Origin of the sequence: Roseococcus suduntuyensis (assembly GCF_014196305.1) — a bacterium.
GTDB lineage: Bacteria > Pseudomonadota > Alphaproteobacteria > Acetobacterales > Acetobacteraceae > Roseococcus > Roseococcus suduntuyensis.
Map to the genome: position 1 here is coordinate 1232797 of NZ_JACIDJ010000001.1, position 111850 is coordinate 1344646.

The 111850-nt window shown below is 70.9% G+C and carries 102 protein-coding genes, 1 tRNA gene and 1 pseudogene (2 of these 104 running past the window's edge); 57 read left to right on the forward strand and 47 right to left on the reverse strand.

Features of this window, described 5'->3' with window-relative positions; translation table 11 throughout:
• A protein-coding gene (locus GGQ83_RS05810; RefSeq protein WP_184382748.1) for an Lrp/AsnC family transcriptional regulator crosses the window boundary here: on the forward strand, nucleotides 1–378 show its 3' portion. Its footprint begins 78 nt before the window's first position; only the last 378 of its 456 coding nucleotides appear in the window; the start codon falls outside the window, past its left edge; its stop codon occupies nucleotides 376–378.
• Nucleotides 379–510: 132 nt separating this feature from the next.
• On the opposite strand, the gene GGQ83_RS05815 is transcribed toward GGQ83_RS05810, so the two are convergent.
• The 9 genes from GGQ83_RS05815 to ccoN form a co-directional block, all read right to left on the reverse strand.
• Nucleotides 511–696: a hypothetical protein gene (locus GGQ83_RS05815; protein ID WP_184382750.1), complete on the reverse strand. Its 186-nt coding sequence runs from the start codon at nucleotides 694–696 to the stop codon at nucleotides 511–513.
• Nucleotides 696–857: a cbb3-type cytochrome oxidase assembly protein CcoS gene (ccoS, locus tag GGQ83_RS05820; protein WP_184382752.1), complete on the reverse strand. Its 162-nt coding sequence runs from the start codon at nucleotides 855–857 to the stop codon at nucleotides 696–698. Before ccoS ends, GGQ83_RS05815 begins: the two co-directional genes overlap by 1 nt.
• Complete coding sequence (locus GGQ83_RS05825) at nucleotides 857–3199, reverse strand: heavy metal translocating P-type ATPase (RefSeq protein WP_184382754.1); 2343 nt, start codon at nucleotides 3197–3199, stop codon at nucleotides 857–859. Before GGQ83_RS05825 ends, ccoS begins: the two co-directional genes overlap by 1 nt.
• A 98-nt stretch (nucleotides 3200–3297) precedes the next feature.
• A complete protein-coding gene (locus GGQ83_RS05830) occupies nucleotides 3298–3771 on the reverse strand; it encodes a FixH family protein (RefSeq protein ID WP_184382756.1) in 474 nt (157 codons plus the stop codon).
• Nucleotides 3768–5258 (reverse strand): cytochrome c oxidase accessory protein CcoG, encoded by a 1491-nt coding sequence (ccoG, locus tag GGQ83_RS05835; RefSeq protein ID WP_184382758.1) that lies wholly within the window; start codon nucleotides 5256–5258, stop codon nucleotides 3768–3770. Before ccoG ends, GGQ83_RS05830 begins: the two co-directional genes overlap by 4 nt.
• A gap of 7 nt (nucleotides 5259–5265) precedes the next feature.
• Nucleotides 5266–6135, reverse strand: a complete 870-nt coding sequence (gene ccoP / locus GGQ83_RS05840) for a cytochrome-c oxidase, cbb3-type subunit III (RefSeq protein WP_184382760.1) — start codon at nucleotides 6133–6135, stop codon at nucleotides 5266–5268.
• Nucleotides 6136–6139: 4 nt separating this feature from the next.
• The gene (locus tag GGQ83_RS05845) at nucleotides 6140–6295 is read right to left on the reverse strand and encodes a cbb3-type cytochrome c oxidase subunit 3 (RefSeq protein ID WP_184382762.1); all 156 of its coding nucleotides are present in this window, start codon (nucleotides 6293–6295) and stop codon (nucleotides 6140–6142) included.
• A 13-nt stretch (nucleotides 6296–6308) separates the two neighbouring features.
• Nucleotides 6309–7040: a cytochrome-c oxidase, cbb3-type subunit II gene (ccoO, locus tag GGQ83_RS05850; protein WP_184382763.1), complete on the reverse strand. Its 732-nt coding sequence runs from the start codon at nucleotides 7038–7040 to the stop codon at nucleotides 6309–6311.
• 12 nt (nucleotides 7041–7052) lie between these two features.
• Nucleotides 7053–8489 carry a cytochrome-c oxidase, cbb3-type subunit I gene (gene ccoN / locus GGQ83_RS05855; protein WP_207018071.1) on the reverse strand — a complete coding sequence of 479 codons (1437 nt, stop codon included), beginning with the start codon at nucleotides 8487–8489 and terminating at the stop codon, nucleotides 7053–7055.
• A 251-nt stretch (nucleotides 8490–8740) separates the two neighbouring features.
• On the opposite strand from ccoN, the gene GGQ83_RS05860 reads away from it, so the two are divergent.
• Nucleotides 8741–9526: a DUF2189 domain-containing protein gene (locus GGQ83_RS05860; RefSeq protein ID WP_184382767.1), complete on the forward strand. Its 786-nt coding sequence runs from the start codon at nucleotides 8741–8743 to the stop codon at nucleotides 9524–9526.
• A 65-nt stretch (nucleotides 9527–9591) separates the two neighbouring features.
• Here GGQ83_RS05860 and GGQ83_RS05865 read toward each other — a convergent pair whose 3' ends face one another.
• Both GGQ83_RS05865 and GGQ83_RS05870 read right to left on the reverse strand, forming a co-directional pair.
• On the reverse strand, nucleotides 9592–10764 hold the full coding sequence (locus tag GGQ83_RS05865; protein ID WP_184382769.1) for a sodium/glutamate symporter: 1173 nt from the start codon (nucleotides 10762–10764) through the stop codon (nucleotides 9592–9594).
• Nucleotides 10765–10846: 82 nt separating this feature from the next.
• A complete protein-coding gene (locus GGQ83_RS05870) occupies nucleotides 10847–11662 on the reverse strand; it encodes an N-acetylmuramoyl-L-alanine amidase family protein (protein WP_242534996.1) in 816 nt (271 codons plus the stop codon).
• 653 nt (nucleotides 11663–12315) lie between these two features.
• On the opposite strand from GGQ83_RS05870, the gene GGQ83_RS05875 reads away from it, so the two are divergent.
• The 11 genes from GGQ83_RS05875 to GGQ83_RS05925 all read left to right on the forward strand — a co-directional run bounded on the left by GGQ83_RS05875 (nucleotide 12316) and on the right by GGQ83_RS05925 (nucleotide 23831).
• The gene (locus tag GGQ83_RS05875) at nucleotides 12316–15285 is read left to right on the forward strand and encodes an Rne/Rng family ribonuclease (protein WP_242534995.1); all 2970 of its coding nucleotides are present in this window, start codon (nucleotides 12316–12318) and stop codon (nucleotides 15283–15285) included.
• Complete coding sequence (locus GGQ83_RS05880) at nucleotides 15282–16070, forward strand: enoyl-CoA hydratase/isomerase family protein (RefSeq protein WP_184382772.1); 789 nt, start codon at nucleotides 15282–15284, stop codon at nucleotides 16068–16070. Before GGQ83_RS05875 ends, GGQ83_RS05880 begins: the two co-directional genes overlap by 4 nt.
• A gap of 108 nt (nucleotides 16071–16178) precedes the next feature.
• Complete coding sequence (locus tag GGQ83_RS05885) at nucleotides 16179–16748, forward strand: sigma-70 family RNA polymerase sigma factor (RefSeq protein WP_184382774.1); 570 nt, start codon at nucleotides 16179–16181, stop codon at nucleotides 16746–16748.
• Entirely contained in the window at nucleotides 16745–17389 is a 645-nt protein-coding gene (locus tag GGQ83_RS05890; protein ID WP_184382776.1) for an NrsF family protein, read from the forward strand. Before GGQ83_RS05885 ends, GGQ83_RS05890 begins: the two co-directional genes overlap by 4 nt.
• Before the next feature lie 51 nt (nucleotides 17390–17440).
• Nucleotides 17441–18901, forward strand: a complete 1461-nt coding sequence (locus GGQ83_RS05895; RefSeq protein WP_184382778.1) for a dihydrolipoyl dehydrogenase family protein — start codon at nucleotides 17441–17443, stop codon at nucleotides 18899–18901.
• Nucleotides 18898–19599: a TVP38/TMEM64 family protein gene (locus GGQ83_RS05900; RefSeq protein ID WP_207018069.1), complete on the forward strand. Its 702-nt coding sequence runs from the start codon at nucleotides 18898–18900 to the stop codon at nucleotides 19597–19599. Before GGQ83_RS05895 ends, GGQ83_RS05900 begins: the two co-directional genes overlap by 4 nt.
• A gap of 1 nt (nucleotide 19600) precedes the next feature.
• Complete coding sequence (locus GGQ83_RS05905) at nucleotides 19601–20398, forward strand: DUF547 domain-containing protein (protein WP_184382780.1); 798 nt, start codon at nucleotides 19601–19603, stop codon at nucleotides 20396–20398.
• Nucleotides 20399–20411: 13 nt separating this feature from the next.
• Nucleotides 20412–21368, forward strand: coding sequence for a radical SAM protein (locus GGQ83_RS05910; protein ID WP_184382781.1), 957 nt, complete (start codon nucleotides 20412–20414; stop codon nucleotides 21366–21368).
• Nucleotides 21356–22222: a phosphate/phosphite/phosphonate ABC transporter substrate-binding protein gene (locus tag GGQ83_RS05915; RefSeq protein WP_184382783.1), complete on the forward strand. Its 867-nt coding sequence runs from the start codon at nucleotides 21356–21358 to the stop codon at nucleotides 22220–22222. Before GGQ83_RS05910 ends, GGQ83_RS05915 begins: the two co-directional genes overlap by 13 nt.
• Complete coding sequence (gene phnE / locus GGQ83_RS05920) at nucleotides 22219–22971, forward strand: phosphonate ABC transporter, permease protein PhnE (protein WP_184382785.1); 753 nt, start codon at nucleotides 22219–22221, stop codon at nucleotides 22969–22971. Before GGQ83_RS05915 ends, phnE begins: the two co-directional genes overlap by 4 nt.
• Complete coding sequence (locus GGQ83_RS05925) at nucleotides 22968–23831, forward strand: metallophosphoesterase family protein (RefSeq protein ID WP_184382786.1); 864 nt, start codon at nucleotides 22968–22970, stop codon at nucleotides 23829–23831. The genes phnE and GGQ83_RS05925 overlap by 4 nt, the downstream gene beginning before the upstream one ends.
• Here the strand turns inward: GGQ83_RS05925 and GGQ83_RS05930 are convergent.
• The gene (locus GGQ83_RS05930) at nucleotides 23794–24798 is read right to left on the reverse strand and encodes a sensor histidine kinase (RefSeq protein WP_184382788.1); all 1005 of its coding nucleotides are present in this window, start codon (nucleotides 24796–24798) and stop codon (nucleotides 23794–23796) included. The genes GGQ83_RS05925 and GGQ83_RS05930 overlap by 38 nt on opposite strands.
• 245 nt (nucleotides 24799–25043) lie before the next feature.
• Here GGQ83_RS05930 and tcuA point away from each other — a divergent pair, with 245 nt between their 5' ends.
• Both tcuA and tcuB read left to right on the forward strand, forming a co-directional pair.
• Complete coding sequence (gene tcuA / locus GGQ83_RS05935; RefSeq protein WP_184382789.1) at nucleotides 25044–26438, forward strand: FAD-dependent tricarballylate dehydrogenase TcuA; 1395 nt, start codon at nucleotides 25044–25046, stop codon at nucleotides 26436–26438.
• A complete protein-coding gene (gene tcuB / locus GGQ83_RS05940; RefSeq protein ID WP_184382791.1) occupies nucleotides 26425–27588 on the forward strand; it encodes a tricarballylate utilization 4Fe-4S protein TcuB in 1164 nt (387 codons plus the stop codon). The genes tcuA and tcuB overlap by 14 nt, the downstream gene beginning before the upstream one ends.
• Before the next feature lie 225 nt (nucleotides 27589–27813).
• On the opposite strand, the gene lpdA is transcribed toward tcuB, so the two are convergent.
• Complete coding sequence (gene lpdA, locus GGQ83_RS05945) at nucleotides 27814–29205, reverse strand: dihydrolipoyl dehydrogenase (protein ID WP_184382792.1); 1392 nt, start codon at nucleotides 29203–29205, stop codon at nucleotides 27814–27816.
• A 165-nt stretch (nucleotides 29206–29370) separates the two neighbouring features.
• On the opposite strand from lpdA, the gene GGQ83_RS05950 reads away from it, so the two are divergent.
• From GGQ83_RS05950 to GGQ83_RS05975, 6 genes are all read left to right on the forward strand, one after another.
• A complete protein-coding gene (locus tag GGQ83_RS05950; RefSeq protein ID WP_184382794.1) occupies nucleotides 29371–30360 on the forward strand; it encodes a tripartite tricarboxylate transporter substrate binding protein in 990 nt (329 codons plus the stop codon).
• Between the two features lie 71 nt (nucleotides 30361–30431).
• Nucleotides 30432–31271: an alpha/beta fold hydrolase gene (locus GGQ83_RS05955; RefSeq protein WP_184382796.1), complete on the forward strand. Its 840-nt coding sequence runs from the start codon at nucleotides 30432–30434 to the stop codon at nucleotides 31269–31271.
• A 58-nt stretch (nucleotides 31272–31329) separates the two neighbouring features.
• A complete protein-coding gene (locus GGQ83_RS05960) occupies nucleotides 31330–32493 on the forward strand; it encodes a TAXI family TRAP transporter solute-binding subunit (protein WP_184382797.1) in 1164 nt (387 codons plus the stop codon).
• A 67-nt stretch (nucleotides 32494–32560) separates the two neighbouring features.
• Nucleotides 32561–34495, forward strand: a complete 1935-nt coding sequence (locus GGQ83_RS05965; protein WP_184382799.1) for a TRAP transporter permease — start codon at nucleotides 32561–32563, stop codon at nucleotides 34493–34495.
• Between the two features lie 386 nt (nucleotides 34496–34881).
• Entirely contained in the window at nucleotides 34882–36039 is a 1158-nt protein-coding gene (locus GGQ83_RS05970; protein ID WP_184382800.1) for an efflux RND transporter periplasmic adaptor subunit, read from the forward strand.
• Nucleotides 36036–39161 (forward strand): efflux RND transporter permease subunit, encoded by a 3126-nt coding sequence (locus GGQ83_RS05975; RefSeq protein ID WP_184382802.1) that lies wholly within the window; start codon nucleotides 36036–36038, stop codon nucleotides 39159–39161. The genes GGQ83_RS05970 and GGQ83_RS05975 overlap by 4 nt, the downstream gene beginning before the upstream one ends.
• A gap of 3 nt (nucleotides 39162–39164) precedes the next feature.
• Here the strand turns inward: GGQ83_RS05975 and acs are convergent, their stop codons facing one another.
• The 7 genes from acs to GGQ83_RS06010 form a co-directional block, all read right to left on the reverse strand.
• On the reverse strand, nucleotides 39165–41102 hold the full coding sequence (gene acs / locus GGQ83_RS05980; RefSeq protein WP_184382804.1) for an acetate--CoA ligase: 1938 nt from the start codon (nucleotides 41100–41102) through the stop codon (nucleotides 39165–39167).
• Nucleotides 41103–41178: 76 nt separating this feature from the next.
• Entirely contained in the window at nucleotides 41179–42150 is a 972-nt protein-coding gene (locus tag GGQ83_RS05985) for a Bug family tripartite tricarboxylate transporter substrate binding protein (RefSeq protein WP_184382805.1), read from the reverse strand.
• Between the two features lie 97 nt (nucleotides 42151–42247).
• Entirely contained in the window at nucleotides 42248–42937 is a 690-nt protein-coding gene (locus GGQ83_RS05990) for an alpha/beta fold hydrolase (protein ID WP_184382806.1), read from the reverse strand.
• Between the two features lie 11 nt (nucleotides 42938–42948).
• A complete protein-coding gene (locus GGQ83_RS05995) occupies nucleotides 42949–43476 on the reverse strand; it encodes a CHAP domain-containing protein (RefSeq protein ID WP_184382807.1) in 528 nt (175 codons plus the stop codon).
• Nucleotides 43477–43664: 188 nt separating this feature from the next.
• Nucleotides 43665–44552 (reverse strand): lipid A biosynthesis lauroyl acyltransferase, encoded by an 888-nt coding sequence (locus GGQ83_RS06000; protein ID WP_184382808.1) that lies wholly within the window; start codon nucleotides 44550–44552, stop codon nucleotides 43665–43667.
• Nucleotides 44553–44654: 102 nt separating this feature from the next.
• Nucleotides 44655–45677 carry a zinc-binding dehydrogenase gene (locus GGQ83_RS06005; protein ID WP_184382809.1) on the reverse strand — a complete coding sequence of 341 codons (1023 nt, stop codon included), beginning with the start codon at nucleotides 45675–45677 and terminating at the stop codon, nucleotides 44655–44657.
• Nucleotides 45678–45717: 40 nt separating this feature from the next.
• On the reverse strand, nucleotides 45718–45903 hold the full coding sequence (locus GGQ83_RS06010) for a hypothetical protein (protein ID WP_184382810.1): 186 nt from the start codon (nucleotides 45901–45903) through the stop codon (nucleotides 45718–45720).
• A 146-nt stretch (nucleotides 45904–46049) separates the two neighbouring features.
• Between GGQ83_RS06010 and GGQ83_RS06015 the strand changes: the two genes are divergently transcribed.
• Complete coding sequence (locus GGQ83_RS06015; RefSeq protein WP_207018065.1) at nucleotides 46050–47267, forward strand: sensor domain-containing phosphodiesterase; 1218 nt, start codon at nucleotides 46050–46052, stop codon at nucleotides 47265–47267.
• A 67-nt stretch (nucleotides 47268–47334) separates the two neighbouring features.
• Here the strand turns inward: GGQ83_RS06015 and rdgB are convergent, their stop codons facing one another.
• Both rdgB and rph read right to left on the reverse strand, forming a co-directional pair.
• Nucleotides 47335–47958, reverse strand: a complete 624-nt coding sequence (gene rdgB / locus GGQ83_RS06020; protein ID WP_184382811.1) for an RdgB/HAM1 family non-canonical purine NTP pyrophosphatase — start codon at nucleotides 47956–47958, stop codon at nucleotides 47335–47337.
• Complete coding sequence (gene rph, locus GGQ83_RS06025; RefSeq protein WP_184382812.1) at nucleotides 47955–48671, reverse strand: ribonuclease PH; 717 nt, start codon at nucleotides 48669–48671, stop codon at nucleotides 47955–47957. Before rph ends, rdgB begins: the two co-directional genes overlap by 4 nt.
• Nucleotides 48672–48745: 74 nt before the next feature.
• Between rph and GGQ83_RS06030 the strand changes: the two genes are divergently transcribed.
• From GGQ83_RS06030 to GGQ83_RS06040, 3 genes are read left to right on the forward strand one after another with little or no spacing between them, the layout of a single operon-like run.
• Nucleotides 48746–49204, forward strand: coding sequence for an SRPBCC family protein (locus tag GGQ83_RS06030; protein WP_184382813.1), 459 nt, complete (start codon nucleotides 48746–48748; stop codon nucleotides 49202–49204).
• A gap of 46 nt (nucleotides 49205–49250) precedes the next feature.
• Nucleotides 49251–50321: a heat-inducible transcriptional repressor HrcA gene (gene hrcA / locus GGQ83_RS06035; protein ID WP_184382971.1), complete on the forward strand. Its 1071-nt coding sequence runs from the start codon at nucleotides 49251–49253 to the stop codon at nucleotides 50319–50321.
• 31 nt (nucleotides 50322–50352) lie between these two features.
• A complete protein-coding gene (locus tag GGQ83_RS06040) occupies nucleotides 50353–50937 on the forward strand; it encodes a nucleotide exchange factor GrpE (protein ID WP_184382814.1) in 585 nt (194 codons plus the stop codon).
• A 105-nt stretch (nucleotides 50938–51042) separates the two neighbouring features.
• On the opposite strand, the gene GGQ83_RS06045 is transcribed toward GGQ83_RS06040, so the two are convergent.
• Nucleotides 51043–51960: an SMP-30/gluconolactonase/LRE family protein gene (locus tag GGQ83_RS06045; RefSeq protein ID WP_184382815.1), complete on the reverse strand. Its 918-nt coding sequence runs from the start codon at nucleotides 51958–51960 to the stop codon at nucleotides 51043–51045.
• Between the two features lie 71 nt (nucleotides 51961–52031).
• Between GGQ83_RS06045 and GGQ83_RS06050 the strand changes: the two genes are divergently transcribed.
• Both GGQ83_RS06050 and GGQ83_RS06055 read left to right on the forward strand, forming a co-directional pair.
• Nucleotides 52032–53681 carry a hydantoinase B/oxoprolinase family protein gene (locus tag GGQ83_RS06050; protein WP_184382816.1) on the forward strand — a complete coding sequence of 550 codons (1650 nt, stop codon included), beginning with the start codon at nucleotides 52032–52034 and terminating at the stop codon, nucleotides 53679–53681.
• Nucleotides 53681–55711: a hydantoinase/oxoprolinase family protein gene (locus GGQ83_RS06055; RefSeq protein WP_184382817.1), complete on the forward strand. Its 2031-nt coding sequence runs from the start codon at nucleotides 53681–53683 to the stop codon at nucleotides 55709–55711. The genes GGQ83_RS06050 and GGQ83_RS06055 overlap by 1 nt, the downstream gene beginning before the upstream one ends.
• Here the strand turns inward: GGQ83_RS06055 and mobA are convergent.
• Nucleotides 55698–56270: a molybdenum cofactor guanylyltransferase MobA gene (gene mobA / locus GGQ83_RS06060; RefSeq protein WP_184382818.1), complete on the reverse strand. Its 573-nt coding sequence runs from the start codon at nucleotides 56268–56270 to the stop codon at nucleotides 55698–55700. The genes GGQ83_RS06055 and mobA overlap by 14 nt on opposite strands.
• Before the next feature lie 3 nt (nucleotides 56271–56273).
• Nucleotides 56274–56762, reverse strand: a complete 489-nt coding sequence (locus GGQ83_RS06065; protein ID WP_184382819.1) for a hypothetical protein — start codon at nucleotides 56760–56762, stop codon at nucleotides 56274–56276.
• 116 nt (nucleotides 56763–56878) lie between these two features.
• Here GGQ83_RS06065 and GGQ83_RS06070 point away from each other — a divergent pair, with 116 nt between their 5' ends.
• Together GGQ83_RS06070 and folE are read left to right on the forward strand one after the other, a co-directional pair.
• Nucleotides 56879–58420: an acetolactate synthase large subunit gene (locus GGQ83_RS06070; RefSeq protein WP_184382820.1), complete on the forward strand. Its 1542-nt coding sequence runs from the start codon at nucleotides 56879–56881 to the stop codon at nucleotides 58418–58420.
• Nucleotides 58421–58551: 131 nt separating this feature from the next.
• On the forward strand, nucleotides 58552–59196 hold the full coding sequence (folE, locus tag GGQ83_RS06075) for a GTP cyclohydrolase I FolE (RefSeq protein ID WP_184382821.1): 645 nt from the start codon (nucleotides 58552–58554) through the stop codon (nucleotides 59194–59196).
• Nucleotides 59197–59213: 17 nt separating this feature from the next.
• Here folE and GGQ83_RS06080 read toward each other — a convergent pair whose 3' ends face one another.
• The 6 genes from GGQ83_RS06080 to GGQ83_RS06105 form a co-directional block, all read right to left on the reverse strand.
• Nucleotides 59214–59657, reverse strand: coding sequence for a GNAT family N-acetyltransferase (locus tag GGQ83_RS06080; protein WP_184382822.1), 444 nt, complete (start codon nucleotides 59655–59657; stop codon nucleotides 59214–59216).
• Nucleotides 59657–60388, reverse strand: a complete 732-nt coding sequence (dapB, locus tag GGQ83_RS06085) for a 4-hydroxy-tetrahydrodipicolinate reductase (RefSeq protein ID WP_184382823.1) — start codon at nucleotides 60386–60388, stop codon at nucleotides 59657–59659. The genes GGQ83_RS06080 and dapB overlap by 1 nt, the downstream gene beginning before the upstream one ends.
• Nucleotides 60385–61527, reverse strand: a complete 1143-nt coding sequence (dnaJ, locus tag GGQ83_RS06090) for a molecular chaperone DnaJ (protein ID WP_184382824.1) — start codon at nucleotides 61525–61527, stop codon at nucleotides 60385–60387. The genes dapB and dnaJ overlap by 4 nt, the downstream gene beginning before the upstream one ends.
• Before the next feature lie 100 nt (nucleotides 61528–61627).
• Nucleotides 61628–63544 carry a molecular chaperone DnaK gene (gene dnaK, locus GGQ83_RS06095; protein ID WP_184382825.1) on the reverse strand — a complete coding sequence of 639 codons (1917 nt, stop codon included), beginning with the start codon at nucleotides 63542–63544 and terminating at the stop codon, nucleotides 61628–61630.
• A gap of 141 nt (nucleotides 63545–63685) precedes the next feature.
• Complete coding sequence (locus GGQ83_RS06100) at nucleotides 63686–64369, reverse strand: J domain-containing protein (protein WP_184382826.1); 684 nt, start codon at nucleotides 64367–64369, stop codon at nucleotides 63686–63688.
• A gap of 6 nt (nucleotides 64370–64375) precedes the next feature.
• Nucleotides 64376–65089 (reverse strand): VWA domain-containing protein, encoded by a 714-nt coding sequence (locus GGQ83_RS06105; protein ID WP_184382827.1) that lies wholly within the window; start codon nucleotides 65087–65089, stop codon nucleotides 64376–64378.
• 124 nt (nucleotides 65090–65213) lie between these two features.
• On the opposite strand from GGQ83_RS06105, the gene GGQ83_RS06110 reads away from it, so the two are divergent.
• Nucleotides 65214–67040 (forward strand): hypothetical protein, encoded by a 1827-nt coding sequence (locus tag GGQ83_RS06110; protein ID WP_184382828.1) that lies wholly within the window; start codon nucleotides 65214–65216, stop codon nucleotides 67038–67040.
• A 54-nt stretch (nucleotides 67041–67094) separates the two neighbouring features.
• Here GGQ83_RS06110 and GGQ83_RS06115 read toward each other — a convergent pair whose 3' ends face one another.
• The gene (locus GGQ83_RS06115; protein WP_184382829.1) at nucleotides 67095–69368 is read right to left on the reverse strand and encodes an NADP-dependent malic enzyme; all 2274 of its coding nucleotides are present in this window, start codon (nucleotides 69366–69368) and stop codon (nucleotides 67095–67097) included.
• Nucleotides 69369–69414: 46 nt separating this feature from the next.
• Nucleotides 69415–70149, reverse strand: a complete 735-nt coding sequence (locus GGQ83_RS06120; protein ID WP_184382830.1) for an urease accessory protein UreH domain-containing protein — start codon at nucleotides 70147–70149, stop codon at nucleotides 69415–69417.
• A gap of 243 nt (nucleotides 70150–70392) precedes the next feature.
• Here GGQ83_RS06120 and pstS point away from each other — a divergent pair, with 243 nt between their 5' ends.
• From pstS to GGQ83_RS06205, 17 genes are all read left to right on the forward strand, one after another.
• Entirely contained in the window at nucleotides 70393–71460 is a 1068-nt protein-coding gene (gene pstS, locus GGQ83_RS06125) for a phosphate ABC transporter substrate-binding protein PstS (RefSeq protein ID WP_242534994.1), read from the forward strand.
• A gap of 71 nt (nucleotides 71461–71531) precedes the next feature.
• Nucleotides 71532–72503 (forward strand): phosphate ABC transporter permease subunit PstC, encoded by a 972-nt coding sequence (gene pstC, locus GGQ83_RS06130; RefSeq protein ID WP_311727373.1) that lies wholly within the window; start codon nucleotides 71532–71534, stop codon nucleotides 72501–72503.
• 10 nt (nucleotides 72504–72513) lie between these two features.
• Nucleotides 72514–73416 (forward strand): phosphate ABC transporter permease PstA, encoded by a 903-nt coding sequence (gene pstA / locus GGQ83_RS06135; protein WP_184382832.1) that lies wholly within the window; start codon nucleotides 72514–72516, stop codon nucleotides 73414–73416.
• Between the two features lie 58 nt (nucleotides 73417–73474).
• Complete coding sequence (pstB, locus tag GGQ83_RS06140) at nucleotides 73475–74275, forward strand: phosphate ABC transporter ATP-binding protein PstB (protein ID WP_184382973.1); 801 nt, start codon at nucleotides 73475–73477, stop codon at nucleotides 74273–74275.
• An 11-nt stretch (nucleotides 74276–74286) separates the two neighbouring features.
• On the forward strand, nucleotides 74287–75012 hold the full coding sequence (gene phoU, locus GGQ83_RS06145; RefSeq protein ID WP_184382833.1) for a phosphate signaling complex protein PhoU: 726 nt from the start codon (nucleotides 74287–74289) through the stop codon (nucleotides 75010–75012).
• A 14-nt stretch (nucleotides 75013–75026) separates the two neighbouring features.
• Nucleotides 75027–75743, forward strand: coding sequence for a phosphate regulon transcriptional regulator PhoB (gene phoB / locus GGQ83_RS06150; RefSeq protein WP_184382834.1), 717 nt, complete (start codon nucleotides 75027–75029; stop codon nucleotides 75741–75743).
• Between the two features lie 91 nt (nucleotides 75744–75834).
• Complete coding sequence (locus tag GGQ83_RS06155; protein ID WP_184382835.1) at nucleotides 75835–77919, forward strand: 3-hydroxyacyl-CoA dehydrogenase NAD-binding domain-containing protein; 2085 nt, start codon at nucleotides 75835–75837, stop codon at nucleotides 77917–77919.
• 12 nt (nucleotides 77920–77931) lie between these two features.
• On the forward strand, nucleotides 77932–79134 hold the full coding sequence (locus tag GGQ83_RS06160) for an acyl-CoA dehydrogenase family protein (RefSeq protein WP_184382836.1): 1203 nt from the start codon (nucleotides 77932–77934) through the stop codon (nucleotides 79132–79134).
• A 7-nt stretch (nucleotides 79135–79141) separates the two neighbouring features.
• A complete protein-coding gene (locus GGQ83_RS06165) occupies nucleotides 79142–80287 on the forward strand; it encodes an acyl-CoA dehydrogenase family protein (protein ID WP_184382837.1) in 1146 nt (381 codons plus the stop codon).
• A gap of 82 nt (nucleotides 80288–80369) precedes the next feature.
• Entirely contained in the window at nucleotides 80370–81584 is a 1215-nt protein-coding gene (locus GGQ83_RS06170) for an ABC transporter substrate-binding protein (RefSeq protein ID WP_184382838.1), read from the forward strand.
• A gap of 7 nt (nucleotides 81585–81591) precedes the next feature.
• Entirely contained in the window at nucleotides 81592–83430 is a 1839-nt protein-coding gene (locus tag GGQ83_RS06175) for an ABC transporter permease (RefSeq protein ID WP_242534993.1), read from the forward strand.
• The gene (locus GGQ83_RS06180) at nucleotides 83427–84254 is read left to right on the forward strand and encodes an ABC transporter ATP-binding protein (RefSeq protein ID WP_456315354.1); all 828 of its coding nucleotides are present in this window, start codon (nucleotides 83427–83429) and stop codon (nucleotides 84252–84254) included. Before GGQ83_RS06175 ends, GGQ83_RS06180 begins: the two co-directional genes overlap by 4 nt.
• Nucleotides 84255–84956 carry an ABC transporter ATP-binding protein gene (locus GGQ83_RS06185; protein ID WP_184382840.1) on the forward strand — a complete coding sequence of 234 codons (702 nt, stop codon included), beginning with the start codon at nucleotides 84255–84257 and terminating at the stop codon, nucleotides 84954–84956. It begins immediately after the preceding gene.
• Nucleotides 84957–85076: 120 nt separating this feature from the next.
• Entirely contained in the window at nucleotides 85077–86042 is a 966-nt protein-coding gene (locus GGQ83_RS06190; protein ID WP_184382841.1) for an N-carbamoyl-D-amino-acid hydrolase, read from the forward strand.
• On the forward strand, nucleotides 86042–86833 hold the full coding sequence (locus GGQ83_RS06195) for an alpha/beta fold hydrolase (RefSeq protein WP_184382842.1): 792 nt from the start codon (nucleotides 86042–86044) through the stop codon (nucleotides 86831–86833). Before GGQ83_RS06190 ends, GGQ83_RS06195 begins: the two co-directional genes overlap by 1 nt.
• Nucleotides 86834–86837: 4 nt before the next feature.
• Nucleotides 86838–87815: a Bug family tripartite tricarboxylate transporter substrate binding protein gene (locus GGQ83_RS06200; RefSeq protein ID WP_184382843.1), complete on the forward strand. Its 978-nt coding sequence runs from the start codon at nucleotides 86838–86840 to the stop codon at nucleotides 87813–87815.
• 151 nt (nucleotides 87816–87966) lie between these two features.
• Nucleotides 87967–88962 (forward strand): GGDEF domain-containing protein, encoded by a 996-nt coding sequence (locus GGQ83_RS06205; protein ID WP_184382844.1) that lies wholly within the window; start codon nucleotides 87967–87969, stop codon nucleotides 88960–88962.
• Here the strand turns inward: GGQ83_RS06205 and epmA are convergent.
• Nucleotides 88959–89978, reverse strand: coding sequence for an EF-P lysine aminoacylase EpmA (epmA, locus tag GGQ83_RS06210; RefSeq protein WP_184382845.1), 1020 nt, complete (start codon nucleotides 89976–89978; stop codon nucleotides 88959–88961). The genes GGQ83_RS06205 and epmA overlap by 4 nt on opposite strands.
• A 38-nt stretch (nucleotides 89979–90016) precedes the next feature.
• On the opposite strand from epmA, the gene GGQ83_RS06215 reads away from it, so the two are divergent.
• Together GGQ83_RS06215 and GGQ83_RS06220 are read left to right on the forward strand one after the other, a co-directional pair.
• On the forward strand, nucleotides 90017–91012 hold the full coding sequence (locus tag GGQ83_RS06215) for a lysine-2,3-aminomutase-like protein (protein ID WP_184382846.1): 996 nt from the start codon (nucleotides 90017–90019) through the stop codon (nucleotides 91010–91012).
• Between the two features lie 16 nt (nucleotides 91013–91028).
• Nucleotides 91029–91104 (forward strand) — tRNA-Lys (locus tag GGQ83_RS06220).
• A gap of 55 nt (nucleotides 91105–91159) precedes the next feature.
• On the opposite strand, the gene GGQ83_RS06225 is transcribed toward GGQ83_RS06220, so the two are convergent.
• Nucleotides 91160–91483 carry a hypothetical protein gene (locus tag GGQ83_RS06225; protein ID WP_184382847.1) on the reverse strand — a complete coding sequence of 108 codons (324 nt, stop codon included), beginning with the start codon at nucleotides 91481–91483 and terminating at the stop codon, nucleotides 91160–91162.
• Between the two features lie 198 nt (nucleotides 91484–91681).
• Between GGQ83_RS06225 and GGQ83_RS06230 the strand changes: the two genes are divergently transcribed.
• Together GGQ83_RS06230 and GGQ83_RS06235 are read left to right on the forward strand one after the other, a co-directional pair.
• Nucleotides 91682–92650 (forward strand): aldo/keto reductase, encoded by a 969-nt coding sequence (locus tag GGQ83_RS06230; RefSeq protein WP_184382848.1) that lies wholly within the window; start codon nucleotides 91682–91684, stop codon nucleotides 92648–92650.
• Nucleotides 92650–93708, forward strand: coding sequence for a malate/lactate/ureidoglycolate dehydrogenase (locus tag GGQ83_RS06235; RefSeq protein ID WP_184382849.1), 1059 nt, complete (start codon nucleotides 92650–92652; stop codon nucleotides 93706–93708). The genes GGQ83_RS06230 and GGQ83_RS06235 overlap by 1 nt, the downstream gene beginning before the upstream one ends.
• 218 nt (nucleotides 93709–93926) lie before the next feature.
• Here the strand turns inward: GGQ83_RS06235 and GGQ83_RS06240 are convergent, their stop codons facing one another.
• From GGQ83_RS06240 to GGQ83_RS06255, 4 genes are read right to left on the reverse strand one after another with little or no spacing between them, the layout of a single operon-like run.
• Nucleotides 93927–95513: a dipeptide ABC transporter ATP-binding protein gene (locus GGQ83_RS06240; protein ID WP_184382850.1), complete on the reverse strand. Its 1587-nt coding sequence runs from the start codon at nucleotides 95511–95513 to the stop codon at nucleotides 93927–93929.
• A complete protein-coding gene (locus GGQ83_RS06245) occupies nucleotides 95510–96319 on the reverse strand; it encodes an ABC transporter permease (protein WP_184382851.1) in 810 nt (269 codons plus the stop codon). The genes GGQ83_RS06240 and GGQ83_RS06245 overlap by 4 nt, the downstream gene beginning before the upstream one ends.
• Nucleotide 96320: 1 nt before the next feature.
• Nucleotides 96321–97289: an ABC transporter permease gene (locus GGQ83_RS06250; RefSeq protein WP_311727384.1), complete on the reverse strand. Its 969-nt coding sequence runs from the start codon at nucleotides 97287–97289 to the stop codon at nucleotides 96321–96323.
• Nucleotides 97267–98823: an ABC transporter substrate-binding protein gene (locus GGQ83_RS06255; protein ID WP_184382852.1), complete on the reverse strand. Its 1557-nt coding sequence runs from the start codon at nucleotides 98821–98823 to the stop codon at nucleotides 97267–97269. The genes GGQ83_RS06250 and GGQ83_RS06255 overlap by 23 nt, the downstream gene beginning before the upstream one ends.
• 76 nt (nucleotides 98824–98899) lie before the next feature.
• On the opposite strand from GGQ83_RS06255, the gene GGQ83_RS06260 reads away from it, so the two are divergent.
• From GGQ83_RS06260 to GGQ83_RS06270, 3 genes are read left to right on the forward strand one after another with little or no spacing between them, the layout of a single operon-like run.
• Nucleotides 98900–99751: a GntR family transcriptional regulator gene (locus tag GGQ83_RS06260; RefSeq protein ID WP_184382853.1), complete on the forward strand. Its 852-nt coding sequence runs from the start codon at nucleotides 98900–98902 to the stop codon at nucleotides 99749–99751.
• On the forward strand, nucleotides 99748–101034 hold the full coding sequence (locus tag GGQ83_RS06265) for an NAD(P)/FAD-dependent oxidoreductase (RefSeq protein WP_184382854.1): 1287 nt from the start codon (nucleotides 99748–99750) through the stop codon (nucleotides 101032–101034). The genes GGQ83_RS06260 and GGQ83_RS06265 overlap by 4 nt, the downstream gene beginning before the upstream one ends.
• Nucleotides 101031–102350: an aminotransferase class III-fold pyridoxal phosphate-dependent enzyme gene (locus GGQ83_RS06270; protein ID WP_184382855.1), complete on the forward strand. Its 1320-nt coding sequence runs from the start codon at nucleotides 101031–101033 to the stop codon at nucleotides 102348–102350. Before GGQ83_RS06265 ends, GGQ83_RS06270 begins: the two co-directional genes overlap by 4 nt.
• On the opposite strand, the gene GGQ83_RS06275 is transcribed toward GGQ83_RS06270, so the two are convergent.
• Nucleotides 102351–103484, reverse strand: coding sequence for a C45 family autoproteolytic acyltransferase/hydolase (locus tag GGQ83_RS06275; RefSeq protein WP_207018063.1), 1134 nt, complete (start codon nucleotides 103482–103484; stop codon nucleotides 102351–102353).
• A 132-nt stretch (nucleotides 103485–103616) separates the two neighbouring features.
• Between GGQ83_RS06275 and allE the strand changes: the two genes are divergently transcribed.
• Nucleotides 103617–104390 carry a (S)-ureidoglycine aminohydrolase gene (allE, locus tag GGQ83_RS06280; RefSeq protein WP_184382856.1) on the forward strand — a complete coding sequence of 258 codons (774 nt, stop codon included), beginning with the start codon at nucleotides 103617–103619 and terminating at the stop codon, nucleotides 104388–104390.
• 147 nt (nucleotides 104391–104537) lie between these two features.
• Here allE and GGQ83_RS06285 read toward each other — a convergent pair whose 3' ends face one another.
• The 4 genes from GGQ83_RS06285 to GGQ83_RS06295 all read right to left on the reverse strand — a co-directional run bounded on the left by GGQ83_RS06285 (nucleotide 104538) and on the right by GGQ83_RS06295 (nucleotide 107845).
• Nucleotides 104538–105602 carry a toxic anion resistance protein gene (locus GGQ83_RS06285; protein ID WP_184382857.1) on the reverse strand — a complete coding sequence of 355 codons (1065 nt, stop codon included), beginning with the start codon at nucleotides 105600–105602 and terminating at the stop codon, nucleotides 104538–104540.
• A complete protein-coding gene (locus tag GGQ83_RS06290) occupies nucleotides 105599–106444 on the reverse strand; it encodes a hypothetical protein (RefSeq protein ID WP_184382858.1) in 846 nt (281 codons plus the stop codon). The genes GGQ83_RS06285 and GGQ83_RS06290 overlap by 4 nt, the downstream gene beginning before the upstream one ends.
• A complete protein-coding gene (locus GGQ83_RS20065) occupies nucleotides 106444–106566 on the reverse strand; it encodes a hypothetical protein (protein WP_260170370.1) in 123 nt (40 codons plus the stop codon). The genes GGQ83_RS06290 and GGQ83_RS20065 overlap by 1 nt, the downstream gene beginning before the upstream one ends.
• An 88-nt stretch (nucleotides 106567–106654) precedes the next feature.
• Complete coding sequence (locus GGQ83_RS06295) at nucleotides 106655–107845, reverse strand: FAD-binding domain-containing protein (RefSeq protein WP_184382859.1); 1191 nt, start codon at nucleotides 107843–107845, stop codon at nucleotides 106655–106657.
• 244 nt (nucleotides 107846–108089) lie between these two features.
• Here GGQ83_RS06295 and GGQ83_RS20385 point away from each other — a divergent pair.
• A pseudogene (locus tag GGQ83_RS20385) lies at nucleotides 108090–108536 on the forward strand (metallophosphoesterase); the annotation flags it as partial.
• A 291-nt stretch (nucleotides 108537–108827) separates the two neighbouring features.
• On the opposite strand, the gene GGQ83_RS06305 reads toward GGQ83_RS20385, so the two are convergent.
• From GGQ83_RS06305 to GGQ83_RS06315, 3 genes are read right to left on the reverse strand one after another with little or no spacing between them, the layout of a single operon-like run.
• The gene (locus GGQ83_RS06305; protein WP_184382860.1) at nucleotides 108828–110066 is read right to left on the reverse strand and encodes a CaiB/BaiF CoA transferase family protein; all 1239 of its coding nucleotides are present in this window, start codon (nucleotides 110064–110066) and stop codon (nucleotides 108828–108830) included.
• Nucleotides 110063–110803, reverse strand: coding sequence for a CoA synthetase (locus GGQ83_RS06310; RefSeq protein ID WP_184382861.1), 741 nt, complete (start codon nucleotides 110801–110803; stop codon nucleotides 110063–110065). Before GGQ83_RS06310 ends, GGQ83_RS06305 begins: the two co-directional genes overlap by 4 nt.
• Nucleotides 110800–111627, reverse strand: coding sequence for a CoA transferase subunit A (locus GGQ83_RS06315; protein ID WP_242534991.1), 828 nt, complete (start codon nucleotides 111625–111627; stop codon nucleotides 110800–110802). Before GGQ83_RS06315 ends, GGQ83_RS06310 begins: the two co-directional genes overlap by 4 nt.
• Before the next feature lie 70 nt (nucleotides 111628–111697).
• Here GGQ83_RS06315 and GGQ83_RS06320 point away from each other — a divergent pair, with 70 nt between their 5' ends.
• Nucleotides 111698–111850, forward strand: the 5' portion of a protein-coding gene (locus tag GGQ83_RS06320; protein WP_184382863.1) for a GNAT family N-acetyltransferase. 399 nt of this gene lie beyond the right edge of the window; 153 of the gene's 552 nt are visible here — the first part of the coding sequence; it begins with the start codon at nucleotides 111698–111700; the stop codon falls past the right edge of the window.

A 111850-nucleotide genomic window follows, 5' to 3' on the forward strand; every position in this document is an offset into this window, starting at 1 on the left:
GTAGGGCTCTCGCCCTCGCCCTGCTGGGCCCGGGTGCGCAAGCTGGAGCAGGCGGGGGTGATCCGCGGCTACCGCGCGGAGCTGGACCAGGCCGCACTCGGCCTGCCCGACACGGTCATCATCGAGGTGATGACGGAAAAGCATGACGAGGCGCAGCTGCGCGACTTCGAACAGGCCATCGCCGCCATGCCCGAGGTGATCGAGGCCTGGCTGGTGACGGGCGAATACGACTACATCCTGAAGGCGGCGGTGGGCGGCACGGCGGGCTATGAACGCCTGCTGCGCGAGAAGATCTACCGCCTGCCCGGCGTGCGACACACGCGCACGGCCTTCGGCATCCGGTGTTTGAAGCAGGTGTTCACGCCGGTGCCTGGATGAGGGGAGCGCACCCCATCAGAATCCGGCCGCAAGGCGGCCGGCGCGCCCAGACCTACCGGGCGGCCAGGCACGCCGGCGCGCGGCGCGGAAGCCAAGCGGCCGCAGGCCGCGCCCGGCGTTTGAGGGCGTGGTTTACAACCCCATGCGGTCCTGCGCATCAAAATACCGCTTCACGATGCCGTAGCCGTAGAACAGGCCGAAGGCGATCAGCATCAGGCCCCAGGCGTAGAAGAAGCCCTCGGCCAGGGTTACGACGAACATCCCGGCGAGAACCATCAGCGCGGCCATCACCATGAACACCACAGAGGAAACAGGCATCAGCGTTTGTCCTTCCTGACATCGTCATCGTCGAAGAGGATGCGGGCGGCGGCGCCGTCCAGATCCTCGTATTGCCCCGAGCGCATGGCCCAGAGGAAACCCAGCAGCCCCAGCCCGCCCAGGAACAGCGCCAGCGGGATCAGCCACACCAGGATGTCCATCAGCGCATCTCCCTTTGCAGGCGCAGCGCGTTGGCGATGACGGCCAGCGAGGAGCTCGCCATCACCAGCGCCGCGATCAGCGGCGTGGCGAAGCCCAGGATGGCCACCGGCACCGCCACGATGTTGTAGAGGAAGGCGAAGCCGATGTTCTGCGCGGCCACCCGCTGCGCCAGGCGCGCGCGGCTGATGGCCTCGGCGAGCGGCAGCAGCCCGCCGCCCTGCAGCACGAAGTCGGAGGCGGCCTGGGCCACGTCCATGCCCTCGGCGGGGGCGGCGGAGACATGGGCGGAAGCCAGCGCGGCGGCGTCGTTCACGCCATCGCCCACCATCAGCACGCGCTTGCCCTGCGCGGCCAGTTCGGCGATGCGCGCGGCCTTGGCCTCGGGGCTGGCGCCGCCGCGATGGGTCTCGATGCCGGCCTCGGCGGCCACGCGGGCCACCACCTCGGGCGCATCGCCGGAGAGCAGTTCCACCGAAAGCCCCGCGCGCTGGAAGGCGGCGATGGCGGCGGCGGCGTCCGGGCGCAGCGCATCGGCGAAACGGAAGGCGACGGGCGCGGCGCCGGGGCGGGCGAGGTGCAGCCCCATGCCGGTGCGGTCCTCGCCCAACCCGCAGAAGCGCGCGGAGCCGAGGCGCGTGGCCCCCTGGCGCAGGCCCTGGCCGGGGATTTCCTCCACGCCCTCGGCCACAGGCGCGTCCGGGCAGGCGCGCACCAGCGCCTGTGCCAGCGGGTGGCGGCTGCGGCGGGCGAGGGATGCGGCCTCGCGCAGGTCCGCGTCGGTCCAGGCGCCGGGCAGCAGGCGCGGGCGGCCTTCGGTCAGCGTGCCGGTCTTGTCGAGCACCACATGGTCCGCGCTCGCCAACCGCTCGATGCCGGTGGAGGACGCCACCAGCACCCCGCGCCGGAACAGCGCGCCCGAGGTGACGACCTGCACGGCCGGCACGGCGATGGCGAGCCCGCACGGGCAGGTGATGATCAGCGCCGCCACGGCCGGTACCAGCGCCGCCTGCCAGGGCGCGCCGACCAGCAGCCACCAGCCCAGGAAGGTCAGCACCGCGACCACATGGGCGATGGGGATGTAGATGCGTGCCGCGCGGTCGGCCAGCGCGGGGAAGCGGCCCCGCGCCTGTTCCGCGCGTTCGAGGAAGCGGCCCATGGCGGCGAGCGAGCCATCGGTGGCCGTCGCCGTCACGGTGGCGGTGAAGGGGGCGCCCATGTTCACGCCGCCGGCCGCCAGCGTCTCGCCGCGGGCGAAGCGGCGGGGCAGGCTTTCGCCGGTGGTGCTGGCGGTGTCGAGCAGGGCTTCCGCGTCATCGAGGCGTGCATCGAGGCGCAGGCGTTCGCCGCTGGCGACCAGGATGCGCGCGCCGACCGCCACGCGCTCCACCGGAATGGGCGCTGGCGCGCCCAGCACCTGCACCTGGCCTTCCTGCAAGGCCAGCAGTTCCGCGACCGATTGCCGCGCGCGGCGGCGTGCCGCGCGGTCCAGCAGGCGGCCGGCCAGCATCAGCGCCAGCAGCGCGGTGGCGCCGTCGAACCAGGTGTATTCGCCGTTGCGGAAGGTCTCACTCAGCGACATCAGCGTGGTGGCGATGACGCCGAGCGAGACGGCGCTGTCCATGTTCAGCCGGCCGGCCTGCAACCCGCGCCAGGCGCCGCGATAGAGCGGCATGCCCGCGATCAGCACGGTCGGCATCCCGATCAGCGCGGCCAGCCAATGCATGAGGTGGCGCGACTGCTCGCCCAGCTCCACCCCTACCCAGACGGGCACGGAGACGAGCATGACGTTCATCGCGCCAAAGGCCGCGATGCCGAGTGCGCGCGCGAGTTCCCGGCCCTCGGCGTCCTCTGTGGCGCGCAGGCAGGCGGGCGAGAAGGGCGCCACCCGAAAACCGAGCCGCGCGATGAGTGCGGAAAAATCGTTCGCGCGTTCGGCCGGGCCTTCCCAGCCGATGGTCAGCCGGCGCGTGGAGAGGTTGGCGCGGGCGCGCCGCACATCGGGCTCGGCCGCCAGCGCCTGTTCGACCAGCCAGATGCAGGCGCCGCAGGTCAGGCCCGACACCACCAGTTCTAGCCGGTGCGTGCCGTCCTTCTGCGCCACGGCGTGCGCGGCGAAGTCGAGGCTGGGCGCGTCCACGGGCTTGAGGTTGCCGTCCGCCGTCTCGCGCTTGCGATAGAAGGCGTCGAGGCCCAGGCCCTGCACCAGGTGGTGCGCGCCCTCGCAGCCCGTGCAGCAGAAGCGGGTGGAGCCCATGCTTGCGGAAAGGGGCGCCCCGCAATGCGCGCAGGCGGCTCCGGCGTTTTCGCGCTGACGGCTGTCAGGGCGAAAGCGCCGGAGCATTCGTTGAGAGGGCGATTCACCCCCTGGCTGATTCCAGCCAGGGTGATCGCGCTCCAGCGATTGTAGCGCGGCCTGTGGCGCGGGGCGGCCCAGCACGCTCATGGGAAGATCAGGCGCTGGCGGATGTCGAGGCGCTGGCCATACCCGTCCAGCAGGAACCCGCGGAATTCCCACTGGCCGGAAGCGATGTCGGGGGCGGCGAAGCCCTCGCGCGGGGTGGTGGTGCCGAGTTCGACGCGCGTGCCCTCGATGGGGCGTTGCAGATAGGCCTCCACCACACCCTGCACCGGGCGGCCCTCGCGGTCGGTGACGGCGAGGGTGATGCGCCCGCCCGCCAGCCGAACGCGCGGCGTCCAGCCCAGCGCATCCTGCCGCGCGGCCTCGGCCAGCACGTGGTTGTAGGCGCGGCCGCGGTCATAGGCCTGGCCGGTGGTGAGGCCGGTGAAGCTGCTGATGGCGGTGTAGGCCATGAAGCCGTTCACCACGACCACCACCAGCATGCCCCCCACAAAGACCCAGGGGATCCAGCGGCTTTTGCGTTCCCCCGAGGGGCGTTGGATCGTGCTGCTCATCGGCGTGGTCCCATGAAGGCGCTGCGTTGCGTCACCAGCGTGCGGCCGGAGCCGTCCACCAGGCGGAAGGTGACGGGGGTGTTGTCGCCCAGGCGCAGCCCGGGCGGGGCGGTGACCAGCGCGCGCCATTGCGTGATGCCGTCATCGCGCGTGGTCAGGATGGGGCGGCCGGCCGCGTCCTCGCCCGCGTCCTGCACGGTGAGGAGGAGGCCCTGCGGCCCGTCCAGCACCAGCGCCAGGTGCAGGTCCTCGCCGCGCGTCTTGTTCGCGAGCTTCAGCGTGTAGCCATTGCGGATGCCGCCATCCGAGAGCTGCACGAAGAGCGGCGCGCGGTCGCGCTCCACCGACAGCGTCAGCGTGGCGCGCAGCATCCAGGCGCCCAGCATGAGGGCGACCACGCCCAGGATCACGCCCGAATAGATCAGCGTGCGCGGGCGGATCTTCTTCTGCGGCACGCGCGCGGCCATGCCGGCGGCGTTGCGGGCGGGGCCGGGGGGCATGCCGGCCACGGCGGCCTGGCTGGCGGCCAGGTTCTTCAGCGTCTCGAAGGCGACGAGGCCCTTGTCGCGGCCGAGCTTGGCCATCACGTCGTCGCAGGCATCCACGCAGAGGCCGCAGCCGATGCATTCGAGCTGCTGCCCGTCGCGGATATCAATGCCCGTGGGGCAGACATGCACGCAGGCCTTGCAGTCCACGCAGTCGCCATGCGCCGCGTCGGGCTTGCCGCGGGGTTCGCCGCGCCAGTCGCGATAGGTGACGACGAGGGAGTTGTCGTCCAGCATCGCGCCCTGGAAGCGCGGCCAGGGGCACATGTAGGTGCAGACCTGCTCCCGCGCCGCGCCGGCCAGCACATAGGTCGTGGCGGTGAACAGCGCGAAGAAGCCATAGACGGTGGCGGAGGCCTGGCCCGTCAGCAGCGCCCAGGTCACGGTCGGCGCGTCGTTGAAATACATGATCCAGGCGCCGCCGGTGGCCATCGCGATGCCCAGCCAGGCGGCGTGCTTGGAGAGCTTCAGCTTCCACCAGCGGCCATCCTTGGCGCCCTGGTCGAGCTTGATGCGCGCGTTGCGGTCGCCCTCGATGCGGCGCTCCACCCACATGAACAGGTCCGTCCAGACCGTCTGCGGGCAGGTGAAGCCGCACCAGAGGCGGCCATAGAGCGAGGTGACGGCGAAGAGGCCGATGGCGCCCAGCACCAGGGCGCCGGTCAGGAAATAGACCTCCTGCGGCCACAGCTCGATCCAGAGGAAGAACAGGCGGGCATGGCCGATATCCACCAACACCGCCTGGTCCGGCACGCCGGGCCCACGGTCCCAGCGGAACCAGGGCACGACGTAGTAGAGGGCCAGCAGCACGACCAGCACGGCCCATTTGATGTTGCGGACACGCCCCTTGACCGCGCGCGGCTGGACCTTCTGGTGGCTGGCGTAGAGCGAGGGCTCGGGCTTTTGGTCCACCTTCGGCCGGTCTGGCGCGATCTGGTTCATGGCGTGCTCACTCACCCCCGCCGAGGGCATGCACATAGACGGTGATCATGTTGATCATCGCGGGGTCGAGCCGACCGCGCCACGCCGGCATGACGCCCGCGCGGCTGTAGGCGATGGAGCGCACCACGCTCGCGCGGTCCCCGCCATAGAGCCAGATCTGGTCGTTCAGCCGCGGCGCGCCCATGTCGCGGTTGCCCTCGCCGCCATCGCCGTGGCAGCTCGCGCAATTCTCGGCATAGAGCTCCCGCCCGCGTTCGACGGCGGCGGGTTCGACGTTGCGGCCCGAAAGGCTCAGCACGAAGTCCGCCGTGTCATTGACCTGCGCCTGGGTCAGCATGCCGGTGGTGAGGAAGGCGGGCATGGCGATGCCCCGTTCCTCATCGCTCTCGCCCGCGCGCACGCCGTGGCTGATGGTGGTGTGGATGGCCTCGAAGCTGCCGCCCCACAGCCAGTCATCATCGGCGAGGCTGGGGAAGCCGCCCGTCGCACCCTGGCCGCCCGCGCCATGGCAGCCGGCGCAGTTGTTGGCGAAGCCCACGCGGCCACCGGCGAGCGCGAAGCCGCGCAGCTCGGGGTCGGCCGCGATCTGCTCGGCGCTCACTTCGCGCAGCCGGGCCAGCATGGGCGCCTGGCGGGCGCGTTCGGCGTCCATCTGCGCGGGCAGGGCGCCGCGCGCGGTCCAGCCCGTCAGCCCCGTCCAGCCCTGCACGGGGATGGCCGGATAGAGCACCACCCAGACCGCCGCGAAGACGATGGTGGCGTAGAAGGTGTAGAGCCACCACTTCGGCAGCGGCGTGTTCAGCTCCTTCAGCCCGTCCCACTCGTGGCCGGTGGTCTCCTGGCCGGTGATGCTGTCCTTTTCGATCTTGGTCGGCATCGGTTCAGCCTTTCCCGCCGTCGCGGAAGATCATCTCGCCATGCCGCTTCCAGTCCTTGCGGCGCGAGGGTTTGAGGGTCCAGATCAGGATTCCGCCGAAGAGGACGAAGAACCACACGACCCAGAGGGTGGAGAACAGGGGTTGCAACTCGACGAGCATGGGGGCCGCTCCTCTACTGCTGGCGCAGCTGCTCGGGCGTCACGTCGCGGAAGTCCACGAGCGTGCCGAGCATCTGCATGTAGGCGACCAGCGCATCCATCTCGGTCACCACGCCGGGGTTGCCGTCGAAGGCCGCCTGGCGGGCGCGGGCGTAGCGGGACTGGAAGCCCGCGGGGTCGCGGTCCGGGCGCGCCTGGGTCTCGAGGTCGGCGCGCGCGTTCGCGATCATCTCCGGCGTGTAGGGCACGCCGAGGGTGGCCTGGGCCTGCAGGTGCCGCTGGATGTTGCGCGTGTCGAGCGGCCGGTCGAGGAAGGCGTAGGGCGGCATGATGCTCTCGGGCACCAGCGCGCGCGGATCACGCAGATGCGCCGCCTGCCAGTCATCCGAATAGCGGCCGCCCACGCGCGCGAGGTCGGGCCCCGTGCGCTTCGATCCCCACTGGAAGGGCCGATCATACATGCTCTCGGCCGCCAGGCTGTAGTGGCCATAGCGTTCGGCCTCGTCGCGGAAGGGGCGGATCATCTGGCTGTGGCAGGCGTAGCAGCCCTCGCGCACATAGATGTTGCGGCCCATCAGTTCGAGCGGCGTGTAGGGGCGGATGCCCGCCACGCGCTCGATCGTGGTCTCCACCGTGAAGAGCGGCACGATCTGCGCGAGCCCGCCGATCGAGACGGTGATGAGAGTGAGCACGCCGAGCAGGAGGATGTTCCGCTCGATCATGCCATGGCTGAATTTCTTGAGCATGTCGGGTTCCCCTTACTCGGCGGCCACGGCGCGGGCGGGGGCGAGGTCGCGCTCCGCCTCGTGCGCCTCGGCCACGGTGATGGTCTTGTAGAAATTCCACGCCATGAGCAGCGCGCCGGTCAGGTAGAGCACGCCACCCAGCACGCGGATCACGTAGTAGGGGTGCATGGCGGCGACGGTCTCGACGAAGCTGTATTGCAGGAAGCCCAGCTCGTCATAGGCGCGCCACATGAGGCCCTGCATGATGCCCGAGACCCACATCGCGGTGATGTAGAGAACGATGCCCAGCGTGGCCAACCAGAAGTGCCACTCGATCAGTCGGGTGCTGTACATCTTCGCGCGCGACCACAGCGCCGGCACCAGCCAGTAGAGCGCGCCGAAGGTGATCAGCCCGTTCCAGCCCAGCGCGCCCGAATGCACGTGCCCGATGGTCCAGTCGGTGTAGTGCGACAGGCTGTTCACCGCGCGGATGGACATGACCGGGCCTTCGAAGGTGGACATGCCGTAGAAGGCGACGGCGGTGACGGAGAAGCGCAGGCCGGGGTCCGTGCGGAGTTTGTCCCACGCGCCCGACAGCGTCATGATCCCGTTGATCATCCCGCCCCAGGACGGCATCCACAGCATCACCGAGAACACCATGCCGAGCGTCTGCGCCCAGTCGGGCAGGGCGGTGTAGTGCAGGTGGTGCGGGCCGGCCCAGATGTAGAGGAAGATGATGGACCAGAAGTGCACGATGGACAGCCGGTAGCTGTAGATCGGCCGGTTCGCCTGCTTCGGGATGAAGTAGTACATCATGCCGAGGAAGCCCGCGGTCAGGAAGAAGCCCACCGCGTTGTGGCCATACCACCACTGGATCATCGCCCCCTGCACGCCGGCGGGTGCCGAGTAGGAGAAGCCGCTGCCCCAATGGATGGGCAGGGAGATGTTGTTGCCGATGTGCAGCATCGCCACCGTGATGATGAAGGCGAGCAGGAACCAGTTGGCCACGTAGATGTGCGGCTCCTCGCGCTTCACCAGCGTGCCGCCGAAGCCCACCAGGTAGGTGACCCAGAGCACGGTCAGGAAGATGTCGATGAACCACTCGGGCTCGGCGTATTCCTTGCCCTGGCTGTAGCCGAGCACGTAGCTGAGTGCGGCCGAGACAATGAAGAACTGGTAGCCCCAGAAGATGAACCAGCCCATCTCCTCGCCGCCGAACAGCCGTGCGCGGCAGGTGCGCTGCACGATGTAGAGGCTGGTGCCGATCAGCGCGCAGCCGCCGAAGGCGAAGATCACCGCGCTGGTATGGACCGGCCGCAGCCGGCCGAAATGCGTCCATTCCAGGTCGAGGTTCAGCAGCGGCCAGGCGAGCTGGGACGCGATGACCACGCCCACCAGGAAGCCCACGATGCCCCAGAACATGGTGGCGATGGCAAAGGCGCGGATGGGGCCGTCCACGTAGTCGGGCATGGGTCTCGGGGCCGACATGGCCCCTGGTTGCGTGGCGCTCAGCGTGGCCATCCTTGCTGTCCTTCCTCATCAGGCGGCGCGTCTCGGCCGCCGGGGCGATGGAGGCGCGCGGCCACCGGGCCGGGCTTTTCTCCATGGGTCCGGAAACAAGCATCCCACTCCGTCAACGTCCTTGATTTGGATCAACCGCATGGTGCGATGCGGCGATGCTATAAGCGGGGCGCAAGCCGAGCAGCGCAGGGCCACCCGACATGAGCACCGAGACCACCGCCGTAGTGACGCCGATCACTGGCCGCATCCGACGCATCGCGACCGACCGCCCCTGGACCTGGCTGACGCTGGGCTGGCGCGACATGATGGCGAACAAGGCCATCAGCCTCGCCTATGGTGCGGTGCTGACGCTGGCGGGCTGGGTGCTGGCCCTGCTGCTGTTCGAGATGGGCACGGCCTGGGCCATCCTGCCCGCCACGGCCGGCTTCTTCATCATGGCGCCGATCCTGGCCGCCGGCCTTTATGAGGTGAGCCGCCGGCGCGAGGCGGGCGAGGCGGTCACGCTGGCCGAGGCCGTCGCGGGCTTCCGCCGCAACCCCACGCAGATCGCGATGATGGGGGTGACGCTGCTGGTGCTGCACCTGTTCTGGACGCGCATCGCGGGGCTGCTCTTCGCGCTGTTCTTCGGCATCAACTTCGCCCCCAGCCTGGGGCAGCTGCCGCTGGCCATGCTGCAGAGCGAGCAATTGCTGCCCTTCCTGGTGGTGGGCACGGGCTTCGGCTTCGTGCTGGCCTCGGTCACCTTCGCGGTGGCCGCCATCTCCATCCCCATGCTGCTGGACAAGCCGGAGGTGAGCTTCCTGGAGGCCGCCACCGTCTCCATCCAGGCGGTGATGGAGAACTGGCGGGCCATGGCGCTCTGGGCGGGCTTGATCGTGGTGTTCACCGGGCTGGCGCTGGTGCCCTTCTTCCTGGGCCTCGTCATCGTGATGCCGTTGATCGGGCACGCCACCTGGCACGCCTACAAGGATCTGGTTGCGCGGTAGGAGCTGTTCAGGCGGCCCCGCTTCACGTCCTCGGTGAGGCCACCGGGGACGATCAGGCGCCGGCGCTACCTGGCGAACAGGGGCAGCATCAGGATCAGGGTCAGCAGCAGGGCGTTCGCCAGGGTGACGAACAGCCCCGCCGTGAGCGAGACGATCAGGATGGCGCGCGGCATGGGGCCGTGATGGTTCTCCATCTCGCGCATGGTGGCCACGGCGGTGGCGGTGGAGCCGATGGCGAAGCCGAAAAAGCCCGCGGCGCAGACCGCGGCCTCGGCGTCGCGGCCCATCACCCGGAACACCATCCAGCGGGCAAAGAGCGCGGTGGCCAGCGTCTGCGCCGCCAGCAGCAGCAGCAGCGGGCCGGCCAGCGCCACCAGCTCCCACAGGCGCAGCGCCGCCATGGCCAGGGCCAGGAACAGCGCCAGCGTGATGCCGGACAGCGCCTCCAGCGCGGGCGGTGGCGGCGGTTGGCGCAGTGGCGCCAGGATGAGGTTCCGCAACAGCACGCCCGCCAGCAGCGCCCAGAGGAAATCGGGCAGCGTCACGGGCCAGGTCCGGGCCAGGGGCACCATCGCCATGGCCGCCGCCACGCAGAGCAGCACCAGGGCAAGGGTGGGCGCCAGCGCGGCCTCGTCCGGACGGCGCGGCGGGGGCGGGGGCGAATCGGCGCCGGCTGTTCCACGCGCGCCGCCCAGCCCGCGCGCCACCGGCCCCGCCAGCAGCCCGCCGATGACGATGCCCAGCGTGGACGCCGCCACCGCCAGTTCCAGCGCCGCCGGCACGCCATACTCCCCCGCGAAGAGCCCCCCGAAGGCCGCCCCCGTGCCATGCCCGCCCACCAGCGTGACCGAGCCCGCCAGCAGCCCGATCAAGGGGTCGAGCCCCAGCGCAACCGCCAGCCCCACCCCCAGCGCGTTCTGCGCCAGGATCAGCCCCACCGTCAGCAGGGCGAAGCGGGCCAGCAGCGCGCCGCCTTGCAGCAATTGCCGCAGGTCCGCCGAGAGGCCCACGGTGGCGAAGAAGGCCAGCAGCATGGGCTCGCGGATGGCGGCGCTGGTCTCGGGCACGGGCGCGTCCGCCAGGTGCAGCAGCGCCACGCCCAGCGCCCAGGCGGTGCCGCCCGAGACGGGTTCGGGGATGTGCCAGCGCGTCAGTGCCGGAAAGCCCCGGTGCAATGCCCGGCCGAGCAGAATGACCAGGGCGGCCACCGCCAGGCTGCCCACCGCGTCCAGCGCCATGAATGTCCCCAACCACCGAGAGCGACTGATGGACCGCTCCGGCGATTCCGCCCGCGCGGATCAGGCGCCATGGGGGCGAAGGCTACACCGGGGCGGCCAGCGTCTCCACACCCGCCACCCGCGGCCCCGCGAGATAGCGGTTCACCGCACCGGCCAGGGCGCGGGCCAGGCGCACCCGGTGCGCGGGGGTGTTCAGCAGCGCCTCGTCGCGCGGGTGGGACAGGAAGCCGCCCTCGACCAGCACGGCCGGCACGTCGGGCGCCTTCAGCACCACGAAGCCCGCGCGGCGGTGCGGCTGGTTCAGCAGTTGGAAATCGCCTTCCAGCGCGTTCACCGCCAGCCGGGCGACGCGGGTGGAGGCGGCATGCGTCTCCTGCCGCATGAGGCTGAGCAGGATGCGCTGCACCTCGGGCGAGACGGAGGGCAGGCGCAGCCCGCCGGCGCGGTCGGCCAGGTTCTCGCGCCGGGCGAGTGCGGCGGCCAGCGCGTCCGAGGCATCCTCCGAAAGCGTGTAGACCGAGGCGCCGCGCAGCCCCGAGGCCTGGCCCGGCGGGGCGGCATCGGCATGCAGCGAGACCAGCAGCGCGGCCTCCTGGTCGCGGGCCACCTGCACGCGGCGGCCGAGCGGCACGAAGACATCGCGCCCGCGCGTCAGCACCACCCGGCAGCGCCCGCCGGCCAGAAGCTGGCGGCGCAGTTCGATGGCCAGCGCCAGCGTGATGCGTTTTTCCTGGGTGCCCCCGGGGCCGATGGCCCCCGGATCGGCCCCGCCATGGCCCGGATCGAGCACCACCACGGGCAGCCTGGCGGCCGGGCGGCGCTGGGCCGCGGCGGGCGAGGCGCTCCATGCCAACCCCGCCATCGCGGCGAGCCAGGCCCGCCGATGCATGTCATTCATATGGTCGCGCCCCCCAGCGCGGCGGCGCGACCCCCCGATCGCGCCAGAGGGCAGTCTAGCCTGAAGCGGCCTCGGAATCCACCTTTGGCTGCCTTCGCGCCGGGCAAACCGCCCGTTGGCTGGGCAGGGGCCGGGGAAAACCTGGGCGCGATGGCAATGGGCGCCTTGTGGGACAGGGACGCGGCGCGTAAGGTGAGCCGCCCCAGCGATAGGTGTTGCGGGCGGAACGGGGCAGGCGGCAGACGCGCCACCCCCGTCGCGGCCTGGTCCGATGCCCCCTCCCGGAAGGGAGACCGGCGGCGCCATCCCTGACAAGGGGGGCGGGCCGGGCAGGCATCCACCACAATCCGTGACCTGTTCCGCCGGTCTCATCCGCGGTGCATGAGCCCTGCCGCCCGCGGCGGGGCCTGCCGCACTATCGCCCGCCCGTGTCGGGCGCACATGAGTGGGGGTGCAGCCATTGGGCCTGCCAGCCCGCCGCGCGCGCAGCGCCGGCAATGTCACCGGCAGGCCCCCGAGCGAGGAAAGACGCCCGATGTCCCCGACATCGCCGGATGGCCGATCCCGCACGGAATCCGTCCCTTCCTTCCCATTGCGCGCCCTCCCTGCCCTGGCCTTGCGCCCGGCGGGCCTGCGCGCGGAGTTTTTCCCGCATGACCAAGCGCATGTTGATCGACGCCGCCCACCCGGAAGAGACCCGGGTGGTCGTCATGGATGGCCACCGCGTTGACGAGTTCGACCTGGAGGCCGCCAATCGCCTCCCGCTGAAGGGCAATATCTACCTGGCCCGGGTGGTCCGGGTCGAACCCAGCCTGCAGGCCGCCTTCGTCGAATATGGCGGCAACCGCCACGGCTTCCTCGCCTTCGGCGAGATCCACCCCGACTACTACCAGATCCCCGTCGCCGACCGGCAGAAGCTGATCGAGGCGCAGGAAGCCGAGGCCCGCGAGGAGGCCGAGGCCGAGGCCCGCGAGGAAGAGCGCCGCGTCCAAAGGGAGACCCAGCGCGAGGCGCAAAAGGAATCCCAGAAGGAAGGCCAGCGCGCCGCCGCCAAGGCCATGGCCGAGCAGCGCCGCGCCGCCGCCCAGGCCATCCTGGACGCGACGCCGGGCTCGGAAGCGCCCGCCGAGGACCTGCCCGAGGGCGAGGTGGCCGAGGCCCTGGCCGCCGAACTCGCCGCCGAGGACGCCGCCCGCGCCCGCGAAGCCGAGGAGGCCGCCGGCGAGGAAACCCTGCCCGACGACGTGGTGGCCGAGGCCGGCGCCGATGAGGGCGAGGGCGAGGACGGCCAGGAGGAGGGCGAGGAGCCCTCCGGCCGCGTGGAAATCCTGCCCCCCTCCGACAGCCCGCGCCCCGAGACCATCGGCGTGAACGAAGGCGACGCCGAGGGCGATGCGGAGGCCGAGGCCGAGGAACAGGCGCGCGAGCGCCGCTCCTCCCCCCGCTTCCTGCGGAACTACAAGATCCAGGAGGTCATCCGTCGCCGCCAGATCCTGCTGATCCAGGTGGTGAAGGAGGAGCGCGGGTCGAAGGGCGCGGCGCTCACCACCTACATTTCGCTGGCCGGGCGTTTCTCCGTGCTGATGCCCAATTCCCCACGCGGCGGCGGCGTGTCGCGCAAGATCACCTCGGCCGCCGACCGGCGCCGCCTGCGCGAGGTGATCGAGGAGCTGGAGATGCCCAAGGGCATGTCGCTCATCGTCCGCACCGCGGGCGCGCAGCGGCCCAAGCCCGAAATCCGGCGCGACTGCGAATACCTGCTGCGCCTGTGGGACGGCATCCGCGAACGCACGCTGGCCAGCACCGCGCCCGCGCTGATCTATGAGGAAGCGGACCTCATCAAGCGCTCCATCCGCGACGGCTATGCCCGCGACATGGACGAGATCTTCGTCGAGGGCGACGACGCCTACGCCCAGGCGCGCGAGTTCATGGGCATGCTGATGCCCGAGCACCTGGGCAAGATCAAAGCCTATCGCGACGGCGCGGTGCCGTTGTTCTCGCGCTTCCAGGCCGAGGCGCAGCTCGATGCCATGCACGACCCGAACGTGCAGCTGAAGTCGGGCGGCTACATCGTCATCAACCAGACCGAGGCGCTGGTGGCGATCGACGTGAACTCCGGCCGCTCCACGCGCGAGCGCAACATCGAGGACACGGCGCTCAAGACGAACATCGAGGCGGCGGAGGAGATCGCGCGGCAGCTGCGCCTGCGCGACCTCGCCGGGCTGATCGTGATCGACTTCATCGACATGGACAGCAACCGTGCCAATGCGCTGGTCGAGAAGAAGCTGAAGGACGCGCTGCGCCATGACCGCGCGCGCATCCAGGTGGGCCGCATCAGCCATTTCGGGCTGATGGAGATGTCGCGGCAGCGGCTGCGGCCCTCGCTGGCCGAGACCACCTTCATCACCTGCCCGCATTGCCAGGGCCGCGGCGTGGTCCGCAACATCGAGAGCGCCGCGCTGGCCGCGCTGCGCGCCGTCGAGGAAGAGTGCGCCAAGCGCCGCGCCGCCGAGATCACGGTGCGGGTGACCAGCGCCGTGGCGCTCTACCTTCTGAACCGCAAGCGCGACCGCCTGGCCGATATCGAGGCGCGCTGGGGTGTCACCGTGCTGTTCGAGCCCGACGACACGCTGATGGGCGCCGAGACGCGCATCGAGCGCAGCAAGGCCCCGCCGCCGCCGCCGGCCGAGGAGCGGCCCAGCGCGCTGCGGATGGATTTCGCGCCCCAGCCCGAGGACGCCGAGGAAGAGGCCGAGGAGGCCGAGGCCGAAGCACCGGCCGAAGCCGCCACCACGTCCGCCAATGGCGAGGAGAACGGCCGCCGCCGCCGTCGCCGCCGTGGCCGTGGTCGCCGCGAGAATGGCGATGCGGGGTCGGCCTCCGACGGGAGCCCGGAAGGTGAGGGCGAGGCGGATAGCGAGGGCGAGGCCCCCGAGGCCAAGGCGGCCCCCGAGGCGTCGGACGCCGAGGCCAGGCCCGACGAACCCTCCGCCGAGGGTGAGGACGAAGCCAACCGCCGCCGTCGCGGCCGTCGCGGCGGTCGCCGCCGGCGCGAGGGCGAGGCGCCTGAGGGTGGCACCCCCGCCCCCGCCACGCGCGAGGCCAAGAGCTACGAAGGCCCCACCCCGGCCGACCCCTTTGCGGGCACCTCGGACGGGCTGATGGCGGCGATGGAAGCGGCCGAAGCCGCGGCCGAGGCGGCACTGGCCGCATCGCGGGCTCCCCGGGCTCGCCCCGCGTCGGCGCCCGAGCCCTCGGCGGCGCCCGAGCCCATGGCGGAGCCAGCGCCCACGGCGGAGCCAGCGCCCATGGCGGAGCCGGCACCCACGGCGGAGCCAGCAGCGGTGACGCTGATGGTCGAGGCGGAAGCCGTCGCCGCCGCTGAGGTTGCGCCTGTCGAGGCGGCGCCCGAAACGGCGCCGGTGACCGAGGCCGTGCCGGTGGCGGAGGCGCCGGTCGTGGAAGCGCCCACCGCCGAGCCGGCCCCGACGTCCGAACCCGCAGCCCCCGAACCCACGGCGGCGGAGCCCGCTGGACCCGTGATCGGCCCCGCCATCACGCCCAAGCCCGTCGAGGAAGTGGCCGCTGCCGCCCCGCGCCGTGGCGGCTGGTGGAAGAAATGAGCGCGCCGCCCGTCCTGGTCTCGCGCCAGGGGCCGGTCGTGCATGTCACGCTCAACCGGCCTGAGCGGCGCAACGCCATCGGCGGCGGGATGGGCGAGGCGCTGGACGAGGTGATCGCCTCCCTCGCCACCGACCGTGACGCGCGCGCCGTGGTGCTGCGTGGCGCGGGCGGGCATTTCTGCGCCGGGCTCGACCTGTCCGAGGTCGGGCAGGGCAGCCCGGAGGAACGGCTGGCCGGTGGTCAGGCGCGCAACCGCGCCATCGGCGAGCGTTTCCGCAAGCTGTCCGCCCTGCCGCAGGTCGTGATCGCGGCGGTGGAGGGCGCGGCCCATGCCGGCGGCCTCGGCTTCGTCTGCGCCGCCGACCTCGCCTTCGGCACGGCGGATGCGCGCTTCGCGGCGCCCGAGGTGCGGCGCGGCCTGGTGCCCGCGCAAATCCTGCCCTGGCTGGTGCGCCGCATGGGCCGCAGCCAGGCCACGCGACTGGTGCTGGAAGGCCGGGTGGTGGATGCGCCCGCCGCCTTCCGCATGGGGCTGCTGCACGAGGTGGTGGCGGACCGCGCGGCTCTCGATGCCCTGCTGGCCGAGGTGCTGGCCGCCCTGCGCGAGGGCGCACCTGGCGCCCTGGCCGAGACCAAGGGGCTGCTGGCGGCACTCGGCCCCATCTCGCCGGAGGGCTATGCCGAGGCGGGTGTGGCCGCCTTCGCCCGCACCGCCGCCGGTCCCGAGGCCGAGGAGGGCATCGCCGCCTTCCGCGAGAAGCGCCGCCCCGCCTGGGCGGGCTGAGTTTTCCCGCGGCCGGGCGTAACCCCGGCCGCGCGCGCGGCGAAAACATGGCGTGAACGCCGCGAAACCGGGCTAGGCTCCATGTCCCATGCCCAACCTCTCTGTCTGATGCTGGCCCCCGGTCAGGTGGCGCGCGATGCGCGTGACCTCCGCTGGTCCGCCCTCATGGCCGCGGCCCAGGAGGGGGATGGGGCGGCCTATGCCACGCTGCTGGCCGAATGCCTGCCATTGCTGCGCGCCATCTGCCGCGCCCGGCTGCGCGACGCGACCGAGGCCGAGGACGCCGTGCAGGACACGCTGCTGACCCTGCACCGCGTGCGCCACACCTATGACCCCGCGCGCCCCTTCCGCCCCTGGGTGGCCGCCCTCGCGGAGCGCCGGGCGCTCGACCGGGCGCGCCGGCGCGGCCGTCAGGTGGCGCGCGAGACCCTGCTGGACGACGCGGCCGAGCTGGGCGCCGAGGGCGAGGCCGAGGAACGCCTGGCCGCCCGCCAGCTGCGCGAGGCGGTGGGCGGGCTGCCCGCTTCCCAGCGCACCGCCCTGCAACTGACGAAGATCGAGCAGCTTTCCCTCCAGGAAGCGAGCGCGCGTTCGGGCATGAGCATCGGCGCGCTGAAGGTCGCGACCCACCGCGCTCTGCACAGCCTGCGGCGCCGGCTCACCGGCGGTGCGCCATGAGGACCGAGGAGATGATCGCCCGGCTGGCCTGCGGCCTGCGGCCGGTGCGCCGGATGCCCTCGCCCCTGGTGCTGCTGGCGCTGTGGACGCTGCTGGCCGCCGCGGTCATCGGCCTCGCGGCCCTGATCTTCGGCACGCGGGCGGGGCTCGACCGCCCGATGACCGGCTTCGAGAGGATGCACAGCCTGGCCGCGCTGCTCACCGCGCTGCTTGCGGGCCTGGCGGCCTTCGAGCTTTCCCTGCCCGACCGCGACCGGCGCTGGGCCTGGCTGCCCCTGCCGGCCATCGGGCTGTGGCTGGGCACCATGGGCGTGGGCTGCGTGGGGGAGCTGGTGCGGGTGGGTCTCGACGGCATCCGCTTCCACGTCAGCTGGCCCTGCCTGCAATTCATCATCGGCATGGGGCTGCCGATGGCCGGGCTGATGCTGTGGTTGACACGGCACGCGGCCTGGATCAGGCCGGGGCCGGTGGCGGCGTTCAGTGCCCTGTCCGCCGCCGCCTTCGCCAGCATCGGCCTGACCCTGGTGCACCCCACCTTCGGCCCGCTGATGGTGCTGGCCTGGCACGGGGTGGCGGTGCTGGCGGTGACGGGGCTGGCGGCGCTGTTCGGCCCGCGCCTCGCCTGGCGCGTTCCGGCGTAACCTTCCGCCCCGGCCGCGCGTAACGGCCATAGACCCCGAAACGGACACCCCATGGCCCACCCGCGCACCCCCCGGCTGAAGAATGGCGTGCTGCACACCGATATCTGCGTGATCGGCGCGGGGTCGGGCGGGCTGTCGGTGGCGGCGGGGGCGGTGCAGATGGGCGCCTCGGTCGTGCTGATCGAGAAGGGCGAGATGGGGGGCGACTGCCTGAACACGGGCTGCGTGCCGTCCAAGTCGCTCATCGCCGCCGCCCATGCGGCCCATGCGGCGCGGCAGGCGGGGCGCTTCGGCATCCATCTGCCGCCGCCGGAGGTGGAGTTCGCCGGCGTCCATCGCCACATCCATGGGGTGATCGCCTCCATCGCCCCGCATGACAGCGTGGAGCGCTTCGAGGGGTTGGGCTGCACCGTGATCCGCGCCGAGGCGCGCTTCACCGCGCCGGACCGGCTGGAGGCGGGCGGGCAGGTGGTGCGCGCGCGGCGCTTCGTCATCGCCACCGGCTCCCGCGCCGCGGTGCCGCCCATCCCGGGGCTCGACCGGGTGCCGCACCTCACCAATGAGAGCGTCTTCGACCTGAAGGACCGGCCGGACCACCTGGTGGTGATGGGCGGCGGGCCGATCGGGGTGGAGATGGCCCAGGCCTTCCGCCGCCTGGGCTCGGCGGTGACGGTGCTGGAGCGCGCCACCATCCTGCCGCGCGACGAGCCCGAGGCCGTCGCCCTGCTGCGTGGCCACCTGCTGGCTGAGGGCGTAACCATCGAGGAGGGGGCTCAGGTGGCCGCGCTGCATCCCGGCGCCGAAGGCCAGGGGCTTGAGGTGGAGTTCGACCAGGCCGGCCGTCGCCGCACGCTGCGCGCCTCGCATCTGCTGGTGGCGGCGGGGCGGCAGCCCAACATCGAGAATCTGGGGCTGGAGGCGGCGGGGGTGGACCACACCCCGCGCGGCATCACGGTGGATGGTGGGCTGCGCACCAGCAACCGGCGCATCCTCGCCGTGGGCGACGTGGCGGGCGGGCCGCAATTCACCCATGTGGCGGGGTATCACGCGGGCATCGTCATTCGCCGCGCCCTGTTCGGCCTGCCGGCGAAGGCGGACTACCGCGCGCTGCCCTGGGTGACCTACACCGATCCCGAACTCGCCCATGTCGGCATGGGCGAGGCCGAGGCGCGCGAGGCCGGCGAGGCGGTGACGGTGCTGACCGAATCCCTTTCCGGCAATGACCGCGCCCGTGCCGAGGGCGCGGGGGAGGGACTGGCCAAGATCGTCCTCGGCGCGCGCGGGCGCATCCTGGGCGCCACCATCCTGGCCCCGCGCGCGGGCGAGATGATCGGGCTGTGGGGGCTGGCCATCCAGAAGCGCCTCAAGGTGGGCGACGTGGCGCAGATGATGGCGCCCTATCCCACCATGTCCGAAATCTCGAAGCGGGCGGCGGGGTCCCATTACACGCCATCGCTTTTCTCGGCGCGCACGCGCTTCCTGGTGGGTCTGATCCAGCGGGTGCTGCCGTGAGGTGGCTGCGCGACAGGCGGCTCTGGCTGGCGCTGGCGGCCATCGCGCTGCTGCTGGCGCTGCGCTTCACGGGGTTGGGGGAATTCCTCTCGCTGGAGACGCTGGCGCGGCACCGCGCGGCGCTGTCGGGCTTCGTGGCGGGCAACCCGCTGCTGGCGGGCGCGATCTATGTGGCGGTCTATGCCGCGGCGGTGGCGCTTTCCGTGCCGGGGGCGGTGATCCTGACGCTGACGGGGGGCTTCCTGTTCGGCGCGCTCTGGGGCACGGCCATGGCGGTGGTGGGCGCGACGCTGGGGGCCACGGGCGTCTTCCTCTTCGCCAAGCTGCTCTTCGGCCCCAACGCCCTGGACCGCTTCGGCGCGCCGGCGCGGCGCCTGGCCGAGGCCATCCGGCGCAACGCCGCCTCCTATCTGCTGGTGCTGCGCCTGGTGCCGCTGTTCCCCTTCTTCCTGGTGAACCTGGTGCCGGCTTTCGTGGGGGTGCGGCTGCCGGTCTATGTCGTGACCACCTTCCTCGGCATCATTCCCGGCACGGCGGTGTTCAGCCTGACCGGGGCGGGGCTGGGCAACATCCTGGATGCGGGCGGGACGTTGGATTTGCGCTCGGTGCTGTCGCCGGAAATCCTGGCGGGGCTGCTGGGGCTGGCCGCCTTGTCGCTGGCGGCCATCCCCCTCAAAAACCGTTTCGCGGGGCGCTGACATGGCCATCCTCCGCCGCGCCTTCCCTGGCCTTGCCGTCGCCGCCCTGCTGGTGCGGGAGAGCCGCGCCGCCGCGCCCGAGGCGCTGGAGGAACTGCTGGCGCGGCATGTCGTGTTGCCGGAAGATGGCGTCAGCCGCGTGCGCTACGCCGCCTGGAAGGCGAGTGCGGCCGACATGGCGGCGCTCGACGCCTGGATCGCGGCCGCCGCCGCGCAGCGCCCCTCCGCCATGGCGCGGGGCGAGGCCTATGCCTATTGGGCCAACCTCTACAACGCGCTGACGTTGAAGGTGGTGCTGGACCGATACCCGGTGCGCTCCATCCGCGACATCCGCTCCACGGGCGTGCCCTTCGACCCGCGCCAGTTCATCGGCCCCTGGCGCACGCGGCTGGTGACGGTGGAGGGCCGTCGCATGTCGCTCGACGACATCGAGCACGAGACGATGCGCCCGACCTTCCGCGACCCGCGGGTGCATTACGCGGTGAACTGCGCCTCGATCGGCTGCCCCAACCTGTGGCCGCGCGCCTGGCGGGCCGGGACGCTGGAAGCCGCCCTGGACGAGGCCGCGCGCGCCTTCGTGAACCACCCGCGCGGGGCCGTCTTCCGGGCGGATGGGGGGCTGCGCGTCTCCTCCATCTACAAGTGGTTCCAGGAGGATTTCGGGGGTTCCGAAGCGGGCGTCATCGCCCATCTCCGACACTACGCCACGGGGGAGCTGGCCCGGCGCCTTGCCACCGCCACCCGCATCGCCGAAGACGCCTATGACTGGGCATTGAACGACGCCGCGACCCTGTCCTGAAGGAGCAACGCCCTTGTCCATCCGCACCCAGGACGCGCCGCCGCGCCTGAACCCCGCCAAGTTCCAGCACCCGGAGGTGACGCTGAAGGGCGAGCGCCGGGCGCAGGTGGCGCTGACGGCGCTGGACACGCTGTGGGTGAACACTGGCACGCTGTGCAACATCACCTGCGCGAACTGCTACATCGAGAGCAGCCCGCGCAATGACGCGCTGGTCTACATCACGCCCGCCGAGGTCGCGGCCTACCTGGACGAGGCGGAAGGGATGGGCGTGCGCGAGGTGGGCTTCACCGGCGGCGAGCCCTTCATGAACCCGGGCCTGGTGCCCATGCTGGACGACGTGCTGTCGCGCGGGCTGCACGCCCTGGTGCTGACCAACGCCATGCAGCCCATGCGCCGCTACGCGGAGCCGCTGCGTGCGCTGCTGGCGAGGCATGGCGGGGCGCGGCTGGTGGTCCGCGTCAGCCTCGACCACCACGACGCGGCGGTGCACGACATCGAGCGCGGCGCGGGCAGCTATGCCCGCACCATGGAAGGGCTGGAATGGATGGCGCGCGAGGGCTTCACGATCCATGTCGCGGGCCGGGTGGGCTTCGGCCATGACGGCGAGGCGGCCATGCGCGCGGGCTATGCGGCGGTCTTCGCGCGCCATGGCATTCCGGTGGATGCCACGGACCCCGTGGCGCTGATGCTGTTCCCGGAGATGGATGCGGGGCGCGACGTGCCCGAGATCACGGAGGCCTGCTGGGGCATCCTGGGCAAGTCGCCGGACAGCCTGATGTGCGCCTCCTCGCGCATGGTGGTGAAGCGCCGCGGCGCCGAACGTCCCGCCGTGCTGGCCTGCACCCTGCTGGCCTATGACGCGCGCTTCGAGCTGGGCGCCACGCTGGAAGAGGCCGCGCGGCCGGTGGCCCTGAACCACCCGCATTGCGCGACCTTCTGCGTGCTGGGAGGGGCCTCATGCTCGCGTTGACCCGTCGCGCCGCACTGGGCGCCGCGCTGGGCGCCCCGCTGGGCGCCGTCCTGGCCACGCCGGCGCTGGCGCAATCCCGCGCGCCGCTGCGCTTCGCCGTCGGGCCGTTCCAGCCCACGGCGGGCGACACGCGCCGGGCCTTCGAGCCCTTCTTCGCGCATCTGGCGCAGCGGCTCGGCCGGCCCTACGAGCTGACCGTCACGACCGACTGGGCGGGCATCGCGGTGGCCATGGGTTCGGGCCAGGTGGATGCGGCCTGGATGGGGCCCTGGGGCTATGTGCTGGCCCATGCGCGGGCGGGCGCCGAGGCGCTGGCGACGGTGCTCTATGAAGGGCGGCCGACCTACCACGCCATCATCATCGCGCGCGAAGGGGTGAACATCGCGCGCTTCCCCGAGGATGCGCGGGGCATGTCCATCTCCTTCGCCGATGCCGGTTCCACCTCGGGCTGGCTCATTCCGCACCATTGGTTCCAGACCCAGGGCGTGGATCCGCGCACCTTCTTCCGCTACCGCGACGGGGCGAGCCACGCGGCCAACGTGATTTCGGTGGCCTCGGGCCAGGTGGATCTGGCGACGGATTTCGACCGGAACCTGAACGCGATGATCGCCTCCGGCCGGGTGCGCGCCGAGCAGGTGCGGGTGGTCTGGCGCAGCGCGCCGCTGCCCAATGACGCGCTGGCCGCGCGGCGGGACCTGGATGGGGCGACCCGCGCGGCGCTGCGCGAAGCCGCCCTTGCCACCGGCGCGGAGGTGCTGCCGCCGCGCTACACCGGCTGGGTGGCCGCGACACCCGAGACCTACGCGCCCATCGAGGCCGCGGGCCGCGCCCTGGGGCGGCTGCGGACCTCGTGACGCTACGACAGGCCGCCTTCTGGGCGGGGTTCGCCGCGCTGCTGGGCGTCTCGGTCTGGACGGTGGCGCCCGACCCGGCGCGGCTGGCGGCGGGCCTGCCGCGGCTGCTGGGCTGGCTGGCCGGTTCCTGGCCGCCGGATTTCTCGGGGGCGGGCGACATCGCGCGCCGCGCCGGCGAGACGGTGGGCATTGCCACGCTGGGCACGCTCTGCGCCGCGTTGCTGGCATTCCCGCTGGCGCTGCTGGCGACCAGGCCGCTTTCGCCCTTCCTGGCGCTGTATCAGCCCACGCGCGGCGTGTTGGACGGGCTGCGCGGGACGGATGGCTTCGTCTTCGCGCTGCTGTTCGTGGCCGCCGTGGGGCTTGGCCCCTTCGCGGGGATGCTGGGGGTGGCGCTGCATTCGGCGGGGTCCTTGGCCAAGCTGTGGTCGGAGAGCATGGAAACCGCCGACCCGCGCCCGGCCGAGGCCATCACCGCCGTCGGCGCCACACGGATGCAGGTGGCGCTGTTCGCCCTGATCCCGCAGACCATGCCGCAGAACCTCTCCCACCTGCTCTATGTGTGGGAGTTCAACATCCGCGCCTCCACCGTGCTGGGCCTGGTGGGCGCGGGCGGGCTGGGGCAGGAGTTGAAGAACGCCGTGGACCTGCTGGATTTCAACCGGGTGCTGGCCATCCTCATCGTCATCATCGCGCTGACGCTGGCGGCGGACCGGATCAGCGCCACGCTGCGGCGGCATCTGGCATGATGGAACTGGACGCGCCCTGGCTCGTCTTCGGCGGGCCCTATTCCAATTCGCACGCCACGCGCGCCCTGTTGGCGGAGGCCGCGCGGCGCGGCATCCCGTCCGCGCGCATTCTCTGCACCGGCGATGTGGTGGCCTATGCGGCCGATGCGGCGGCCACCACCGCGCTGGTGATGGGAAGCGGCATCCATGTGCTGATGGGCAATTGCGAGGAACAGCTTGCCGCCGGCGCCGGGGATTGCGGCTGCGGTTTCGAGGAGGGCACGGCCTGCGACCTGCTGGCGCGCGGCTGGTATGCCCATGCGCTGCGTGAGGTGACGCCCGCGCAGCGCGACTGGATGGGCGCCCTGCCGCGCCGCCTCGTGCTGCGCCTGCCCGATGGGCGGCGGCTGGCCGTGGTGCATGGTGGCGCCACCGAGATCAACCGCTTCCTCTTCCGCTCGACGCCCGAGAATGTGCTGGCGGCCGAGATCGCGGCCACGGGCTGCGATGGCGTCGTCGCGGGCCATAGCGGCATTCCCTTCGCGCGGCGGGTGGGGCAGGGGGTGTGGATCAATGCCGGCGCCATCGGCATGCCCGCGCATGACGGCACGCCGCGCGTGTGGTTCAGCCTCCTTAGGCCGCGCGCCGAGGGGCTGGAGGTGAGTTTCCACGCGCTGGATTACGACCACGCCGCCGCAGCCGCCGCCATGCGCCGCGCGCGCTTGGCGGAGGGCTACGCCACGGCATTGGAAACGGGGCTCTGGCCCTCGGAGGACGTGCTGCCACAAGCCGACCGCGCCCGGCGCGGCGTGGCGCTGGAGCCCCCCGCCTTCGCCTGGGCGGTCAGGCCGCCATCCGGTCCCGGCGCATGCGCAGCGTGACGACCAGCCCCTCGGGTGCCCATTCATAGGCGATGCCGCCGCCGAACTGGTGCATCATGCTGCGCTCGATCAAATCGCCGCCATAGCCGGCGCCAGGCGCGGGCTGGGTCGCGGTCGGGCCGCCATGCTCGGCCCATACCAGCACCACCTCCTCGTCTGGGGCGTCGCATGACAGGTCCAGCGTGCCGGCGGGCACCGACAAGGCGCCATGCTTGAGGGAGTTGGTCGAGAGTTCATGGATGACGAGCGCCAGCGTCGTGGCCGCGCCCTCGTTCAGGTCCATCCGTGGCACGGACACGCGAATACGGCTGGAGGCGGGATCGTCCTCGTCATAGGCCTGCAGCAGCACCGCCAGCAGGTCGCCCATCAGCACCGCCTCCACCGGCCGCCCGCCGCGCGGCCGCACCAGGTCATGCGCGCGGCCCAGCGCCATCAGCCGCTGGGTGAGGTCGAGCGCCATGTCCTCCGTGGTTTCGCTGCTGCGCGAGGTGATGCGCGCCAGCCCGCAGGCGACGAGCAGCAGGTTCTGCACCCGGTGGCTCATCTCGCCGGCCAGGAGCTGGTGGCTTTCCTCCGCCTGCTTGCGGCGCGTGACGTCGAGGAAGATGCCGCGCATCACGCCATGCTCGATATCCGCGTCATTCCCCTGGCCGCGCGCCGACACCCAGCGGATATCGTCGCCGGAGAGGATGCGGAAATCGATCTCATAGCCGCCCACGATGGCGCGTGTGGCCGCGAAGGCGGCGCGCACGCGGTCGAGGTCGGTCGGATGGATCTTCGCCGAAAGCTCCCGGAAGGTCGTGACGGTGGCCCCGGCGAGGTCCCACAGCTCCATGGCCCGCCGGTCGAGGCCGATATGGTCGGACTCCACGTTCCAGCGCCAGAGGCCGACGCCCGCGGCCTCGATGGCCGCGCGCAGATGCGTCAAGTCCCAATCCGAAGCATAGGTAGGGTCGGCGGAGGGCATTGGGCAGGTGTCCTGATCGGAGGGATGCCCCGTCGGGTGTCGGCTGCCCTCGGGCAGGGAGGCCGGAGGGACGCGGCGCGCCCGAACCAACGTGTATAAGGCATTCGGAAGGGGGGGGCGAGCCTGCGGTCGACTGGCCGGAACCCTGGCGCCGGATGGAAAAATGCAGCGGCCCGGTGTCTTTCCGCCGGCATCGCGCGCCCCCGGAGATTTCGCGACCGGCGATGATGTTCTAGACCAGGGGGATGGATTTCGACACCGTCTATGACGTGCTGGTGGTGGGCGGCGGCAATGCCGCGCTCTCCGCCGCCATCACCGCCCGCAAGCTCGGCGCCTCGGTGGTGGTGGCCGAACACGCCCCCAAGCCCATGCGCGGCGGCAATTCGCGCCACACCCGCAACCTGCGGGCGCTGCACCCGGCACCGACCGACGTGCTGACCGAAAGCTACCTGGAAGAGGAATACTGGGACGACCTGCTGCGCGTCACGGGCGGCCGCACGGATGAGCACCTGGCCCGCATGTGCATCCGCGCGAGCGAACATGCGCCTGGTTTCCTGCGCGATTGCGGGGTGGTGTTCCAGCCCTCGCTCTCCGGCACGCTGAGCCTGTCGCGCACCAACGCCTTCTTCCTGGGTGGGGGCAAGGCGCTGGTGAACGCGCTGTACCGCACGGCGGAGAAGCTCGGCATCACCATCCTCTACGACACCGAGGTGCAGCACATCGCCGTCGAGGAAGGCCATGCGACGGAGGCCATCGTCTCCTGGCGCGGCTTTCCGCAGCGCATCCGCTTCAAGGCGCTGGTGGCCTCCGCCGGCGGGTTCCAGGCGAACCGCGAATGGCTGCGGCAATACTGGGGCGATGCTGCGGACCGCTTCCAGGTGCGCGGCACGCCCTATGCCCAGGGCACGGTGCTGAAGGACCTGCTGGCCTCCGGCGTGCAGGAGGTGGGCGACCCCACGCAGTTCCATGCGGTGGCCAACGACGCCCGCGCGCCGATGGAGGATGGCGGGCTGGCCATGCGGCTGGACTGCGTGCCTTTCTCCATCGTGGTGAACCAGAAGGTCGAGCGGTTCTACGACGAGGGCGAGGATGTCTGGCCCAAGCGCTACGCCATCTGGGGGCGGATGATCGCGCAGCAGCCGATGTCCCGCGCCTATGCCATCACCGACAGCCAGGCGCTGCACAACTACCTGCCGAGCGTATTCCCGCCGATGCGCGCGAACAGCGTGCGTGAGTTGGCCGGGATGATGGACCTGGACCCGGACAAGCTCGAAGCCCTGGTCGCGCGCTACAATGCCAGCGTGCGCGACGGCACCTTCACGCCCATGAAGCCCGATGACTGCCGGACCGAGGGCCTGACCCCGCCGAAAAGCCACTGGGCGCGGCGCATCGAGGTGCCGCCCTTCATCGGGCACCCGCTGGCGCCGGGCATCACCTTCACCTTCCTGGGCGTGAAGGTGAACGACAAGGCGCGGGTGATCATGGCGGACGGCAAGCCCAGTGCGAACATGTTCGCCAGCGGCGAGATCATGGCTGGCAATATCCTGGGCCAGGGCTATCTGGCGGGCTTCGGAATGACGATCGGCACCGTCTTCGGGCGGCTGGCCGGGGAGGGGGCGGCCCAAAATGCGCGAAACTGAGACCACGGCCGAAGCCCGGCGGCAGATGGAAATCTGCAATGCCTGCCGTTACTGCGAGGGCTATTGCGCGGTCTTCCCGGCCATGGCGATGCGGCGGGAATTCTCCACCGGGGACCTGACGCACCTGGCCAACCTCTGCCATGGCTGCAAGGGCTGCTACCACGCCTGCCAATACGCGCCGCCGCACGCCTTCGGGGTGAACATCCCGCAGACCTTCGCCACGCTCCGCGCCGAAAGCTATGCCGAATACGCCTGGCCGCCCGCCATGGGCCGGCTGTTCGAGCGCAACGGCACGGTGGTGGTGCTGGTGACCTTCCTCGCACTCACGGCCGTGCTGCTGCTGACCATGGGGCTGCAGGACCCGGCCATCCTCTACACGGCGCAGACGGGCACGGGCGCCTTCTTCCGCGTGATCCCCTACTGGCTGATGACGGGGCTGGCGACGGTCACCTTCGGCTATGCGCTCTTCGCCATGGCGATGGGCGCGCTGCGCTACTGGCGCGGCACGGCGCCGGGGGCGGGCCAAAGGCCCATCACGCCGGCACCCGTCGCCACCGCGGCCTTCGACATCCTGACGCTGCGAAACCTGGGCGGCGGCGGGCATGGCTGCAACGACCTGGACGACAGCTTCGCGCAGAAGCGGCGCTGGCTGCACCACGCCATGTTCTACGGCTTCATGCTGTGCTTCGCGGCGACGACGACGGGCGCCTTCTACCACCACTTCCTGGGCTGGAAGTCACCGCACCACTTCCTGAGCCTGCCCGTGCAGTTCGGCACCTGGGGCGGGGTGCTGCTGTGCATCGGCACGGCGGGGTTGATCTGGGTGAAGACGGTGACGGACCCGGTGCCGGTGGCGAAGAAGCTGCTGGGCAGCGAATACGCCATGCTGTCGCTGCTGTTCCTGGTGTCCATCACCGGGCTGCTGCTGCTGGTGGTGCGGCACACGGGGGCGATGGGCGTGATGCTGGCGGTGCATCTGGGCCTGGTCTTGGCCTTCTTCCTGCTGCTGCCCTACAGCAAGATGGTGCATGGGGTGTATCGGGGCCTGGCCCTGCTGCGCAACGCGCAGGAGCGTGGGGCGGAGACCGGTGCCGCCCCGGCCAAGGCGCCTTCCGGCAAGGCCACGCTGAAGGCGGCGAGCGCGAGCTGAGGGGAGCGCCCCTCAGCGCAGGTGCGGGCTTGTTGTGGCGTGGCTTGCACGGCGCAGCGATCGCAACCGTGCAGAACTAACTCCAAGTTCAAAGTGTCCGGCCGCAAAGCGGCCGGCGCGCCCAGACGAACCGAGCGGCCAGCACAGCTGAAGCGGCGCGCAAGCCCAGCGGCCGGAGGCCGCGCCCGGCGCCTGAGGGCGCAAAAACGCTGGCCGCGCGAGACTTCAGATGTGAAGCGCTCTCCCGGCCACGGCCAGCGCCGCCTCCTTCACCGCCTCGTTCAGCGAGGGGTGCGCGTGGCAGGTCCGCGCCACATCCTCGCTCGAAGCCCCGAACTCCATCGCCAGCGCGATCTCCGCGATCAGCGTGCCCGCATCCGGCCCGATGATGTGCGCGCCCAGCAGCCGGTCGGTCTTGTCATCGGCCAGCAGCTTCACGAAGCCGTCCATCTCGCCCATCGCGCGGGCGCGGCCATTGGCGGTGAAGGGGAACTTGCCCACCTTGTAGCCCTGGCCGCGGGCCTTGAGCTGTTCCTCGGTCTCGCCCACGGTCGCCACCTCGGGCCAGGTGTAGACCACGCCCGGGATGGTCAGCGGGTTGAGGTGCGGCTTCTGGCCGACCAGTTGCTCGGCCAGGGCCACGCCCTCTTCCTCGGCCTTGTGGGCCAGCATGGGGCCCTGGATGGCGTCGCCGATGGCCCAGATGCCGGGCACGTTCGTGGCGAAATGCCCGTCGGTGGCGACGCGGCCGCGTTCGTCCAGCGCCACGCCCGCTTCCTCCAAACCGAGGCCCGCGAGGTAGGGGCGGCGGCCGATGGCCAGCAGCACCACATCGGCGCGCAGCGTCTCGGCCGCGCCGCCGGCGGCGGGCTCCACCGTCAGGTCCACGCCGTCGGCGTCCACCTTCGCACCCGTCACCTTGGTCTTGAGGCGGAACTTGAAGCCCTGCTTGCCCAGGATGCGCTCGAAGGCCTTGCCGACCTCGGTGTCCATGGCGGGCACCAGGCGGTCCAGATATTCCACCACGGTCACTTCCGCGCCCAGGCGGCGCCAGACGCTGCCCAGCTCCAGCCCGATATAGCCGCCGCCGATCACGATCATGTGCTTCGGCACCTCGGACAGCTCCAGCCCGCCCGTGCTGGTGACGACGCGCTTCTCGTCCACCTCGACGCCGGGCAGCGGGATGCTCTCGCTGCCGGTGGCGATGACGATGTGCTTCGCCTCATACTCGGTGCCGTCCACGGCCACCTTGCCGGGCGCCAGAATGCGCCCCGCGCCCTTCAGCCAGGTCACCTTGTTCTTCTTGAACAGGAACTCGATGCCCTTGACGTTGGAGGCCACCACCTCGCCCTTGCGGGCCTGCATGCGGGCGAGGTCCAGCGTGACGCCCCCCACCTGCACGCCATGGTCGGCCAGCTTGTGCAGGGCCTCCTCGTAGTGCTCGGAGCTTTGCAGCAGCGCCTTGGAGGGGATGCAGCCCACATTCAGGCAGGTGCCCCCCAGCGTGGCGCGCTTCTCCACGCAAGCGACCTTGAGACCCAGCTGCGCGGCGCGGATGGCGCACACATAGCCGCCGGGGCCAGCCCCGATCACGATGACGTCGAACGCTTCGGACATGCTCTGCCCCTCAACCTGGAAAATCGCGGCGGACCTTGGCGCGGGGCGGCGCGGGATGCAAGGCGCGGGGGAATGGTTCCGCTTGGCAAGGGGCTTTGGGCCGGTCCACCATGCCACTTCCAAGGGCGCCGACAGACGCGCCCTGCCCGAAGGAGGAGCTTCCGCATGACTTTCAAGCCCGGTCCGTTCTCGCGCCGCACCGCCATTGCCGCCGCCGTCGCGGCCCCTCTCGCCACGCCACGCCTGGCCGGCGCCCAGGCCGGTTTTCCGACGCGCCCCATCAAGCTGATCGTGCCCTGGCCGCCAGGCGGCAGTTCGGACGTGCATCTGCGCAGCCTGGCCGACATCGCCTCGCGCCATTTCGGCCATCCGGTCACCATCGAGAACCGCGCGGGCGCCGGCGGCACGCTGCACGCCGTGCACCTGGCGCGCGAGGCGCGGCCGGATGGCTACACCGTCGGCCAGATGCACCTTTCCGTGGTGCGGCGCCCCTTCCTGGTGCGCCAGCCGCAATGGGACACCACCACCGATTTCACGCACATCATCGGCCTGACGGGGTGGTTGTTCGGCATCGCGGTGCGGGCGGACAGCCCCATCCAGACCTTCGCGGACCTGCTGGCCGAGGCCCGGCGCCGCCCGGGCGAACTCAGCTATTCCACCTCCGGCATCGCCACCACCAATCATTTGGCCATGGAGGACATCGCGGGGCGGGAGAACGTCCAGCTCATCCATGTGCCCTTCCGCGGGGCGTCCGAGGGCATCACCGCCGTGCTGGGCGGGCAGGTGACCATGATCGCCGACAGCTCCACCTGGGCGCCGCATGTCGAGGCGGGGCGGATGCGCGCGCTGTGCGTCTGGAGCGCCGAGCGCGCGCCGCGCTTCCCCGACGTGCCCACCCTGCGCGAGCTGGGCTATGACATCGTCGTCACCTCCAACTACGGCATCAGCGGCCCGCCGCGCATGGACCCGGGCATCGCCCGCAACCTGCACGACGCCTTCAAGCAGGCGCTGATGAGCGAGGAGAACACCCGCGTCCGCAACCAGTTCGACATGCCGACCGTCTATCTCGACACCGAGCAGTATCGCGACTTCATCGTCCAGCGCGCGGCCTATGAGCGCGAGATGGTGACGCGCCTCGGCATCCGGATGGAATGATCCACAACGAATGACCACCGGGGGGGTGCGCGGCCATCGCGCCCCCTTCCTTTCATTGGAACCCCCACAGCATGAGCTTCCCCCACCGCGCCGGCACCCTGGCGCGCCCCGACTGCACTTTGGCCTATGAGGTGACGGGGCAGGGGCCGCCCTTGGTCTTCGCCCATGGGCTGGGGGGGTGCCTGATGTCCTGGTGGCAGCAGGTGGCGCATTTCGCGGCGAACTACACCTGCATCGCCTTCTCGCACCGGGGCTTTTACCCCTCCACCGCGCCCGAGGGTGGGGTGGACCCGGCGGAATACGCGCCGGACCTGGCCGCCCTGCTGGACCATCTGGGCCATGGCGAGGTGGCGCTGGTCTGCCAGTCCATGGGCGGCTGGACGGGGGTGGAATTCGCCATCGCCCATCCGGGACGCGTGAAGGCGCTGGTGCTGGCCGCGACCACGGGCTCGCTCGACCCGCGCCAGGCGGCGGCGCCGGTGCCGGAGCGGCTCGCCCCCTGGCAGGCGGAGAGTGCCGCGGCGCGCGCGGCCATGCTGGAACGGCACATCCTGCCCGCCTCCGGCCCGCACATGGCGGCCGAAAGCCCGGCGCTGGCGCATCTGTATCGTCAGATCAACGGGCTGACGCGCGGCTGGGACCGCGAGGCGCTGCGCGCCCGCCTGGGCGCCGCCCGCATCCGCCCGCCGGCCGACCTGGCCGCCGCGCGCTGCCCCGTGCTGTTCCTGGCCAATGGCGAGGACCAGGTGCTGCCGCCCTTCGCCCCCGCCGGGATGGTGGACGCCATCCCGGGCGCGCGGGTGGCCATGATCCCGGCCGCCGGGCACTCCGCCTATTTCGAGAAGCCGGCCGCCTTCAATGCGCTGGTCGAGGCCTTCCTGGTGGAGAACGGCTGGGGGTCGGCGCGTTGACAGCCTGCGCCTTCCTGGCCGACAAACCCCGTAACGAAAAGCAGAGGAGGCTGTCCAGATGATCACCCGCCGCAACACGTTCGCCCTTGGTGGCGCCGCCCTCGGTGGTGCCTTTGGCGCCGCGGGCCTCGCCACGCCCGCGCTGGCGCAGACCCGCAACCTCGCCAACCTGCCCGCCACCATGATCTGGTCGGTCTATGATGTGGGCTCGACCGGCTATGTCGAGGCCTCGGCCATTTCGGACGCGCTGGGTCGCGCCCATGGCACCCGCGTGCGGCTGCAGCCCTCGGGCACCTCCATCGGCCGCATCCTGCCGCTGAAGCAGCGCCGCGCGAGCCATGCCTGGCTGGCCAACGAGCTCTACTTCGCCGCCGAGGGCCTCTACGAATATGCCACGCCGGACTGGGGCCCGCAGGATTTCCGCGTGCTGGCCGGGCGCAAGAACGCCTTCTCGGTGGTGGCGACGCGCGAGAGCGGGATCACGAAGCCCGAGGATCTGCGCGGCAAGCGCATGGCCTGGGTGCCGGCCAATTCCTCGGTGAACATCAAGGTCGAGCCCATCCTGGCCTTCGCGGGCCTCACGCTGAACGACGTGCAGATCGTGCAGTTCCCCTCCTATGCCGCGAGCCTGCGCGCGCTGATCGAGGGCCGCGCCGATTGCGCCGGCGCCGCCCCGGCCGCCGCCGTGCTGCGTGAGCTGGAGGCGAGCCCGCGCGGCATCTCCTGGGTGCAGCTCGACCCCAACAATGCCGAGGGCTGGGCGCGGGCGCAGCGCGCCGTGCCCTTCGTGGAACCCTTCGCGGAGACCATCGGGGCCGGCATGTCCGAGCAGAACCCGGTGAACGTCATGGGCTATCGCTACCCCATGATCACGGTGAACGCCGATGCCGCCGAGGCCGAGGTCTATGCGCTGATGACGGCCATCACCGACAGCTTCGACATGTTCAAGGACACCAACCCGATCATGCCGCGCTGGGCCATGAACCTGGCCGGCACGCCGCCGATGGACGCGCCCTTCCACGAGGGCGCCATCCGCTTCCTGCGTGAGCGCAACATCTGGAATGCCGACATCCAGCGCTGGCAGGACACCACGCTGACCCGCCTCAACACGCTGCGCGCCGCCTGGGCCGAATTCCTGCCCGGCGCCCGCAGCCAGCCGGCCGAGGCCTTCGCCGCGGCCTGGACCGAACGGCGCCGCGCCGCACTCGCCACCCTCGGCTGAGCCCCTTCACCGCCGCCGGACCCCCCGGCGGCGGTTTTTCTTTCACCTCCCGTCCGGTTCCCCCCGCATGTCCAGCACCGTCGCCGCCGCCCCCGCCATCGAGGACCCGGAGGCGCGGTCCTCCCGCCTGACAGGGGCCGCCTTCTGGGCGGCCTTCGTTCTTTCATCGGCGGGGCTGCTGCTGACCATCAACCAGGTGTTCAACCTGGGCGTGGGCGGGTTCCGGCCGATCAGCACGGCCTATTACTACCTCATCATCGGCTGCTTCGGCGCCTTCGCCTTCCTGGCCTTCCCGGCCATCAAGCGGCAGAAGACGCATGTGCCCTGGTTCGACTGGGTGCTGGCGGCGGCGACGCTGGGCATCAGCGTGTGGCTGGCCACCGTCTCGCTCACCATCCAGCTCGCGGGCTGGAACGCGACGGCGCCCGACTGGGCGGCCTGGCTGGGTGTCGCGCTGATCGTGATGATCCTGGATGGGGTGCGGCGCACTGGCGAGAACGTGCTGTTCTTCGCCTGCCTCATCTTCGGCGCCTTTCCCATCTTCGCGGGCGAGATGCCGGGCTTCCTCTGGGGCGTGGAGTTCAGCCCGCTCGACACGGTGCGCGAGCATGTCTTCGGCACCGAGAGCATCATCGGCATCCCCATGCAGGTGGTGGCCGACACGCTGATCGGCTTCCTGGTCTTCGGCGTGGTGCTGTCGGCCACGGGCGGGGCCGCCTTCTTCATGGATTTCGCACTCGCCTTGATGGGCACCTCGCGCGGAGGGCCGGCCAAGGTGGCGGTGGTGTCGTCCGCCACCTTCGGCATGCTGTCGGGCAGCCCCACCTCCAACGTGCTGACGACGGGCACGCTCACCATCCCGACCATGAAGCGCTGCGGCTATTCGGCGCATTACGCGGGCGCGGTGGAGGCCTGTTCCTCCACCGGTGGCGCCCTGATGCCGCCGGTGATGGGGGCCGCGGCCTTCATCATGGCCACCTTCCTGAACGTGCCCTATGCCGAGGTGATGCTGGCGGCGCTGCTGCCCTCGGTGCTGTTCTACGCCGCGCTGTTCCTGCAGACCGACCTCTACGCCGTGCGGAAGGGGCTCAGGGGCGTGCCGAAGTCGGAGGTGCCGCCGCTCGGGCCCACGCTGGCTTCGGGCTGGTATTTCATCGGCGCCATCGTGGGGCTGACGGTGCTGCTGCTGGCCTTCCGGATGGAGGCGCAGGCGCCCTTCTGGGTCTGCCTCTTCCTGCTGGTGGTGGCGGTGCTGCGGCGCAAGACGACCGGGTTCAACCTGATGTCCTTCTGCCGGCTGGTGGTGGATGGCGGGCAGGCGGTGGCGCAGATCGTGGCACTCATCGCGGGCATCGGCCTCATCATCGGGGCGCTGTCGGTGACGGGCGTGGCCAACTCCTTCTCGCGCGAGCTGGTGCAGTATGCGGCGGGCAATATCGGGCTGCTGCTGTTCTTCGGCGCCATCACCAGCTTCATCCTGGGCATGGGGATGACGGCATCCGCCTGCTACATCTTCCTGGCCATCGTGCTGGCGCCCGCGCTGGTGCAGGCGGGGTTGGACCCGATGGCCTCGCATCTCTACGTCCTCTACTGGGGCATCGTCTCCTTCATCACGCCGCCGGTGGCGCTGGCGGCGATCGCCGCGGCCTCCATCGCGAAGTCCTCGCCGATGAAGACGGGGCTGATGTCGCTGCGGATCGGCTGCCTGCTGATGCTGTTGCCGGTGCTGTTCGTGCTGCAGCCGGCGCTGATCCTGCGGGGCGACCTGCCGCTGATCCTGCAATCGGTGGCGACGGCGGGGGTGGCGATCTTCATGCTGGCCTCGGCCTTCGAGGGGTATGTCTATGGCGTGGGGGCCACGCCGATCTGGGCGCGCATCCCCATCCTGGTCGGCGGGCTGCTGCTGCTGATCCCGGAGGGGATGACGGACCTGCTGGGACTGGGCATCGCGCTGGCGGGCATTCTGGCCATGTGGCTGGCGAGGCCGAGAGTGGCGGCGTAGCCACTCGCGCGCCGCCAGACGAATCCGGCCGCACGGCGGCCGGCGCCGCCTACCCCACCGCGCCACCCGCGCATCCGCCGCGCGGCGAAAGCCCAGCGCGCGGAGCGCGCGCCCGGCGCCTGAGGGCGTGAATCACGATATGGTGGGCGCTCAGTCAGACGAATCCGGCCGCAAGGCGGCCGGCGCCGCCCCACCGACCGCGCCACAGGCGCACCCGTCGCGCGGCGAAAGCCCAGCGCGCGGAGCGTGCGCCCGGCGCCTGAGGGCGTAGATCATGGGGTGTTACAGATCATTTCATGGCGCGGAATTGGCCTGCGCGGGGAGTGCCTTTCGTGGGATAACCGCGTGGCAATGCAACCTCGCCCCGCCGGCCGGCCTTCCTTCCGATGAACATGCTCGATGCCCGTCCCCAGGAGGCGGAGGAGGCGCAGGCCTCCCGCCCCGCGCGTCGGCGCGGGCGCGTCGTCATGCTCGTGCTGGTGCTGCTGGCCCTGGCCGCCGCGGCTTGGTTCCTCTGGCCGCGACCCGCCGCCACGCCTCGGGCGCCCGCCGCAATCGGCCCGACCCCCGTGCTGACCGTCCCGCTCATCCCCGCCACCATCCGGCCGCTGACCGTGCCCGTGGTGGGCGATGGCAGCGTCGCCCCCTGGCAGGAGCTGGTGCTGGGCGCCGAGGTGGGGGGGCTGCGCGTGCTGGAGGTGCGGGTGGAGGAGGGCGACCAGGTCCGCGCCGGCGATGTGCTGGTGCGGCTGGACGACGCCCTGCTGCGCGCCCAGGGCGCCCAGGTGGAGGCCAGCATCAACGAGGCAAGGCTGGCGCTGGACTTCGCCCAGAGCGAGGTCGCCCGCGCCCGCACGCTGGCCAGCGGCGGGATCGGGCCCCGGCAGGTGCTGGAGCAGCGGGAATCCGTCGCCGCCCAGGCCGAGGCGCGGCTTGCCGCCGCCATCGCGCGGCGTGAGGAGGTGGCGGCACGCCTCGCCCAGGCGACCATGCTGGCGCCGACCGATGGCCTGGTCTCGCGCGTGGTGCTGCGCATTGGCGCGGTGACGGGGGCCGGGCAGGAGGCGCTGCGCCTGGTGCGCGACGGGCGGCTTGAGCTGAACGCCCGTGTGCCCGAGCTGGAACTGGCCGGCATCGCCCCCGGCCAGCCGGTCCGCGTGCGCCATGGCGGGCGCGAGATCATGGCCGAGGTGCGCGCCATCGCGCCCACCATCACCCCCGAGAACCGGCTGGGCACCGTCCATGTGGCGCTGCCGCCCGGCGCGGGCCTGCTGCCCGGCATGTTCGCCCGCGCCGAGATCATGGGCCCGCCGCGCCCGGCCGTGCTGCTGCCCGCCGCCGCCGTGGTGTTCCGCGACGGCGCGCCCGCCGTCTTCACCCTGGCGCCCGGCGAGGAGCGCGTGCGCCTGCGCCGCCTGACGCTCGGCCAGCGGCTGGAGGGCATGGTGGAGGTGCGCGAAGGCCTGGCGGAAGGGGAGCGCGTGGTGCTCTCCGGCGCGGGCTTCCTGGCCGATGGAGACCTGGTGCGGGTCGCGGCGCCATGAGCCGCATCCTCCCCCACCACCGCAACATCTCGGGCTGGGCCATCCACAACCCGGTGGCGACGACCGTCATCTTCCTGCTGCTGACGGTGGCGGGGATCTTCGCCTACCCCATGCTGCGGATCAACAACACGCCGGACCTCGATCTGCCGGCGGTGGTGATCTCGGTGGTGCAGTCGGGGGCCGCGCCCACCGAGATGGAAACCCAGGTGACCCGCCGCGTCGAGGATGCGGTGGCGGGGCTGGGGCAGGTGAAGACCATCCGCTCCATCATCGTGGATGGCAGCTCCACCACCGTGGTCGAGTTCACGCTGGGCACCAACATAGACCGCGCGGCCAATGACGTGCGCGACGCGGTGGGGCGCATCCGCAGCGACCTGCCCGCCGGCGTGCGCGAACCCGTGGTGACGCGCGTGGAGGCCACGGGTGGGGCCATCGTCACCTTCACCGTCTCCTCGCCCCGGCTGACGGTGCCGGAGCTGAGCTGGCTGGTGGACGACACCATCTCGCGCGCCATGCTGGCGGTGAACGGCGTGGCGCAGGTGAACCGCGTGGGCGGCGTGGCCCGCGAGGTCCGCGTGGCGTTGCGGCCGGACCGGCTGCTGGCGCTGGGCATCACGGCCGGCCAGGTGAACGCGCAGCTGCGCGAACAGAACATCAACCTGCCCGGCGGCCGCGGCACCATCGGCACGGGCGAGCAGGCCATCCGCACCCTGGGCTCGGCGCTGACGGTGGCCGAACTGCGCGAGCGCAGCATCATCCTGCCCAGCGGCCGCAGCGCAAGGCTGGCCGAACTGGCCGATGTGGAGGACGGCACCGCCGAAATCCGCACCGCCGCGCGGCTGGACGGCAGGCCCGTGGTGGGCTTCGAGATCGTCCGCACGCGCGGTTCCTCGGAAGTGCGCGTGGCGGAGGAGGTGATGGCCCGCGCCCGCGCCCTCTCGGCCGAGATGGACGGCGTGGAGATCACGCCCGTCACCACCACCGCCACCTTCGTGCTGGCCGGCTACCACGCGGCGGTGGAGGCGCTGGTGATCGGCTCCGTGCTGGCGATGCTGGTGGTGTATCTGTTCCTGCGCGACTGGCGGGCGACCATCATGGCCTCGCTGGCCATGCCGCTCTCGCTGATCCCGACCTTCTTCGTGATGCAATGGCTGGGCTTCTCGCTCAACAACGTCACGCTGCTGGGGCTGACGCTGGTGGTGGGCGTGCTGGTGGACGATGCCATCGTGGAGATCGAGAACACGGTGCGCCACATCCGGCAGACGCCGGGCATCAGCGTGTTCCGCGCCTCGCTCGACGCCTCGGCCGAAATCGGGCTGGCGGTGGTCGCGACCACGGCCACCATCCTGGCGGTCTTCGTGCCGGTGGCCTTCATGCCGGGCATCCCTGGCCAGTTCTTCCGGCAGTTCGGGCTGACGGTGGCGGCGGCGGTGGTGTTCTCGCTGGTGGTGGCGCGGCTGCTGACGCCGCTGCTGGGCGCCTATTTCCTGAAGCCGCCGCGCCACGAGCCCGAGCGCGAGGGCCGGGTGGGCCGCTGGTATGGCGGCGTGCTGCGCTGGTGCCTGCGGCACAAGCGCCTCACCATCCTGGGTGGCGTGGCGTTCTTCGCCCTCTCGCTGGCCCTCATTCCCTTCATCTCGCGCGACTTCGTGCCGGGTGCCGATCGCGGGCGGATTTCGATGGCCCTCGAACTCGCCCCCGGCGCCAGCATCGAGGACACGGATGCGGCGGTGCGCGAGGCCACGCGCATCCTGCGCGCGCGGCCCGAGGTGGTGACGGTCTTCGCGAGCCTGGGCACGCAGGTGGGCGGCGGCGGGGGCCCGGGCCTCGGCAGCGTGACCCGCAATGGCGACCCGCGCGTGGCGAACATCCTGGCCACGCTCGTGCCCTTCCAGGAGCGCGCGCTGCGCCAGGTGGACATCGAGAACGCCCTGCGGCCGGAACTGGAGATGATCCCCGGCGCGCGCATCCGCTTCGGCGCGGATGGGCAGAGCGGCTCGCGCCTGCAGGTGACGCTGGTGGGGCAGGACCCCGTGGCCCTGGCGGCCGCCGGCGATGCGCTGGCGGCGCAGATGCGCACCATCCCGGGCCTCTCCGGCGCGCGGTCCACGGCGGCACTCGCCCGGCCCGAATTGCAGATCACGCCCCGCGAGGCGCGGGCGGCGGATCTGGGCGTCTCCGTCTCGGCCATCGCCAACACCATCCGGCTGGCGACGGTGGGGGATGTGGACCAGGCCCTGCCGCGCTTCACCCTGGCCGAGCGGCAGATCCCCATTCGCGTCATGCTGGACGAACGCGCGCGGGCCGACATGGCGGAACTGCGCGCGCTGCGCGTGGAAGGCCGTGGCGGGCTGGCGGTGCCGCTTGAGGCGGTGGCCGACATCGCCCACGCCGCCGGCCCCGCGCAGATAGACCGGCTGGGCCGGCAGCGGCAGTTGACGGTGGAGGCGGAACTGGGCGGCATGCCGCTGGGCGATGCCATGCAGCGGGTGAACGCCCTGCCCATCATGCAGAACCTGCCGCCCGGTGTCGCGAACCGCCCCACCGGCGACAGCGAGGTGATGGCGGAGCTGTTCGGCGGCTTCCTGATGGCGCTGGGGACGGGCGTGCTGCTGGTCTACCTGGTGCTGGTGCTGCTGTTCGGGGGCTTCCTGCAGCCGCTCACCATCATGTCGGCGCTGCCGCTCTCGTTGGGCGGCGCGCTGCTGGCGCTGCTGGTGGCGCAGCAGGCCATGGGCGTCTCGGCCGTCATCGGCGTGCTGATGCTGATGGGGATCGTGGCGAAGAACTCCATCCTGCTGGTCGAATACGCCATCATGATCCGCGCGGACGGGCAGGTGGACCGCGAGACCGCCATCATCGAGGCCTGCCGCAAGCGCGCGCGCCCCATCGTGATGACGACCATCGCGATGGTGGCGGGCATGGCGCATATCGCGCTGGGCATCGGCGCGGAGAGCGAGTTCCGCGCGCCGATGGCACTGGTGGTGATCGGCGGGCTGGCCACGTCCACGCTGCTGAGCCTGCTGTTTGTCCCCGTGGCCTATGTCTACATGGACCGCTTCGAGGGGTGGGTGGCGCGGCGCCTCAGGCCGAAATCCTGGGCGCAGGCGCCGGCGGAATAGCCCTCAGCCCACCCGGTTCTCCACCAGTTCCTGCACCACGGTGGGGTCGGCGAGCGTCGAGGTGTCGCCCAGGCTGTCCGTCTCGTTCGCCGCGATCTTGCGGAGGATGCGCCGCATGATCTTGCCCGAGCGCGTCTTCGGCAGGCCGGGCGCCCACTGGATGGCGTCGGGCGTGGCGATCGGCCCGATCTCCTTGCGCACCCAGGCCACGAGTTCCTTGCGCAGCGCGTCCGAAGGTTCCTCGCCTGCGTTCAGCGTGACGTAGCAGTAGATGCCCTGGCCCTTCAGCTCATGCGGCATGCCCACCACCGCGGCCTCCGCCACCTTCGGGTGCGCGACGAGGGCGGATTCCACCTCGGCCGTGCCCATGCGGTGGCCGGCCACGTTGATCACGTCGTCCACCCGGCCCGTGATCCACCAGTAGCCGTCGGCGTCGCGCCGCGCGCCGTCGCCGGTGAAGTAGAGGCCGGGGAAGGTGGAGAAATAGGTCTGCACGAAGCGCGGATGGTCGCCATAGACCGTGCGCATCTGGCCGGGCCAGCTGTCGGTGATGACGAGGTTGCCCTCGGTGGCCCCCTCCAGGAACTTGCCCTCGCCATCCACCAGCGCGGGCGTCACGCCGGGCAGGGGCAGCGTGGCGGAGCCGGGCTTCTGCGCCACGGCGCCGGGCAGGGGGGAGATGAGGATGCCGCCCGTCTCCGTCTGCCACCAGGTGTCCACGATGGGGCAGCGCTCATCGCCCACCACGCGGTAGTACCAGAGCCAGGCCTCGGGGTTGATGGGCTCGCCCACGCTGCCGAGGATGCGCAGCGATGTGCGCTTATGCTTCTTCACCGGCCCCTCGCCATCGCGCATCAGGGCGCGGATGGCGGTGGGGGCGGTGTAGAAGATGTTGACCTGGTGCTTGTCCACCACCTGCCAGAAGCGGCCATTGTCGGGCCAGGAGGGCACGCCCTCGAACATCAGCGTGGCGGCCCCGTTCGCGAGCGGCCCATAGACGATGTAGGTGTGCCCCGTGACCCAGCCCACATCGGCCGTGCACCAGTAGATCTCGCCCGGGCGGTAGTCGAACACCAGCTCATGCGTGAACGAAGCCCAGACCATGTAGCCGCCCGTGGTGTGCAGCACGCCCTTGGGCTTACCCGTGCTGCCCGAGGTGTAGAGGATGAAGAGCGGGTCCTCGGCGTTCATCCGCTCCGGCTCGCATTGCGTGGGCTCGGCGTCGCACAGCGCGGCCCATTCGTGGTCGCGCCCTTCCCGCATGGCGACGGCGGTGCCCGTGTTGCGCGCCACGATGACGTTCCGCACGCTGGGGCAGGATTTCAGCGCCTCGTCCGCATTGACCTTGAGCGGCACCTTGCGGCCGCCGCGCCGCCCCTCGTCGGCGGTGATGAGCAGCGAGCACTCGGAATCCTGGATGCGGCTGGCCAGGCTGTCCGGGCTGAACCCGCCGAAGACGATGGAATGCACCGCGCCGATGCGCGCGCAGGCCAGCATGGCCACCGCGGCTTCCACGATCATGGGCAGATAGATGCAGACGCGGTCGCGCTTCTTCACGCCCAGCTTGCGCATGGCGTTGGCCAGTTGGCAGACGCGGGCATGAAGCTGTGCGTAGGTCGTCTTGCTGTCGCTGGCCGGGTCGTCGCCCTCCCAGATGATGGCGACCTGGTCGCCCCGCCCCGACGCGATATGGCGGTCCAGGCAGGAGACGGAGGCGTTCAGCTCCCCATCCTCGAACCACTTGATCGAAACATCGCCGGTGAAGTCGGTGTTCTTGATCTTCGTGGGCTCGCGCATCCAGGCGATGCGGCCCATCTCGCCGCGCCAGAAGCCGTCGGGGTCGGTGGCGGCCTGCTCCGCCATGGCGGCGCGGCGCTCGGCGGTGACCAGGGCCTTGGCCGCGATCTCGGGCTTGATGGCAATGAGGCCGTCATCGGGCATGGCGTGGCGTCTCCCTCACTTCAGGCGTTTTGTTCCGGAATTGGCGCATAGCGGGTCGCCGCGCGTCAATGCCTTGTCAGCTTTCGGGGCGGATGCCGAGGCGCTGGATCACCTCTCCCCAATGGGAAAGTTCGGCGCGAACCAGCGTGGCCAGCAGGCCGGGCGGCGTGCCCAGCGGCTCGAACCCCGCGGTGGTGAGCGCGCGGTGGGTTTCGGGCGCGGCGAGCGCGGCGGCGGCCTCCCCGGCCAGGCGGGTGATGCGGGCCTCGGGCGTGCCGCGCGGGGCGAACAGGCCGATCCAGGCATAGACGCCGATATCGGGCTCGTTCTGTTCGCGCAGGGTCGGGATGGCGGGAAGCTGGTTCACGCGGGCCTCGCCCGTCACGGCCAGCGGGCGCACCTGTTCGGACAGCGCCTGGGGCAGCACGGCGCCGGCGGCGGCGGCCACCAGCTGCACGCGCCCGGCCACGACCTCGCCGATGGCCTGGGGCCAGGAGCGGAAGGGCACATGCGTCATGTCCAGCCCATGCCGCGCCGCGAATTCCGCCGTGACCAGGTGCCCCAGCGTGCCCGCGCCCACCGAGCCATAGTTCAGCCGCCCCTGGTTCGCCCGCGCATGGGCGACGAGGCCCGCCACGTCGCGCACCGGCACGCCCGGATGCACGGACAGCACGAAGGGCATGCGCGCCAGCAGGCTGACGGGCATCAGGTCGGTCGCGGGGTCATAGGGCAGCTGTGGGTTGACCAGCCGCGCGATGGAGCCGGGGCCGCCGATGGTGACGATCAGGCTGTGCTCGTCCTGGGCGCGAAGGGCCGCATCCACCCCGATGGTGCCGCCGCCGCCCGCGCGGTTGTCCACCACCACGGGCTGGCCCAGCACGGGCTGGAGGTGCTGCGCGAGCGCGCGGGCCGCGATGTCGGGGGTGGAGCCTGCGGGGAAGCCCACGACCAGCCGCACCGGGCGCGAGGGCCAGGGCGCCTGGGCCCGCGCGGCCGGCGCCACGGCCAGGGCGGGCAGCGCCAGCGCGGCGCGGCGGGGGATGGACATGGGCGGCCTCCGGTTCATCAGGGCACGATCCGCGTCGCCGAAGCGGTGAATCGCCCTTTGCAACGGGCCGTATAGGGCGGGACGCGGCCCGGCGAAATCACCCTTGCGCCAGTTCCAGCAGCAGCGCGGCCAGTGCCTCGGGGGCCGTGATGTTGGGGCTGTGGCTCGCTTCCATGGCGTGGAAGTTCCAGCCGGGCATGCCCCGCAACCGGTCGGCGATGGGGCGGAAGGGGTCGTGGCCGTCCTTCACCGTGCAATGGATGTAGGTGCGGGCGAAGGGTGGCGTGGCGTGGTTGAGCCGCAGCTTCTGCGTGAAGCAGCGCGCGGGCTGGTGGCGCCGGCGCGGGCGGGTCCATTGCAGATCCTCGGGCGCGGTGTCGGGCGCGCCGGGCATGGGCGGGAGGAGCCAGCCCTCGAAGGGCGCCTGCGGCTCGCCGCCGCCCACCATGTCCTGCAGCGACTGGCCATCCTCCGGCACGAAGGCATCCAGGTAGACCAAATGGCGGATGCGGCCCGGCACGCGGTCGGCCACGCCCGTGCCCACCATGCCGCCATAGGAATGCGCGACGAGAATGATGTCGCGCAGATCCTCCATCTCGATCACGCCCAATATGTCCTGGATATGGGTTTGCAGGTCCACCAGCGGGTGGGTCAGGTGGGCGCGTTCGCCAAGGCCGGTGTAGGTGGGGGTGAAGACCTCATGCCCCGCCGCGCGCAGCGGTTCGCGCAGCTTCTTCCAGGACCAGCCGCCCGACCAGGCGCCGTGGCAGACGAGGATGCAGGCCATCGGGACCCCCTTCAGCGCCCCGCCATCACCGTGCGCGGCAGGATGAAACCATGCGCCGCGAAGACCGTGTTGCCCAGCGCGTTGATGCGCGGATACCAGACGCGCACCTGCGTCCAGTCGTTGCGGGGCGAGACGTCCAGCACCGGCTGGTCCTCCGCCACGCGGCCGCGCAGGGCGCCCGAGGCCCAGTTGGCATGGTCCACGCGGATTTCCCGCGAGGAGACCACCCGCCGCACCACCGACAGATGCCCTGAATTCAGCCGCGAGGTGCGGGCCAGGACCAGCACCCCGCCCGGCTCCGGCTGCCGGGCACGGCTATAGCGGCCCGCCGCCGCGTCCCACCATTGCCAGGCGTCGCCCGCGAGCTGGATGCCCGAGCGCTGCCGCGCATAGGGCACGCAGGAGATGCCGGTATAGGGCCCATGGCCCGGAACATCGGCGATGACGGGCGGCGCAGGGGCGCGGCTGGTGCCGCAGCCGGCCAGCATGGCCAGTGGGGCGCCCAGGGCGCAGGCGCCGAGAAGCGCGCGTCGGTGCATGTGGTCCACTCCCCCCAAGTGGATGGCCCCAGTGGATGACCCAAGTGGCGTGGCGCCGCCTTCCCCAAGGTGGCGCCTTGCGTGCTTTAGCTTGGAATTCCGTCGGAAATCCAGCCTTTCCGTGCCGCCAGCCAAATCCCCTCAACGCCGCCAGCGGCACTTCCTTCAACGCCGCCAGCGGCCCACCTTCAACGCCGCCAGCGGCGATGCATCCACAGCCACTGCCCCGGGTCCTCGCGGATCCAGCCCTCGATGATGCGGTTCAGCAGGGCGGTACTGGCCTCCACATCCACGCGGCCCGTGGCGTCGCGCGGCAGTTCCACCGGCCCCACCAGCTCGATGCGGAAGCGCGGGCCCGGCTCACGGATGGCGCGCATGCCATAGACCGGTGCCTCGAAGCGCCGCGCCAGCCGCGCCAGGAAGGGGTTGGAGGCGGCCGGCTGGCCGAAGAAGGGCACCACCGGGCCGCGGCCGAAGCGCTGGTCCACCAGCATGCCGAGCGACTTGCCCTCGTCCAGCGCGGAGGCCATGCGGATGGGCGCGGCCACGCTGGCCGGGATCAGCTCGCCCATGATGGGCGCGCGGCGGGCGATGATGTCGGCCGCGATGAAGCGGTTGTTGGGTGTGCGGTAGAGGATGGCCCCCTGGTGCCCCATCCGCGCCGCCACCACCGCCGGCAATTCCCAGTTCGCCAGGTGCGCCGAGAAGGTCAGCACGGGCCGCCCCTCGGCCATCAGGGCCTGCAGGCGCGCCTTGGTGTCCGGGTGGGAATAGACCCGCCCGCCGTCGAAATCCCAGATGCGGTCCAGATGGGCGTATTCGCAGGCGGTGCGGCCCAAATTCTCCCAGGCGCGCCGCGCGATGGCCTGGTGCTGCGCCGCGTCCATCTCCGGCAGGGCGAGGCGGAGATTGTCCATCATCTGCCGGTGGTTGCGGGTGAAGGGCCCGAGCCGCGGCAGCACGAAGCCGCCCAGCGCCGAGGCCGCCCGCAGCCCCAGCAGGCGCAGGAAGGCGAAGGCGGCGCGCGCCACCATCGCCAGGGCCCATTCGCCCGCCAGGGCCAGCCGCGCGCGCACGCCGCGCGCCTAGAGCAGATCGCACATGGCTGGAGCCAGCCATTGCGTGAATCTGCTCGCAATGACGCGGCTGGGGCGGTTTTCGCGCATGTGAAAAGCGCCCTACAGCGTGACGACGATCTTGCCGAAGACGCGCCGGGATTCGAGCCGCGCCAGCCCCTCCTCGAAGCGGTCGAGCGGCAGCACGCTGTCCAGCACGGGGCGGATGCCCTGGGCCATCTTGTCCAGCCCCTCGGCCACGTTGCGCACCGTGGCGCCGAAGCTGCCGATCAGGCGCAATTGCCGCTGGAACAGCATCATCAAATTCGTCTCGGCCGAGACGCCGGAGGTGCTGCCGCAGGTCACCAGCCGCCCGCCCATCTTCATGGAGAGCAATGAGCCCTGCCAGGTGGCCGCCCCCACATGCTCGAACACCACATCCACGCCGCGCTTGCCGGTGACGCGGCGGGCGATGCTCTCGAAGCGGTCCACATTGTAGTTCACCACATGGTCGGCGCCGAGCGCGCGCGCCTTTTCGGCCTTCTCCTCATCGCCGACCGTGCCGATGACGGTGCAGCCGATGGCCTTCGCCATGCGCACCGCCGCACTGCCGATGCCCGAGCCCGCGGCATGGACCAGCACGGTCTCGCCGGGCTCCAGCTTCGCGTTGTCGAACAGCATGTGCTGGACGGTGGCGAAGGTGATGCTGGCGCAGGCGGCGTCCTCGATGGAGACACCCTCCGGCACCGGCACGCACAAACGGGCTGGCGTGTTCACCAGCCCCTGGGCGAAGCCATCCACATGGAAGCCGCGCACGCCGGCCACGTTCTCGCACAGATTGTCGCGGCCGGCCTGGCAATGCTTGCAGGTGCCGCAGGTCATGCCGCCATAGGGCACCACGCGCTGGCCTGGGCGGAATGCCGCCACACCCTCGCCCAGGGCCGTGACCTCGCCCACCGCCTCGGCGCCCACGGTCAGCGGCAGGGTCCGCTTGGCGAAGGCCATGCCACGCCAGCCCCAGACATCAATGTGGTTGAGCGCCACGGCCTTCATGGCGATCTGCACCTCGCCCGGGCCGGGAGGCGGGGGCGGGGGTGCTTCGGTGAGACGGAGGTCGCGGTCGGCGAGGAGACGGAGGGCGTGCATGGCGCGCCCATAGCAGGGAACGCCGCGCCCTCCTACCGGATCACTGCCGTATGACCCTGGGGCCGCGGTCCACCGTCAGCGCATCCGGCCAGCCGAAGCCCCATTCGACCAGGGCGATGACAACCGCCACCGCCACCGTTGCCCCGATGATCCAGAGGTGCTGGCGCGACGGGGGGCGCCGAAACCATTGGAACAGGCGCAGCAGGACCCGCATTTGAACGTCCATGGACCTATCCCCTCTTGTGCCGCCGATCACCAGGCGCGCGATAATTCCTTGGCAAGCTTGGGCTTTGCAACCAGACCGCGGCGTCAACATTGTCGTCACTCGGGTGCTGCTATGCAGGCCGGAGCCAACTCCTGGGAACAGCCAGCATGCCACAATCCGCCCTCGGCAGCGTCATCACCCCCGAAACCCTGGATGCGCCGATGGCCCCCACCCTGGAGGCGATCCGCCGCCACCTGGGCATGGAGGTGGCCTATATCTCGGAATTCGTAGGCGATCTTTCCATGATGCGCGAGGTGAGTGCCCCCGGCCTCGAACATCTCATCAAGCAGGGCGACGCGCTTTCCCTCGATGACGTCTATTGCCGGCACATCGTGGCGGGCCGCCTGCCCGAGCTCATTGCCGACACCGCGGCCGAGGCGCTCTGCCAAACCCTGCCCATCACCCGCAATGTCCCCATCGGCGCGCATATGAGCGTGCCCATCCGGCTGGCGGATGGCGAGTTGTACGGCATGTTCTGCTGCCTCAGCCCCACGCCCAACCACAGCCTGAACCCGCGCGACCTCCAGGTGATGCGCGTCTTCGCCGACCTGGCGGCACACCAGATCGACCGGGAGCGCGCCCGCGATCAGGAGGCGAACGCCCTGCGCGACCGCATCCTGCAGGTGATCGAGGGGCGGGAATTCGAGTTCCACTACCAGCCCATCTTCACCTTCGCCCCCTTTCGCCTGGTGGGATTCGAGGCCTTGTGCCGCTTCCACGCCACGCCCTACCGCACGCCCGACATCTGGTTCGCGGAGGCGGAAGCCTCTGACCTGGCCGAGCCCCTGGAACTCGCCGCCGCCGCGCGTGCGCTCGAAGCCCTGGGCGACCTGCCGGACCCGCTCTTCGTCTCGGTCAACCTGGCGCCGGCCACGCTGCTGGGGGGCCGCCTCTCCGAGGCGCTGGGCGATTGGCCCTGCGGGCGCGTGATCATCGAGGTGACGGAGCATACCCCCGTGGGCGACTATGCCGCGCTGAACGCCGCCATCGCCCCGCTGCGCGCGGCGGGCGTGCGGCTGGCGGTGGATGACGCGGGCTCGGGCTTCGCCAGCCTCCAGCACATCATCCAGCTCGAACCGGACATCATCAAGCTGGATGTGGAACTGACCCGCGGCCTCGATTCCGACACCGCCCGCCGCGCGCTGGTGGCGGCGCTGACCTATTTCGCGCGGGAGACGGGCATCGAGATCGTCGCCGAGGGCGTGGAGACCGAGGCCGAGCGCCAGGCGCTGGAGGCGTTGCAGGTGCGCAAGGGCCAGGGCTACCTGCTCGGCCGCCCCATGCCGCGCGTCGCGGCCATGGCGCTGGCCGCGCGCTTGGCCTAGAGCAGATCGCACATGGCTGGAACCAGCCATTGCGTGAATCTGCTCGCCGCGATGCGGACAGGGCCCCTCAGCCCAGGCAGGCGGCGGCGAGTGCCCTGAAGGCCCGGGCGCGGTGGGAGAGGCGGGCTTTTTCGGCCATGCTCATCTCCGCATAGGTCAGCGTTTCACCGTCCGGCACGAAGATGGGGTCGAAGCCGAAGCCCTGGGCGCCGCGGGGCGGCCAGGTCCATTGGCCCTCGGTGCGGCCCTCGAAGCCTTCCGTGTGGCCATCGGGCCAGGCCAGCACCAGGGTGGCCACGAAGGCGCAGCCTCGGTCGGGGTTGGCGTTGGCCTCGCGCCAGACGCGTTCCATGGCCGGGCCGTAGTCGCGGCTGCCATCGGGCTGGGTGGCCCAGTCGGCGGTGTAGACGCCGGGGGCGCCGCCCAGGGCCGCCACCTCGCAGCCGCTGTCGTCGGCCAGGGCTGGCAGGCCGGTGGCCTGGGTGGCGGCCAGCGCCTTGATGCGGGCGTTGTCGAGGAAGGTGGTGCCGGTCTCGGCGGGCTCGGGCAGGCCGAGTTCCTTGGCCGAGACCACCTCCAGCCCATAGGGCGCCAGCAGGCTGGCGAATTCGCGCAGCTTGCCGGCGTTGTGGCTGGCCAGGACCAGCCTGCCGGGGAGAAGCTTCCGGGGCTGGCCGGCCGAAGCGGTCAAAGCCCCACCGCCGCCTTCTGTCGCGCCACCAGGTCCGCCACGCCATCGCGGGCCAAATCCAGCATGGCCAGGAACTGCGCCTCGCTGAAGGGGGCGCCCTCGGCCGTGGCCTGGACTTCCACCAGCGCGCCGCCGCCCGTCAGGACGAAGTTGGCGTCCGCCTCGGCCGCGCTGTCCTCCTGGTAATCGAGGTCCAGCACCGCCTCGCCATTCACCACGCCGCAGGAGATGGCGGCGACATGGTCGGTCAGCGGCACCTGGCTCATGATGTTGTGGCGCACGCAATGCTGGAAGGCCAGGTGCAGCGCGACCCAGGCGCCGGTGATGGAGGCGCAGCGCGTGCCGCCATCGGCGTTGAGCACGTCGCAGTCGAGCGTGATGCTCATCTCGCCCATCGCCTTGCGGTCCACCACGGCCCGCAGGGAACGGCCGATCAGCCGCTGGATTTCCTGGGTGCGGCCCGACTGCTTGCCGCGCGCCGCCTCGCGGTCGCCGCGGGTGTGGGTGGCGCGGGGCAGCATGCCGTATTCGGCCGTGACCCAGCCCAGGCCGGTGTTGCGCAGGAAGGGCGGCACCCGCGTCTCGACGCTGGCGGCGCAGAGCACCTCGGTCTGGCCCACGCGGATGAGGCAGGACCCCTCGGCATGCTTGGCGATTCCCGTCTCGATCACGACGGGGCGGAGGGCATCGGGGGTGCGGCCGGATGGGCGCATGGTCATTATTCCTTGGCAAAGGCGAAGCGGGCGCACCATACGCGGGCGCGCGGCGAAGGCCAGGGGTTAAGCAGATGACCGAAGACAGCACCACGCACGAGGCCTGGATCGGCCTGCCGCCCATGGCGGCCTTCCGCCTCTTCACCGATGGCTTCGACCGCTGGTGGCCGCGCGAATACACCTGGGGCGGGGCGGCCTGCGTCGAGATCGGCATGGAGCCGGGCCTCGGCGGCGCCTGCCGCGAGATAGGCCCGCACGGCTTCCGCTGTGACTGGGGGCGCATCACGCTGTGGGAGCCGCCGCGGCGTCTGTGCTTCACCTGGCAGATCGCGCCCGACCGTGCGCCCCAGCCCGACCCTGCCTTCGCCTCGGAGGTGGAGGTGGTCTTCGAGGCCCAGGGCGCGCGCACCCGCGTGGTGCTGACCCATTCCGGCATGGCCCGCCATGGCGCGGGCTGGGAGGCGGTGCGCGAGGGCATGGGCTCGCCCCAGGGCTGGCCGCTGCTGCTGGGGCGGTATGTGGGGCTGGTGTGAGCCTGCTTGACCCGCCCCCCGGCAGGACCCACCTTACCTCATTGTGATGCACACGCCCTTCAAGCCGGGCCTCCTGCCCCTTGCCGCCGCCTCGGGCCTGGACCATAGGGCCACCGCGGTCCTGCGCGAGCTGGTCGAGGTGTATGTCGCGACCGGCGAACCGGTCGGCAGCCGCACCCTCTCGCGCCGCCTGCCGCTGAACCTCTCGCCCGCCTCCATCCGCAACGTCATGGCCGACCTGGAGGAGGCGGGGCTGCTCTACGCCCCCCACACCTCCGCCGGCCGCCTGCCGACCGAGCGCGGCCTGCGCCTCTTCGTGGATGGGCTGCTGGAATTCGGGGATCTGAGCGAAGAGGAGCGCGAGTCCATCGCCGCCCGCTGCGCCGCCCATGGGCGTTCCCTGCAGGAGACGCTGGCCGAGGCGGGGCAGATGCTGTCCGGCCTTGCGGGTGCGGCGGGCCTTGTCGTGGCGCCCAAGGGCGAGGCGCCGCTGCGCCACATCGAATTCGTGCCCTTGGGCCCTGGCCGCGCGTTGGTGGTGTTGGTGCAGGGCGATGGGCGCGTCGAGAACCGCGTCATCGAAGTGCCGCCCGGCCTGCCGCCCTCGGCGCTGATCGAGGCCGGCAACTATCTCAACGCGCAGCTTGCCGGCCGCACGCTGGAGGAGGCGCGGGAGAAGGTGGAGGGCGAGATCACCGCCAACCGCACCGCCCTCGATGCCCTGACGCAGCAGGTGATCGCGGCCGGTCTCGCCACCTGGGCCGGCGGCGGCAATGCCGCGCTGATCCTGCGCGGGCAGGCGAAGCTGCTGGAGAATCTGGAAACGCTCGCCCGCGTGCAGGAAATCCAGGCGCTCTTCGAGCGGCTGGAGGCGCAGGAGACCACGTTGCGCCTGCTGGAACTCGCCCAGCGGGGCGAGGGCGTGCAGATCTTCATCGGCGCCGAGAGCGGGCTGTTCAGCAGCGCGGGGCTGTCCGTGGTGGTGGCGCCCTTCCGCAACGCGCAGGAAAAGATCGTGGGTGCCATCGGCGTCATCGGCCCCTCGCGCATCAATTACGGACGGGTGATCCCGGTGGTGGACTACACCGCCCGCGTCATTGGCCGGCTCTTGGGTTGATCGGCCGGGCCCTGCCCATTACGTCACGCGCATGACCACCGAACCCAACGCCAAGCCCGACACCGCCCCCGAAGACGAGACCGTGGCCGCCGCCGAGGCGCCGCCGCCCCCCGAGCCCACGCCGGAGGAGCGGATCGCGGCCCTTGAAGCCGCGCTGGCCGAGATGAAGGACCGCTGGCTGCGCGCCGAGGCCGAGATCCAGAACATCCGCAACCGCGCCCGCGACGATGTCGAGAAGGCGCGCAACTTCGCCGTGCAGAAATTCGCGGCCGATGTGGTGGAAGCGGCGGAGAACCTGCGCCGCGGCCTCGACGCCCTGCCCGCCGCGGCCGAGGACGAGCCCGAGATCATCACCAAGCTGCGCGGCGGCTTCGAGGGTGTCGAGCGCTTCCTGCTGCAGCGCATGGAAGCGAACGGCGTGGCCCGCAAGCCCGCCCAGGGCGAGACCTTCAACCCCGACCTGCACCAGGCGATGAGCGAGGCCCCGGCGCCGGAGGGTGTGGCGCCGGGCACCATCCTCCAGGCCTGGTCCTCGGCCTGGACGCTGAATGGGCGCCTGCTCAAGCCGGCCATGGTGGTGGTGGCGGGCCAGCCCGCGGCGGAGCCGCAGAAGTAGCGCCGCGGCGGAGCCGCATAAGTAACGCCGCGGCGGAGCCGCATAAGTAACGCCGCGGCGGAGCCGCAGAGGTAGCACTCGGCGGAGCCGCAGAAGCAACGCCTCTCAGCAATAGGGCAGGCGCAGCCCCTTCTCCCGCCAGGGCATGCTGACCAGCTTCCCCGTGGTGGAGAGCGTGATGTAGGCCACGTCCAGCCCCGGCCCGCCGAAGCAGATATTGGTCGGCATGGGCTCGGGCATCTTCACCACGTCGAGGATTTCCCCGGCCGGCGAGACGGTGGTGATTTCGCCGGAGACGAGGGTGGCCACCACGATATTGCCCTCGGCGGTGATGGCCAGGCTATCCAGCCGCCGGAAGCCCGGGAACTGGCACAGCATGTTGCCGCCATGGGGGCTCGGCCAGGGGGATTTCCGGAGGCGCCCGGGGCCCAGGATGTCGAAGGCCCAGAGGCGGCCCGTCTCCGTCTCGGCCACATAGAGCGTCTCGCCCTCGGGGCTGATGCCGATGCCGTTGGCGCCGCCCGGCACCGGGTGCGCGGCTTCCACGATGCGCGAGCCGTCCAGCGCCGCCCAATAGACGCCGCCATGGTCGCGGTCCCGCGCGCGGGACTTGCCGAGGTCGCTGAACCAGAAGCCGCCCTTGCCGTCGAGCTGCAGGTCGTTCGGGCCCTTGAGCGGCACGTCGCCGCAGCGGTCATACAGGGTGCGGACCGCGCCCGACGCCATGTCCACCACCTCGATCCGGCCGGTGGTGTAGTCGGTCGCCTGGCCGGTGGGGCGCAGTTGCCCCGGCGCGTCATGCCAGGTGAAGCCGCCATTGTTGCAGAGGATCAGCGTGCCCTCCGGCCCCGCCGCCAGCCCGTTCGGCCCGCCGCCGGGGGTCGCGATGACGCTGGTGGTGCCATCGGCGGCCACGCGGGTGACGGTGCCGTGCTCGATTTCCACCAGGGCAATGGAACCGTCGGGCAGGGCCACGGGGCCTTCCGGAAAGCGCAGGCCTTCGGCCAGCGTGGTGAATTCCATGGCGCATCTCCCTCTTTTTGTGGGCGTGAGGATGCGCCACGCTGGCGCTTGCGCCAAGTGAAGGAAGCCGCATGGACCCCGTGACGCTCGCCGTGTTGAACGCCCGCTTCACCGCGATCGTGGAGGAGATGGGCGAGGCGCTGCTGCGCACGGCCTATAGCCAGATCCTGAACTCCTCGCGCGATTTCTCCATCGCGGTGACGGATGGGCAATGCCGGCTGGTGGCGCAGGCGGACCATATCCCCGTGCATGTGGGTGCCATGCCCTTCGCGGCGCGGGCGGTGGTGGACCGCTTCGGCGATGCGATGAAGCCGGGCGATGTCTATCTGCTGAACGACCCCTGGCATGGGGGGAGCCATCTGCCGGACCTCACGATTGTCCTTCCCATATTTGGAGAGGGGTCATTGCGCTTCCTCGCCGTGGTCCGCGCCCATCACAGCGATATCGGCGGCGCCACCCATGGCGGCTACAACCCGGGGGCCACCGAGATCTGGCAGGAGGGGCTTCGCATCCCGCCCATCCTGCTGGGCGAGGGCGGCGAGATGCGGCCGGACCTCGTGGACATGCTGGCGCTGAACACCCGCATCAACCGCGACTTCCGCGGCGACCTGGCGGCCATGCTGGGGGCCGCCAAGCTCGGCGCGCTGCGGCTTGGCGCGCTGCTGGACCAGCATGGCGCGACGGCGCTGATGGGCGCGGTGGACGCCATCCTGGACCTGGCGCACGCCCATGCCGCGCGCATCGTCGAAAGCTGGCCGGACGGCACCTGGACGGGCGAGGCCTTCCTCGATGATGACGGGCACGGCGCCGAGAACATCGCCATCCGCGCCACCTGCACCAAGCGGGGCGGCACGCTGACCGTGGACCTCTCCGCCAGTGACGACCAGGTGCGGGGCTTCGTGAACTCGTCCCATCCCAACATGGTCAGCGCCTGCTGCATGGGTTTCGCCTATCTGCTCGACCCCGAGGTGGCGAAGAACGAGGGCGCCTTCCGCGCGCTGCGCGTGGTGGCGCGCGAGGGCAGCGTGGTCTGGGCGCGGGAGGGCGCGGCGGTGACGCTCTGCACCAGCCACTGCTCCAACGAGATCGTGGAAGCCATCATGCGCGCCATGCAGGGATGCTGCCCGGAGCGGGTGATGGGCGGCTGGGGGCGGCGCTTCCGCATCGCCATCACGGGCGAGGATGCGCGGCGGCCCCAGGCGGATGGAAAAGGCCGGCGCTTCGTCTGGCACCTGTTCCACGCACGGCCGGGCGGGGGCGGGCATGCGAAGGGCGATGGCTGGTCCACCGCCGGCGAATGGCACAGCGCGGGCGGCCTCAAGTTCGGCAGCGTGGAAATGGCCGAGGCGCGCTTTCCCCTGCATTTCCGCCGCCATGAATTCCTGCCCGGCTCGGCCGGGGAGGGCCAGCACCGCGGCGGCCTCGGCGCGCTGCTGGACCTGGTGGTGGAAAGCGATGGCCCGGCGCGCGCCAACACGGCCGGCGATGGCGCGCGCCATGGCAGCGCCGGCCTCCATAGCGGCCAGGACAGCGCGCCGCACCGCTACGTGCTGCGCCATGCGGACGGCACGGAGCGCGTGCTGCGGACCAAGGAGGTCGGCGTCGTGATCCAGCCCGGCGAAGTGATCGAGGTGCGCTCGGCCGGCGGCGGCGGCTGGGGCGATCCGGCGCAACGTGACCCGCACGCCGTGGAAGCCGACCGCGCGGAAGGGCTGCTCTGATGCGCTATGTCATCGGCGTGGATGTGGGCGGCACCTTCACCGATGTGGTGGGGGTGGATGAGGAGGGGCGGGAGTTCCTCGCCAAGGCCGCCTCCACGCCCCATGACCAGAGCGAGGGCGTGATCCAGGGGCTGCGGAACCTGGCCTCCATGCTGGGACTGACGCTGGGCGAATTGCTGGAGACCACCACGCGCATCGTCCATGGCACCACGGTCGCCACCAACGCGCTGCTGGAGCGGCGCGGCGCGCGGACGGCCATGCTCACCACCGAGGGCCACCGCGACGTGGTGGCGATGCGCGAGGGGCTGAAGCCCGCGCGCTATGATTTGCGCCTGCCCGCGCCCGAACCGCTGATCCCGCGCCGGCTGCGCCTGGGTGTGCGGGAGCGCCTGCGGCCCGATGGCGCTGTCGAAACGCCGCTGGACGCGGCCAGCCTCGACGCCGCCATCACGACCCTACGCGCGGAGGGCGTGGAGGCGGTTTCCATCTGCTTCCTCCATTCCTGGGCCGCGCCCGCGCATGAGCACGCGGCGGCCGAGGCGGTGCGGGCGGCGCTGCCGGGCGTCTTCGTCACCTGCTCGGCCGATGTGCTGCCGCAGATCAAGGAATATGAGCGGTTCTCGACGGCCGCGGTGAATGCCTATGTGGGGCCTGTGGTGTCCCGATACCTCATGCGGCTGGAGGCGCGGCTGCAGGAGGCGGGGTGCGCGGCGCCGGTCTTCGTCATCCTCTCGCATGGCGGCGTGGCGCCGATTGCCGAGGCCGCGCGTCTCGCGGCCGGCACGGCGCTGTCCGGGCCGGCGGGGGGGGTGGTGGCGGCGGTGGCGCTGGCGCGGCGGGGGATGGGCGCCAACCTCGTGACCTTCGACATGGGTGGTACCTCCACCGACATCGCGCTGGTGACCGACGGCGCCGCCGCCATCGGCCGCGGGCGCGAGGTGGGGGGCGAGCGTATCGCGCTGGACAGCCTCGACATCATCACGCTCGGTGCGGGCGGCGGGTCCATCGCGCATCTGGGCGCGGGCGGCACCTTGCAGGTCGGGCCGCAATCGGCCGGCGCGCGGCCTGGCCCCGCCTGCTATGGGCGCGGCGGCACCCTGCCCACGGTGACGGACGCGAACCTGCTGCTGGGCTATCTCGACCCCGGAAGCTTCCTGGGCGGCGCCCAGCGCCTGGACGTGGCGGCGGCCGAACGCGCCATGGCGCTCCTGGCCGGGGCATTGGGCTTGGACGCGGCCCAGGCCGCGCTGGGCGTGCATCGCCTCGTCAATGCCCGCATGGCCGATGGGGTGCGGGTGGCGACCGTGCGGCGCGGCGTGGACCCGCGCGGGGCCACGCTGCTGGCCTTCGGGGGGGCCGCCGGGCTGCATGCCAGCGCGGTGGCGCGGGACCTCGGCATGGCGCGCGTCGCGGTGCCGCTGTTCGCCGCGGGGCTCTCGGCCTGGGGCATGTTGCAGACCGAGCTGCGGCACGAAATCGCGCGCAGCGTGGTCGGTGCCGGTGCCATGCCGGGCGATGATGCGCTGCCAGCCCTGTTCGACGGGCTGGCGGAGGAGGCGCGCGCCCAGCTCGCGCAATGGTATGGCGGCGAGATCGGCCTCAGCCTGGCCGCCGACATGCGCTATGGCGAGCAGGTCTTCGAGATCACGGTGCCGCTGGACGGCGTTGTGCCCACACGGGCCGCCCTGCGCGAGGCCTTCCACGCCCGCCATCGCGCCCTGTTCACCTACGATCTGCCGGAGGAGGAGGTGGTGCTGGTCACCGCCCGCGCCGCCGCGCGCGGGGTGCTGCCCGCCCTGCCGCGCCTGCCCGCCGGCGCCCCCCGCCCCGCCACGCCCGAGGCCGAGCGGCGCTGCCTGCTGGAGGGCGGCTGGACCATGCTGCCCGTCTGGCGCTTCGAGGCATTGGCGGCGGGGCAGCGCGTGGCCGGCCCGGCCATCGTGGAAAGCCCCACCACCACCGTGCTGCTGCAACCGGGCGATGCGGCGGTGATGGAGCCAGGCGGCTGGCTCGCCGTCAGCCTGGGGTAAGCTGCGCCCGCGCCAGTTGCTCGGGCGTGTTGATGTTGAGGAAGGGCTCGCCCGGCCATTCCACCCGGGCCACGCCTTGGGCGGCGGCGAAGCGGCCCACCGCGCGTTCGCCCGCCGCCAGGGCCTGGCGCAGCGCGGGGGCCAGGGTGCGCGGCCAGAGCGCGATCACGGGATGGGCGCGCCCGCCGGAGGCGGCCTGCGCCACCGCCGCCATCCCGCGCCCCGCATGCAGCCGCGCCACGAGGTCGGGCGGCAGGAAGGGGGCGTCACCGGGCACGGTCAGCACGAAGGGCAGGGGTGAGGCCTCCAGCGCCGCCAGTACGCCGCCCAGCGGCCCCATTCCGGGCAGGGGGTCGGGCCAGACCGGCAGGCCATAATCCGCGAAGCGCGCCGCATCGCCATTGGCGCTGATGGCCAGCGCCGCGCATTGCCGGGTGAGGCGCGCCAGGATGTGCGCCAGCAAGGGCCGCCCGTGCAGCATCCGCAGCGTCTTGTCGCCGCCGCCCATTCGCGTGGCCCTGCCGCCCGCCAGCACGCAGCCCAGCGTGTCGGCGCACATGGGTCAGGTCTGGCGCCGCAGCGGCGGCGGGCGGGCCGCGCGGCGGGCGGACGGCGGCGCCTTCATCCGGCGCAGGGCCAGCGGCCGCAGCAGGAAGCCCGTGCCGAAGCCGAAGGCCGCGTTGATCAGCCCCGCGCGCAGCAGGGTCTGGGTGTTGCCGCCGGCATACATCGGCACCCCGCGCATCTGCGCCACCAGCGTCACCGCCACCAGCGTGCAGCCCACGGCGCCGATGAGTGTGGCGGTGAAGAGGTCGGGCAGGGGGGTCCAGCGCAGCACGGCCGCGATCAGGATGCCCCAGACGCCCCCCCAGAACATGGCGCTGAAGAATTGCGGGATGTGCAGCCCCGCCACGGGCGGATTCGCCATGGCCCGGCCGATGTCCCAGCCCGGCCCCTGCACCCGGCCGATGACGGCGGTCAGCGCCTCGACATTGTTTCCGTAGTTGTAGAGCAGGTGGATGGTGCCCTGGTGGAACGCCAGGACGGACAAGGCCCCCATGAGGAAACCCCCGATCAATACCTTCAGCACTTGGCGCCCCCCAGGCTTGCCCGTGCGGCATCTTCGGCCCAGGCTGCGCGCCAGTCCAGTTCAGAGGGGAATACGCGGTGAACGGTGCGGAAAGTCTGGTCCACAGCCTGTTGAAGAGCGGTGTCGAGGTGTGTTTCTCCAACCCCGGCACGAGCGAGATGCATTTCGTCGCCGCGCTGGACCGCATTCCCGGCATGCGCTGCGTGCTGGGCCTGCAGGAGAACATCGTCACTGGCGCCGCCGATGGCTATTGGCGCATGGCCGGCAAGCCCGCCGTCACGCTGCTGCATTGCGGCCCGGGTCTGGCGAACGGCCTGGCCAACCTTCACAACGCGCGCCGCGCTCGGTCGGGGATCGTGAACTGCGTGGGCGACCAGGCCACCTATCACCGCCCCTATGACGCCCCGCTGACGGCCGACACCGAAGGCTTCGCGCGCGGCGTCTCGCAATGGGTGCGGACCACGAGCAAGGCCGCCGATGTGGGCGCGGACGCGGCCGCCGCCGTGCAGGCCGCCCGCACCTCGCCCGGGCAGGTCGCGACGCTGATCCTGCCGTCGGACACCTGCTGGGATGAGGGCGGCACCGTCGCCGCCGCCCTGCCCGTGCCCGCCGTGCCCCAGGCCGACCCGCACGCCATCCGCGCCGCCGCCCGCGTGCTGCGCGAGAAGAAGAACGTGCTGCTGCTGCTGGGCGGCTCCATGGCGCTGACCCAGGCGGCGCAGGAGGCCGCGCAGCGGATCGTGGCGCACACCGGCTGCGATATCCTGGCCGAGACCTCCAACGCCCGTTTCCAGCGCGGCCAGGGCCGCATGCCGCTGGAGCGCGTGCCCTATCCGGTGGACCTGGCCATCCAGCGCCTGTCCAAGGTGGAGCACCTGGTGCTGCTGGGCTCCAAGGCGCCGGTGGGCTTCTTCGCCTATCCCGGCAAGCCGTCGAAGCACTACCCGGAGAATGCCAGCATCACCGTGGCCTGCCGGCAGGAGCAGGATGCGCTGGCCGCGCTGACCGCGCTGGCGGAAGAACTCGGCGCGCCCAAGGTCGCCATCGGCTCCAATGGCGAGAAGCCCGAGGTGGCGCGCGGCGCGCCCTCGCCCGAGGGCCTGGCCCGCACGGTGGCCGCGCTGATGCCCGAGGACGCGATCATCGCCGATGAATCCGTGAGCTACGGCCGCGGCTTCTTCCCCGCGACCCATGCGGCCGCCCCGCATGACTGGCTGCAGATCACGGGTGGCGCCATCGGCTGCGGCATGCCGCTGGCCACGGGGGCTGCCATCGGCGGCGGCGGGCGGCGGGTGATCAACCTGCAGGCCGATGGCTCGGCCATGTACACCCTGCAGGCGCTCTGGACCCAGGCGCGGGAGCAGCTGCCCGTGACCACCATCCTGTTGTCCAACCGCAAGTATCAGATCCTGCTGGGCGAGTACCAGAATGTCGGCGCCAACCCCGGCCGCGTGGCGATGGACATGATGGATCTGGGCAACCCGGACATCGCCTGGGCCAAGCTCGCGCAGTCCATGGGCGTGGAGGCGGCGACCGCCACCACGCTCGACCAGGTGGCGGACCTGATGAGCCAGAGCTTCGCCCGCCCTGGCCCCTTCCTGATCGAACTCATGATCTGACCTGACGGGAACGGGAGGCACGACTGCATTTCCTGTGGTTGCGCTTCGTGCCCCCCGCCCCAAATGCGGCTTCGACATTGATGGCGGGCGCGGATGATCCGGCCCGCCGGAACCGAGGAATTTCCGCGCACATGAACATCCAGGTGCCCACGACCGCCCTTCCCGCCGACGAGAAGGCCTCGGCCATCGCCCGGCCGAGCCGCGCGGAGGCCGAGGCCGCCGTGCGCACCCTGCTGCTCTGGGCCGGCGACGACCCGGACCGCGAGGGTCTGGTGGACACGCCCGCCCGCGTCGCCCGCGCCTATGAGGAATTCTTCGCGGGCTATGACAGCGACCCCGTCGAGATGCTCGCCCGCTCCTTCGAGGAGACGGATGGCTATGACGAGATGGTGGTGCTGCGCGACATCCGCCTGGAAAGCCATTGCGAGCACCACATGGTGCCCATCATCGGCAAGGCGCACATCGCCTACCTGCCGAGCGGCCGCGTGGTTGGCATCAGCAAGCTGGCACGGGTGATCGAGACCTACGCCAAGCGCCTCCAGATCCAGGAGAAGCTGACGGCGCAGATCGCGAACACCATCGAGAGCGTGCTGAAGCCCAAGGGCGTGGCCGTCGTCATCGAAGCCGCGCACCAGTGCATGACCACCCGCGGCATCCACAAGCCAGGGGTGACGATGGTGACCTCGCGCATGCTGGGCGAGTTCCGCAGCAATGACGCGACGCGCCGGGAGTTCCTGGCGATGATCGGCGGGTCGCGCGGGCCGCTGGAGGGCTAACCCTCCAGCGCGGCCACCTACGGCGCCATGTCGTAGGTGATCCACCAGGTGCGCTTGGCCAGCCGGTCATAGACGCCACGGCCGCGGTAATTGTCGTCGGCCGTGATCCAGCGGACGGTGGACCAGCCCTTTTCCCGCGCCAGCGCGCGCAGGTGTTCCAGCAGCGCATCGGCCACGCGCTTGCCGCGCTGCGACGGGTCCACGAAGAGGTCGTCCAGGAAGCAGCCGGTGCTGGCCGAGAGCGGTCGCGCGAAGGCGCGGTAATGGGCGAGGCCGACGGCGCGGCCGGCCTCGTCCTCGGCCACCACGGCGTTCACCTCATGCGCGGGGTCATGGATCCAGGCCCAGACCTTCGCGCGCATCTCGGGCGTCTGCGTCACCTTGTAGAATTCGGCATAGCCCGCGTAGAGCCGTTCCCAATCCGCGCGGTGGCGTTCGGCGAGCGGGACGATCTGCACCATCACAGCCCCAGCACGTCGTTCATGGAATAGAGGCCCGGGTTGCGGCCCTGCAGCCACAGCGCCGCCCGCACCGCGCCCGTGGCATAGGCGCGGCGGTCGAAGCTGCGGTGGGTCAGCGCGATGTGCTCGGAGCCGGCGGCAAAGAGCAGCGTGTGCTCGCCCACCACCTGGCCGCCACGGAGTGCCGCGAAGCCGATGGTGCCGGTGCCGCGCGCGCCGGTGTGCCCGTCGCGCCCGGATTCGCGGCCGGCCTGCTCCAGCGTGGTGCCACGCCCGCGCGCCACGGCGCGGCCGATGGCGACCGCCGTGCCGGAGGGCGCGTCCACCTTCCGGCGGTGGTGCATCTCCACGATCTCGGCATCGTATTGCGCGCCCGGCAGGGCGGCGGCGAGTTTTTCCGCGAGCGCGATGACGAGGTTCACGCCCGTCGCGAAATTGGCGGCGTAGACGATGGGGGCGCGCTTCGCGGCTTCAGCCACCGCGGCCTCCTCCTCGGCGGAGAGGCCGGAACTGCCGAGCACCAGGCCCTTGCCCGTCTCGGCCGCCAGGGCGGCATGCGCGGCGGCGGCGTGGGCGTGGGTGAAATCAATCACCACGTCGCTGGCGGCGAAGAGGGCACGGGCGTCATCCCCGCGTCTCGTGCCGCCCGCGAGGGTGGCGCCGGCGGCTTCCACCTCCTCGGCCAGAAGCGTGCCCATGCGGCCGGCGATGCCGGCGATCCCGATCTTCATCGTCCCAGCCCGTCCCAGAATTCCTTGACCTTGGCGAAGAAGCCCTCGCTTTCGGGGCTGCCGCCCTTGGAGGCCTCGGCCTCGAAGGCCTCCAGCAACTCGCGCTGCCTGGGCGTCAGGTTCTGCGGCGTCTCGACCACCACCTGCACATACATGTCCCCGCGCGCGGCGGAACGCAGCACGGAGAAGCCCTTGCCGCGCAGGCGGAAATTGTCGCCCGTCTGGGTGCCGGCGGGGATCTTCACCGAGGCGCGGGAGCCATCAATCGAAGGCACCTCCACCGCGCCGCCCAAGGCCGCCTGCGTCATCCGCAGCGGCACGCGGACCATGATATTGGGCCCCTCGCGCTGGAAGATCGGGTGCGCGTGCACGCCGATATCCACGTAGAGGTCGCCCGCCGGCGCGCCGCGCAGCCCGGCCTCGCCCTCGCCCGAGAGGCGGATGCGCGTGCCGTCCTCCACCCCTGCCGGAATGGTCACGTTCAGCGTGCGGTCGCGCTGCACGCGGCCGGCGCCCTGGCAGACCTTGCAGGGGTTCTTGATGATCTGGCCCGAGCCGTTGCAGGTGGGGCAGGTGCGCTCGATCAGGAAGAAGCCCTGCTGGGCGCGCACCTTGCCCGCGCCGCGGCAGGTGCCGCAGGTCTGCGAACTGGGCTTGCCGCCTTCGGCCCCGGTGCCGGTGCAGGCCTCGCATTGCACGCTGCTGGGGACGCGGATGGTCTTCTTGGTGCCGGCGAAGGCCTCTTCCATGGAGATGTGAACCTCCTGCCGGAGGTCCGCGCCGCGCCCGCTGGCGGCACGCCCGCCGCCGCCGCGCCCGCCGAAGCGGCCGAACATCTCCTCGAAGATGTCCTCGAAGCCGCCGCCGCCGAAGGGATTGCCGCCGCCACCCCCGCCGCCGCCGCCCATGCCGCCCTCGAAGGCCGCATGGCCGAAGCGGTCATAGGCCGCGCGCTTGTCGGCGTCCTTCAGCGTGTCATAGGCCTCGTTCACCTCCTTGAACCGGCCCTCGGCGTCGGCGTCGCCCTGGTTCCGGTCGGGGTGATATTTCATCGCCAGCTTGCGGTAGGCCTTCTTGAGGTCGTCCTCGGACGCCTCCCGGCCCACGCCGAGCACTTCGTAATAGTCGCGCTTGGCCATGGTTCAGCCGCTCCCGCGAGAAAAGGTCGAAGAAGAGACGCCCGGACCATCGCTGGCCCGGGCGCGGTGTCACTCAGGCAGGGGTGCCCGCCCGTTCACCTCAAGCCTGGGGCTTCTTCTTGTTCGGGTCCACTTCCTCGAACTCGGCGTCCACCACCTTGTCCTTCGGCGCACCGCCGGGGGCGGCGGGCTCCTCGGCGGCGGGCGCCGCCTGTTCGGCCTTGTAGAGGGCCTCGCCCATCTTCATCGCGGCCTGGGAGAGCTTCTCCGCGGCCGCGTTGATCGCGTCCACATCGCCGCCATCCATCACGCCGCGAGCTTCGGCCAGCGCCGCCTCGGCCTCGGCCTTCTCGGCGGCCGGCACCTTGTCGCCGCTGTCGCGCAGAGTCTTGTCGGTGGAGTGGACCAGCGCGTCCAGGCTGTTGCGGGCCTCGACGGTGGCGCGGCGCTTCTTGTCGGCGTCCGCGTTCGCCTCGGCATCGCGCACCATCTTCTCGATGTCGCTGTCCGACAGGCCGGACTTGGCCTGGATGCGGATGTTCTGCTCCTTGCCGGTGGCCTTGTCCTTCGCGCTGACGCTGACGATGCCGTTCGCGTCAATGTCGAAGGTCACTTCCACCTGGGGCACGCCGCGCGGCGCGGGCGGCAGGCCGGTCAGGTCGAAATTGCCCAGCAGCTTGTTGTCCGCCGCCATCTCGCGCTCACCCTGGAACACCTTGATGGTCACCGCGGTCTGGTTGTCGTCGGCCGTGGAGAACACCTGCGACTTCTTGGTCGGGATGGTGGTGTTGCGGTCAATGAGGCGCGTGAACACGCCGCCCAGCGTCTCGATGCCGAGCGAGAGCGGGGTCACGTCCAGCAGCAGCACGTCCTTCACGTCGCCCTTGAGCACGCCGCCCTGGATGGCGGCGCCGATGGCGACCACTTCGTCCGGGTTCACGTTGCGCGCGGGCTCCTTGCCGAAGAAGCGCTTCACCTCCTCGATGACCTTGGGCATGCGCGTCATGCCGCCCACCAGGATCACCTCGTCAATTTCGCCCGCCGTCAGCCCGGCATCCTTCAGCGCCTGCTTGCAGGGCTCCAGCGTGCGGGAGACGAGGTCATCCACCAGCGCCTCCAGCTTGGCGCGGGTGAGCTGCATGACCAGATGCTTCGGGCCCGAGGCGTCGGCCGTGATGAAGGGCAGGTTGATCTCGGTCTGCTTGGACGAGGACAGCTCGATCTTCGCCTTCTCGCCGGCTTCCTTCAGGCGCTGCAAAGCGAGCTTGTCGCCGCGCAGGTCGATGCCGTTCTCCTTGCGGAATTCCTCCGCCAGGTAGTCGATGATGCGCTGGTCGAAATCCTCGCCGCCCAGGAAGGTGTCGCCGTTGGTGGACTTCACCTCGAAGACGCCGTCGCCGATCTCCAGCACGGACACGTCGAAGGTGCCGCCGCCGAGGTCATAGACCGCGATGGTGCCGCTGGTCTTCTTGTCCATGCCGTAGGCCAGCGCGGCCGCCGTCGGCTCGTTGATGATGCGCTTCACCTCGAGGCCCGCGATGGCGCCGGCCTCCTTGGTGGCCTGGCGCTGGGCGTCGTTGAAGTAGGCGGGGACGGTGATGACGGCTTCCGTCACCTTCTCGCCGAGATAGGCCTCGGCCGTCTCCTTCATCTTGGTCAGCACCATGGCGCTGATCTGCTGGGGGGCGTATTTCTTGCCCTCGATCTCCACCCAGGCGTCGCCATTGTCGGCCTTCACGATGTTGAAGGGGGCGAGGCCCTTTTCCTTCTGCACCATGGCGTCTTCGAACTTGCGGCCGATCAGGCGCTTGACGGCATAGAGGGTGTTGGTCGGGTTGGTGACGGCCTGGCGCTTGGCGCTCTGGCCCACCAGACGCTCGCCGTTCTTCGCGAAGGCGATCATGGAGGGGGTGGTGCGCGCGCCCTCCGCGTTCTCCAGCACCTTGGCCTCGCCGCCTTCCATGATGGCGATGCAGGAATTGGTGGTGCCGAGGTCGATACCGATGACTTTGCTCATATGAGCCTGCTCCCGTGCGGCGGCTCAACCCCGGCCCTGGCAGGCACCGGGCAGAGCCCCTTGGTGGTCCGCGCCCCATGCGCGGTCTCTGTCTGGTGCCTATGTATTGAGCAGCGATGGGCGCGACAAGGGTGGCCCCGCTCAACCCAGCAACAAATCGCGGGCTTCGTTGACGCGCGAGGCCATCCAGTCGCTGCCGCCACGGTCGGGGTGGGCCGACTGCATCAGGCGGCGATGGGCCGCGCGGATTTCGGTGGGCGAGGCGCCCTCCATCAGGCCCAGGATGGCCAGGGCCTCGTCGCGCGTCATGGGGCCGGTGGCGGGGCGGGGCGGGGGTTCCTGCCGCCATTCGGGGTTGGTCCGGTCCAGCCAGGCTTCCAGCAGCGGCACGCTGTCGGGGTCCTGGCTCGCGCATTCGGCCATGAGGTCCATCAGGGCCACGCGGTCCAGCGCCGCGAGGTCCTGCCCCGCCCAGGGGCCACGGCGCACCTGGCCCGACATGGCGCCGGTCGCGATCTCGAGCCGCATGGTGAGCGTGGCGGTCTCGACCACCGTGGCGCCCTCGTCGCCGGGTGGACCCGTGAAGGCGCGACGCGCGCGCCAGCGCCGGAAGGCCTGGGCGATGGCCGGGCCGAACATGAAGGCGGCCCAGAGCGCGCTGACCCCGCGCCCCGTCGCCAGCAGCACCACGAAGAGCACCAGCCCCGCCGCCCCCAGCCCCCAGACGAGGGATTTCCTCACCGTCCCGGGGCTCGCCGAAATGAACAGATAAAGGAAGGTGATCGCCACCAGGAGGAAGATGGCGCCGGCCGCCAGCCAGACCATCTGCGGCTACCTCCCTGCCGGATTCTGGGGCGCGGGGAGCTGGCCCGCGATGGCGCGGGCGCCACGTCCGGGCAGGCGGGTGAGCGCCGCGCGGCCGCCGGCGGCGAAGACGGCGACCGCGCGCAGCAGGTCGCGCAGGGCCTCGGCGCTGCCGGCGTCGAAGGGCGCCCAGGCGCCGCCCGAGACCTTCGCGATCTGCCGGAAGCCCATCTCGGCCGCGCGGTCGCCGCCCTCCTGGAAGCAGAAGACGGGCGTGCCGTGCAGGCCAAGCTGGCCGGCGGCGTGGCAGGCGGGGTCCACTTCCTCCTCCAGCGCGTCGCCCACCAGGACCAGGGCGTTCACGCGCTCGCGCCGGGTTTCATTCAGCGCGTGTTCCAGGCAGCGCAGCACCTGGGTCTGCCCACCCAGCACCGTCACGCCCGACATGCGCCGCGCCAGTTCCATCGTGTCGGTCAGGAAGGGGGTGGCGGCGAATTCCTGGTAGCCGCGCCAATAGGCGAGCTGGACGGAAAGCCCCCCCAGGTCGCGCGTGGCCTGGAACATCTCGGCCTGGAGGTGGCAGGCGCGGTCCCAGGCGGGCTGGCGCGAGGCGGTGGCGTCCACGGCGAAGATCAGCCTTCCACGGCGCGCGCTGGTGGGGCGCACGGCGGGCATGGCCTCGACCTTCCTCAGGAAGGCCGCGACGGCCGGGTTCGCGGGCTTGGCGGGAAGCTGGCTCATCTCACTACCAAGGTGGGGGCGCGGGCGCCGGGCGCAAAGCCCCGGAATTCGCGGTACACGCATTGCGGGTGGCGCCTTCGGGCGTTCTGGTCTTTGATCGGAACAACTGACGAAGGAGGTCAACATGCGGAACGCCACGCGCTGGATGCCCGCCCTGGTTGTCGCGACGGGCCTGGCCCTCGCGGGCGGGGCGGCCGCGCAGAAGCAGCCGGATCCGCCGCCAGCCGCAGGCGGAAAGGGCGGACCCGCGGCCGGTGCGCAGAGCCAGAAGCTGCACCTGACGCCGCCGCCGCCCGTCGGGCGCGCACCCCAGACGCAGCCACGGCAGGCGCAGCCCGCGCCCCCGCCCCAGCCACGTGAAGCCCAGCCACGCCAGACCCAGCCACGGCAGGCCCAGCCCGGAACGGGGCCCCAGGCCAGCCAGAAGCTGCACCTGACGCCGCCGCCGCCCATCGGCCAGGCGCAGCCCCGCCAGCCGCAGCCCCAACCCGAGCCCCGCCAGGCGCAGCCGCAGCAGCGGCCGGCCCAGCCCGGGACGGGGCCGCAGGCCAGCCAGAAGCTGCACCTGACGCCGCCCTCCATCGCGCCGGACCCGCGCGGCCCGCGCCCCGGCTCGCGCACGCCCAATGAGCGGGAGGCCCAGCGCCAGGCACCCAACCCGTCCTGGCCCGCCATGCCACCGCGCATGGACAATGAGCCGGCCGCGCTGGCGACCTTGCGGGAACTGCTCTCCGACGACGTGCAGGTGGGCTATGGCGAGGCCCGGCAGGAGGGCGAGGTGCTGACCCTGCGCGACGCCGACCTGCGCCGGGGCGCCGAGCGCATCCTGGTGCAGGAGCTGATCCTGGAAGCGCCCGGCGCGGAGGGGCTGCGCCGTGGCGAGGCGCGCAACCTCCGCTTCGAGTCGCCCGAGGCGGCCGTTACGCTGGAGCGGCTGGAGATCGGGGGGCTGGCCATGCTGGCGCTGCGCCCCGGCCAGGAGCCCCGCGATCGCGAACCCGACCAGGTCGCGCTGGAGAACCTGCGCGTCTCGGGCCTGGAGGTGCGGGAAACGGGCGGCACGCGGGTCACTCTCGCGCAGTTCGACCTGTCGGGCTGGCGGGCCGGGCAGGCCGGCCGCGTGGGCCTGGAGGGGCTGCAGGTGGGCCTCACCGGCGCGCCCGTGGACCAGGTGCGGGTGGCCTCGGCATCGGTGGAGGGGCACGACATCGCGGCGCTGATGACCTCGGCCGTGCGGAGCGAGGCGCCGAGCGCGCCCCCCGCCGGGCGCCAGGTCTATCGGGTGCAGGGCGTGCAGGTGATGCGCGGCGACCAGAGCGTGGCCGGCATGGGCCGCTTCCTCATCGAGGGCGAGACCCGCGCGGATGGCTTCAGCGGCGGCCGCATCGCGGTGAACGAGGTGGTGGTGGAACGCACGCCGGAGACGGCCATGGTGCTGGACGTGGTGGGCCTCGACCGCCTGTCCATGGACCTCACCATCGACGCTTCCTGGACGCCCGAGAATGAGCGGCTGGACGTCTCCGCCTTCGCCTTCGGCGTGCGCGACCTGGGCGCGCTGGCCCTGGGCTGGAGCATGGAGGGGGTGAACATCGAGAACCCCGGCGGCAACCCCGAGGCGGTGCGCCTGCTGCAGGCCCAGCTGCGCTATGCCGACCAATCCCTTTATGAGCGCACGCTGGCCGACCAGGCCCGGCGCCAGAACATGACCCCCGCCCAGGTTCGCGACCAGCACCGCGAGATGGTGACGGCGGCGCTGACCGGCCCCGCGCCCGACCCCGGGCTGGACGGGCTGCGCGAGGCGCTGCTGCGCTTCGTGGCCGGGCAGGCGCGCGAGGTGGAGATCATCGCCCGCCCGCCCGCGCCGGTGACGCTGGATGCCGCCCAGGCCGCGATGATGCAGGGCCCCGCCGCTGCCGTCGCCCTGCTGGGGGTGCGGGCCACCGCGCGCTAGCGTCTGATCGCGTTTGGCGGAATCGCCAAAGGCGTGAATCAGTCGCTGTGGCGTCTATCCTTGGGCGCGCGCCGCCTGGCTGCCGGCCACGGCGGCGAGGTTCGCGATGCCGCGCGCCGTGACGCTCGGAACCAGCACGTGCACGGGCTTGTTCATGCCCAGCAGCATGGGCCCCACCTGCAACCCGTCGCTGACCGCCTTCACCAGGTTGAAGGCGATGTTGGCGGCATCGAGGTTGGGGAAGACCAGCAGGTTCGCCATGCCCTCCAGCTTGGGGTCCGGCACGGCGCGGGCGCGGATGGCGGGCACGATGGCCGCGTCGCCATGCATTTCGCCATCCACCTCCAGCTCCGGCGCGGCGGCGCGGATCAGGGCCAGGGCGCGGCGCATGCGGCGGGCGCTCTCGGCCCCCGAGGCGCCGAAGGAGGAATGGCTCAGCAGCGCGACCTTGGGCACGATGCCGAATTCGCGCACCTGCTCGGCCGCCAGCAGCGTCATTTCGCAAAGCTGCTCGGCCGTGGGTTCCAGCATCAGGTGCGTGTCCACGAAGAAGAGCGTGGCGCCCTGGCTGATGACGGCCGACATGGCATAGGCGCGGCTGACATCGGCGCGCTTGCCGGTAACAGCCAGCACATGTTCCCACTCGCGCATCCAGTCGCCGCGACCGCCGGCGATGACGGCATCGGCCTCGCCCCCCTCCAGCAGCAGGCAGGCGGCGACGGCGGGGCGGGAGGCCACGCGGCGCTCGGCCGCCGGGGGCGTGATGCCGCGCCGCCCCACCTTGGACTGGTAGAGGGTGACGAGGGGGGCGAAGAAGGCCGGGTCCTCCTCCGGGTGCAGCACGCGCACGCTCTCGCCCAGCGCCATGCGCAGGCCGAGTGCCTGGACGCGCGCGGCCACCACCTCGCGCCGGCCGATGAGGATGGGCTCGGCCGTGCCCTCGTCCAGCACGGTCTGGACGGCGCGGAGCGTGCGCTCATCCTCGCCCTCGGCGAAGACGACGCGGGCGGGGCGGCGGCGGGCCAGTTCCTGCACCGGGCGCATGAGGTTGCCCGAGCGGAAGACGAAGCGCGTGAGCTCCTGCCGGTAGGCGACGAGGTCCGCGATGGGGCGACGGGCCACGCCGCTGTCCATGGCGGCCTTGGCCACGGCCGGCGCCACCTCCAGGATCAGGCGCGGGTCGAAGGGCTTGGGGATGATGTAGTCCGGCCCGAAGACGGGCGCCGTGCCCCCATAGGCCGCGGCCACCACCTCGCTCGCTTCCACGCGGGCGAGGGCTGCGATGGCCTCGACGGCGGCGACCTTCATCTCCTCGTTGATGGTGGTGGCCCCGGCATCCAGCGCGCCGCGGAAGATGAAGGGGAAGCAGAGGACGTTATTCACTTGGTTGGGATAGTCCGTCCGGCCCGTGGCCACGATGGCGTCGGGGCGCACGGCGCGCACCGCTTCGGGCAGGATCTCGGGCTCGGGGTTGGCGAGCGCCAGCACCAGCGGCTTCGGCGCCAGCCGCGCCAGCCATTCCGCCTTCAGGATGCGGGGGGCGGAGAGGCCCAGGAACACATCCGCGCCGTCCAGCACCTCCTCCAGCCGGCGGGCATCGGTGGGCTGGGCGTAGCGTGCCTTGTAGGGGTCGGTGTTGGGGCGGCCGGCATAGACCACGCCGTCAATGTCGCAGACCGTCACGTTCTCGCGTCGCAGGCCCATGGTCACCAGCAGGTCCAGGCAGGCCAGGGCCGCCGCGCCGCCGCCGGTGTTGACCAGCTTCACCTGGTCCAGTGTCTTGCCCTGGATGAGCAGCCCGTTGCGGATGGCGGCGGCGACGATGATGGCGGTGCCGTGCTGGTCGTCATGGAAGACCGGGATGTTCATACGGGCACGGAGCTGCGCCTCGATCTCGAAGCATTCCGGGGCCTTGATGTCTTCCAGGTTGATGGCGCCGAAGCTGGGCTCCAGGGCGGCCACGGTTTCCACGAAGCGGTCCACCTCGCGCGCCTCGACCTCGATATCAATGGAATCGATGCCGGCGAAGCGCTTGAACAGCACCGCCTTGCCTTCCATCACGGGCTTCGACGCCAGCGCGCCGATCGCGCCCAGCCCCAGCACGGCGGTGCCATTGGTGATGACGGCCACCATGTTGCCGCGGGCGGTGTATTCCCAGGCGGCGTCGGGGTTGGCGGCGATCTCCTCGCAGGCGGCGGCGACGCCGGGGGAATAGGCCAGGGCCAGGTCGCGCTGGCTGGCCATGCGCTTGGTCGGCTCGACGGTGAGTTTCCCCGGCCGCGGGAAGCGGTGATAGTCAAGCGCGGCGCGGCGGAAATCATCGTCCATGGCGTGCATCCTTCGTGACACGCCTGTTATTCGGCAAGCGCGCGCGTCAGGCAACCAGCCTGATGGCCAGCACCGACAGCACCACCGCGTTCAGGCCGAACAGCGCCAGGCTGGCCAGGCGCAGCCCCGGCCCGAAGGCGTGGCGCGCCAGGCGCCCCAGGAAGGCCACGGCCATCAGCGCCGGTGCGGTGCCGGCCACGAAGGCCAGCATGGCCAGCCCCCCGGCCAAGGCGCTGCCCGAGGCCGCCGCACCGGCAAGCGCCGCATAGAGCAGCCCGCAGGGCAGGGCGGAGAGCAGCAGCCCCAGCCGCACCCCGCGCCATCCGGTGGGGGCGGCCAGCAGCGCGCCCATGCGCCGTTCAAGTGCCACGGGCAGGCGGGGCGCGGGCAGGCGGGGCAGCAGGGCGGCGAGCGTGGACGAGGCCTGGGCCAGCATCAGCAGCGCCGCCAGGCCGAGCAGCCCCGCCGCCAGCCAGCGAAACCCGCTGGCCTGGGCCAGCAGCCCGCCCAAGGCCCCGGCCAGCAGGCCGAGCGCCGTGTAACCCATGGCCCGCCCGAGGTGATATGGCAGCAGCGTGGCCCCGGAGAGCCGCCGCAGCACCCCGCCCGCCAGCGTCGAATCGGCCGTGGCGGCGGATTGGGCCAGCACGAAGGGCCCGCACATGGTGGTGCAGTGCGTCAGCCCCCCCGCCAGCCCGGCAAGGAACAGCACGCCCATCAGCGCCGGAATGCCGGCGGGGCCGAGGGCAGTCAGGTCATGCAGGCAGTCGGCGAACATCATGGCGCTTGTGCCCGTCCCGGCGCATGGCTGCCTTGCGCAGGATCAAACCCGGCGCGGCGTGGCGCGAAAATTTTCAGCTTGTGCCGGGGCTTGCACCGGTTGCACGGATAGGTTGCGAAAAGGTCTATGTCATCGAAGCTTCACAAAAGTGAAATGCCGAGGTCGCACACCCCCCCTAAGGCAGGGTGCGAGACGGGCAGCCCTCCAGGCAGCCTCGACCAAAAGTTCCTGATGGAGATGCCTATGAACCGCCGTTCCTTGCTCGCGCTCAGCGCCAGCGCCCTGGCCGTCCCCGCGATCATCCGCCCCAGCTTCGCGCAGCAGGCGACCATCACCGGCGCCGGCGCGACCTTCCCCCGGCCCCTGTATGACCGGTGGTCGGCCGCCGCCCGCGAAGGCGCCGGCATCTCGCTGAACTACCAGTCCATCGGCTCTGGCGGCGGCATCAACCAGATCGCGGCCCGCACGGTGGATTTCGGCGCGACCGACGCGCCGCTGACCGAGGCCCAGATGGCCGAGCGCAGCCTGTTCCAGTTCCCGACCGTGATGGGTTCGGTGGTGCTGACGGTGAACCTGCCGGGCGTCGCCAACCACGCGCTGCGCCTGACGCCGGAAATCATCACCGAGATCTTCTTCGGCCGCCTGAACCGCTGGAACGACCCGCGCATCGTCGAACTGAACCGCGACCTGCGCATCCCCAACATCCCCGTCTCGGTCGGCTACCGCGCCGATGGTTCGGGCACGACCTGGGCCTGGACGAACTACCTCTCGCGCATCAGCGAAGAGTGGCGCACGGGCCCGGGCTTCGGCACCTCCGTCCGCTGGCCGGCCGGCAATGGCGCGCGCGGCAATGAGGGCGTGTCGAACATCGTCCGCAACACCCCGGGCGCCATCGGCTATGTCGAGAACGCCTATGCGGTGGTGAACCGCCTGATCACGACGCAGATCCGCAACAAGGCGGGCAACTTCGTCCGTCCGGTGAACGAGAGCTTCGTGGCCGCCGCAGGCGCCGCCGACTGGACCGTGCCGACCATGGCGCCGGACACCATTGATCTGTCCGGCCCGAATGTGTGGCCGATCACGGTGGGCACCTACATCATGCTGCCGACCAACCCGGTGGCCGACCGCGTCGAGGGCAGCCGCAACACCATGCGCTTCTTCGACTGGGCCTTCCGCAACGGCAGCCAGGCGGCGTCCTCGCTGGAATACATCCCGCTGACCACCGCGACGCATGACCTGATCCGCAGCCGTTGGGCCCAGGCCATCAAGGACCCGCAGGGCCGCCCCATCTGGACCGGCGCCGCCGGCTGATGCAACGAGGGGGCCGGTCCTGAAAAGGGCCGGCCCCTTCTCCCTTCCCGAACCGCATCGCGCGAGGTTCCGTGTCCGCCAGCACCATCAAGGCACCGCCCATCGGCGCGCGCCGCAAGCCGGGGGAACTCGGCGACAAGATATTCCAGTGGATGTGCGTGGGTGCGGGCGGCTTCGTGCTGATCCTGCTGGGCGCCATTATCGTCACCCTCTTCCTGGGCGGCCTGCCGGCTTTCGAGCGCTTCGGCGCCGAGTTCATCTGGGGCACGATCTGGGACCCGGTGGAGGGGCAGGAGGAGTTCGGCGCCGGCGTCGCCATCCTGGGCACCGTCACCTCCTCGGTGCTGGCCATCATCTTCGCGGTGCCCGTCGCCTTCGGCATCGCCTTCTTCCTCACGGAGCTGTCGCCCCCCTGGCTCAAGCGGCCCATCGGCACCGCGATCGAGCTGCTGGCGGCCGTGCCCTCCATCATCTACGGCATGTGGGGCCTGTTCGTCGTCGTGCCCTTCGTGCAGATGCACATCCAGTTCGCCTTCGGTGACCAGCTTGCGGCCATCCCGCTGATCGGCTTCCTGTTCCAGAGCACGAACTTCGCCGGCACCTCGCTGTTCTCGGCCTCGATCGTGCTGGCCATCATGATCCTGCCCTTCATCGCCGCCACCATGCGTGACGTGTTCGACCAGGTGCCGCCCGTCTACAAGGAAAGCGCCTATGGCCTGGGCGCGACCCGCTGGGAGGTGATGACCGGCGTCGTCATCCCCTACACCCGCATCTCGGTGGTGGGAGGCATCATGCTGGGGCTGGGCCGCGCGCTGGGCGAGACCATGGCCGTCACCTTCGTCATCGGCAACGCGAACCGCATCGCGACCTCGCTGTTCGACAGCACGACGACCATCGCCTCGGTCATCGCCATGGAATTCCCGGAAAGCCTGACGGGCAGCCTGCAGCAATCGGCGCTGTTCGCCATCGGCTTCCTGCTCTTCGTCATCTCCTTCTTCGTGCTGGCGCTTTCCCGCTACCTCCTGCGTCCCCGGCTGAAGTGAGGGCCGACCGATGAGCACCACCACCGCCACCATCATGGCCTCGCGCAACATCGAGCAGCAGCGCAGCCTGGGCCGCCGCCGCAAGTTCGTGGACAAGCTGGTCATGTATTTCTGCCTCACCGCCACGGTGGTGGGGCTGTTCTTCCTGCTCTCGATCATGGGCACGCTGCTGTGGCGCGGCCTGATCGCGCTGGACCTGATCGTCCTGACGCAGGAATTCCAGCCGACCCGCTATGGCGATGACAGCCTGCCCAAGGGTGGCCTGATCCATGCCATCGTGGGCAGCCTGATCCAGACCAGCATCGCCACCGCCATCGGCACGCCCATCGGGCTGCTGGTGGGCACCTATCTCTCGGAATACGCGGGCAAGTCCAAGTTCGGCTACGCGGTGCGCTTCATCTCGGACATCCTGCTCTCGGCGCCCTCCGTGCTGATCGGGTTGTTCATCTACCAGCTGGTGGTGCTGCCGCAGGGCGGGTTCTCGGGCTTCGCGGGCGCGCTGGCGTTGGCCATCATCGTGATCCCGGTGGTGGTGCGCACCACGGAGGACATGCTGCAGCTCATCCCCAACACCCTGCGCGAGGCGGTGGTGGCCTTGGGCGCGCCCAAGTGGAAGATGATCACGCTGGTGGCGTGGCGCGCCGCCATCTCCGGCATCATGACGGGCATCCTGCTGGCCTTCGCCCGCATCATGGGCGAGACGGCGCCGCTGCTGCTGACCAGCTTCGGCAACAATATCCTCAGCACCGACCTCAGCCGCGCCATGGCCAGCCTGCCGGTGTCCATCTACCAGCAGGCCAATTCGGGCTTCCCCGACCTGATCGACATCGCCTGGTCCGGCGCGCTGCTGGTGACACTGGGCGTGCTGTTCATCAACATCATCGCGCGTGTCGCGCTGCGCAAGCGCGCCTGACCGGAAGGCCACAGCCATGAACGACCACACCCAGCCCGTCGCGGACGCCGGCCCGAGCATGAGCGGCCTGCAGGCCCGCTCCAGTGCCAAGCTCAACAGCGTGGCGCGGATTTCCGTCCGCAACCTCGACTTCGTCTATGCGGAGGGCCTGCCCAAGGCGCTGAAGGGCATCAACCTCGACATCCCGGACCGCCAGGTGACGGGCATGATCGGCCCCTCGGGCTGCGGCAAGTCCACGCTGCTGCGGGTGCTGAACCGGATGTACAGCCTCTACCCCGGCCAGAAGGCGATGGGCGAGGTGATGATGGACGGCCGCAACCTGATTGACGCCGGCGTGGACATCAACGAGCTGCGCTCCAAGATCGGCATGGTCTTCCAGAAGCCCACGCCCTTCCCCATGACCATCTACGAGAACATCGCCTTCGGCGTGCGCCTGCACGAGAAGCTGTCCAAGTCGCAGATGGACCAGCGGGTGGAATGGGCGCTGTCGCGCGCCGCCATCTGGGGCGAGGTGAAGGACCGGCTGAACACCAACGCCATGGGCCTCTCGGGCGGGCAGCAGCAGCGGCTGTGCATCGCGCGCACCATCGCGGTGCGGCCGGAGGTGATCCTGTTCGACGAGCCGACCTCGGCGCTCGACCCCATCAGCACGCTCAAGATCGAGGAGCTGATCGACGAGCTGAAGCAGGACTTCACCATCGTCATCGTGACGCACAACATGCAGCAGGCGGCGCGCTGCGCCGACCAGGTGGCCTTCTTCTACCTGGGCGAGCTGATCGAGGTCTCGCCGGCCGCGGAGATGTTCACCGCGCCGAAGGAACAGAAGACCCAGGAATACATCACCGGCCGGTTCGGCTGAGGACGCAGGACATGCCCAACACCTCCCCCCAGCACATCGTCCGTTCCTATGACGACGACCTGAAGCGCCTGCTCGAGATGATCTCGCGCATGGGCGGCCTCGCCGAACGCCAGGTGGCCGACAGCGCCCAGGCGCTGATGCGCCGCGACACCGAGCTTGCCGCCGATGTGGTGCAGCGCGACGCCGCGCTCGACGAGATGGAGCGCGAGGTCGAGGCCTTCTGCGTCCGCCTGCTGGCGCTGCGCCAGCCCATGGCGCAGGACCTCCGCCTCATCATCGCCTGCATGAAGATCAGCCAGGACCTCGAGCGCATCGGCGACTACGCGCGCAATGGCGCGAAGCGCGCCATCGTGGTGTCGCAGCAGCCGAGCCTTGGTTCCTTCAACGGCTTCGCCCGCATGGCGGAGATGGTGCAGGAAAACCTGAAGGACGCGATCGACGCGCTGGTCGAGGGCGACGCCGCCAAGGCCGATGCGGTCTGGGCCGCGGATGCGCCGATTGATGGCATCTACAACGGCATCTTCCGCGAGATGCTGACCTTCATGATGGAAGACCCGCGCAACATCACCTCCGCCACGCACCTGCTCTTCATCGCGAAGAACATGGAGCGCATCGGCGACCACGCGACCAACATCGCCGAGCGCGTGCATTTCGCCGTGCTGGGCAAGATGCTGACGGAAGAGCGCCCGAAGGCGGATGTCTCGGCCTCCGCCGTCGTCCGCCCGCCGGGCGAGTAACGAAGGACATGTCCATGGCCGAAGCTCTCGGCGCGAATGGCGGCAAGCCCTCCATCCTGGTGGTGGAGGACGAGGCGCCCCTGCTGGCCCTGCTGCGCTACAATCTGGAGCGCCAGGGCTTCCATGTGGACGAGGCGACGGACGGGCAGGAGGCCCTGCTCCGCATCGCCGAGGCCAAGCCCGACCTGGTGCTGCTGGACTGGATGCTGCCGGCCATGTCCGGCATCGAGGTCTGTCGGCAAATCCGCCGCCGCCCCGCCACGCGCGACCTGCCCGTGATCATGGTGACGGCCCGCACCGAGGACCAGGACGCGGTGCGCGCGCTGGACACGGGGGCGGACGACTACATCGCCAAGCCCTTCGCCGTGGAGGCGCTGATGGCGCGCATCCGCGCGCTGCTGCGGCGCTCCTCCACCGTCGCGGCCAAGGGCAGCCTGAGCTACCAGGACCTGCTCATGGACCAGGACGCCCACCGCGTGACGCGGGCCGGGCGGGCGCTGCACCTCGGCCCCACGGAATACCGGCTGCTGGAATTCTTCATGTCCCATCCGCGCCGTGTGTTCACGCGGGAACAGTTGCTGGACGCGGTCTGGGGGCGGGATATCCATGTGGAGTTGCGCACGGTGGACGTCCATATCCGACGCCTCCGCAAGGCCATCAACGGCGACAGCGACATGGACCTGATCCGCACCGTCCGCTCGGCCGGCTACGCCCTCGACGCGGAGGGCTGAAGCGCCCCGGAACACCCTTCGGCCCCGTTGACACCCCGCGGCCCCGGTTCGACACTTGGGCATGAAAACGAAGCAAGACGGGGAAGACGCCATGGCCGAAGAGCGGTTTGTGGAGCATGCGCGCGACGGCGACATCCATATCCTCCGGATCGCCAACCCCCCGGTGAACACGCTGCGGACCGGGGTCCGCGCCGGGCTGCATGCGGGGATCGCGGCGGCGCTGCGCGAAGGCGCGCGCGCCATCATCCTGATGGGCGAGGGGCGGATGTTCTCGGCCGGCGCCGAGATGACGGAGTTCAACAAGCCCCGCCAGCCGCCCAGCCTGCCCGAGGTCTTCGAGGCCATCGAAACCAGCAAGGTGCCGGTCATCGCCGCCATCCATGGCAGCGCGCTGGGCGGCGGGCTGGAACTGGCGCTGGTGTGCCATGCGCGCGTGGCCTCGCCCACGGCCATGGTGGGGCTGCCCGAGGTGAAGCGCGGCTTCGTGCCCGGCGCGGGCGGCACCCAGCGCCTGCCGCGGCTGATCGGCGGCGAGGCGGCCCTCAAGATCATCGTGGGCGGCGACCCCGTCTCGGCCGTCGAGGCGCAGAAGCTCGGTTTCATTGATGCCGTGCTGGAAGGCCCGCTGGAGGCCGCGGCGGTGGAATGGGCGCGGCAGAATTCCGGCCGAAGCTTCACCCTGGCCCGCAAGCGGGACGACAACATCAAGGGCGCGGACCTCGCTTCCTTCGACGCGCTGGCGGCGAGCCTGCTGAAGCGCACGCGCGGGCAGGAAAGCCCCAAGGGCTGCGCCCAGGCCGTGCGCGCCGCACTCACCGGCAGCTTCGAGGACGGGCTGAACACCGAGCGCGAAATCTTCCAGAAGCTGGTGGCCGGCGAGCAGAGCTTCGCGCTCCGTCACATCTTCTTCGGCGAGCGCGAGGCGGCCCGCGTGCCCGACATGCCGGCCGAGACGCACCCGCTGCCCGTCAAGCGCGCCGTCGTCATCGGCGGCGGCACCATGGGCGGCGGCATCGCGATGAGCTTCGCGAATTTCGGCATCCCCGTGACCATGGTGGAGCAGACCCAGGAGGCGCTCGACCGTGGCCTCAAGAAGTGCGAGGCGAACTGGGAACGCACGCTGAAATCCGGCCGCCTGTCCGAGGCCGACTACGCCAAGCGCCGCGCCCTGCTGACCGGCAGCACCGACATGGGCGTGGTGGCCGAGGCCGACCTCGTCATCGAGGCGGTGTTCGAGGACATCAACGTGAAGAAGGAAATCTTCGCGAAACTGGACGCCATCGCGCGGCCGGGTGTGGTGCTGGCCTCCAACACCTCCACGCTGGACATCGACGCCATCGCCTCGGCCACGAAGCGGCCGGAGCTGGTGGTGGGGATGCATTTCTTCTCCCCCGCCAATGTCATGAAGCTGCTGGAGATCGTGCGCGGGAAGGCCTCCTCCTTCGAGGCCATCGCGACGGCCATGGATGTCGGCAAGCGCATCGGCAAGGTGAACGTGGTCGTCGGCAATTGCGATGGCTTCGTGGGCAACCGCATGACCGGCAAGCGCGGCTTCCAGCTGGAACGCCTGCTGCTGGAAGGCGCTCTGCCGGCCGATATTGATCGCGCCATGGAGACCTACGGCATGGCCATGGGGCCTTGTGCCACGGGTGACCTGGCGGGCCTCGACATCGGCGCCGCCGTCCGCAAGGCGCGCGGCACCAAGGCCCCCATCGCTGATGCGCTGGTCGCTGCCGGCCGCTACGGCCAGAAGACCGGCAAGGGCTGGTACATGTATGACGAGAAGCGCACCCGCCTGCCCGACCCGGAGGTGGAGCGCATCATCGTCGAGATGAGCGAGCAGCACCAGGTGAAGCGCCGCAAGATCGAGGACGCCGAAATCCTGGAGCGCATGCTGCTGCCCATGGTGAACGAGGGCGCGCGCATCCTGGAGGAAGGCATCGCCTCCCGCGCCGTGGATATCGACGTGATCTTCTGCAACGGCTTCGGCTGGCCGGCCTGGCGTGGCGGCCCCATGTTCTGGGCGGACCGCATGGGCCTCAAGGCCGTGCGCGACCGGCTGGCCCAATACGCCGAGGCGACCAACGACCCCAACCTCAAGCCCGCCGCCCTCATCGAGAAGCTCGCCGCCGAGGGCGGCAGCTTCGCCGCGATGGGCGCGAAGCGGGCGGCATAGGAGAGAGACCCCATGGAACTCCGCTTCACCGATGAGGAGCGCGCCTTCCGGCAGGAGGTGCGCGACTTCCTCGCCGCCGAATGCCCGGACGCCACGCGCCAGCACATGATCGCCGGCAAGTCCCCCACCAAGGAGATGGTGGTGGAGTGGCAGCGCAAGCTGAACAAGCGCGGCTGGGCCGCCCCCGAATGGCCGAAGGACCATGGCGGCCCCGGCTGGACGCCCGCGCAGAAGTACATCTTCCGCGAGGAGCTGCAGATGTGGCCGGCGCCCTCGCCGCTCGGCTTCAACATCAACATGTGCGGCCCCGTGATCATCGAGTTCGGCACGCCGGAGCAGAAGGCCCGCTTCCTGCCGCGCATGCTGAACCTGGACGACTGGTGGTGCCAGGGTTTCTCCGAACCCGGCGCCGGTTCGGACCTGGCGGGTCTCAAGACCCGCGCGGTGCGTGATGGCGACCATTGGGTCATCAACGGCCAGAAGACCTGGACCACGCTGGCGCAGCACGCCGACTGGATCTTCGTCCTCGCCCGCACCGACCCCGCGGCGAAGAAGCAGGAGGGCATTTCCTTCTTCCTCGTGGACATGAAGACGCCCGGCATCACCGTGCGCCCGATCGTCACGATCGAGGGCGGGCATGAGGTGAACGAGGTCTTCTTCGACGATGTGAAGGTGCCGCTGGATCACCTCGTCGGCCAGGAGAACAAGGGCTGGGATTGCGCCAAGTTCCTGCTGGGCAATGAGCGCTTCGGCCAGGCCCGCGTGGGCGCCAGCCGCGAGCGCATCCGCCGCCTCAAGATCATCGCGCGGGAGACGATGGACGGGGACCGCCCCCTCATCGAGGACCCCGAATTCCGCCGCCAGATGACCGAGATGGAAATCGAGCTGAAGGCGTTGGAAATGACGGTGATGCGCGTCATCGCCAACGAAACCAAGCGCGCCGGCACCGGCAAGCCCGACCCCGCGACGTCGGTGCTCAAGATCAAGGGCACCGAGATCCAGCAGGGGGTCTCGGAGCTGCTGATGAAGGCCGCCGGCCCCTATGCCTGGGTGGATGGCGACCCCGACGCCGAGGGCACGAACGAGTGGGACGTGGCGCCCGACTGGGCCTTCGGCCTGGCTGGCGTCTACTTCAACTGGCGCAAGCAGAGCATCTACGGTGGGTCCAACGAGATCCAGCGCAACATCATGGCGAAGGCCTTCCTGGGCCTCTGAGGATCACATGGACTTCGACCTGAACGAATCCCAGGGGATGCTGCAGGACAGCGTCCGCAAGCTGCTCTCGGACAAGTATGGCTTCGAGAACCGCAAGGCCTATCTCGCCAGCGAGACGGGCTGGAGCCGCGACCTCTGGGCCCAATACGCCGATCTTGGCCTGCTGGGCCTGCCCTTCGACGAGGAGGATGGCGGCTTCGGCGGCGGCGGCGAAGAAGTGATGATCGTGGCGGAACAGATGGGCCGCCACATCACGCTGGAGCCCTGGCTCAGCACTGTCGTGCTGGGCGGCGGATTCCTGCGCCATGGCGCGGCGGCGGACCTCCGCGCCGACATGGTGGCGGGGGTGGCCGGCGGCGGCGTGCTGCTGGCCTTCGCCCAGCAGGAGCGCCAGTCGCGCTATGACCTGCACGATGTCGCGACCACCGCGAAGAAGGATGGCGCGTCCTGGGTCATCACCGGCCGCAAGGGCATGGTGCTGCATGGCGACACGGCCGACCACTTCATCGTGACGGCGCGCATCTCGGGCAACCGGCGCGACAAGGGCGGCATCGGCGTCTTCCTGGTGCCCGCCAAAGCCGAGGGTGTGGCCGTGCGCGGCTTCCGCCAGGTGGATGGCAGCCGCGCGGCCGAGGTGGAGTTCAGCGACGCCCGCGCCGAACATGCGCTGGGCACGCCGGAAGACGGCCTGGCCCTCGTGGACAAGGTGGTGGACGAGGCCATCGCGGCCCTGGCCGCCGAGGCCATCGGCGCCATGGACGTGGTCCATGCCATGACGCTGGACTACATGAAGACGCGCCAGCAGTTCGGGAAGCCCATCGGCAGCTTCCAGGCCCTGCAGCACAAGGCCGCGGACATGCTGGTGGCGATCGAGCAGTCGCGCTCCATGGCCTATTTCGCCACCATGGCCGCCCGCGATCCGGATGCGGCGGAGCGCCGCCGCAACATGCACGCGGTGAAGGCACAGATCGGCCGGTCGCAGCGCCTGGTGGGGCAGGAGGCCATCCAGCTCCATGGCGGCATCGCCATGACGATGGAATACGCCGCCGGCCACTACTTCAAGCGGCTGACGGTGAACGAGGCCAGCTTCGGCGACACCGACTTCCACCTGCGCTCGCTCTCCGACCTGGGCGGGCTGGTGCAGGCCGCCTAACACCTTACCGCCGCACCGCATTTCCTGTTGCGGTGCGGCGGGGCTCTTGCTTTGCTGCGCGCCTCAGCCCCGGAGGCCCGCCATGACCATCGCCCTGCCACGCCGCGCCGCTCTGCTGGGCGCCGCCGCCACCTTGGCCGCTCCTGCGGTTCACGCGCAGGAAGGTCCGATCCGCATCGGCGAGATCAATTCCTATTCCGCGCAGCCGGCCTTCCTCACCCCCTACCGCAACGCCTGGATGATGGCGCAGGACGAGGTGAACGCGGCCGGCGGCATCAATGGCCGCCGAATCGAGACGGTGTTCCGCGACGATGGCGGGCGGCCCGAGGACGCCGTGCGCCATGCCGGCGAGCTGGTGAACAATGAGCGCGTGGCGCTGCTCTCGGGCGGGTTCCTGTCCAATGTGGGCCTGGCCGTGGCGGACTTCGCCAACCAGAACCGCCGCCTCTACGTGGCGTCCGAGCCGCTGACCGACGCGTTGGTCTGGGCGCGTGGCAACCGCTTCACCTTCCGCCTGCGTCCCTCGACCTACATGCAGTGCGCCATGCTGGTGGAGGAGGCCGCCAAGCTGCCCGCCCGGCGCTGGGCGACCGTCGCGCCCAACTACGAATACGGGCAGTCGGCCGTGCGCTGGTTCAAGGAATTGCTGACGCGCGCCAAGCCCGATGTGCAGTTCGTGGCGGAGCAATTCCCCGCGCTCGGCCGCATTGACGCGGGGGCCACGGTGCAGGCGCTGGCCGGCGCGAACCCCGAGGCCATCTTCAACGTCACCTTCGGCGCGGACCTCACCAACTTCGTGCGCCAAGGCAGCACGCGCGGGCTGTTCGAGCGCCGCAGCGTCGTCTCCCTGCTGACGGGCGAACCCGAATACCTCGACCCGCTGGGCGACGAGGCGCCGGAGGGCTGGATCGTCACCGGTTATCCGTGGGAGGAGCTGAACACGGAAGGCCATACCCGCTTCCGCGAGAATTACCGCCGGCGCTTCAACACCCATCCGCGCCTGGGTTCGGTGGTGGCCTATGACACCGTCTCGGCCATCGTCGCCATGCTGCGGAAGTCGGGCGGCACCGGGACCGACGCCATGATCGAGGCGATGCGCGGCCTGACCTTCCCCACCGCCTTCGGCGAGGCCGAGGTGGAGTTCCGCGCCATCGACCATCAATCCACGCTGGGCGCCTATATCGGCCGCACGGCGCTGCGCCGCGGTCGCGGGGTGATGGTGGATTGGCGCTATGCCGATGGGCGCAACTACCTGCCCACGGATGAGGTGGTGCGCACGCTGCGTCCGCAGGGCTAGTCCACCCTTGTTCGAGAACCTGTTGGTGCAGGGCCTGTCCGGCCTTGCATCGGCCTCCTCGCTGTTCCTGGTGGCGTCCGGGCTGACGGTCATCTTCGGCGTCACGCGCATCGTGAACTTCGCGCATGGCAGCCTCTACATGATGGGCGCCTACCTCTCCTGGACGCTGGTGACGGCGCTGCCGCGCGGACACCTCGGCTTCTGGGGCGGGGTGCTGGTGGCCGCGCTGATCGTGGGCGTCATCGGCGTGCTGATCGAGGTGCTGCTGCTGCGCCGCATCTACAAGGCGCCGGAGCTGTTCCAGCTGCTGGGCACCTTCGGCGTGGTGCTGATCGTGCAGGATGTGGCGCTGATGATCTGGGGGCCGCAGGATCTGCTGGGCCCGCGCGCGCCCGGGCTGCGCGGCGCGGTCGAGATCCTGGGCGTGCGCTTCCCCCTCTATGAACTGTTCCTCATCGCCGTGGGGCCGGTGGTGCTGGGCCTGCTCTGGCTGCTGTTTCACCGCACGCGCTGGGGCACCACGGTGCGGGCCGCGACGGCCGACCGCGAGATGGTGGGCGCGCTCGGCGTCAACCAGCGCATGCTGTTCACGACGGTGTTCTTCCTGGGCTCGGTGCTGGCGGGGTTGGGCGGCGCGCTGCAATTGCCGCGCGAGAGCGTGAACCTGCAGATGGACCTGGCCATCATCGCCGAGGCCTTCGTGGTGGTCGTCATCGGCGGGCTGGGCTCCTTGCCCGGGGCCTTCCTGGCGGCGCTGCTGCTGGGGCAGTTGCAGGCCTTCGGCATCCTGATCTTTCCCAAGATCACGCTGGTGCTGGCCTTCCTGGTGATGGCGGTGGTGCTGGTGGTGCGGCCGCACGGGCTGCTGGGCCGCCCGCCCGCCAGTGCCCATGCCGCGCATGTGGTCGAACCGCCCTACCCGCCGGCCACGCCACTGGCGCGAAACCTTGGCTTCGCGGCGCTGGCGCTGGCCGTGCTGGTGCCGCCCTTCATGGGCGAGTTCGCGCTGATCGTCTTCACCGAGATCGCCATCATGGTGCTCTTCGCCGCCAGCCTGCATTTCATCATGGGGCCGGGCGGCATGGCGAGCTTCGGCCACGCCGCCTATTTCGGCCTGGGCGCCTATGGCGCCGCGCTGCTGGCCAAGCATTTCGCGGCCCCCATGGAACTCGGCCTCTTCGCCGCGCCGCTGATGGCGGGCTTCGCGGGCGTGGTGTTTGGCTGGTTCTGCGTGCGGCTCTCCGGCGTCTATGCCGCGATGCTGACGCTCGCTTTCGCGCAGATCGCCTGGTCCACGGCCTTCCAGTGGGTGGAGATAACGGGGGGCGACAATGGCATATTGGGCGTCTGGCCCAGCGCCTGGGCGCAGCCGAAGCTGGTCTATTACTACATGGCCCTGGTGCTGTGCGTGGGCGTCACGCTGCTGCTGCGCCGCGCCATCTTCGCGCCCTTCGGCTACGCGCTGCGGGCGGGCCGCGACAGCCCGCTGCGGGCCGAGGCGATCGGCATGGACGGGTTCCGCATCCGCTGGGTGGCGTTCATTCTGGCGGCCATCGCCGCAGGCATCGCGGGGGGGCTCTTCGCCTATGCCAAGGGCAGCGTCTTCCCCACCTACATGGCCATCCCGCGCAGCGTGGACGCGCTGCTGATGGTGCTGCTGGGCGGCGTGCAGACGGTCAGCGGGCCCATCGTCGGCGCGCTCGCCTACACCTGGATCCATGAGCAACTGATGCGCAGCTTCGACCTCTGGCGGCTGTTCCTGGGCAGCGTCATCGTGGCGCTGGTGCTGTTCTTCCCGCAGGGGCTGGTGGGCGCGGCGCAGCGGCTCACGGAGCGGCGGAAATGAGCGCGTCCGATCGGGCGAGGGCGGGGGTGCCGCCGAGCACCGAGGCCGTGAATCGGCCGCGCCAGGACATGACCCTGCTGGTCGAGGACATCCACAAATCCTTCGGCGGGGTTCAGGCGGTGGCCGGGGTCTCGCTCTCGGTCGGCGCGGGCGAATTGCTGGCGCTGATCGGCCCGAATGGCGCGGGCAAGTCCACCTGCTTCAACATGCTGAACGGCCAGCTCAAGCCGGACCGCGGGCGCATCGTGTTGAAGGGGCAGGACATCGCGGGGCTGCCGCCGCGCAGGATATGGCGGCTCGGCGTGGGCCGCACCTTTCAGATCACCGCCACCTTCGCCTCCATGTCGGTGCTGGAGAATGTGCAGATGGCGCTGCTGTCGCACGCGCATCGCCTCTTCGACATCTGGAACCCCGTCACGCGCGAGGACCCCGCCCGCGCCATGGCCCTGCTGGAGCGCGTGGGCATGGCGGCCCAGGCCCAGCGCCCCTGCGGCGTGCTGGCCTATGGCGACCTGAAGCGCGTGGAACTGGCCATCGCGCTGGCCAACGACCCCGCGCTGCTGCTGATGGACGAGCCCACCGCCGGCATGGCGCCGTCCGAGCGCGTGGCGCTGATGGAACTCACGGCCAACATCGCCCGCAACTCCGGCATCGCGGTGCTGTTCACGGAGCACGACATGGAAGTCGTCTTCGCCCATGCCGACCGCATCCTGGTGCTGGACCGCGGCCGGCCCATTGCGGAAGGATTACCGGCCGAGGTCCGCGCCGACCCCCGGGTGCGCGAGGTCTATCTCGGCACCGGCGCCACGCACGGGATCGCGTAGATGCTGGAGGTAGAGGGCCTGCACGCGCATTACGGGCGCGCGCATATCTTGCAAGGTGTCACGCTCGCCGCGCGGCAGGGCGAGGTGGTGGCGCTGCTCGGCCGCAATGGCGCGGGCAAGAGCACCACCATGAAATCCATCATGGGCCTGGTGCGCCCCAGCCAGGGCCAGGTGCGCTTCGAGGGCCGCGACCTGGCGGGGCGCGAGCCCTTCGAGATCGCCCGCGCGGGCATCGGCTATGTGCCCGAGGAACGCCGCATCTTCACCGAGCTCACGGTGATGGAGAACCTCGATGTCGGCCGCCGTCCGCCGCGCCCGGGGCAGGAGGCCTGGACGGAGGAGCGCGTGTTTGCCCTGTTCCCCAGCCTCGGCGCCATGCGCGCGCGGCCGGGCGGGCGGATGAGCGGGGGTGAGCAGCAGATGCTCACCATCGGCCGCACGCTGATGGGCAACCCGCGCCTCATCCTGCTGGACGAGCCCTCCGAAGGTTTGGCCCCCGTCATCATCGAGCGCATGGCGGACGCCATCCTGGCCCTGAAGCGCGACGGCCTGACGGTGCTGCTGTCCGAGCAGAACCTGCACTTCGCACGCCTGGTCAGCGACCGCGCCTGTGTGCTGGAGAAGGGCATGATCCGCTGGGAAGGCACGCTGGAGGCGCTGATGGCCGACGAGGCGGTGAAGCAGCAATACCTGGTGGCCTGACGGGCACGGATTGCCGCCGGTCTGGGCAAGCGCGGCGCGGCGGGGCAGGTTTCGCCCTCCGGCCCCGCTTGGCGCGCCCATGAGGCTGCGCGACAACCATGCCCAAAGGAAGGGAAATCCATGCCCCGTCTCGTCACCCTCGCCGCCGCGCAATTGGGACCCATCCAGAAGGCCGAGGGGCGCGACGTCGCGGTCGGCCGCATGGTCCGCCTCATGGAGCGCGCGCACAAGCGCGGCGTGGAGGTGGTGGTCTTCCCCGAACTGGCGCTGACCACCTTCTTCCCCCGCTGGTATGAGGAGGACATCAGCCGCGCCGACCACTGGTATGAGCACGCGATGCCCTCCAACGAGACGGCGCCGCTCTTCGAGGCCGCGCGGAAATACGGCATCGGCTTCCACCTGGGCTATGCCGAGAAGACGCCGGACGGGCACCGCTACAACACCGCGATCTATGTGCACCCCTCGGGCGAGGTGGTGCTGAAGTATCGCAAGGTGCATCTGCCCGGGCACCGCGACTTCGACCCCATCCGCAAGGTGCAGCATCTGGAGAAGCGCTATTTCGAGGTGGGCAACCTCGGCTTCCCTGTGATCCGCGCGCCGGTGGGGGGGCAGGAGGCGAATATCGGCATGATGATCTGCAATGACCGCCGCTGGCCGGAAGCGTGGCGCGAGATGGGCTTGCAGCAGGTCGAGATCGTGATGCTCGGCTACAACACGCCCAGCCTGAACATGGACAATCGCGGCTTCGAGGCGCACCACCTGCGGGTGGAGCATTCCCACCTCTCCATCCGCTCCGGCTGCTACCAGAATGCCTGCTTCGGCGTCGCAACCGCGAAAGGCGGCACCGAGGACGGGCACGAGCTGTTCGGCCACTCCATCATCGTGAACCCGCAGGGCGAGATCATGGCCCAGGCCACCTCCTGGGGCGATGAGCTCATCACCGCCGATTGCGACCTGGACGACTGCAACCTGGGCCGCACCACCATCTTCAATTTCGCCGCCCACCGCCGCACCGAGGCCTATCAGCGCATCACCACCCAGACGGGCAGCGAGGCGCCGCCCGTGTGGAAGCCGGGGCAGGGCTGATGCCCAGCCTGGAACGCGACGGCGCCACGCTGTGGTGGGACCGGCGGGGCGACCCGTCCAAGCCTGACCTGGTGCTGGCCTCAGGCCTGGGCGGCACCCATGGCTGGTGGACGCCGCAGATCGAGGCATGGGGCCAGCATTTCCACCTGCTGGTGTTCGACCAGCGGGGCACGGGAAACTCCTCGCGCGTGCCGGTGGCCTCGGTCTGGCAGATGGCCGATGACCTGGCGGCCGTGCTGGACGCGGCCGGCGTGGAGCGCCCGCTCTATCTCGGCCATTCCACCGGTGGCGCCATCGGGGTGGCGCTCGCCTTGCGCCGGCCAGGGGTGTTCCGGCGCATGGTGGTCTATGCCAGCACCACCCATGGCGATGCCTATCGCCGCAAGCTGCTGGGCCTGCGCCGCATGCTGATGGATCGCGTGGGCATGGACGCCTATGCGCGCTACACCACGCTGCTGCTGCACCCACCCTATTTCATCAATGCCAACGCCGAGCGCCTGGACGCCGACGAAGCGGCCGCCGCCGCCGCCCTGGGCGAGCCGGAGGTGCAGGGCAGCCGGTTGCAGGCCATCCTGGACTTCGACCCGCGCGCGGAACTGCCGGGGCTGGACGTGCCCATGCTGGTCGTCTGCACGGACGACGACATCCTGACGCCGCGCCACTTCTCGGAAGAGCTGGCCGCGCTGGTGCCCGGCGCGCGCGCGCATTTCGAGCCGCGCGGCGGCCATGCCCTCTCCCGCACCGAGCCCGCCCGTTTCGGCGAGATCGTCCTGCCCTTCCTGACGGAGTGAACCGATGCCCACGCGCCGCCGCCTGATCCTGGCCTCCCCCTTCCTCGCGGCCCCCGCCTTGGCGCAAGCCCAGTGGTCGCCGGAACGGCCGTTGCGCTTCATCGTGCCCTTCCCGGCGGGCGGCAGCAGCGACACCCAGGCGCGGCTGATCGCGGAACCCCTGGCCCGCGCGCTGGGCCAGCCCGTGGTCATCGAGAACCGGCCCGGCGCCGGCGGCGTGATCGGCGCCACCGAGGCCGCGCGCGCGGCACCGGACGGGCACACCCTGTTCATCGCGACCACCGGCACCCATGCGGCCAATGTCTCGCTCTATTCGCGGCTGGCCTATAATCCGGTGCGGGACTTCGCGCCGGTGACCATGGTGGCGGACTACGCGCAGTTCATCGGCGTGGGGCCCGAATGGCCGGCGGCGCCGCAGCGCAGCCTGGAGGGCCTGGTGGCCGCGCTGCGGGCGGATACGACGAAGCGCTCCTTCGCCTCCTCCGGCAATGGCTCGCCCACGCATCTGGCGGGGGAGATGTTCGGGCATCTCTTCGGCATCCCGATGGAACATGTGCCCTATCGCGGCCAGGCACTGGCGGTGGCGGATGTGATCGCGGGCCGCGTGCCGCTGATGTTCCCCTCCATCGCGGATGTGCTGGGGCAGATCCGGGCGGGGCGTGTCACGCCGCTCGCCACCATGGCGCCCACGCGCAGCAGCGCCATCCCGGACGTGCCCACCACGGCGGAGCTGGGGCACCCTTCGCTGGTCAGTTCCATCTGGACGGCCATCTTCCTCCGCGCGGGCTCGCCCCCCGCGGCCGTGGCGCGGATGAACGCCGAGATCGTCCGCATCCTGGCCGCGCCCGAACTGGCGCAGCGGCTGGGCGAGGCGGGCTTCGGCGTGCAGTCCTCGACCCCGGAGGAGCTGGCGCGATTCCAGCAGGCCGAAATCACGCGCTGGGCGGAGGTGGTGCGGATTTCCGGCGCGCGGCTGGATTGAAGAATTCAGGATTGTTGCCCGGTTACAAATTCATTTTGTATTTTCGAAGTGCATGCGATTGGCATGCACAAGGCAGGCGTGGGTTCGATTCGGCCTTTAACCCGCCCAAATCGAATGCTATCCGACAACCCTGAGCCTACAGGGAATTGTGATGCCTGCTGCTGCCATTCCACCGCATGAAGCTGAACGCCTTGCGGCGCTGCGCTCCTACGGACTGCTGGACGGCGCCTGCGATTCGGTGCTGGACGATGTGGTGCAGTTGGCGGCGCGGCTGACCTCCATGCCCATGGCGCTGGTCACGCTGGTCGATTCCGAGCGGCAGGTGTTGCTGGCCCGCAAGGGGATTACGCCGGCTGAGACGCCGCGCGACGTCTCGGTCTGCGCCCACGCCATCCTGACGCCGGGCCAGCCCATGGCGGTCTCGGACATGTCGCAGGACCCCCGCGTCTCCGACAACCCCTATGTGACCGGGCCGCCGCATCTGCGCGCCTATCTCGGCATTCCGCTGGTCAACAGCGAGGGCTATGCGCTGGGTGCGCTTTGCGTACTGGACGAGGTGGCGCGCGAACACGACGACAACATGGTCGCGACCATGCAGAGCCTGGCCCGCACGGTGGTGACGACGCTGGAATTGCGCCGCGTGATGCGCCAGGTCCACAACCTGGCACTGACTGATGCGCTGACCGGCCTGGCCAACCGCCCGGCCCTGATGGATGCGCTGGGGCGGGTCATCGGGCTGCGGGCGGGCTTCTCGGTGCTCTGCCTCGACCTCGACGGGTTCAAGGGGCTGAACGACAGCCAGGGCCATGCGGTGGGCGACCTCGCGCTGACCGAGGTGGCGCAGGAGCTGCGGCTGGCCTGCGGCCTGGGCGATGTGGCGGCGCGGCTGGGTGGCGATGAGTTCGCGCTGCTGCTGGCCTCCGGCGACGCCGACGCCATGGCCGAGCGCGTCCGCTTCGGCATCGCCCGGCGCATGGCGGCGCAGGGCTGGGCGGTGACGGCCTCGATCGGCGGCGTCACTTTCCACGCCCCGCCCGAGGACGCCGCGACCGCCTTGGCCCAGGCCGATGGGCTGCTCTACGAAGCCAAGCGCGGCGGGCGCAACCGGGCGGTGCTGCGCGTTTCCGAACAGGCGTCGCTGGGTTAATCCGGCACGGCCGGGAAGCCGCCCAGCCACAGCACATCCTCGATGCGCCGCGCGCCGCTGGCCAGCATGGCCAGCCGGTCGAAGCCCAGCGCGATCCCGCTGCCGGCGGGCATGCCGTGGTCCAGCGCCGCCAGGAAATCCTCGTCCACCGGCCAGGCATTGTCCGCGCCGTGCAGGCGCACGCGCTCGGCCACGTCATGGGTGAAGCGGGCGCGTTGTTCGGCGGGGTCGGTCAGCTCGTCGAAGGCGTTGGCGAGTTCCACGCCGCCCACGAACATCTCAAAACGCAAGGCCACGCGCGGGTCGGCCGGATCGCGGCGGGCGAGGGCGGCCTGGGGGGCGGGCCAATGTGTCAGGAAGCTGCCATGCGCGCGGCCGAGGCGCGGCTCCACATGGTCGAGCAGCAGGCGGAAGAAGGCGTCTTCCCAGCTTTCGCCGGGCCTGGCCTGCAAGGCCGCCGCATCGCCGCTGCCATCGGGGCGGATGCTGGCCAGCAGGTCGAGCCCTACCCAGCGGGTGAAGGCCTCAGCGCAGGAGATCCGTTCGAAGGGCAGGGTCAGGTCCGTCTCCACGCCATTGTGCGCCACGCGCGGCGGGCAGAGGGCGCGGACCAGCGCCTCGGCCTCGTCCATCAGCCCGTCCAGCGTCAGGCCGGGGCGATACCATTCCAGCATGGTGAATTCGGGCGCGTGGGTGCGGCCGACCTCGCCATTGCGCCAGACGCGGGCCAGTTCGAACACCGGCCCTGCGCCCGCCACCAGCAGCCGCTTCAGCGCCAATTCGGGCGAGGTCCGCAGCCATAGGGGCTGCGCTGCCCCCGCGCCCAGATGCGGCTCGAACGCGGTGCGGAAGCCGCGCAGATGCACCTCCATGCCCGGCGCGGGGACCAGGCAGGGCGTCTCGACCTCGCGGTAGCCGCGGGCGGTCAGCCAGGCACGGGTGTCCGCCGTCAGCCGCGCGCGGGCATCGAGGAAGGGCAGGCGGGCGGCGAGCCGCTCGGGGGACCAGTGGGGCATTGCGCCGGCGGGGATAGCAGGGCAAAGCCCGGCACACCATGAAACGGACCCTTCGCAGCGCGCGCGACCTGGCGGCGGCCGGGCTGGTCACGCCCGCCCGCGCGGCCGAGATCACCCCTGTCGAGGCGCGCTATTCGGTGGCCGTCACGCCGGCCATGGCCGCGCTGATCGCGGCGGGCGCCGAGGATGTGGCCGCGCAATACCTGCCCGACCCGGCCGAGCTGGTCACGGCCCCGCACGAGCTGGACGACCCCACGGCGGATGCCCCCTTCACCCCCATCAAGGGCGTGGTCCACCGCTACCCCGACCGCGCGCTGTTGAAGCCCCTGCTGGCCTGCCCCGTCTATTGCCGCTTCTGTTTCCGGCGCGAGGCGGTGGGCGCCGATGGCGGCCTGCTGACCGAGGCGGAGCTGGAGGCGGCGCTGGACTGGTTCGCGCGCACCCCTGCGGTGCGCGAGGTGATCCTGACCGGCGGCGACCCGCTGATCCTCTCGCCGCGGCGCTTTGCGCACATCTTGGCGCGGCTTTCCGCCATTCCCCATGTCGAGCTGTTGCGCATCCATTCCCGCGTGCCGGTGGCCGAGCCCTCGCGTGTGACGCCGGAATTGCTGGCGGCGCTGACGCTGGAGACGCCGCTCTACCTTTGCGTCCATGCCAATGCGGCCGCGGAATTCACGCCTGAAGCGGGGGCCGCGCTGCGCGCCCTGCACGGCGCGGGCCTCGTGCTGCTGGGGCAGAGCGTGCTGCTGCGCGGCGTGAACGACACCGAGGCCGCGCTGGAAGCCCTGTTCCGCACGATGCTGCGGCACCGGGTGAAACCCTATTACCTGCACCAGCTCGACCCCGCGCCGGGCACCGCGCGCTTCCATGTGCCGGAGGCGGAGGGGCTGGCGCTGCTGGCCCGCCTGCGTGGGCGCGTGACGGGGCTTTCCTGGCCCGCCTATGTGCGGGAATGGCCGGAGGGGGGCGGGAAATACCCTCTCGGTATGCCCGCCATGCAGCCTGGGGCTGGACATCCGCGCCGATCCGGTTAGAAGGCCCCCCACGGTCGGGCGCTTAGCTCAGTTGGTAGAGCAGCTGACTCTTAATCAGCGGGTCGTAGGTTCGAGCCCTACAGCGCCCACCAATCCTTTCCGACATGCCACTCCGACATGCCGCTGCGGTGAAGTGTTGAACGCCATTCAGCGATGGCGCTCCCGCGCGATCCGCCGGCGCTCCCTCTCCAGCTCACGCTGACGCTCTTCCAGACGTTCTTGCCGCTCGGCCAGGCGACGCTGATCCTCGCGGAGACGCCGCTCCTCCTCTCGGGCGGCCCGGCCACGGTCACGGTGGAAGTCGCGTTCATCGCGGCGCTCGACACGTCCAGGGTAGCGCTGCGGCTCCTGCTGTGGCTGCTCGAAGACCTGTGGCGCCAATTGCCGAAGCATCTGGTTCAGATCTTGCGCCTGGGCCGGCACGACGGAGAGGGCCAAGGCCGCCACGGTCGCGGAAAACAGGATGTTCATGGCTTCCTCCAAGGGCAGGAAGGTGACGATCTCCCTACGAGAAAACCCAACGGTTGGCGGCGCGATTGGTTACCCGATGGTGGTGCAAGCTGTGATGTGACGACATGCGCCACGGCGACCATGGGCGCGCGCCCGCCGCGCGCGGATTGTGATGCGCCGGCGCCTGACGCAGCATGCCGCCCCATCAAGGGGGGCGAGATGGAACGGCGGCAACTCGGACACACAGGGCTTGAGGTTTCGGTCATTGGCTATGGCTGCGGCGCCATCGGCGGGCTGATGGTGAAGGGGAGCGCGGCCGAGCAGGACCGCGCCATCGGCCGCGCGCTCGACCAGGGCTTCACCTATTTCGACACCGCCAGCGCCTATGGCGACGGTGCCTCCGAGCGGAATCTCGGCCGCGCGCTGCGGGGGCTGGGCGCCAACCCCGTCATCGGCACCAAGGTCCGCATCTTCCCCGAGCAGCGCGGCGACATCGCCGGCACCATCGCGGCCTCGCTGGAGGCCAGCCTCGCGCGGCTGGGGCGGGAGCGGGTGGACATCTTCCAGCTCCACAACCCCATCACCGCGGCGGGAGCGGCACCCGCCTTCACCGCCGACGCCATCCTGGAACAGGCCGTGCCGGCGCTGCGGCGCCTGCAAACCCAGGGCAAGATCGGCCACTACGGCATCACGGGCCTGGGCGATGCGCCGGCCCTGCTGCGTGTGCTGGAGGAAGGCGGCTTCGCCACCGCCCAGATGCCCTACAACCTGCTGAACCCGAGCGGCGTGACGCCGCCCAAGCCCGGTTCCGCCATGCCCGATCTCGGCGGCGTCATTGCCGGCGCGGCGGCGCTGGGGGTGGGTGTCATGGCCATCCGCGTGCTGGCGGGGGGTGCCTTGAGCGGCACCGAGGCGCGCGGGCCCATGGGCGTGCCGGCGCCCGCGCCCATCGCCTCGGGCGCCGACTATGCGACCGATGTGGTGGCGGCGCAGCGCTTCCGCCCGCTGGTGGCGGCGGGGTTCGCGGCGGACCTGGTGGAGCTGGCGCTGCGCTTCGCCGCCATGCCGCGCGAGATCAGCACCATCCTCGTCGGCAGCGGCAGCGTGGAGGAAATGGACCACGCCGTCGCCGCCATCGCGCGCGGCCCGCTGCCCCCCGAAGCCCTTGCGATGCTGGAGACCCTGTGATGCCCCGACTTTCTTCCGAGGGGCTGATCGCCCTCGTCGCCGCCATGCTGGTGCGTGTTGGCGCCGAGGAAGCGGTGGCGCACCAGGTCGCGTCCGACCTGGTGGAGGCGAACCTGCAAGGCCATGACAGCCACGGCATGCAGCTCGTGCCGCGCTATGTGGCGAATGTGGAGAAGGGCCTCATCACGCCCAACGCCGTGGCGCAACAGGTGGGCGGCATGGGCGCGCTGGCGCTGTGGGATGGCGGGATGGGCTTCGGCCAGGTGGTCGGGCGCCAGGCGACGGCGGCGGGCATCGCGGCCGCGCGGGAACACGGGCTGGCCGGCTTCGGGCTGCGGAACACCCACCATCTCGGCCGCATCGGCGCCTATGCCGAGATGGCGGTGGCGGAGGGGCTCATCGGCATCTTCTTCGTGAATGCCGTGAGCGGCGTGCCCTTCGTGGCGCCCTTCGGCGGGGCGGATGGGCGGATGGGCACCAACCCCATCTGCATCGGAATCCCGAAATCCCCGCACCCGATCCTGCTGGACTTCGCCACCAGCGCCATCGCCGTCGGCAAGGTGAAGGTGGCCTTCAACGCCGGCAAGCCCGTGCCCGCCGGCGCGCTGGTGACGCATGAGGGCGAGGCCAGCACCGACCCCGCCGTGATCTACGGCCAGGGCCCGCGCGGCGCCTTGCAGCCCTTTGGCGGGCACAAGGGCTATGGCTTGGCGCTGGTCTGCGAAATCCTGGGCGGGGCGCTGACCGGCGGTGGCACCAACCAGCCCGCCACGCCCAACGACCGCGGCATCGTGAACGGCATGCTGGGTATTCTGCTCGACCCCGCGCGGCTGGCGGAAAGCCCGGCCTTCGCGGCCGAGGTGGACGCCATCAGCGAACACGTCATGGCCAGCGCGCCCGGCCGTGTCATCCTGCCCGGCGAGCCGGAGCGGCGTGCGCGGGCGGAGCGCGTGGCCCAGGGCATTCCGCTGGATGACGTGACCTGGGGCGACCTTTCCGCGACGGCCACGCGGCTGGGGTTGCCGGAGGGGGAGATCCGGGCGGCGCTGGTGGGGTAGCGTCTGATCGCCTTCGGTGGAATCACCTGAGGCGTGAATCAGCCGCTCAGCTATGACGTCTGATCGCCTTCGGTGGAATCACCGGAGGCGTGAATCAGCCGCTCAGCCATGACGTCTGATCGCCTTCGGTGGAATCACCGGAGGCGTGAATCAGCCGCTCAGCCATGACGTCTGATCGCTTTCGGTGGAATCACCGGAGGCGTGAATCAGCCGTTCGATTATGCCGCCGCCCCCGGCCGCCGCAGCGCCGCCGCCAGCAGCGCCCGCGTGTAGTCATGGCGTGGCGCGTCCAGCACCACGTCGCGCGGGCCTTCCTCCACGATGCGCCCGTGCTGCATCACCACGATGCGGTCCGCGATCTCCTCCACCACGCCCAGGTCGTGCGTCACGAAGAGGCAGGCGAAGCCGCGCCGCCTTTGCTGTTCGCGCAGCAGCCCCAGCACCTGCTTGCGCACCGTGGCATCGAGCGCGCTGACGGCCTCGTCGGCCACCACGAGGGCGGGGTCGCGCACCAAAGCGCGGGCGATGGCGACGCGCTGCCGCTGCCCGCCCGAAAGCGCATGCGGGAAGCGCGCACCCAGGCCGCCCAGCCCCACCTCCTCCAGCAGCGCTTCCGCGCGGCGGTGGCGTTCATCGAGGGCCATGCCGCCGGGCAGGCGCAGCGGTTCCGCCACGATGTCGCGCACGCGCATGCGCGGGTCGAGCGAGGAATAGGGGTCCTGGAAGACGATCTGGCAGGCCAGGCGGAAATCCAGCAGGGCGGGGCCGGTGCGCGCCGTGACGTCCGCGCCCTGGAACAGCAATTGCCCGCCGCTGACCGGCACCAGGCGCAGCATGGCGCGCCCCAGCGTGGTCTTGCCCGAACCCGAGCCACCGACCAGCGCCACCACCTCGCCCGGATGGATGGACAGCGAGACGCCATCCACCGCCTGGAACATCTCGGCGCGGCGGAACAGGGCGCCGCGCTTGGGGTAGGTGACGGAGAGGTTGCGCGCCTCGATCAGCGGCGGCGCGGGCGGCACTTCGCGCGCCGGGCCACGGCGGGGCAGGGCGTCCACAAGGGCCCGTGTATAGGCCTCGCGCGGGTTGTCGAGCAGGGGCGCCGCCGGCCCTTCCTCCACCGCGCGCCCGTGCTGCATGACCAGCGCGCGGTCGGCGTAGCGCGCGACCAGGCCGAGGTCATGCGTGATGAGCAGCAGCGCCGTGCCCTGCTCGCGCGCAAGGCCGGACATGAGATCCATCACTTCCGCCTGGGTCAGGCTGTCCAGCGCGGTGGTGGGTTCGTCCGCGATCAGCAGGCGCGGCTTCAGCAGCATCACCGAGGCCAGCATGATCCGCTGCCGCATCCCGCCCGAGAATTCATGCGGGTAGGCCTCAAGCCGCCGCGACGCATCGGTGATGCCCACACGCTCCAGCATGGCGATGCAGGCCTCGCGCCGTTCCGCGCGGTTCAGGCGCGTGTGCAGCGCCAGGCCTTCCTCCATTTGCGCGCCGATGCGGTGGGCGGGGTTCAGCGAGGTCATCGGCTCCTGGAACACCATGCCGATGCCAGGGCCGCGCAGTTTGCGCAGCGTGGCGGAACCGGCTTCCAGCGGCGCGCCCCCGAAGCGGATGGTGCCGCCATCGGGCGCCAGCCCCGGCGGCAGCAAACCTATGACGGCGCGCGCGGTGGCGCTCTTGCCCGAGCCGCTTTCGCCCACCAGCGCCAGCGCCTCGCCGGGGGCGATGCGGAAGGAAAGCCCGTCCACCACGCGGCGGCCGCCGGCGGCGATGGAAAGGCGGTCCACCTCCAGCACGGGCGTCATGCGCCGTCCCTCGGGTCGAGCAGGTCGCGCAGCGCGTCGCCCAGCAGGTTCACGCCCAGCAGGCAGGTCGCGATCATCACGCCGGGCGCGATGGAGAGGATGGGCGCGTCCTGCATGAAGGGCCTGGCCGAGGCCAGCATGTTGCCCCAGGTGGCCGCCGGCGGCGGCACGCCGAGGCCGAGGAAGGAGAGCGCACTCTCCGACAGGATCACCCAGCCGAAGAGGGAGGTGGCCAGCACCGTCACGGGTGCGGCGGTGTGCGGCAGGACGTGGCGCAGCAGCGTGTAGAGTTCGGAATTGCCCAGGGCGCGCGAAGCCTCGACGAATTCCCGCTCGCGGATGGACAGCACCGTGCCACGCACCACGCGGGCCACGGAGGGCGCATAGGCCAGGCCCAGCGCCAGCACGATGCCCCAGCGCGACGGCCCCAGCACCGCCAGCAGCCCCAGCGCCAGCAGGATGCCCGGGAAGGCCAGCAGGGTGTCGTTGACGGCGCCCAGGATGCGGTCCGTCCAGCCGCGCAGGAAGCCGCCCGCGAGGCCGATGGCCATGCCCAGCACCAGCGCCACGCAGACGGTGGAGGCCGCGACGGTCAGGCTGGTGACCGCGCCCTCCATCAGGCGCGAGGCCACGTCGCGGCCGAACTCATCGGTGCCGAGCCAGTAGTCCTGCGATGGCGGCACCAGGCGGCGGCGCAGGTTGGTCCGCACCGGGTCATAGGGCGTCCAGACCAGGGCGGTGGCCGCCACGACGAAGACGAAGCCCAGCAGCGTGCCGCCGATGAGCAGGTTGGGGCGCAGCCGCATCTCAGCCCGCCGTCACGCGCGGGTCGAAGACCGGATAGAGCAGGTCCACGATCAGGTTCACCACCACATAGATCACCGCGATGAAGAGCATCACGCCCTGGATGACGGGGTAGTCGCGCGCGAAGATGGCCTCCACCAGCAGACGGCCGAGGCCTGGCAGGGTGAAGACCGTCTCGATGACGGCGATGCCGCCCAAGAGGCTGCCCATGATGAGGCCGATCAGCGTCAGCGTCGGCGCGAAGGCATTGGGGAAGGCGTGGCGCGCCAGCACGCGCCATTCGGGCACGCCCTTGGCACGCGCATGGGCGATGTAGTCCAGCCGCAGCACCTCGACGGTGGAGGCGCGGGCCATGCGGATCAGCACGCCCGTCTCGATCAGGGCGAGTGTCGCCACCGGCAGCGCGATGTAGTGCAGCGCGCCCCAGAAATCCTCGGCGAAGGTGACGTAGCCCACCACCGGCACCCAGCCGAGCCACAACCCGAACACCAGCAGGAAGATCAAGCCCAGCCAGAAGGACGGAATGGACAGCAGGAAGGTCGCCGATGCCACCGCCGCCACATCGCCCCAGGAATTCTGCTTCCAGGCCGCCAGCATGCCGAGCGGCACGGCCAGCAGCACCGCGATGCCCACCGAGGCGAAGACGATGGCGGCCGTCACCTGGAAGCGTTGCAGGATGAGCGGCCCCACCGCCTCGCCGCTGGTGATGGAGCGGCCGAGGTCGCCGGCCAGGGCGCGTTCGATCCAGAGCGCGAACTGCACCAGCACCGGCCGGTCCAGCCCATAGGCCAGGCGCAAATCGGCCACCGCCTCGGGCGTGGCCGCATCGCCGAGGATCACCGTTGCCGGGTCACCGGGGATGAGGCGCATGAGGAAGAAGACGCTCGCCGCCACCAGCACCAAGGTGGGCAGGGCGACAAGCAGGCGCTTCAGGACATAGGCGAGCACGTCAGCGCCGCGCCAACCGGACACCCCAGGCGCGCGGCGCGTCCACCGCCCAGCTGCGGAAGCCCTGCACATGGGCGGGCGTCACCGCGTTGTTGGTGGAGGAATAGAGCGCCACCACCGGCACATCTTCCAGGAGTTGGCGGAACATGGATTCGAACAGCGCGATGCGGCGGGCGCGGTCGGTCTCGCGCATGGAGTCTTCCAGCATCGCCTGCACCTGCGGGTTGTCCCAGGCCTTGCGCGGCTGCGTCGCCTTGGGGCCGGTGAACATCTCGAAGGAGAGCGAGGGATCGAGGCGCGCCGAGAAGCCGAAGGCCATCATCTGGTATTCGCCACGGGTGTAGCGCTGCAACTGCGTGGCCCATTCCAGCACCTCCAGTTCCAGGTTGATGCCGGCCTCGCGCAGCATGTCCTGGGCCAGCACCGCGATCTCGTAGAAGGCCTCGTAGCGGCGGGTGGTGACGATGCGGATGGGCTGGCCGCGATAGCCCGCCTCCTGCGCCAGGCGGCGCGCGGCCGCCAGGTCCCGCGCCGGCACCTCCGACATGGCGGGTGTGTGGAAGCCCGAACCCACCGGGATGGGCGCGCGGGAGGGGCGCGAGCCGCCCTCGGTCAGCGCCCGCACCAGCTCCGGCACGTCGAGCGCCAGTGCAATGGCGCGGCGCATCCGCACATCCGACAGCAGCGGGTCCGTCGTCTGCATCAGGATGATCTGCAGGTCGAAGGAGGGCGAGGAATGCACGGTCATCCCCGGGCGCGCGCGCAGGTCGCGCAGGTCGCGCGTGCGGGCATCGGGCAGGATGTCGATGTTGCCGGCCAGCAGCGCCGCGCGGGCGGCCGCGTCATCGGGGATGACGGTGAAGCGCACGCGGTCCACATGCGGCGTCTTGTTGCCGGCCAGGCCGTCGGGCTCGCCGGGCAGGGCGGCGTATTCGGCGAAGCGTTCCAGCTCGATGAACTGGCCGCGGCGCCATTCACCCAGCCGGAAGGGGCCGGTGCCCACGGGCGCGCGCCAGCTGCCATCGGCGTTCAGGCTGTCGCGGTGGAAGATGCCCGTCTGGCCGCAATCGGTGCGGGCCAGCGTGGTGAGGAACAGCGCGGAGGGGCGTTCGAGACGCATCACCACCGTTTGCGGGTCCGGCGTCTCGACGGCGGTGATGCGGGTGACGGAGCCGTCCAGGTCGCCGCGGCAGCGCCAGTTGGTTTCGCGCTTGCGGTAGCGCTCCATGGCGAAGGCGACATCGGCCGAGGTCAGCGGCTGGCCATTGTGGAAGCGCACGCCGGGCCGCAGCGGGAAGGTGTAGGTCAGCCCATCATCCGAGATGTCCACGCGCTCGGCCAGCATCGGCGCCACGGTGGCATCACCGCGCAGCGCGACCAGCCCTTCCAGCACGTGCCACACGAGGCCATCCGTGTTGGCGTCGCGGTTCACGCCCGGGTCAGTCGAACGGATATCGGCGTTGAGGCGGATGCGCAGGGTGTCCTGCGCGGCGGCGGGCGCGGCCAGGCCGAACCCCAGGCTGGCGGCGAGCGCCAGGAATGATGCGCGCAGTCGCATGGACAGACCCCTTTCGTGACCCCTGTTTGGTTCTTCATTTGCAGAAAATACCAAGATCGCGGTAAACACAAGCGCGATGATGCAGGCCACCCCGCTCCACCACGAACTGGCCCGCGCCGCACGCGCGCTGTGGCTGGCCGAGGCGACGCCGCCCGGCACCCCCGTCACCGAGGCCGCGCTGGCGGCACGGCTTTGCGTCTCGCGCACCCCGCTGCGCGCCGCGCTGCGCCTGCTGGAGGAGGCGGGCATCACTCGGCGCGAGGGCCGCGCGACCCTGCTGGCAGACCCCACGCGCGACCTGCCCGAGGAGACGACGCGCGACCCGGCCGAGACGCTGGCCGCCGAGATGGTCCGCGCCCATGGCGAGGGTGCGCTTCAAGACCCGCTGCGCGAGGCCGACCTGATGCGCCATTTCGCCCAGCCGCGCGGCGTGGTGGCCCGCGCGCTGGGGCAACTGGCGAAGCTTGGCATGGTGGCGCGCAACCCGGCGCAGGGCTGGCATTTCGCGCCGGGCCTGACCTCGGCCGAGGACCGCGCGGCGGCGCAGCGCTTCCGCCTGGTGCTGGAACCCGCGGCACTGCTGGAACCGGGCTATCGGCTCGATGCGGGCTTCGCGCGGGCCATGCGCGCGGGCCATGAGGCGGTGCTGGCCCGCCCCTGGCGCGACCAGCACGCGGTGGCCTTCTTCGAGATGAACGCGGCCTTCCATGCGGGGCTGGCGGCCGGCAGCGGCAACCGCTTCTTCGTGGACGCGGTGGAGGCGCAGAACCGCCTGCGCGCGCTGCGCAACGCCGATTGGCGCTTCGGCGAGGAACGCGCCCATGCCTCCTGCCGCGAACATCTGCGCGTGCTGGACGCGCTGGAGGCCGGCAGCCCGCCCCGCGCCGCCGCGCTGCTGGTGGAGCATCTGGTGAGCGCGGGGATATGAAGGCGCAGAATTCGCTTTGGGAAGCGACGGCCGAACCGGCGCCGGATCTGGTCCCGTTGGAAGGCGCGGCGGAGGCTGAGGTCGCCATCGTGGGTGCCGGCTTCTCGGGCCTCTCCACCGCGTTGGCGCTGGCGGAACGCGGTGTCTCGGTCACCGTGCTGGAAGCGGTGGCGCCCGGTGCCGCGGCGTCCGGCGCCAATGGCGGCCAGGTGATCCCGGGCCTGCGGCATTTCGTGGCGGACCTCATCGCCGAGTATGGCGACACGCTGGGCCGCCGCCTGCACGAACACGGCGGGCGTGACGCGGATGCGACCTTCGCGCTGATCGAACGCCACGGCATCGCCTGCGAGGCCACGCGCAATGGCTGGCTGCAGGTGGCGGACAGCGTGACCGAGCTCGCCGCCTGCCAGCATCGTGCCCGCGCCTGGGCCGAGTGGGGCGCGCCCGCCCGCCCGCTGGACGCCGAGGAGGTGCGCGCCATCACCGGCGCGGAGGGTTATCTGGGCGGCTGGATGGATATGCGCGGGGGCACGGTGCAGCCGCTTTCCCTGGCGCGTGGGCTGGCGCGGGCGGCGCTGGCGGCCGGCGCGCGCATCCATGCGCCGGCGCGCGTCACCACCATCCGTCCCGATGGGCGCGACTGGCGGTTGGAGACGGCGATGGGCCACCTTCGCGCGCGGCGCGTGCTGCTGGCCACCAACGCCACGGGCGGCGCGCTCTGGCCCGGCCTCGCTTCCACCATGATCCCGGTCTGGTCCTTCCAGACGGCCACCGCGCCCCTGCCTGTGGGCAGCCATGTGCTGCCAGGGCATGAGGCCGTCTCCGACACGCGGCGCGTGCTGCGCTACTGGCGGCGGGATGCGGCGGGGCGGCTGGTGGTGGGCGGCAAGGGCACGCTGCGCGCGCCGCGCGGGCCGCATTCCTTCGGTGTGCCGGAGCGGATGCGGGCGCGTCTCTATCCCGCGCTGCCCGATGTGCCGCCACAACACTGGTGGGGCGGGCAGGTGGCCGTCACACTGGACAGGCTGCCGCGCCTCTTCGCCTTGGCCGATGGCGTCTTCGCCACCGTGCAATGCAATGGCAAGGGGGTGGGCTGGTGCACCGCCTCCGGCCCCGCCTTCGCCGACCTGCTGACGGGCGCCGATGCGCGCGACCTGCCGCTGCCGCCCGTCACTCCGCTGCGCCCCATTCCCCTTCACCCGCTGCGCACGCTCTATGCCATGGCCGGATCGCTCTGGTTCCGGGCACGCGATGCGCTCGACCGCGCGAGGCCCACGCCATGAACATGCTCCGCAACACGCCCGAGCCCGAGGAGGGCTTCTGGCTGCCCTTCACCGCCATGCGCGCCTTCCACGACGCGCCCGTGCTGTTCGAGCGCGCGGAGGGCATGCACTACATCACACCATCGGGTCAGCGCGTGCTGGACATGATGGCCGGCCTCTGGTGCGTGAACGCCGGCCATGCCCATCCGCGCGTGACCGAGGCGATCCGCGAGGCGGCGGGGAAGCTCGACTTCGTCTCCTCCTTCCGCATGTCGCACCCGGCGGCCTTCACCTTCGCGCGCCGCCTGCTGGACGCGGTGCCGATGATGGGGCGAGTGTTCTTCTCCAATTCGGGGTCTGAGGCGGTGGACACGGCGCTCAAGATCGCGCGCGCCTATCACCGCGCGCGGGGCGATGCGGGGCGCACCAAGTTCATCGGACGCGCGAAGTCCTATCATGGGGTGGGGTTCGGCGGGCTCTCGGTCGGCGGCCTCGCGCGGCACAAGAAGGAATTCGGGCCGTTGCTGGCGGACGTCTTCCACATGCCGCTGCCGCATGACCCGGCGCAGCGCTTCCTCACCTCGCGCCCGGCCGAGGATGCGCGCTGGATGCAGGCGCTGGAGGACATCCTCTTCGTGCAGGACCCCAGCACGGTCGCCGCCATCATCGTGGAGCCGGTGACGGGTTCGGGCGGTGTCTACCCGCCGCCGCTGGGCTATCTGGAAGGGCTGCGCGCCATCTGCGACCGCCACGGCATCCTGCTGATCTTTGACGAGGTCATCACCGGCTTCGGCCGCCTCGGCGCCTGCACCGCGTCTCAGGCGCTGGGTGTGACGCCGGACATCATGACCATGGCCAAGGGCCTGACCAATGGTGCGGTTCCGATGGGTGCCACGCTGGTGACGCAGGCGGTGTTCGACGCCTTCATGGCGCATCCGCGCGGCGCGCCGGAATTCCTGCACGGCTACACCTATTCGGCGCATCCGCTGGCCTGCGCGGCGGGGATGGCCACGCTGGACGCCTACCAGCAGGAGGGCATGTTCGAGGCCTCGGCGCGCATCGCGGAACCCTTCCGCGACGCGCTGCTGGCGCTGCGGGGCGCGCCGCATGTGGTGGATGTGCGGACCTGCGGGCTGCTGGCGGCGGTGGACCTCGCCTCGCGCGAGGGGGCACCAGGCGCGCGGGGCGCCGAGGTGGCGGACCATTGCCTCGCCGCCGGCGTGCTGGTGCGCGCGGCGGGTGACATGATGGTGCTCTCGCCGCCGCTGGTGGTGAGTGAGGACCAGGTGGCGCAGACGGTGAAGGCGCTGCGCCAGGCCCTGGCCGCGACCGCCTGATCACTCCGCCGCCCGCGCCACCTTCGCCGGGTCCAGGCTGTAGCTCGTGAACTGCCGGTTCAAGGCCGGCAGCGGCGCGATTTCCATATGCCCCTCGGCGGGCTTCATCAGGATCATCGCCACCGTGGCCGAGAGGTTCCCGCCCAGATTCATGCGCGGCGGGCGGCACACCGACCAGGGCGATTGCCAATCGTCAAAGAAGGCCGCGCGCAAATCCTCCATCGTCAGCGTGCCGCGCTTCGCCTCCAGCGCCGCGCGCACGCGCCGGTCGCGGTAGACACTGTCCGGCGTGGTGGCGATGCCCGTGTCGCGCAGCTTGGAAAGCGCGACCGGCGAGCGCCAGTTGTTGGCATGCACGAGGATGCCGCCCTCGGCCTCCAGCAGGAAGCTCTCATCGGGCGCGCATTCGATGTCGAGGCCCCAGCCCGAACCGTGCGACAGCATCACGTTGTTCGAGGCGGATTTCGGCGTGGCGTAGATGGTCTTCACCGCCAGCGCGACATGCTCTTGCTCCAGCACCTTGCGCCGCAGCAGCGAGAGGGGGATGCCGTCCGTCTGGTAGTCGCGGTCGCTCTCCAGGTAGTTGGCGGTGATGGCGATGCCGGCCGCGTTCAGCCCCGCGCGGGAGAGGCCGCCGGCCTCCACGAAGGTCAGGATGTCCGGCCCATCCTCGCGGCGGATGCGGAGCACCACGCCGGTCTCGGCGCATTCGCTCTTCCAGTCCCAGTTCTGGCCGTGCAGCAGCGTGCCGTCCGCCGTCGCTTCGGGCAGTAGGATGGCGCCGGTGCAGCCATCGGGGTCGGCCTCGGGCAGCAACCCGCGCTTGGCCAGTTGCAGGATTTCCGTGCGGCAGTTCAGCAGCATCACATCCTCGAAGGGCACATCCGCGCCCTTCGCGATGCCGCGCATCTCGGCCACATAGTCGGCATCGAAATTCTCCACGCGGGGCGTGAAGGCGCGGGCCAACCTATGGATCTTCGCCGCATCCAGTCCGCCCGCCGAAAGCTGGGAATGGTAGTGGCCGATGGAGCGCCGCACCCGCTCGGCCGCCTGGCGCCCATAGGAGAGGCCGCGCGCCTCGGCCCCACCCGAGACCTCGTAGAGGGGGAAGGGGGGTGGGATGGGGTGGGTCATGGTTTTCCCTCACGATCAAATACCGAGGACGCAAGGTGCCATGCCGGCGCCGCCAGGACCAGCCCGGCCCTTGCCTTGTGGGCGGTTCTGCCCCCCATGCTTGCGAAGCACAGCCCAGCAGGAACCTCCGCGATGCGCGTCCCCGTCCCGCACCCCCGCCCTGGCATCATCGGCGAGAACCGCACGATGCTGACGCCGCATTACTGCGTCTTCCCGCCCGAGGGCATCATGGACAGCGTGCTGCCCGGCTGGCCCGGCTGCATCATCCGCTTCCAGACCTCGCCCGCCATGGGCGCGCGCTTCGCCCAGGCCCTGCTGATCGCTCCCGCGGGCGCCGGCACGGACGCGCCCGTGGACAACGGGCTGGAACACTTCTTCTACGTGCAGAAGGGGAGCATGACCGTGAAGGTCGGCGGCCGCGAGACCGCGCTGCCCCCCGGCGGCTATGTCTATGTGCCGGCCGGCACGCCCTTCACGCTGAACAACCTGGGCGGCGAGGAAGCCCGCGCCCTCTGGGTCAAGCGCCCCTACCAGGCCGCGCCCGGCGTGCCCGCCCCCGGCGTCATCCTGGGCCACCGCGACGACGCGCGGCGCGAGGACAACGGCCCCCGCTGGCGCTACTTCCTGCTGGGCAACAAGGCCATGTCCATGGACTTCGAGATGAACATCATGTGCTACGCCCCTGGCGCGCATTTCTGGTGCATCGAGACGCACATCATGGAGCACGGCATGGTCATGCTTCAGGGCCAGGCGCTGCAGATGCTGGGCCGCGACTGGCATGAGATCTGGGAGGGCGATTTCGTCTGGATGGGCCCCTATGTGCCGCAGCAGATCTACGCGGTGGGGAACCAGGACGTGGAATACATGCTCTACAAGGACGTGAACCGGGACGTGACCTTCCCCTGATATCGGATGCACGAAGGCGGCGCCTTCGTGCCCCTCAGTCGCCGGGCGCCGCGCATCCGCGCGGCTTGGCTTCGCGGCACTTGCCGCGGCGGCCGTTCGGCCGCTCGGCCCTGCGGGCCGAACTTCCCTGTGCGGCGGCGCCCCGGCTCACATAGGCCGCGCCGCCATGTTCCGCTCGCGCGAGGTGGCGGCGGTCAGCGCGCGGCGGATTTCCTGCTCGCACTTCGCCAGTTCCGCCTCGGCCGTGCGGCGCTGGGCCTTGGCTTCGTCGGCGATGCGCAAGGAATCCTCGATGGTGCCGACCAGGGCGGCATTGGCCTGCTTCACCGCCTCCATGTCGAAGGTGCCGCGCTCCAGCTCCTTGCGCGCCTCGGCATTGCCCGAGCGCAGCGTCTCGGCATTGGCGACCAGCAGCTTGTTCGTGAGGTCGGTGGCCGTCTTCACCGCCTGGCCGGCCTGGCGCATGCGGTGGATGGCCAGCGCCTGGGCCAGCTGCTGGCGCCACAGCGGCACCGTATTGGCCAGCACCGACTGGATCTTGGACGCCAGCGCCTTGTCGTTTTCCTGGATCAGCCGGATCGAGGGCAGGGCCTGCATTGCCACCTGGCGCGTCAGGCGCAGATCGTGCACGCGGCGCTCCAGCTCGTCGCGCGCGGCGCGGGCGTCGCGCAGCTGCTGGGGGGCGAGGGGCTTCTCCGGGTCCTCGGCCTCGGCCACGAGGCGCGGGATCATCTCCTCGTCGGTCTGCTTCAGCACGAGGTCGCCGGCGGCGATGTGGTCGGCCAGCGCGTGGAACCAGTCGAGCGTGGCCACGTAGAGGCGTTCCAGCCGCTCCACATCCTCCAGCAGCTTGGTGCGGTGGGTGTCGAGCTTGTCGCCGATGGCCTCGATCTGCCCGCGCACCCCTTCGTATTTCTGGGTGATGGCCGTCACCTCGGCGCCGGCGCGCGTGAAGACGCGCTGGAAGAAGCTGGGCTTCTCGGCCAGCGTGGTCACGTCGAAGCCCTTCAGCGCCGTCAGCATGGAGGAGAGGGTCTGCCCCGCCTCGCCCGTCTCGCGGTTCTGGGCGCCTTCCAGCATGGCATCGGCGGCCGCCTGGGCGCGTGACTGCGCGCCGGCCCCGAAGCGCAGGATGGTGCCCGGGTCCTTCAGCGAGATGGCGGCGGCAAGGCGGGTGATCTCCTCCTGCCGCGTGGGTTCGATTTCGTTCATAGCCCCTCCTGGCGCAGTCGGTCCGACAGCACCTTCACTTGGATATCCAGCGCCTGGCTTTCCACCTGCCGCAGTTCGCCACGCAGGCGGTGAGCCGAGGCCGTCAGGTCGCGCAGCAGTTGCGGCAGGGTCTCGGGCGGTTCGGCGCCCGCTTCCAGCCGTTCGACGATGCGCACCAGCCCATCCAGATGCACGGCCAGGAAGCGGCGTGCCTCGTGCAGTTGGGCCGGGCGGGCGGCCAGATCGTCCACCACGCCCTGCATGGCCGAGACCGCCTCCAGCAGCAGCGGCGCGTGCGGCAAGGGCGGGGCGGCGGCGCGGATGCGGGCGATCTGCGCGCGCGGGCCGACGAGCGAGGCGGCTTCCGGCGTCGGCGTGGGCGCGGGCGGTGGCGGCGCCTGGGGCGGTGGTTCGTAGGCGGCCATGTCGGCCGTCAGCAGCCGCACGCCGAAGAACGTGCCGAAGCCCATGGCGACCGCGATGGGTGGGAAGATCTTGGCGGCCAGCCCAGCCGTGAGCCCCGCGGCCACGCCCATCAGGATGGCGCCGCCGCGCAGGTCGCCGGGGCCGCCGCGGGCCATGCGCGCCGCGCCCATCCAGGCCAGCGCCACGCCGAGGATGCCGCCCACCAGTTGGCTGGGATTGCCGCGCAGGATTTCGATGGGGATGTCGAAGGCCAGCGGCCACAGGAACAGAGGCAGAAGCCACACGCGCCAGCCGAAGATGGGGCCGGGGCGTTCGATGCGTTCCTCGCGCCGTTCCCCGCGGCGCTGGGCCTTCCAGCCGCGCTTGTAGTCCTTCCAGGCGCGCTTTCGGTCTTCCCAATCTTGTGGCGAGGCCATCAGCGGAACAGCGCGGCGAAGGCCGGCAGCCATAGGCAGAAGGCCAGCAGGGTGAAGCCGAGCACCAGCCGCACGGGCAGGGGCGCCGAGGCGAAGGGAATGGGTGGGCGCGGCTTGTCCATGCGCCGCAAGTTGGTCCTTGCGGGGTGGCGCTGCAAGCGTGGGGAACACATCCTCATGTGAGCAATGTAAACATTCCCGACGCGCGTTTCAAGCTGCGGTTGGCGAAAGCTCCTGGATCAGGCGCGGGATGTTCTCGCGGAAGGGAAAGAAGCCGCGGCGGGCCAGCGGCCAGCAGGCGGAATCCCAAGGGCGGCGCCAGAGGTGCAGGGTGATTCCGCGTGCGGCCAATGCCGGGCGCAGCACATCCAGCGTGTCGGCCGTCTCGCCGATGGCGGGTTCGGGGGCCAGCACGGCGCGGGCACCCGTGGAGGCGGCCCATTCGGCGATGGCATCGGGCGGCAGCATGTCGCCCTCCAGGCCGAAGCGCGCGCTGGCGCGGGCCAGCCCGTCTTCCAGCGCGGCGCGGGTGAAGGCCTGGGCGGCCTCCGCGCGGGGCGCTGGCGCCAGCGCCGCCAGAGCGGCGACGCGGGAGGGAGGCAGGCTTTCCGGGTGCAGGTCCTCCTCGTGCAGCAGCAGCGCCGCCGGGCCTTCGGGGAGTGGGTCGGCGGGGGCCAGGGGGCGTGCGGAGGGCGGGGGCGGTTCGTCCAGGGGCGCCGCATCCTCGTCCAACTGGCCGCGCGGGTCGAAGCGGCCTTCCGTGTGGCGCGCGATGTTCTCGGCCCGCGCCAGATAGTGCTTCCCCGGCGTCTGGATGCCCGCCACCCAGCGCCAGGACAGCGTGTTGGACGCCGCATCCGCGTCCTTCAGGTGGTGGCGGAAGAACTCGGCGCCGAGCGGCCAGGGCAGGCGCAGCGTGAAGATCCAGATGCTGGCGAACCACATGCGGGCGTGGTTGTGCAGCCAGCCCGTCTCGACCAGCTCATGCGCCCAGGCGTCGAAGCAGGTGATGCCGGTGGCGCCGGCCATGGCCTGTTCCACGGCGCGGCGGCGGCCGCCCTGGGTGAGCAGGGCGTCCTGTTCCTCGGCCACGCGCGCGCGATACTCGGCCCACATCGTGGGCCGCAACTGGAGAAAACCCTTCCAGTAGCTGCGCCAGAACACCTCCTGGATGAATTTCTCCGTGGCCACCGGGCCATGCTGCCCAACGGCGGTGCCGACCAATTCGCCCTCCAGCAACAGACGGTGCCGCACATGGGCTGAAAGCAGCGACACATCGCGCCGCGCTCCCGGACCCGGATCGGTGTTGCGGCCGGCGGCATAGGCGCGGCCCATGCGCGGGGCGAACTCGGTCAGGCGGCGCAGCCCATCGGCGCGGGTCGGGGCAGGGAGCTCGGACATGGGGCCGAGTTGGCCCCGCTTCATCGCGCGGCAAGGCAGGGCGTGCTACCCGGCGCGCATGTGGAAACGCCGCGCCCTCATCGCCGCCGGCCTGGCTGGCGCAGCGCCCGTCGCCTATGCCTTCGGCGTCGAGCCCTATTGGGGGCCGCGTGTGGCGCGGTATCGGGTGTCACCGCCAGGCTGGCCGGCGGGCGGCCCGCTGCGGATCGCCGCGCTGGCCGACCTGCACGCCGGCGCGCCGGCCATGACGCTGGACCGCATCGCCGCCATCGTCGCCACCACCAATGCCGAGGCGCCGGACCTCGTGGTGCTGCTGGGCGATTACGGCCCGAACACGCCCCTGATACGCCCGCCCTATCCCCACGCCGAGGTCTGCGCCCTGCTGGCCGGGCTGCGCGCGCCGCTGGGCCGCTACGCCATCGCGGGCAACCATGACTGGTGGGAGGATGACGCGGCCATGCACCGGCGCGGCGGCCCGCTCTTGTGGATGGAGGCGCTGGCGGAGGCGGGCTTCACGCCGCTCCAGAACCGCGCCTTGCGCCTGGAGCCGGGCTTCTGGCTGGCCGGGCTGGACAGCCAGATCGCCTTCCTGCCGCTGCCCTGGCGGCCGCATCGTGGCGCGGACAACCTGGACGCGACGCTGGCCCATGTGACGGACGACGCGCCCGTGGTCCTGCTGGCGCATGAGCCCGACATCTTCGCGGCGGGCACGGCGCGGGTGACGGTGCAGCTCTCGGGCCACACCCATGGCGGGCAGATCAGGCTGCTGGGCTGGTCGCCGCGCGTGCCCTCGCGCTACGGCAACCGCTACGCCTATGGGCATGTGCGCGAGGGCGGGCGGGATTTGGTGGTCTCCGGCGGGCTCGGCACGTCCACCCTTCCGGTGCGGCTGGGCGTGCCGCCGGAAGTGGTGGTGGTGGAGTTGGCCCGCGCCTGGTCCGCGGCGGGTTTCGCCGCGGTGAATCAGCCGCGCAAAAACCCGCTACTTCCGGCGGGCTTCGACCAGCACGCCCGCTTCTTCCAGCTTCGCGATCTCCTCGGCCGAGAAGCCCTTCTCCGCCAGCGCGCTGCGCGTGTGCTCGGCGAAGCGGGGCGGGGCGGCGCGGGTGCCGCCCGGCGTGCGGCTGAGCTTGATGGGCGTGCCCAGGCCGACGAAGCCATCCTTCTCCGTGATCATGGCGCGATGGGCGGTGTGCGCCTGCGCCATGGCCTCGTCCACATGCAGCACGGGGCCGGCGGGCAGGCCGGCGGCCAGCATGCGCTGGCAGAGGTCATGCCCGTCCTCCTCGGCGAAGCGCGCTTCCAGGATTTCCGTCAGTGCGGCGCGGTTGGTGGTGCGCCCGCCATTGGTGGCGAAGCGCGGGTCGCTGCCGAGGTCGCCCAGCCCCAGGAAGGCCGCGAACTTGCGGAAGGTCGGGTCGTTGCCGCAGCCCACGAAGATCTCGCAGGTGCGCGTCTTGAACTTGGCGTAGGGCGCGAGGTTGGGGTGCGGGTTGCCCGTCGCCACCGGCCGCTTGCCCGAGAGGAAGAAGTTGGCCGCATGCGGGTGCAGCAGCGCCATGCCGCAATCATGCAGCGTCATGTCGCAATACTGGCCCTTGCCCGACCGCTCCCGCTCATGCAGCGCCATCAGGATGGCGATGGCGGAGTAGAGGCCGGTCGCGATGTCCACGATGGGCGTGCCGAGGCGCGTGGGGCCGGAATTCTCGGTGCCGTTGATGGACATGAGGCCCACCATCGCCTGCACGATGGCGTCATAGCCGGGGAAGCCGCCCAGCGGCCCCGTGGCGCCGAAGCCCGAGACGCGGCAATGGATCAGGCGCGGGAAGCGCTTGGACAGCACCTCCTCGAAGCCCAGGCCCCATTTCTCCATGCTGCCCGGCTTGAAGTTCTCGATGAGCACGTCCGCGCCTTCGAGCAGGCGCATCAGCACCTCGCGCCCCGCGGGCTTGCCGAGGTCGAGGCCCACCGACTTCTTGTTGCGGTTCACGCCGACGAAGTAGCTGGCATCGCCATCTTCGTTGAACGGAGGGCCCCAGTCGCGCACCTCGTCGCCCTGGGGCGGTTCCAGCTTGATGACCTCGGCGCCGTGGTCCGAGAGGATCATGGTGCAGTAGGGGCCACCCAGCACGCGGGTGAGGTCCACCACGCGCAGGCCGGACAGGGCACCGGGCCCCGTGGCCAGCGCGCGGCCCTCATTCATGGGAACAGCATCGGTCATGCGGCGGCCTTTCTCTCGAACACGCGGGCGCAGAAATCGGGGTAGGTTTCCAGCATCTCGTCGCAGACGGCGCCGCGCAGCAGGGCGAGTTCGGCGTCGGACGGCGCTGGGGTTTCGCCCACGCCCTCCGGCACGTCGAACTCGAAGCCGGTCATGGCGCGGATGCTCTCGACACTCTCGCCCGCGTGGTAGGAGGCGAGCGAGAAGCGGCCCAGATCGGGGTGGAAGTCGAACACGCAGCGGCCCGTCACCAAGGCTTGCGCATGGCCGCGGCGGAAGACGCCGGGCTCCGAGGTGCCGGGGGCGGAGATGTGCGCCACCCGGTCCACCAGCACGCGCGGCGAATGCTCCTCGCGGAACAGGATGGTGCGGCCGGACATGTAGTACATGAAGGCCGAGCCGAAGCTGCCCGGGAAACGGACCTCCAGCCCCGGCCAGGCGCCGGTGCCGATGAGGTTGATGTTCGCCTGCCCGTCAATCTGCCCGCCGCCCAGGAAGAAGAGGTCGATGCGGCCCTGGCCCGTCAGGTCGAACAGCTCGCGCGAGCCATCGGTGAAGGGGTTGCCGCTGCGCTTGTGCAGCAGGGAAAGGTGCAGCGGGTCGCCCTGCTTCACGCAGAGCCAGGCGGCCGCGGCCGGCACGGGCGAGGCCGCGCCCACCGCGATGTGCCGCGTGGGCCGCGCGCGGATGAGGCGCGCGATGCAGACGGCGAGAAGTTCCTCGGTCTTGTAGCTCATTCCGCGGCCACCGCCTGGTTGTCGAAGACGTGCTCGGCGCACCATTCGGCGAAGCCCGCCTCGGTCTTGGCGGCGCGGGCGTAGGCCATCACGTAGTCGGTGTCGAAGCCATATTCGTCGAGCAGCGCGGAGGGCTGCGCGCCGCGCTCGGCGATGGCGATGCCGCTGATGTAGGTGGCGTTGATGGCGCCGGGGCAGAGGCGCTCATCCTCCAGGAAATTGCCTTCCACCACGCGCTCCACGGTGACCAGGCTGCGCTGGCTGGCATGGGCGATGGTGGCGCATTCGCGGCGGCGCCCCACCCACACATTGCCGGCGCTGTCGGCCATCACGGCGTGGAACACGGCCACGTCGGGGTGCAGGGCGGGGAGGAGGGTGATCTTTTCCCGGCTTCCGCCAATGAGGGGGCCAAACGGGCTTTCGATCACCATCCAGTCGGGCCGGTTGGCCAGGATGTCGCTGCCGATCAGCCCGCGCAGCGGCATGAAGGGCACGCCCTTCTCGGCGGCCTGGAGCATGGTGTGCATGGCGGGGCAGGTGGCGTCGCGCACCACCAGCGTGCCGGCCTTGAGCGCGGCCGAGAAGCGCGGCGCGAAGCCGGCCTCGCCCAGCGTCACGGCGGAGGTGTTCACCTCGGCCACGCAGCCCGCGCCGATCAGGATGTCGGTGGCGAAGCCCGAGATGGGCACGCCCACCAGCCGCAGCCCCCGCGCGCGGCGGCGGATCAGTGCCTTGGCCAGCGCCACGGACGGGATGGAATTGTCCGGCGGCACAGCCACCATCGCGCCATCCGGGATCGAGGCGGCCATTGCCGCGAGGCTCATTGGGGTCATGTTGCGTCCCTCCCCCGGCATGATTATGCCCAAGGGCGCATTGGGGGAAGGGGACGCCGCCATGATCCTGGAAGGGCCGCGCCTGATCCTGCGCCCGCTGGAAGACGCGGATGCCGCGGAATTCGCCGCCATGAACGGCGACGCGGCGGTGATGCGCCATTTCGTGAAGCCACTGGATTTCGCCGCCTCGGAGGCTTTCCGCGCCCGCATCGCG

Bases quoted from the DNA above. Each gene is read 5' to 3' on its own strand.
- GGQ83_RS06290 (WP_184382858.1), bottom strand. From the start codon at position 106,444: ATGGCCTCGCCACAAGATTGGGAAGACCGAAAGCGCGCCTGGAAGGAC.
- allE (WP_184382856.1), top strand. From the start codon at position 103,617: ATGCGCGTCCCCGTCCCGCACCCCCGCCCTGGCATCATCGGCGAGAAC.
- GGQ83_RS06245 (WP_184382851.1), bottom strand. From the start codon at position 96,319: ATGCGGCTGCGCCCCAACCTGCTCATCGGCGGCACGCTGCTGGGCTTC.
- pstS (WP_242534994.1), top strand. From the start codon at position 70,393: ATGAACCGCCGTTCCTTGCTCGCGCTCAGCGCCAGCGCCCTGGCCGTC.
- GGQ83_RS06225 (WP_184382847.1), bottom strand. From the start codon at position 91,483: ATGAACATCCTGTTTTCCGCGACCGTGGCGGCCTTGGCCCTCTCCGTC.
- GGQ83_RS06080 (WP_184382822.1), bottom strand. From the start codon at position 59,657: ATGGTGCAGATCGTCCCGCTCGCCGAACGCCACCGCGCGGATTGGGAA.
- dnaJ (WP_184382824.1), bottom strand. From the start codon at position 61,527: ATGGCCAAGCGCGACTATTACGAAGTGCTCGGCGTGGGCCGGGAGGCG.
- GGQ83_RS06160 (WP_184382836.1), top strand. From the start codon at position 77,932: ATGGAACTCCGCTTCACCGATGAGGAGCGCGCCTTCCGGCAGGAGGTG.
- pstB (WP_184382973.1), top strand. From the start codon at position 73,475: ATGAGCGGCCTGCAGGCCCGCTCCAGTGCCAAGCTCAACAGCGTGGCG.
- phoB (WP_184382834.1), top strand. From the start codon at position 75,027: ATGGCCGAAGCTCTCGGCGCGAATGGCGGCAAGCCCTCCATCCTGGTG.
- GGQ83_RS06010 (WP_184382810.1), bottom strand. From the start codon at position 45,903: ATGGACGTTCAAATGCGGGTCCTGCTGCGCCTGTTCCAATGGTTTCGG.
- hrcA (WP_184382971.1), top strand. From the start codon at position 49,251: ATGCACACGCCCTTCAAGCCGGGCCTCCTGCCCCTTGCCGCCGCCTCG.
- GGQ83_RS06285 (WP_184382857.1), bottom strand. From the start codon at position 105,602: ATGAACGAAATCGAACCCACGCGGCAGGAGGAGATCACCCGCCTTGCC.
- GGQ83_RS06015 (WP_207018065.1), top strand. From the start codon at position 46,050: ATGCCACAATCCGCCCTCGGCAGCGTCATCACCCCCGAAACCCTGGAT.
- lpdA (WP_184382792.1), bottom strand. From the start codon at position 29,205: ATGTCCGAAGCGTTCGACGTCATCGTGATCGGGGCTGGCCCCGGCGGC.
- GGQ83_RS06235 (WP_184382849.1), top strand. From the start codon at position 92,650: ATGCCCCGACTTTCTTCCGAGGGGCTGATCGCCCTCGTCGCCGCCATG.
- GGQ83_RS06215 (WP_184382846.1), top strand. From the start codon at position 90,017: ATGAAACGGACCCTTCGCAGCGCGCGCGACCTGGCGGCGGCCGGGCTG.
- GGQ83_RS05995 (WP_184382807.1), bottom strand. From the start codon at position 43,476: ATGCACCGACGCGCGCTTCTCGGCGCCTGCGCCCTGGGCGCCCCACTG.
- GGQ83_RS05955 (WP_184382796.1), top strand. From the start codon at position 30,432: ATGAGCTTCCCCCACCGCGCCGGCACCCTGGCGCGCCCCGACTGCACT.
- GGQ83_RS06205 (WP_184382844.1), top strand. From the start codon at position 87,967: ATGCCTGCTGCTGCCATTCCACCGCATGAAGCTGAACGCCTTGCGGCG.
- GGQ83_RS06305 (WP_184382860.1), bottom strand. From the start codon at position 110,066: ATGACCGATGCTGTTCCCATGAATGAGGGCCGCGCGCTGGCCACGGGG.
- GGQ83_RS06105 (WP_184382827.1), bottom strand. From the start codon at position 65,089: ATGAGCCAGCTTCCCGCCAAGCCCGCGAACCCGGCCGTCGCGGCCTTC.
- mobA (WP_184382818.1), bottom strand. From the start codon at position 56,270: ATGTGCGCCGACACGCTGGGCTGCGTGCTGGCGGGCGGCAGGGCCACG.
- GGQ83_RS05985 (WP_184382805.1), bottom strand. From the start codon at position 42,150: ATGTCCATCCCCCGCCGCGCCGCGCTGGCGCTGCCCGCCCTGGCCGTG.
- GGQ83_RS06180 (WP_456315354.1), top strand. From the start codon at position 83,427: ATGAGCGCGTCCGATCGGGCGAGGGCGGGGGTGCCGCCGAGCACCGAG.
- GGQ83_RS06100 (WP_184382826.1), bottom strand. From the start codon at position 64,369: ATGGTCTGGCTGGCGGCCGGCGCCATCTTCCTCCTGGTGGCGATCACC.
- GGQ83_RS06195 (WP_184382842.1), top strand. From the start codon at position 86,042: ATGCCCAGCCTGGAACGCGACGGCGCCACGCTGTGGTGGGACCGGCGG.
- GGQ83_RS06165 (WP_184382837.1), top strand. From the start codon at position 79,142: ATGGACTTCGACCTGAACGAATCCCAGGGGATGCTGCAGGACAGCGTC.
- GGQ83_RS05865 (WP_184382769.1), bottom strand. From the start codon at position 10,764: ATGGCGCTGGACGCGGTGGGCAGCCTGGCGGTGGCCGCCCTGGTCATT.
- GGQ83_RS05950 (WP_184382794.1), top strand. From the start codon at position 29,371: ATGACTTTCAAGCCCGGTCCGTTCTCGCGCCGCACCGCCATTGCCGCC.
- GGQ83_RS05965 (WP_184382799.1), top strand. From the start codon at position 32,561: ATGTCCAGCACCGTCGCCGCCGCCCCCGCCATCGAGGACCCGGAGGCG.
- GGQ83_RS05990 (WP_184382806.1), bottom strand. From the start codon at position 42,937: ATGGCCTGCATCCTCGTCTGCCACGGCGCCTGGTCGGGCGGCTGGTCC.
- GGQ83_RS05970 (WP_184382800.1), top strand. From the start codon at position 34,882: ATGAACATGCTCGATGCCCGTCCCCAGGAGGCGGAGGAGGCGCAGGCC.
- ccoN (WP_207018071.1), bottom strand. From the start codon at position 8,489: ATGCCCGACTACGTGGACGGCCCCATCCGCGCCTTTGCCATCGCCACC.
- GGQ83_RS05825 (WP_184382754.1), bottom strand. From the start codon at position 3,199: ATGCTCCGGCGCTTTCGCCCTGACAGCCGTCAGCGCGAAAACGCCGGA.
- ccoP (WP_184382760.1), bottom strand. From the start codon at position 6,135: ATGCCGACCAAGATCGAAAAGGACAGCATCACCGGCCAGGAGACCACC.
- GGQ83_RS05885 (WP_184382774.1), top strand. From the start codon at position 16,179: ATGCTGGCCCCCGGTCAGGTGGCGCGCGATGCGCGTGACCTCCGCTGG.
- GGQ83_RS06155 (WP_184382835.1), top strand. From the start codon at position 75,835: ATGGCCGAAGAGCGGTTTGTGGAGCATGCGCGCGACGGCGACATCCAT.
- GGQ83_RS06030 (WP_184382813.1), top strand. From the start codon at position 48,746: ATGACCGAAGACAGCACCACGCACGAGGCCTGGATCGGCCTGCCGCCC.
- GGQ83_RS06230 (WP_184382848.1), top strand. From the start codon at position 91,682: ATGGAACGGCGGCAACTCGGACACACAGGGCTTGAGGTTTCGGTCATT.
- GGQ83_RS06260 (WP_184382853.1), top strand. From the start codon at position 98,900: ATGATGCAGGCCACCCCGCTCCACCACGAACTGGCCCGCGCCGCACGC.
- ccoS (WP_184382752.1), bottom strand. From the start codon at position 857: ATGGACATCCTGGTGTGGCTGATCCCGCTGGCGCTGTTCCTGGGCGGG.
- GGQ83_RS06005 (WP_184382809.1), bottom strand. From the start codon at position 45,677: ATGCACGCCCTCCGTCTCCTCGCCGACCGCGACCTCCGTCTCACCGAA.
- ccoG (WP_184382758.1), bottom strand. From the start codon at position 5,258: ATGAACCAGATCGCGCCAGACCGGCCGAAGGTGGACCAAAAGCCCGAG.
- GGQ83_RS05960 (WP_184382797.1), top strand. From the start codon at position 31,330: ATGATCACCCGCCGCAACACGTTCGCCCTTGGTGGCGCCGCCCTCGGT.
- GGQ83_RS06115 (WP_184382829.1), bottom strand. From the start codon at position 69,368: ATGGACGATGATTTCCGCCGCGCCGCGCTTGACTATCACCGCTTCCCG.
- GGQ83_RS05860 (WP_184382767.1), top strand. From the start codon at position 8,741: ATGAGCACCGAGACCACCGCCGTAGTGACGCCGATCACTGGCCGCATC.
- GGQ83_RS05895 (WP_184382778.1), top strand. From the start codon at position 17,441: ATGGCCCACCCGCGCACCCCCCGGCTGAAGAATGGCGTGCTGCACACC.
- GGQ83_RS05845 (WP_184382762.1), bottom strand. From the start codon at position 6,295: ATGCTCGTCGAGTTGCAACCCCTGTTCTCCACCCTCTGGGTCGTGTGG.
- GGQ83_RS06120 (WP_184382830.1), bottom strand. From the start codon at position 70,149: ATGATGTTCGCCGACTGCCTGCATGACCTGACTGCCCTCGGCCCCGCC.
- GGQ83_RS06265 (WP_184382854.1), top strand. From the start codon at position 99,748: ATGAAGGCGCAGAATTCGCTTTGGGAAGCGACGGCCGAACCGGCGCCG.
- GGQ83_RS06200 (WP_184382843.1), top strand. From the start codon at position 86,838: ATGCCCACGCGCCGCCGCCTGATCCTGGCCTCCCCCTTCCTCGCGGCC.
- tcuB (WP_184382791.1), top strand. From the start codon at position 26,425: ATGCGCGAAACTGAGACCACGGCCGAAGCCCGGCGGCAGATGGAAATC.
- acs (WP_184382804.1), bottom strand. From the start codon at position 41,102: ATGCCCGATGACGGCCTCATTGCCATCAAGCCCGAGATCGCGGCCAAG.
- ccoO (WP_184382763.1), bottom strand. From the start codon at position 7,040: ATGCTCAAGAAATTCAGCCATGGCATGATCGAGCGGAACATCCTCCTG.
- GGQ83_RS06240 (WP_184382850.1), bottom strand. From the start codon at position 95,513: ATGACGCCCGTGCTGGAGGTGGACCGCCTTTCCATCGCCGCCGGCGGC.
- pstA (WP_184382832.1), top strand. From the start codon at position 72,514: ATGAGCACCACCACCGCCACCATCATGGCCTCGCGCAACATCGAGCAG.
- GGQ83_RS05890 (WP_184382776.1), top strand. From the start codon at position 16,745: ATGAGGACCGAGGAGATGATCGCCCGGCTGGCCTGCGGCCTGCGGCCG.
- GGQ83_RS06310 (WP_184382861.1), bottom strand. From the start codon at position 110,803: ATGAGCTACAAGACCGAGGAACTTCTCGCCGTCTGCATCGCGCGCCTC.
- GGQ83_RS06185 (WP_184382840.1), top strand. From the start codon at position 84,255: ATGCTGGAGGTAGAGGGCCTGCACGCGCATTACGGGCGCGCGCATATC.
- GGQ83_RS05975 (WP_184382802.1), top strand. From the start codon at position 36,036: ATGAGCCGCATCCTCCCCCACCACCGCAACATCTCGGGCTGGGCCATC.
- GGQ83_RS05880 (WP_184382772.1), top strand. From the start codon at position 15,282: ATGAGCGCGCCGCCCGTCCTGGTCTCGCGCCAGGGGCCGGTCGTGCAT.
- epmA (WP_184382845.1), bottom strand. From the start codon at position 89,978: ATGCCCCACTGGTCCCCCGAGCGGCTCGCCGCCCGCCTGCCCTTCCTC.
- phoU (WP_184382833.1), top strand. From the start codon at position 74,287: ATGCCCAACACCTCCCCCCAGCACATCGTCCGTTCCTATGACGACGAC.
- GGQ83_RS06275 (WP_207018063.1), bottom strand. From the start codon at position 103,484: ATGACCCACCCCATCCCACCCCCCTTCCCCCTCTACGAGGTCTCGGGT.
- GGQ83_RS05915 (WP_184382783.1), top strand. From the start codon at position 21,356: ATGCTCGCGTTGACCCGTCGCGCCGCACTGGGCGCCGCGCTGGGCGCC.
- GGQ83_RS06315 (WP_242534991.1), bottom strand. From the start codon at position 111,627: ATGAGCCTCGCGGCAATGGCCGCCTCGATCCCGGATGGCGCGATGGTG.
- GGQ83_RS06050 (WP_184382816.1), top strand. From the start codon at position 52,032: ATGGACCCCGTGACGCTCGCCGTGTTGAACGCCCGCTTCACCGCGATC.
- GGQ83_RS06040 (WP_184382814.1), top strand. From the start codon at position 50,353: ATGACCACCGAACCCAACGCCAAGCCCGACACCGCCCCCGAAGACGAG.
- folE (WP_184382821.1), top strand. From the start codon at position 58,552: ATGAACATCCAGGTGCCCACGACCGCCCTTCCCGCCGACGAGAAGGCC.
- GGQ83_RS05930 (WP_184382788.1), bottom strand. From the start codon at position 24,798: ATGCCCTCCGCCGACCCTACCTATGCTTCGGATTGGGACTTGACGCAT.
- dnaK (WP_184382825.1), bottom strand. From the start codon at position 63,544: ATGAGCAAAGTCATCGGTATCGACCTCGGCACCACCAATTCCTGCATC.
- GGQ83_RS06190 (WP_184382841.1), top strand. From the start codon at position 85,077: ATGCCCCGTCTCGTCACCCTCGCCGCCGCGCAATTGGGACCCATCCAG.
- tcuA (WP_184382789.1), top strand. From the start codon at position 25,044: ATGGATTTCGACACCGTCTATGACGTGCTGGTGGTGGGCGGCGGCAAT.
- GGQ83_RS06170 (WP_184382838.1), top strand. From the start codon at position 80,370: ATGACCATCGCCCTGCCACGCCGCGCCGCTCTGCTGGGCGCCGCCGCC.
- GGQ83_RS20065 (WP_260170370.1), bottom strand. From the start codon at position 106,566: ATGGACAAGCCGCGCCCACCCATTCCCTTCGCCTCGGCGCCCCTGCCC.
- GGQ83_RS06295 (WP_184382859.1), bottom strand. From the start codon at position 107,845: ATGTCCGAGCTCCCTGCCCCGACCCGCGCCGATGGGCTGCGCCGCCTG.
- GGQ83_RS05905 (WP_184382780.1), top strand. From the start codon at position 19,601: ATGGCCATCCTCCGCCGCGCCTTCCCTGGCCTTGCCGTCGCCGCCCTG.
- GGQ83_RS05830 (WP_184382756.1), bottom strand. From the start codon at position 3,771: ATGAGCAGCACGATCCAACGCCCCTCGGGGGAACGCAAAAGCCGCTGG.
- GGQ83_RS06255 (WP_184382852.1), bottom strand. From the start codon at position 98,823: ATGCGACTGCGCGCATCATTCCTGGCGCTCGCCGCCAGCCTGGGGTTC.
- dapB (WP_184382823.1), bottom strand. From the start codon at position 60,388: ATGAAGATCGGGATCGCCGGCATCGCCGGCCGCATGGGCACGCTTCTG.
- rph (WP_184382812.1), bottom strand. From the start codon at position 48,671: ATGCGCCCATCCGGCCGCACCCCCGATGCCCTCCGCCCCGTCGTGATC.
- GGQ83_RS06045 (WP_184382815.1), bottom strand. From the start codon at position 51,960: ATGGAATTCACCACGCTGGCCGAAGGCCTGCGCTTTCCGGAAGGCCCC.
- GGQ83_RS06110 (WP_184382828.1), top strand. From the start codon at position 65,214: ATGCGGAACGCCACGCGCTGGATGCCCGCCCTGGTTGTCGCGACGGGC.
- GGQ83_RS05925 (WP_184382786.1), top strand. From the start codon at position 22,968: ATGATGGAACTGGACGCGCCCTGGCTCGTCTTCGGCGGGCCCTATTCC.
- GGQ83_RS05870 (WP_242534996.1), bottom strand. From the start codon at position 11,662: ATGAATGACATGCATCGGCGGGCCTGGCTCGCCGCGATGGCGGGGTTG.
- GGQ83_RS06055 (WP_184382817.1), top strand. From the start codon at position 53,681: ATGCGCTATGTCATCGGCGTGGATGTGGGCGGCACCTTCACCGATGTG.
- GGQ83_RS05815 (WP_184382750.1), bottom strand. From the start codon at position 696: ATGCCTGTTTCCTCTGTGGTGTTCATGGTGATGGCCGCGCTGATGGTT.
- GGQ83_RS05875 (WP_242534995.1), top strand. From the start codon at position 12,316: ATGACCAAGCGCATGTTGATCGACGCCGCCCACCCGGAAGAGACCCGG.
- GGQ83_RS06270 (WP_184382855.1), top strand. From the start codon at position 101,031: ATGAACATGCTCCGCAACACGCCCGAGCCCGAGGAGGGCTTCTGGCTG.